The following is a 108,140-nucleotide window of genomic DNA, read 5'->3' as shown; positions in this document are numbered from 1 at the left end:
GATGCCGGTTGGCGCATCCTCACATGCTCACGCCAGCCGTTCGACGGCGGGCGCTGCCCCTGGGACGCTGGTGCCGCCAATCACGTCCAGGTCGATCTCAGCGACCGCCAGGCAATCCCGCGCGCAATCGCCGAAATCAAGGCAAAGCTCGACGGCGCGCCACTGCATGCCCTGATCAACAACGCCGCCATCTCTCCCAAGGCCACCGATGGTGGCCGGCTCGACTCGCTCTCGACCTCGGTCGAGACCTGGATGACCGTCTTCCACGTCAATTTCCTCGGGCCGATCCTGCTGGCGCGCGGTCTGTTCGAGGAGCTCAAGCGCGGGCAGGGCGCCGTCGTGAACGTGACGTCGATCGTCGGCACCCGCGTGCATCCCTTTGCCGGCACCGCCTATGCGACGTCTAAGGCGGCGCTGGCCTGTCTCACCCGCGAGATGGCGCACGATTTCGCCCCGCACGGGATTCGCGTCAACGCCATCGCGCCGGGAGAGATCAAGACCGAGATGGTGTCGCCGGAGACCGAGGCGCGCTTCTCGCCGCTGATCCCGATGCGCCGGATCGGCGCGCCGGAGGAGGTCGCAAAGGTGCTGTTCTTCCTCTGCTCGGACGCTGCGAGCTACGTGACCGGGGAGGAGATCCAGATCAATGGGGGGCAACACCTCTGATTGATGGACGGATCGACGTAGCGCAGCCCAGTCTGTTCCCGGCTGTTTACACGCGGATGTGAAGCGAGCGATGAGCGCCGCTAGCAGAAGGGCCTCGCGAGTGCCAGACGAGGGTGGAAACCTGATGATCAGTTGTTCTGTTTGCGATCCGCGTGCAGCAAGAGGCCCGATGCGGCGGTATTAGGTGTCGGAAACACCACGTATTTGTCGGGCTGTCTCGCGATGTGGTGGCGCCTCGCGGCCGCAGCGCACGCTTTCTGCGGGATGCAAACTAATTTGTTAAGATCATGAAGTCCTGCAGCTTTTCTATTCTCTTTGCTGCCCACTACTTCTGCGGCAATGCAGCAAAGTTAGGCACGACAATCAACTGCAGTTAGGGGAGGATGTTAGAACGCCTACAATCACGGCGGCCTTGTCAGGAACGTCCGTGACCACCAGAGAAGCGACCATGGTCCAAACGGAAACACGTCAGGTCGAAGCTCAGGACGTCAGGTCCAACGCAGCCCCGATACCGCTCAGCGAGATCGCGCTGACCGGAATTTTCGAAATCTCGAAAATCCTCGCCGCGCCGACGCGGCTGGAAATCACGCTCGCCAACGTCGTCAATCTGCTGCAGTCCTTCATGCAGATGCGCCATGGCGTGGTGTCGCTGCTCGCCGACGACGGCATTCCCGATCTCGCCGTCGGGGCCGGATGGAGCGAAGGCAGTGACCAGCGCTACCGCGAACGCCTGCCACAGAAGGCGATCGATCAGATCGTCGCGACCGCCGTGCCGCTGATCGCCGAGAACGTCGCCGATCACCCGGCCTTCAGTCCCGCCGACGCGGTGACGCTCGGTGCCGGTGCTGACACCCGCGTGTCGTTCCTCGGCGTGCCGATCCGGATCGACCAGCGCGTGGTCGGCACGCTCACGATCGACAGGGTCTGGGATGGCCGCGCCGTGTTCCGGCTCGACTCCGATGTCCGCTTCCTGACGATGGTGGCCAATCTGATCGGCCAGACCATCAAGCTGCATCGTGTCGTGGCGCGCGATCGCGAGCGGCTGATGGCGGAGAGCCACCGGCTGCAGAAGGAGCTGTCGGAGCTGAAGCCGGCGTCGGCCAATCGCAAGAAGGTGCTGGTCGACGGCATCGTCGGCGACAGCCCGGCGCTGCGGGCGTTGCTCGACAAGATCAATGTGGTGGCGAAGTCGAACGCGCCGGTGCTGTTGCGCGGCGAATCCGGCACCGGCAAGGAGCTGGTCGCGAAAGCGATCCACGAATTGTCGAACCGCGCCAAGCGCCCCTTCATCAAGATCAACTGCGCGGCACTGCCTGAGACGGTGCTGGAGTCCGAACTGTTCGGCCATGAGAAGGGCGCCTTCACCGGCGCCATCAATTCGCGCAAAGGCCGCTTCGAGCTCGCTGACAAAGGCACCTTGTTCCTCGACGAGATCGGCGAAATCTCGCCGGCGTTCCAGGCCAAGCTGCTGCGCGTCCTGCAGGAGCAGGAGTTCGAGCGCGTCGGCGGCAACCAGACCATCAAGGTCGATGTCCGCATCGTCACCGCCACCAACCGCAATCTGGAGGAGGCCGTGTCGCGCAACGAGTTCCGCGCCGACCTCTATTATCGGATCAGCGTGGTTCCGATCAAGCTGCCTCCGCTGCGCGAGCGGCGCAGCGACATTCCGCAATTGGCGCATGAGTTCCTGCGCCGCTTCAATTGCGAGAATGAGCGCGATCTCACTTTCGACGTCAGCGCCATCGAGGTGCTGATGCATTGCGGCTTCCCCGGCAATGTGCGCGAACTGGAGAACTGCGTGCAGCGGACGGCGACGCTCGCGGCCGGATCGGCGATCGGTCAGCACGACTTCGCCTGCAGCCGCAACGAATGCATGTCGGCGATCCTGTGGAAGGGCAACACGGTGACCCCGCCGCCGCCGCGCGGCCAGCCGATCGTGCCCTTGCCGATCCTGCCGCGCTCATCGGCGCCGATCGAAGCGCCGGCCGAGTCGCCGGCTGCTGTTGATATAGACGAGGGGGAGTATTCCGAGAGCATGGACGGCGGCGCCGTGCCCGAGCGCGAGCGCATCGTGCAGGCAATGGAGCGCTCCGGCTGGGTCCAGGCCAAGGCCGCGCGCCTGCTCGGCCTGACCCCGCGCCAGATCGGCTACGCGCTGAAGAAGTACAATATCGAGGTCAAGCGGTTCTGAGCAGATGTGCTCGGTGGTGAAAAGGGCGCGCCAATGGCGCGCCCTTTTTGTTTTCTCGTGCACGCCGTCGTTTTCGTTCGGATGGTCGTGAAACGAGCTAGCGCTCCGGCGACGGTGAGCTTCCCTCCCCGCAAGGGGAGGGGAGCGCACTGCCGTTGTGGCGGGAGCTCGACTCAAACGTGCGACCGACCTCATGCGCCCCTGTCGCATCTGCGACATGCTGTCGGGAGAGCGACAGCTGGCCGTCGCGGCGAAATTTAGAATCCTCCTTAGAAATCAACCAAGTGCTCTCTGGCACGGCGCTTGAAAGATATCGCGTGAATGACATCGCCCGATGTCGCTGAAAGCGCGGGGAGCAGCACATGGCCTATAAGATCATCGCCTCACAATGCACGGTCTGCGGGGCCTGCGAGTTCGAATGTCCGAACGCGGCCATTCGGCTCAAGAACGACATGTACATCATCGATCCGAAGAAGTGCACCGAGTGCGAAGGCCATTTCGACGCGCCGCAATGCGCTGCCGTCTGTCCGGTTCCGGACACCTGCGTGCCCGCCTGACGCGGGCGCGGACGGCATCATTGCAAGCGGAGTGAGAGATGGCAGCGGTTCAGGAGACGATTGATCGGGTCAAGGGCATTGACGTCGATCAATATCGCTACGGGTTCGAGACCGTCATCGAATCCGAGAAGGCGCCGAAGGGGCTGTCCGAGGACACCATCCGCTTCATCTCGGCCAAGAAGAACGAGCCGGCCTGGATGCTGGAATGGCGGCTTGAGGCCTATCGCCGCTGGTTGACCATGACCGAGCCGACCTGGGCCCGCGTCGGCTATCCCAAGATCGATTATCAGGACCTTTACTACTACGCGGCGCCAAAACCGAAGAAAAAGGTGGCTTCGCTCGACGAGATCGACCCGGAGATCCTGAAGACCTATGAGAAGCTCGGCATTCCCTTGCGTGAGGTCGAGCTGCTCGAAGGCGTCGAGCGGCCGGCGGCTGCCGCTGAAACCGATGCCGACGGTGAGGCTGCGGCGCCGCGCAGCAAGATCGCGGTCGACGCGGTGTTCGATTCGGTCTCGGTGGCGACCACCTTCAAGGAGGAACTGAAGAAGGCTGGCGTCATCTTCATGCCGATCTCGGAAGCGTTGCGCGAGCACCCGGACCTCGTGCAGAAATATCTCGGCACCGTGGTGCCGACCACCGACAATTATTTCGCGACGCTCAATTCGGCGGTGTTCTCGGATGGCTCGTTCGTCTACGTGCCGTCGGGCGTGCGCTGCCCGATGGAGCTGTCCACGTATTTTCGCATCAACGAGCGCAACACGGGTCAGTTCGAGCGCACCCTGATCATCGCCGACAAGGGCGCCTACGTTTCCTATCTCGAAGGCTGCACGGCGCCGCAGCGCGACGAAAACCAATTGCATGCCGCCGTGGTCGAGCTGGTCGCGCTGGACGACGCCGAGATCAAATATTCGACGGTGCAGAACTGGTATCCGGGCAATTCGGAAGGCGTCGGCGGCATCTACAATTTCGTCACCAAGCGCGGCGACTGCCGCGGTGCCAATTCGAAGATCTCCTGGACCCAGGTCGAGACCGGGTCGGCGATCACCTGGAAATATCCCAGCTGCATCCTGCGCGGCGACAATTCCAGCGGCGAATTCTATTCGATCGCGATCTCCAACGGTTTCCAGCAGGTCGATAGCGGCACCAAGATGATTCATCTCGGCAAGAACACGTCGAGCCGGATCATCTCCAAGGGAATCGCGGCCGGCAAGTCGCAGAACACCTATCGCGGCCTCGTCAGCGCGCATCGCAAGGCGTCGGGCGCACGCAACTTCACCGCCTGCGACTCGCTGCTGATCGGCGACAAATGCGGCGCCCACACCGTGCCCTACATCGAGGCCAAGAACTCGTCCGCGGTGTTCGAGCACGAGGCGACGACGTCGAAGATCTCCGAGGACGTGCTGTTCTACTGCATCCAGCGCGGGCTCAGCCAGGAAGAGGCGGTCGGCCTCGTCGTCAACGGCTTCGTCAAGGATGTGCTGCAGCAGCTGCCGATGGAGTTCGCGGTCGAGGCGCAGAAGTTGATCTCGATCTCGCTCGAAGGTTCGGTGGGATGACGGTGCCGCGCGGCGACAACATCAGAAGGAGGGTTCGATGACGGCCTTGCTCGAAATCAAGGGGCTCCATGCCGAGATCGCTGGCGGACGGAAGATCATCCAGGGGCTGGACCTGACCGTCAACAAGGGCGAGATCCACGCCATCATGGGGCCGAACGGCGCCGGCAAGTCGACGCTCTCTTACGTGCTTGCCGGCAAGCCCGGCTATGAGATCACGGCCGGCGAGGTCTATCTCAACGGCGAGGACCTGCTGGCGATGGAAGCCAATGAGCGCGCCGCCAAGGGGGTGTTCCTTGCCTTCCAGTACCCGCTGGAAATCCCGGGCGTCGCGACCTTGACGTTCCTGCGAGCGGCCTTCAACGCCCAGCGCAAGGCGCGCGGCGAGGAGGAGCTGTCCTCGCCGGATCTGATCAAGCGCGTGCGCGAGATCGCCAAGACCTTGAACATCGACGCCGAGATGCTGAAGCGGCCGCTCAATGTCGGCTTCTCCGGCGGCGAGAAGAAGCGCAACGAGACCCTGCAGATGGCGCTGCTGCAGCCGTCGCTCTGCGTGCTCGACGAGACTGATTCGGGCCTCGACATCGATGCGCTGAAGGTGGTCGCCAACGGCGTCAATGCGCTGCGCTCGGGCGAGCGCGGCATGATCGTCATCACCCACTATCAGCGGCTGCTCGATTATATCGTGCCGGACATCGTCCACGTGTTCGCGGCTGGCCGCATCGTCCGCACCGGGGGGGCAGACCTCGCGCGCGAGCTCGAGGCGACCGGCTACGGCCAGTATCAGAGCGAAGCAGCCTAGAGCGTGGGGAGCAGCAGGATGGGCGTCGCGATCCGCAAGACCAAGGCCGAACTCGGACTGGCCGATCTGTATCAGGGCGCCCGCCGCTATCTGCCGGGCGGTGAGGAGATCACGGCGGTGCGTGCCGCAGCCTTCGACCGCTTCGACGCGGTCGGCCTGCCGCACCGGCGTGTCGAGGCCTGGCGCTACACTGATTTGCGCACGCAGATGAAGGAGGCCAAGCGCCTCGCCTCGCTGCCCGACGATGCCGCCAAGACCAAAGCACGCGAAGCGAGCAATCTGTTTGCGGGCGCCGGCTTCCGCAAGCTTGTCATCGTCGATGGCGCCTTCGTGCCCGAACTGTCCGATCTCGCCGATCTCGAGCCGGGCCTGACGATCCAGCCGATGGCCGATGCACTCGCGGCCGACCAGCCGCTGCTGTTGCAACGCCTCGGTCCGGTGGTGCCAGACGATGATCCGGCGCTGGCGCTCAACACCGCGCTGGCCGCCAATGGCGTCGTGATCCTGGTCGCGCCGGGCACCGCGCTGAGCCGGCCGATCCATGTCGCCTTCGTCACGACCAACTGGGTCGCGACCTCGATGTTCACCCGCTCGCAAGTCAATATCGGCGCGGGCGCCAGCGCCACCCTCGTCGAGTCGCATCAGGGGCCCGACGGCACCGAATATCAGGTCAACACCGCCCTGCAGCTCGTCGTCGGCGACGAGGCGCGGATCGACCATGTCAAGGTCGTGACCGAGGGCAACGGCGCGCTGCATATCTCATCGCTTCTGGCCAATATCGGCGCACGCGCGACCTTCAACCAGCTCGGCTTCGTCGCTGGCGGCAGCCTGGTGCGCAACCAGCTGTTTGTGCACATCGCGGGCGAGGGCACCGTGGCCGACATCCGCGGCGGCTCGCTGCTGGCGGGTGCCCAGCATGCCGACACCACCTTGGCGATCGAGCATGCCGCCGAGAACTGCCAGAGTCGCGAGACCTTCAAGGCCGTGGTCGGCGACACCGCGCGCGCGGTGTTCCAGGGCAAGATCACGGTCAGCCCGGGCGCGCAGAAGACCGACGCCAAGATGATGTCACGGGCGCTGCTGCTGTCCGACGAGGCCGAGGCCGACTCGAAGCCGGAGCTCGAGATCTTCGCCGACGATGTGCAGTGCGGCCACGGCACCACGACCGGCGCGATCGATGACGAGCTGCTGTTCTATCTGATGGCGCGGGGCATTCCGCCTGACGAAGCGAAGGCGCTGCTGATCCAGGCCTTCATCGGCGAGATCATCGAGGGCGCGGCCAATGAGAGCGTCAGGGCTGCGCTGACCGAGGCGATGCTGGGCTGGCTCGGACGACGGGAGTAGGTGATGCATGCAGCGGTGAACGGCAGCGGCTATGATGTGGGCCGCATCCGCGCGGATTTCCCCATCCTCGGCATGCAGGTGCACGGCAAGCCGCTGGTCTATCTCGACAACGCCGCCTCGGCGCAGAAGCCCCAGGCTGTGCTCGACCGGATGAACCAGGTCTACACCGCGGAATACGCCAATGTGCATCGCGGGCTGCATTATCTCGCCAATGCCGCGACCGAGGCCTATGAGGGCGCGCGCGCCAAGGTCGCGGCCTTCCTCAACGCCGAAAGCCCCGAGCAGATCATCTTCACCCGCGGCGCCACCGAAGCCGTGAACCTGGTGGCGCAGACCTTCGGCCGCGAGAGGATCGGGCCGGGTGACGAGATCGTGCTCTCGATCATGGAGCACCACGCCAACATCATCCCCTGGCATTTCCTCAGGGAGCGCCAGGGCGCCGTGATCAAATGGGCCCCTGTCGACGACGCCGGCAACTTCCTGATCGACGAGTTCGAAAAGCTGCTGACGCCGCGCACCAAGATGGTGGCCATGACGCAGATGTCGAACGTGCTCGGCACGGTCGTTCCGGTCAAGGACGTCATCCGCATCGCGCATGCGCGCGGCATCCCCGTGCTGATCGACGGCTCGCAGGCCGCGGTGCATATGGAGGTCGACGTCCGCGATCTCGATGCGGATTTCTACTGCATCACTGGCCACAAGATCTACGGCCCGACCGGGATCGGCGCGCTCTATGGCAAGCGCGAACTCCTGGCATCGATGCCGCCCTTCAATGGCGGCGGCGAGATGATCCGTGAGGTGTCGCGGGACTGGGTCACCTATGGCGATCCGCCGCACCGCTTCGAGGCCGGCACGCCGCCGATCGTCGAGGCCGCGGGGCTTGGGGCGGCGATCGACTACGTCGCCTCGATCGGCAAGCAGCGCATCGCCGCGCACGAGCATGATCTCGTCACTTACGCCACCGAGCAGCTGCGCGAGATCAATTCGCTGCGCATCATCGGCAATGCCGCCGACAAGGGGGCCATCGTCTCGTTCGAGATGCAGGGCGCCCACGCCCACGACTTCGCCACCGTCATCGACCGCTCCGGCGTTGCGGTGCGCGCCGGCACCCATTGCGCCATGCCGCTGCTGGAGCGCTTCGGCGTCACCGCCACCTGCCGCGCGTCCTTCGCGATGTACAATACGCGGGAAGAGGTCGATGCGCTGGTGCGCGCGCTGAAGAAGGCGCAGGAGTTTTTCTCCTAGCTTAGGAACTCCCTCCGGTCATCGCCAAGAAACGCTGCCAATTGCTGCGCCCTCTCCCCTTGTGGGAGAGGGCTACGCCGCCCGTCAGTTCCAGACTCACTCGGGTGAGGGGGGTCTCCGTCCTCACGACCGTCTGAGTGTGCCGAGAGAACCCCTCACTTGGCGGCCTTCGGCCGCCCCCTCTCCCACAAGGGGAGAGGGGGCATCGTGCTTGTCGCTCGATATGGGCTCAATCAAACAAGCAAACCACCTCATCAAACCTACGCAGCCGCCAGCGCCGCCTTCGCATCCGCCTTGATGCGGCTGACCATCGAGCGGAAGCCGTTGGAACGCTGCGGGGTCAGGTGCTCACGCAGGCCCAGCGTCTCGAACAGGGCGATCGGATCGGCGGCGAGGATCTCGGATGCGGTGCGCCCCGAAACCATCGCCAGCAGGATCGCCACCAGGCCGCGCACGATATGGGCGTCGCTGTCGCCGATGAAATCGAGCACTGGTGCGGCGCCGTGCCGCACCGACGTGGCGACCCAGACCTGGCTGGTGCAGCCCTGCACCTTGTTGGCGTCATTGCGATCGGCGTCCGGCAGCGGTGCAAGTCCACGTCCAAGTTCGATGACATAGCGGTAGCGGTCGTCCCAATCGTCCAACAGGGCGAAGTTCTCGACGATGTCCGCAATGTCGGGCGTTCCCGGCGCGGCGGTCTGGGTGAGCTTCAACATGATCTTCTCCTGCTCATCGGCTGAAGGCCTTGGACATCACGACGATGGCGCCAAGCTCGGCTCGGCGCCGCGTCGCGCCAGCACCGCGTCCACCGCATGGGTCACGCCGTCAAAGGTGATCGGCTTGGCAATGATGGCCTCGGCGCCCTGGCGCAGCCCGGCGAGCGCCAGCGGCGACCTGGTCGATCCCGCAACGACGATGATGCCGGCTTGATGCAGCTTCCTGGCGAGCACGCCGACCATCTCGGCGCCGCTATCCTCCAGAATGCTGCTGCCGACGAGCACCGCGTCGGGCGCGGCCCGCGCCGCCTTGCTCAGCGCATCCGCGGTCTCCGCGAATGTGAAGGTCTCGTGGCGCTCACTGAGGATATAGCCGAGCGCCGATCGGATCACCTGATCGGCTTCGATGACGAAGACGCATGCCTTGCCCGACATCAAAATACTCCTGCTGCCCGTTCGGAGACGGGTTTGATCTACATCAAGCAAACTCCGTACCGCGCCCCTTGGCCTGTTAGCTCAGACAGCCGCGACCGGCGATGACCGGAGCTCGGCGTTGCGGCTGCAAAGCCAGCGCTGCGAAGCCACAGCTGCGATGCCATGTGTCGTTTCGAACAGCACGGCCCGGGAGCGTCGGGTGAAAAACCCCGATGTCGGGTTTGCAACAACTCCATCCTAGCCTCGACGTTGGCCGCATCTCTTTCAAAAGACGGCCTTTTTAACGATTCCAAAGCTCTGGCACAGCCGTTGCAAAACTCAGGTCAGGCAATGGTTGAGGGCTGAGTGCACGCCGACGCTTCGGACGAGCGATGCTCTCCTTCCCAATAACCCGTCTGCCGGTTCTGGAGAGAGGACGCGTTCTCGTCATGCAAGGCGCATGCGGGACATTGGCAATCGGTTGATGGAGAGCAGAATGTCATCACTTCGACAAATCGCATTCTACGGCAAAGGCGGCATCGGCAAGTCGACGACGTCGCAGAACACGCTCGCGGCGCTGGCCGAGATGGGTCACCGGATCCTGATCGTCGGCTGCGACCCCAAGGCGGATTCGACCCGCCTGATCCTGCACGCCAAGGCGCAGGACACCATCCTCAGCCTGGCCGCTGCCGCGGGCAGCGTCGAGGACCTCGAGATCGAAGAGGTCATGAAGGTCGGCTATCGCGACATCCGTTGCGTGGAGTCCGGCGGTCCGGAGCCGGGCGTCGGATGTGCCGGCCGCGGCGTCATCACCTCGATCAACTTCCTGGAAGAGAACGGCGCCTATGAGGACATCGACTACGTGTCCTACGACGTGCTCGGCGACGTGGTCTGCGGCGGCTTCGCGATGCCGATCCGCGAGAACAAGGCGCAGGAAATCTACATCGTGATGTCCGGCGAGATGATGGCGATGTATGCCGCCAACAACATCTCCAAGGGCATTCTGAAATATGCCAATTCCGGCGGCGTCCGCCTCGGCGGCCTGGTCTGCAACGAGCGCCAGACCGACAAGGAGCTGGAACTGGCCGAGGCTCTCGCCAAGAAGCTCGGCACCCAGCTGATCTACTTCGTGCCGCGCGACAATATCGTGCAGCACGCCGAGCTGCGCCGCATGACGGTGCTGGAATATGCGCCGGAGTCGGTGCAGGCCAACCACTACCGTAACCTGGCGACCAAGATCCACGGCAATGCCGGCAAGGGCATCATCCCGACCCCGATCACGATGGACGAGCTCGAGGACATGCTGATGGAGCACGGCATCATGAAGGCGGTGGACGAGAGCCAGATCGGCAAGACCGCCGCCGAGCTCGCCGCCACGGCCTAAGCGTCACCGGTCATCCGGCCCGTCTCTTCGACGGGCCGGGCGATCTCCGCAACCGATCATCGAGGAAAAAGCCAGATGAGCGTTATCGAGAAACAAAGCGTTGCCGAGATCAAGGCACGCAACAAGGAACTGATCGCCGAGGTCCTGAAGGTCTATCCCGAGAAGACCGCCAAGCGTCGTGCCAAGCACCTCAACGTCCACGAGTCCGGCAAGTCGGACTGCGGCGTCAAGTCGAACATCAAGTCGATCCCCGGCGTCATGACCATCCGCGGCTGCGCCTATGCCGGCTCGAAGGGCGTGGTGTGGGGCCCGATCAAGGACATGATCCATATCAGCCACGGCCCGGTCGGCTGCGGCCAGTATTCCTGGGCGGCGCGCCGCAACTATTACATCGGCACGACCGGCATCGACACCTTCGTGACGATGCAGTTCACCTCCGACTTCCAGGAAAAGGACATCGTCTTCGGCGGCGACAAGAAGCTCGCCAAGATCATGGACGAGATCCAGGAGCTGTTCCCGCTGAACAACGGCATCACCGTGCAGTCCGAATGCCCGATCGGACTGATCGGCGACGACATCGAGGCGGTCTCCAAGACCAAGTCGAAGGAATATGACGGCAAGACCATCGTTCCGGTCCGCTGCGAAGGCTTCCGCGGTGTCTCCCAGTCCCTGGGGCACCACATCGCCAACGACGCTATCCGGGACTGGGTGTTCGACAAGCTGCCGGCCGACGCCGCGCCGCGGTTCGAGCCGTCCGATTACGATGTCGCGATCATCGGCGACTACAATATCGGTGGCGATGCCTGGTCGTCGCGCATCCTGCTCGAGGAGATGGGCCTGCGCGTGATCGCCCAGTGGTCGGGCGACGGCTCGCTGGCCGAGCTCGAGGCGACGCCGAAGGCGAAGCTCAACGTGCTGCACTGCTACCGTTCGATGAACTACATCTCTCGCCACATGGAAGAGAAGTTCGGTATTCCGTGGTGCGAGTACAATTTCTTCGGGCCGAGCAAGATCGCCGAATCGCTGCGCAAGATCGCCAGCTATTTCGACGACAAGATCAAGGAAGGTGCCGAGCGCGTCATCGCCAAGTACCAGCCCCTGATGGACGCCGTGATCGCCAAGTACCGGCCGCGCCTCGAAGGCAAGACCGTGATGCTGTTCGTCGGCGGCCTGCGTCCGCGCCACGTGATCGGCGCCTATGAGGACCTCGGCATGGAGGTCGTGGGCACCGGCTACGAGTTCGCCCATAATGACGACTATCAGCGCACCGCCCAGCACTACGTCAAGGACGGCACGCTGATCTATGACGACGTGACCGGCTACGAGTTCGAGAAGTTCGTCGAGAAGGTCCAGCCGGACCTCGTCGGCTCGGGCATCAAGGAAAAGTACGTGTTCCAGAAAATGGGCGTGCCGTTCCGCCAGATGCACTCCTGGGACTATTCCGGTCCCTACCATGGCTATGACGGGTTCGCGATCTTCGCCCGCGACATGGACATGGCCATCAACTCGCCGGTCTGGAAGATGACCAAGGCGCCCTGGAAGCAGGCGCCCAAGCCCTTGCTCCAAGCGGCCGAGTAATCACCACCACCCACGGCCTGGCTCTCCTTCGGCGGAGAGCCAGTGCTCCCTGATCGACACAGGAACATAGAGAGGGTTTTCCCATGACGCAGTCTGCCGAACATGTGCTCGATCACTTCGAGCTTTTCCGTGGTCCCGAATACCAGCAGATGCTGGCCAACAAGAAGAAGATGTTCGAGAACCCGCGCGATCCCGCGGAAGTCGAGCGCATCCGCGAATGGGCCAAGACGCCCGAATATCGCGAGAAGAATTTCGCCCGCGAGGCGCTGACGGTCAATCCGGCCAAGGCCTGCCAGCCGCTCGGCGCGGTGTTCGTCGCCGTCGGCTTCGAAAGCACGTTGCCGTTCGTGCACGGCTCGCAGGGTTGCGTGGCCTATTATCGCAGCCATCTGTCGCGCCACTTCAAGGAGCCGAGCTCCTGCGTGTCGTCGTCGATGACCGAGGACGCAGCCGTGTTCGGCGGCCTCAACAACATGATCGACGGTCTCGCCAACGCCTACAACATGTACAAGCCGAAGATGATCGCAGTGTCGACCACCTGCATGGCGGAAGTCATCGGTGACGACCTCAACGCCTTCATCAAGACGTCCAAGGAGAAGGGCTCGGTTCCGGCCGAGTTCGACGTTCCCTTCGCCCACACACCCGCCTTCGTCGGCAGCCACGTCACCGGCTACGACAATGCGATGAAGGGCATTCTCGATCACTTCTGGGACGGCAAGGCCGGCACCGCGCCGAAGCTGGAGCGTGTTCCCAACGAGAAGATCAACTTCATCGGCGGCTTCGACGGCTACACCGTCGGCAATCTGCGCGAAGTGAAGCACATCTTCGAGGAGATGGGGATCGAGTACACCATCCTCGGCGACAATTCGAACGTGTTCGATACGCCGACCGACGGCGAGTTCCGTATGTATGAGGGCGGTACCACCCTGGAAGACGCGGCCAACGCCGTTCACGCCAAGGCGACGATCTCGATGCAGCATTACTGCACCGAGAAGACGCTGCCCTTCATCGCCAATCACGGCCAGGAAGTGGTCTCGTTCCATCACCCGGTCGGCGTGTCCGGCACCGACGCCTTCGTGATGGCGCTGTCGCGCATCTCGGGCAAGGAGATCCCGGAATCGCTCGCCCTCGAGCGCGGCCGGCTGGTCGACGCCATCGCGGACTCCAGCGCCCATATCCATGGCAAGAAGTTCGCGATCTATGGCGATCCGGACCTCTGCCTCGGCCTCGCCTCGTTCCTGCTCGAACTCGGCGCGGAGCCGACCCATGTGCTCGCCACCAACGGCAACAAGGAATGGGCCGAGCGGGTGCAGGCGGTGTTCGATGCCTCGCCGTTCGGCAAGAACTGCCATGTGTATCCCGGCAAGGATCTCTGGCACATGCGCTCGCTGCTGTTCACCGAGCCGGTCGACTTCCTGATCGGCAACACTTACGGCAAATATCTGGAGCGCGACACCGGCACGCCGCTGATCCGCATCGGCTTCCCGATCTTCGATCGCCACCACAAGCACCGCTACCCGGTGTGGGGCTATCAGGGCGGCCTCAACGTGCTGGTCACGATCCTCGACAAGATCTTCGACGAGATCGACCGCAACACCAACGTGCCGGCCAAGTCGGACTACAGCTTCGACATCATTCGCTAAGGACGGCGCGCGGCGGCTCCCCAAGGGCCGCCGCGCTTCGCAAGGGGACGATGAGGCTCAAGGGGAGGCGCGATGCGCCTGGGCTTCGTCGCTCGCAAGACGCGCCCACGGTCCGCCAACAGGAGAAGCCAATGAGCTCGCTGTCTGCCACGATCCAGAACGTCTTCAACGAGCCGGGTTGCGGCAAGAACGCCAACAAGTCCGAGGCCGAGCGCAAGAAGGGCTGCACCAAGCAGCTGCAGCCGGGCGGCGCGGCCGGTGGCTGTGCCTTCGACGGTGCGAAAGTCGCACTGCAGCCGCTGACCGACGTGGCACATCTCGTGCACGGACCGATCGCCTGCGAAGGCAATTCCTGGGACAACCGCGGTGCAGCGTCATCAGGCTCGCAGATCTGGCGCACCGGCTTCACGACCGACATCAACGAGACCGACGTCGTGTTCGGCGGCGAGAAGCGCCTGTACAAGGCGATCAAGGAAATCATCGAGAAATACGATCCGCCGGCTGTCTTCGTCTACCAGACCTGCGTCCCCGCCATGACCGGTGACGACATCAACGCGGTGTGCAAGGCGGCCTCGGCCAAGTTCGGCAAGCCCTGCATTCCCGTCAATTCGCCAGGTTTCGTCGGCCCGAAAAACCTCGGCAACAAGCTCGCCGGCGAGGCGCTGCTCGACCATGTCATCGGCACGGTCGAGCCGGAGGTGACGACGCCCTACGACCTCAACATCATCGGCGAATACAATCTCTCCGGCGAGCTGTGGCAGGTGAAGCCGCTGTTCGACGAGCTCGGCATCCGGATCTCCGCCTGCATCTCCGGCGACGGCCGCTACAAGGACGTCGCCTCGTCGCACCGCGCCCGCGCCGCGATGATGGTGTGCTCCAAGGCGATGATCAACGTCGCCCGCAAGATGGAGGAGCGTTACGGCATTCCGTTCTTCGAGGGTTCGTTCTACGGCATCCAGGACTCCTCGGACTCGCTGCGCGAGATCGCACGCCTGCTGGTCGAGCGCGGCGCGCCGGCGGATCTGCTGGAACGGACCGAGGCGGTGATTGCCCGCGAGGAGGCCAAGGCCTGGGCGGCGATCGAGCCGTTCAAGAAGCGCCTCACCGGCAAGAAGGTGCTCTTGATCACCGGCGGCGTGAAGTCGTGGTCGGTGGTGGCGGCGCTTCAGGAGGCCGGCATGGAGCTGGTCGGCACCTCGGTCAAGAAGTCCACCAAGGAAGACAAGGAGCGCATCAAGGAGCTGATGGGCCAGGACGCGCACATGATCGACGACATGGCGCCGCGCGAGATGTACAAGATGCTGAAGGACGCCAAGGCCGACATCATGCTGTCCGGAGGCAAGTCGCAATTCGTGGCGCTGAAGGCGGCGATGCCCTGGCTCGACATCAACCAGGAGCGCTCCCACGCCTATATGGGCTATATCGGCATGGTGAAGCTGGTCGCCGAGATCGACAAGGCGATCTACAACCCGATGTGGGAGCAGCTGCGCAAGCGTGCGCCGTGGGAGAGCGCCAGCACCACCTGGCAGGCCAAGGCGATCGCGCAGGCCAACGCCGAAGCCGCGGCGCTCGCCGCTGATCCCGTCGCTGCGGAAGCCGTGCGGCGCGCCAAGAAGATCTGCCACTGCAAGTCGGTCGGTCTCGGCACCATTGAGGATGCGATCAAGGCGCACGCCCTGACCGACGTCGCCGGCGTCCGCACCCACACCAACGCCTCGGGCGGCTGCGGCGCCTGCGCCGGCCGGGTCGAGGACATCCTGGCCCGCGTCAGCGCGCCGGCCGAGCTGCTGCAGGCGGCGGAGTAGGGTGGCGCACATGGCCAAGGTCACGATTGGAAAGAAGGCCTGCGCGGTCAATCCGCTGAAGATGAGCCAGCCGATCGGCGGCTCGTTCGCGTTCCTTGGCCTGCGCGGCGCGATGCCGCTGCTGCACGGCTCGCAGGGCTGCACCTCGTTCGGCCTGACGCTGTTCGTGCGCCACTTCAAGGAAGCGGTGCCGATGCAGACGACGGCGATGAGCGAGGTCGCCACCGTGCTCGGCGGCTATGAGAATGTCGAGCAGGCGATCCTCAATATTTACAAAAAGCAGAAGCCGGAGATCATCGGCATCTGCTCCACGGGCGTGACCGAAACCAAGGGCGACGACGTCGACGGCTACATCAGGCTGATCCGCGAGAAGCACCCGGAACTCGCCAACTATCCGCTGGTCTACGTCTCGACGCCGGACTTCAAGGATGCCTTCCAGGACGGCTGGGACAAGACCGTGGCCAAAATGGTCGAGGTGCTCGTCGACAAGCCGACCTCGATCCGGCGCGATCCGGCGCGCGTCAACGTGCTGCCGGGCTGCCATCTGACGCCCGGCGACATCGAGGAGTTGCGCACCATCTTCGAGGATTTCGGGCTCGAACCGTCGTTCCTGCCGGATATCGGCGGCTCGCTCGACGGTCATATCCCCGACGAGTTCACGCCGACCACGATCGGCGGCATCGGCCTGGAAGAGATCGCGACCATGGGCAGCGCGTCCTGGACGATCGCGATCGGGGCGCAGATGAAGCGGGCGGCGGAGGCGATGCAGGCCAGGACCGGCGTGCCGTACCGGCTTTTCGAGCGTCTCTGCGGCCTGTTGCCGAACGATGAGTTCATGACCTTCCTGAGCGAGATCTCGGGACGGCCGGTGCCGGCGAAGTACCGCCGGCAGCGCGGCCAGCTCGCGGACGCGATGCTGGATGCGCATTTCCACATCGGCGGCCGCAAGCTCGCCATCGGCGCCGAGCCGGACCTGCTGTTCGACGTCGCCAGCATGCTGCATGACATGGGCGCCGAGATCGCGGTCGCCATCACCACGACGCAGTCGCCGGTGCTCGAGCGCATGCCGTGCGCGGAGGTGCTGATCGGCGATCTCGAAGATTTGGAGACGCAGGCCAAGGCGCGGGACTGCGGCCTGATGATGACGCATTCGCATGGCCGCCAGGCCGCCGCGCGCTTGAAGATCCCGTTCTACCGGATCGGTTTCCCGATGTTCGACCGGCTCGGGGCAGGGCATCTCTTGACGGTCGGCTATCGCGGCACCCGCGATCTCATCTTCGCGCTGGCCAATCTGATCATCGCCGATCGCGAGGACAACCATCAGCCGACGCCTGACACCTGGCTCGACCCATGGGCCGAGCATCAGGCGCCGATCGACTCCGCTGTCGTGGCGCCACTGCATTGACGCTTCAGGAGAAAGGACCGACGACATGAAAGTCGCATTCGCTACCCAGGATCTGAAACGCGTCGATGCCCATTTCGGCTGGGCCAAGAACATCGCGATCTACGATCTCGATCCCGAGGGCTATCGCTTCGTCGAGACCGTCGAGTTCGACGGCGATCTCAAGGAGGACGGCAACGAGGACAAGCTGGCGCCGAAGATCGAGGCGATCAAGGATTGCGCGATCCTCTATGTCGCCGCGATCGGTGGCTCCGGCGCGGCGCGCGTCGTCGCCAACAACATCCATCCGATGAAGGTTACCCAGCCCGAGGAGATCACCGATCTCCTTGGCAAGCTGCAGGCCGTGCTGAAGGGAACGCCGCCGCCGTGGCTGCGCAAGGCGCTGGCCAAGGGCCAGGAACGCGCGCTCGATTTCGAGGAATGAGGAAACCAACATGTCAGATACCGCAGTCGTCGCAGAAGTCGTCCCGGCCGAGCAGCGGCCCTTCGTCAAGGAACTGATCAAGGTCTGGCGCGCCCAGGACACCCATGGCGCCTGGGAGGGCAAGAAGGACATCGACCTGCTCGAGCCCTATATCCTGGACAAGGAGAAGCGGCGGGCGCTGCCGATCATCGGCGATCCCGATCCGGAGACGATCTGGCGGCTCGAGCTGTTCTTCAACGCGGTCGCGCTGTCGATCGAGAAGGCCACCGGCGTGATGATCTCGCCGATGCTGAAGATGAGCCATGAGGGTTTCGGCCGCATGGTGCTGATCGGCGGCCGGCTGATCGTGGTCAACAAGCAGCTCCGCGACGTGCACCGTTTCGGTTTCGACAATCTCGGCAAGCTGGCCGATGAGGGCGACAAATTCGTCAACGCCGGCGTCGAGATGATCGAGAAGTTCAAGGACGTCGCAAACTACTAATGGCGAGGATGAGATAATGAGCGATTTGGATACCCTCAAGGCCGAGATCAAGAAGCTGTCGGCACGCGCCATGGATGCCAAGATGAACCTGCACGATCTGTCGGAGGAATTGCCCATCAACTGGGACCAGATCCTGCCGACGGCGCAGAAGGCGCATGAAGCGTTCGCCGAGCTGGAGAAGAAGCGGGCCGAGCTGAAGAAGCTTGAGACTGCGTGATCCGATCGTAAGGACCCGTCATCATGTCCAATTCAACCCGCGACGGCCGCGACTGGAAGCCGGACTATCTGGTCGCGATCAATCCCGAGAAGTGCATCGGCTGCGGCCGCTGCTACAAGGTCTGTGGTCGCGAGGTCATGACCTTGAAGGGCATCAACGACGAGGGTGAGTTCGTCGAACTCGACGATGACGAGGATGACGAGGTCGAGAAGAAGATCATGGTCATGCACGACACCGGCGCCTGCATCGGCTGCGGTGCCTGCGCCCGGGTCTGCCCGACCAATTGCCAGACCCATTCGCCGGCGGCGTAGCAACCGGACGTGTTGTCATGGTGCGGATGGAGGCGAAATTCACGATCGGCCAGGTGACCCGGCACCGCGTCTACGATCTGCGCGGCGTCGTGTTCGACGTTGACCTGTCGTTCTCCGAAGAAGAGGGCTGGCGCGCCATCACCATGGACGCCAGGCTCGACAAGGAGCAGCCGTTCTATTACCTGCTCGCCGAGAGCGGCGACAGCAGCTACATTGCCTATGTCCCCGAGCAGAACCTGCTGCCGGATGCCTCCGGCGAGCCGGTCAAGCATCCCGATATCGGCGAGCTGTTCGATGTCGATGACGACGGGAGCTACCACTACCGCGGGCGGATCTTTCAGTAGCCGATCATTCAGTCGCCGTTCACAAGTCTCCCAGCCGTCATTGGGAGGCGCCGCAGGCGACGAAGCAATCCAGAGTCCCAGCGTGGCTCTGGATCGCGTCGCTGCTCGCGATGACGGAGACTTGTGTTGGCCACGATCGATCCGCGCGCCCCGGAATGACGGTCGAGAGGTGAGGGCCAGGCCGAAAGCCGGGACTTTCACTCGATCCCTTGTTCCCGGGCCTTCCACATCGCGGCGATGCGGAAGCGCTCGTTGATGGCGGCGGGGGTGGCGAGGATCTCGGCCTGGGCGGCGGCGAAGGCGCCCTCGACGATCGCCGCTTCGTCCTTGGTCAAGGTAATGCGGCCGGCCATGTGGGTGGCGTCGGGCGCGGCCTCCCAGATCTTGCGCCGGTTCGGATGCAGCTTGACCTCGACCAGCTCGAACGCCTCGAGCTCGCCCTCGAGACAGATCGCGAGCCCAATCACCTCGACCTTGCGGCCGTCCTGTGTGGTCTTGACCAGGGTCTTTGCCATGCTCGTACTCCCGTCATTGCTATCCGCTGAATCACGCCGCCACTGCGGTATCGTCGAGCTGGCTCCATTCGGCCCAGGAGCCGTCATAGACGGCGGTGGTCGGAGCGCCCAGTTGGTACAGCGCCAGCGCCAGCATGCAGGAGGTGATGCCGGACGCGCAGGTGGTCACGATCGGCTTGCCGAGATTGATGCCGGCGGCCGTAACGCGCGCCGTCAGCGCGTCGGGCGACAGCAGGACACCGGTGTCCGGGTCGACCAGGTCGGCCCAGGGCAGGTTGATCGCTCCGGGAATGTGGCCCTGGCGCTTGAAGGCGAAGACGTCCGCTTGCGTGCCGTCGAACTTGCCGGGGCCGCGGGCATCGACCAGCTGTGCGCCGCTCTGCGCCAGCCGCTGCACGTCCGCCAGCGTCGCGACCAGGCCTGGCTGGACATTCGCCGTGAAGCTCGCCGGCGCCGGACGCACCGGCGTCATTTCCGCGGGCCGCTTCTCCTTGGTCCATTTGCCGAAGCCGCCATCGAGCAGCGCGACATTGTCATGTCCGAACACGCGGAACATCCACCATACGCGCGCCGCCGCCGAGCCACCATAATGGCGGTCATAGACGATGACGCGATCGGAATTACTGATGCCGAGCAGGCCGACCTTGTGCGCGAAATCCTCGGCCGTCGGCAGCATGTGCGGCAGCGGGTTCGATTTGTCGGCGACCTGGTCGATGTCGAAATGCACCGAGCCCGGCAGATGCCGGCCGCGATATTGGGTGCGGCCGTCGAGATTGGTGCTCGGATGATGCCAGGTGCAGTCGAGGATCTTGATGGTGGGATCGGTGAGGTGCTGCGCCAGCCATTCGGAGCTGACCAGGGCGCTCGATGTGTCTGTGCTCATATATGCGCTCGCGATTTGAAGAGCCAAGGGAAGGCTGACGCGGCAAGGCGTCAGAGCGTCTTCGGCATCGGGTAGCCCGGGCGCGGGCGGGTGTCGTAATATTCGGGGCGCTCCGGCCAGCCGCCATCGGCGATGATCTTGAAGCTGGCGACGGTGACCGGCGCGCCGGGTGAGCACGACACTTCGGTGAACTTGATCTCGCGCTCGCCGGGGCCCGCGGAGAAATCGGCGACCGTCGTGCCGTCGGCCTTGCGGGCTCGTGCAAAGCCTGGCGTACCGACAGTGGCCGCGGGTACCGAGGCCGCGACGAAGTTCGGCTGCTCCAGGCCGTCCTTGGCCGGGCCGAAGGCCGGCGAGGCGAAAGTGAAGGTCGCGAGCACGCCGCTGCGATCGACCGCCTTGTCGGCCGTGGTCGGCCGCGCCACCGAGTAGACCGTCAAGGTGCCGCCATCCAGGGCCGCCTTGATGTCGTCGAGCGAGCTTTCGACGAAGTCCAGTGTCACGTTCATGTCGATCTCCTTACAAAGAAGCGCCTTTGCAGGAGAAATTTTCAAGTTCTGTGCCAGTCTCTCGCAAGAGCGAGAAAAACCGGTCGGCCGGCGGAGTTGCGCGAATCTTGCAATGTGGTCCCTCAGCGAGCCGACCGTCGCTCTCGCGGTGCCGAAAGCGGCGATGTCGGACATCCGCCAGACATCGATGGAGCCTGACATGACGACCGACGTCGCTTACGCCATCTGCAGCTTCAACGACATCCCGAGCCGCCGCGCGATGGGCTTCCAGCTCATGATCGTGGCCGAGGACGGCAGCCAACGGCCCTGGCCGATCTTTGTCATCCGCTGGGGCAAGCAGGTATTCGGCTATCTGAACATGTGCCCGCACGACAAGGTCAATCTCGACTGGGAGCGCAATCAGTTCCTGGACGGCAACGGCCTGCGCATCCTCTGCGGCAAGCACGGCTCGCTGTTCGAGATCGGCACCGGGCTCTGCGTCGACGGCCCCTGCAAGGGCGAAAGCCTCACGCCGGTGGCACTGACGGTCTTGGATGGCGACATCTGTGTGACCGGCGTGACGCTGGTCGAGGATGACGAGGACGAGGAGGCCGAGACCGGCCTGCAGTGCGAGGAAGGTTGCGATCCCGCAGGACCCCCCTGGGAAGCCACCAAGTCTGTCGTATAGGCGCTGGCGCAGTTCCGGGCCTCATGGTTCGAGACGCGCCGCGAGCGGCGCTCCTCACTATGAGGGTTGAGATCCCGCCACGAAAGCGGCCTCGTCCTGAGGAGCCCGCCAAAGGCGGGCGTCTCGAAGGACAATGGGAGTCCTGCTGCCCGCTACAGCCGACTATCAAAGACAAACTATCTGACGAAGTCCCCGCTGGAGGGCCGGGACTTCAACTCGCACATGAAGATCTGAGTAGCGTCAGACCGGCCGGTTCTCGTTGCGGTTCTTTACCGGTTCCATCTTGGCGAGCGCGTCCGCATAGGCGATGAACTCATAGTTCTCGCTGAACCGCTTGGCGGCGTCGAGCACGTAATCGAGCTTGCCGGCGGTGTCGAGCTTCTTGATGTCGTTCTTGTCGATCGACAGCAGATCCATCATCTCTTTCCAGACCGTCGATTCATCGCACGGCAGGACGTAGAACGTCACGTCGCCCATCTTGATGCGGTACTTTGCCAAGAGGTCGATGTTGTTGCAGAACATGAAGTAGCTGCCGTCGGACCGCAGCAGGCCCTTGAGAACCTCGGCGGCCGTATCGAGATAGGCCAGCGAGTGGATGTAGCCGACGAGCACGGGAATGGTCGGCTCGCCGTCGTTGACGATCGTCAGCACCTGCTCGATCGAGAAGTCCGGCGGGCGCTTTTCGTCGGCGACCTGGGTCTGGAATTTCAAGGCGATGTCGCCGCGGAAGCCGAACCGTCCGGGCTTGGTGGTCGGCGCCTTCAGGACGGCATTGAGCAGCCGCCCCTCTTTGTCGAGCTGCGCGAGCGCGGTGGTCTCGATCGCAACCGTCTTCTCCAATGTCGTCATCAGCAATCCCCTCGCATGGTCTGGTGAGCCGTTCGCCGCACGGCGCGGTCAAGAGCGGCGTGATGCAAATTGTCTGCCGACATATCTGGAGGCTTGATTTGTCTGGTGTTTCGCCCGCACGGCGCGCGGATTGTCGGATTTGCGCCAGGATCGCTCGCCGACAGGTCGGGGCACACGACGCGAAGCGTCCCTGTCGGAAAGTCGACACGCGTCGGAAACGCCACAGCGACACTGCAAAAACCCAAGTTCTTTCAGCTCATTGCTGCATGGCACGAGACTTGCCAATCCCATCCGCAACAGCCGAACAAGAAAGGCGAGACGATGATGATCAATCTGACCGACAGCGCCATCAATGCGGTGCGCAACGCGATCACCACCTCCGACAAGCCGGTCGACGGCCTCAGGATCATGGTCGAAGCCGGCGGCTGCGCCGGGCTCAAATACAATATGGGCCTCGTCAGCGGCAGCGAGCCGGAGGACACCGTGATCGAGCGTGAGGGCGTGCGCGTGCTCGTCGATCACAAGAGCCTCGAATATCTCGAGGGTACGACGATCGACTTCGTCGTCGCGCTCGAAGGCTCCGGCTTCACCTTCGAGAACCCGAACGCCAAGTCGAGCTGCGGCTGCGGCAAGTCGTTCGCCTGATCCCCGCAACATCCGAGAGAAGTGACATCATGCTGGTTGAAACCCAGGGCATCGTCGAAGCGCCGGCTCAGATGAGCGAGCGTGAGCGGATCATCCGGGCCGTGATCGAGGAGGTCCGTCCGAACCTCAAGCGCGACGGCGGTGATTGCGAACTTGTCGAGATCGACGGCAACAAGATCATGGTCAAGCTCGCCGGCGCCTGCATCTTCTGCAAGCTCGCCAGCGCGACCCTGGAAGGCATCCAGGCCCGCATGATCGAGAAGCTCGGCGAGTTCGTCCGTCTCGTTCCCGTGGCCGGCGCAGCCAAGGCGCGGCATTAAGGAGCGGCCTTGCGTCCGGTCTATCTCGACAACAACGCGACGACACGTGTCGCCCCCGCCGTCGTCGCGGCGATGTTGCCGTTCTTCACGGACCAGTTCGGCAATGCCTCGTCCTCTCATGCCTTCGGCAGCGAGGTCGCGGGCGCCGTCCGCCAGGCGCGCAAGAGCCTTCAGGCCCTGTTAGGAGCCGCCTTCGATCACGAGATCGTCTTCACCTCGGGCGGAACGGAATCCGACAACACCGCGCTCTTGTCGGCGCTGGAGACGCAGGACGGCCGGGACGAGATCATCACCACGGCGGTCGAGCATCCCGCGATCCTGTCGCTGGTCGAGCACCTCAGGGACCGACGTGGCGTGACGGTCCATCTGATCGGCGTCGACGCCGCCGGGCGTCTCGATCTCGACGCCTACAAGCGCGCGCTCGGGCCGCGCACCGCGATCGCCTCGGTGATGTGGGCCAATAACGAGACCGGGACGCTGTTTCCGATTCCGGAGCTGGCCAGGCTCGCGCATGACGCGGGGGCGCTGTTTCATACCGACGCCGTCCAGGCCGTCGGCAAGATCGCGATCGACCTGAAATCCGCCGGCGTCGACATGCTGTCGCTGTCCGGCCACAAGCTGCACGGGCCCAAGGGCATCGGTGCGCTCTATGTCCGGAAGGGGACGCCGTTCGCGCCACTCGTGCGCGGTGGCCCGCAGGAGCGGCGCCGGCGCGGCGGCACCGAGAACGTGCCCGCGATCATCGGTCTCGGCAAGGCGGCCGAGCTCGCCGCACATCATCTCGCCGACGAGCAGGGCCGCGTGCGTGCGCTGCGCGACCGGCTGGAGCAGGGCATCCTGCAGGGCGCCGGCCATTGCGCCGTGCTCGGCGATCCCGCGCAGCGGCTGCCGAACACCGCCAACATCGCTTTCCAGCATGTCGAGGGCGAGCCGATCGTGATGCGCCTGAACCAAGCCGGCATCGCGGCCTCGCTCGGTTCCGCCTGCGCGTCCGGCTCGATGGAGCCGTCGCATGTGCTGCGCGCGATGAACGTGGCGACGGATCTGTTGCGCGGCGCGGTTCGCTTCTCGCTGTCGCGCGACACCACGGACGACGACATCGACCGTGTGCTGCAGGTCCTGCCCGACATCGTCGGCCGGCTGCGCGAGACCTCGCCGGCGTGGCTGCAGCATCATCCCTCGCCATCGGCGGACGCCCTTCGCCCCACGGAGCTCACGCAATGAAAGTCATGATCCGTCGCTCGCCGGAAACCGGCCTCTCGATCTACGTCCCGAAAAAGGACCTGGAGGAGCCGATCGTCGAGACCGAGCACGAGACCCTGTGGGGCGGCTGGATCCGCATCGCCAATGGCTGGGTGCTCGAGCTGCCGCAGATGGCCGCCGACACGCGGCTGCCGATCACCATCAATGCGCGCAAGCGCGGTGGAGAAGGGGACGAGTGATGAATGCGCCGCTTCCTCATATCGACATCGTCAAGCAGGCCGACGCCGAGGCGCTGCTGAAGGACGTTGTCGCCCGGCTAAAGGCCGGCCAGGTCGTTCCATTCCTCGGCCCCGCGGTCTCGGAACAGTCCGGTGCCCCGGTGCCGATGAATCCGGAAGCGCTCGCGGCGTTCTTCGGCACCAAGGTGGCGCTGCCGCGCCGGGCCAAGGGCAATGCCTGGGCCTCCGCGCAGCATATCGAGAGCACGCGCCACCGTTCCACCGTGACGGCGCTGATGGCGGAGGCGTTCGCAGCCCCCGTCGCGCCGACGCCGTTGCAGCAGTACCTCGCATCGCTGCCGCTGCCGATGATCGTCGACAGCTGGTATGACGGCGCGTTGCGGACGGCGCTGGCCGGACGCGGCGATTGGGGCGAGGTGCAGGGCATCACCCGCGCCGGCATCGGCGAGGACCGCTGGTATCGCTTCTACGACGCTGAAGGCGCCGAGGCCGACCGCGAGAAGGCGAGTGGCTGGACCACGCTGCTCTACAAGCCGCATGGCGGCATCACGCCGGCCAAGAACTTCCTGATCACCGACGCCGACTATGTCGAGGTCCTGACCGACATCGACATCCAGACGCCGATTCCCGACACCGTGAAGGATCGGCGCACCGATCGCGGCTTCCTGTTCATCGGCTGCCGCTTCAACGACCAGCTGCTGCGCACCTATGGCCGCCAGGTCATCAAGCGCTCCGGCACGGAGCATTACGTCCTGGTCGAGCCGGACTCGCTGTCGAAGAACGAGCTGAAATTCTTCATCGCCGAGCGGCTGACGCCGATCGCGATTCCGCTCGCACGGGCGACCGAGATCATCATCGGCGGCTGAGATCGAGACGTCGCAGATACAAAACAGCGCGGCGCAAGCCGCGCTGTTTTGCTGTGCGTCGTCTCGATGATCCGAGTCTGTAACGTTTCTAACAACGCATCAAACGAGAGGCTTTCGCATGTTGGCAAGGCGACAGCCGCGATGATTTTGCTAAGGCGTTGATAGTTCGGAGAAATGATCTTGTCCGCGGCGTGGCACGCGAGTTGCTGAACCCAAGACCAAGGCGGTTTGCGGCTCGCCAGCAACGTTAAGGAGCGGACATGGACGCGTCAGTGCAGCACGAACAGGCGACGATACCGGACGGCGACAAGCTGAGCTCGGTGATGCAGACCATCGCGGAGCACAAGGGCTGCGGCACCTCGGGCGGCAGCGGCAAGGCGAGCTGCGGCTCGGGTGCCGGCGAGAACGACCTGCCGCCGGAGATCTGGGAGAAGGTGAAGAACCATCCCTGCTACAGCGAAGAGGCGCATCATCACTATGCGCGCATGCATGTCGCCGTGGCGCCGGCCTGCAACATTCAGTGCAACTACTGTAACCGCAAATACGACTGCGCCAACGAGTCGCGTCCGGGCGTGGTCAGCGAGAAGCTGACGCCCGAGCAGGCCGCCAAGAAGGTGCTCGCCGTCGCCTCGACCATTCCGCAGATGACCGTGCTGGGCATCGCCGGCCCCGGCGATCCGCTCGCCAACCCCGAGAAGACCTTCAAGACCTTCGAGCTGATCGCCCGCACCGCGCCCGACATCAAACTGTGCCTGTCGACCAATGGCCTGGCGCTGCCCGACCATGTCGACACCATCGCCGGCTTCAATGTCGACCATGTCACGATCACCATCAACATGGTCGATCCCGAGATCGGCGCCAAGATCTATCCCTGGGTGTTCTGGAAGCACAAGCGCTACACCGGCGTCGAGGCGGCCAAGCTGCTGACCGACCGCCAGCTGCAGGGCCTGGAGATGCTCACCGAGCGCGGCATCCTCTGCAAGGTCAACTCGGTGATGATCCCCGGCGTCAACGACAAGCACCTGGTCGAGGTCAACCGAGCAGTGAAGTCGCGTGGCGCCTTCCTGCACAATATCATGCCGCTGATCTCCTCGCCCGAGCACGGCACCGTGTTCGGCCTGACCGGCCAGCGCGGCCCGACCGCGCAGGAGCTCAAGGCGCTGCAGGACGAGTGCGAAGGCGAGATGAACATGATGCGGCATTGCCGCCAGTGCCGCGCCGACGCCGTCGGCCTGCTCGGCGAGGACCGCTCCGCCGAGTTCACCACCGACAAGATCATGGCGATGGAGGTGAACTACGACATCGACAGCCGCAAGGCCTATCAGGAGGCTGTCGAGAGCGAGCGCGTCGCCAAGGTCGTCGCCCGGCAGGAGGAGCTGGCCTCGCTTGCCGGCCAGTCCAGCGACATCAAGCTGCTGGTGGCCGTCGCGACCAAGGGCTCGGGCCTGATCAACGAGCATTTCGGCCATGCCAAGGAGTTCCAGGTCTACGAGCTCTCGACGGCTGGAGCGAAGTTCGTCGGTCATCGCCGCGTCGATCTGTACTGCCAGGGTGGCTATGGCGACGAGGACAGCCTGGAAACCGTGATCCGTGCCATCAACGACTGCCATGCGGTGTTCGTGGCCAAGATCGGCGGCTGCCCGAAGAGCGACCTGCAGGCCGCCGGTATCGAGCCGGTCGATCAGTTCGCTCATGAGTTCATCGAGAAATCGGCGATCGCCTGGTTCAAGAGCTATCTCGACAAGGTCAACAGCGGCGAGATCCAGCACGTCGTGCGCGGCGACGCCGAGATCCGCCAGGGCGCTCTGATCTCGGCAGCGTAACACGCGAACCCGGCGGCGCGCTGTCGCCGCCGGTCCCTTTCGACAGGAGCAATTCATGACGTTGAAGATCATTGCCTCGCAATGCACGAGCTGCTCGGCTTGCGAGCCCGAATGTCCGAACGTGGCGATCTCCGAGAAGAACGGCACCTTCGTGATCGACCCGAAGAAGTGCACCGAGTGCATCGGCCATTTCGACGAGCCGCAATGTGCCGCCGTCTGCCCGGTCGACAACACCTGCGTGATCGACAATTCGTTCCCGCGCTACCAGCCGCCGGCCTGAGGAGACCCCGATGAACTTCACTCTCACGCCAGCTGCGCAGAAGTTCATGCGCATGATGCTACGGGCCGACGGCACCGCGGGCTCGGGCTTCCGCCTCGCTGTGTCTCCCGGCGGCTGTTCGGGTCTGGCTGCTGACATTAGCGTGCTCGCGACGCCGCAGCCCGGCGATGCGGTGGTCGAGCGTGACGGCGTCAAGCTGTTCCTGCCAGCCGAGAGCCGGCTGCTGCTCGACGGCGTCACCATCGACTTCGCCGATACGGCGACCCAGACCGGCCTGGTGTTCCACGACCCGAAGCAGGTGTCGTGCTCCAGCCACGCGCTGAAGGCGCTGCAGGACTAGGACAGCGAACCATGCCCACCGATGCCCGGCCCAGCTCCCAGACTGCCATCGAGGACGCGCTGCTTGCGGATGCGCTGCTTGGTGGCGGCCTGCCTGAGGAGGCCGAGCATCATCTCTGGCTGGCCGGCCAGAGCTATCATGTCGATGAGGTCGCGGAGACGCATCTGAAGCAGGCCGAGGCGCTGGCGCCCGACCATGCGGCGGTCCTGATCGGCTTCTATCGCTTCTATTTCTACAAGGGGCGGCTCACCGACGCGTTGCGGATCGCCAAGCGCTGCTTGGCCAAGGCTGCGGTCGAAAATCATCTGCCGCCGCACTGGCGCGATGTCCGGCCCGAGCATGCCGCGTTCGGCAGTTTCGACCATATGCTGCCGCGCTTCTTCATGTTCACGCTGAAGGGCTACGCGTATTTGCAGATGCGGCTCGGCAATCTGGTGGAGGGGCGGCTCGCTGCGCAGAAGCTGCTCGACCTCGATCCCAGCGACAAGATCGGGGCGCGGGTGCTGCTCGATGTCGTCGACCGGGTGGAGCTCGACGATGAGTGACGACATCGACGAGGCCATCGACTGGCAGGGCCACGAGATCAGCTGCGCCGGCTGCGCCCACGAGCAGCTCAGCGCCGCCGGCGGCTGCCGGCTTCGGCACGCCTGCGTGCATGACCGCTATGCCCGGCGCATCGACCGCTTCTTCAACTGGAATCCGGCGCTTGCCAACGACTATGTCAAGCACCCGCATTTCGAGGTGCGTGCGATCGCGGCCAAGCATGCCAGCCCGTTCTACCTGCCGCCGCTGCTCGACGATCCCGAGGAAACCGTGCGTTGGAACGCGGCACGGCGGCTGCCGAAGCGGCTGGTGCTGCGGCTGCGCCACGATCCGCATCGGGAGGTCCGCATCCGCATCGCCACCGTGCTCGATCCGGAAGACCTGATGCCGATGATGATGGACGACGACTATTACGTCCGTCTCGTCGTTGCGCGCCGCATCGTGCCGTCGGTGCTCGGCCGCATGATGGGTGACCCCGAGGCCGAGGTCCGCCGCGTCGTCGCGCGGCGGATCCCGAGCGATTGGCTTCTCGGCATGATCAGCGATCCCGATGCCCGCGTGCGGCTTGAAATCGCCGAGCGCCTGGCGCCCGATCTTCTCACCGCGATGCGCAAGGACTCCGATTGGCGGGTCCGCCATGAAGTCGCGAGCCGGATCGCGCTCAGCGAGCTCCATGAACTGGCGGAAGACGAGGATCCGCTGGTGCGGGAGATGGCGCGAGGCCGACTCGATAACCGTTCTGGAGCAGCGATGGAGAAACCGGCATGAGCAACATCGTTCGTGACAGCGAAGTGGTGGAACTGTCCGCGCCGCCATACTTCACCTTCGGCGAGAAGGTGAAGGCGAAGCGCACCATCCGCAACGACGGCACCTATGCGGGCAAGGAGATCGGCGAGATCCTCGCGAAGAAGGGCGAGATCGGCTACGTCGTCTCGATCGGCACGTTCCTGCAGCAGTTCTACATCTACGGCGTCGAGTTTCTCGAAAGCGGAAACCGCGTCGGCATGAAACGCAAGGAGCTCGAATCGACCGTTCCCCGCGGGGAGGTCGACGATGAGCTGCCGCTGCCGGGAGCCTATCAGTCATGATTGAACCGCGTCTGCCGAGATATCAATGGGGTCAGCGCGTCAAGGCGCTGATCGACCTCGTCAATGATGGCTCGTTCCCGAATGCGCCGGCCGAGGCCAAGCTTGTCGGCGTCGGCGATCTCGGCGAGATCGTGCAGGTCGGGACGCACACCGAAGCCAATGTACCGATCTATCTGGTCGAGTTTGGCGAGCAGCTCGTCGTGGGCTGTCTCGAAGAGGAGATCGTCCCGGTTGAGGGGCGATAAACAGCCATGGCCGCAATCGCGCGTCAGCTCTGCCTCGTCCTTCCTGCGCATCCGAACGAATTGGATCGCAAGCGGATCGAGCGCGCGCTGAAGTCGCGCAAGCGCTATCGCTATGTCGAGCCGACGGTATCGCCGGTCGATGACGGTTATCACGTCCAGAGTCCGTGCTGCTCGCGCAACATCGACAAGGATGGCGGGGTGATCGACGTGGCGCTGCTGCGCCACGACCCCGCGAATGCAATGTGGAAGCTGTTCTGGAGAGACCACGCTCAGGGGATCTGGGAGCTGCACAGCGTGCACCAGCGGTTGACCGCGGCGGTCGACGAGCTGAATGCCGACCCCGAGCGGATCTTTTGGCAGTAGAGGAGGACGGGCGACATGGCATTGGCCGAGCAGGAACTGAATGAGATCGCGCAGGTGCTCGAGCGACCCGACGCCGGCAGCATGGCGTTCGGCGAACTGCGCCGCCGCTTCCCGAAGCTGGCGCTGACGCGTTGCGATGCGTCGGATGTCACCGAAGCGCCGTTCCGTAGCTACGCGGCTTTCGATCTTCATCTGCTCGATGCCAGTGATCATTGTGCGGGGGTGACCGACGATCCCGCGAAGGCCACCGGCCTCATCCTGGCCAAGCGGGGCTGATCATGACAAAGCCCTATCTGGTGCATGATGCCGATCGCCAGGAACAGGATGAAGCGGAGTTGACGCCGGTCGAGGCGGGCTTCATCCCTCTGTCCGATCCGGACATCACGACGGCGGAGATCACGGCGGTCGACGCCGCGTTGCGCTCGCCGCGGCTGTCCTGCGGTCCGCTGGTCGACGAGTTCGAGGCGGCGTTCGCCGCCTATCTCGGGCGCAAATATGCCATCGCGGTGCCAAGCGGAACGCTCGGCCTGCTGCTGGTGCTGAAGGCGATGGGGATCGGGCCGGGCGATGAGGTCATCGCGTCGTCCTATTCGTTCCGCGAGGTCGCGCATGCGATCAGCATCGTCGGCGCCAAGCCGGTGTTTGCGGATATCGACTATTACTCGGGCACGCTGGCGCCGAGCAAGGTCGAGGCTCGGATCACGGAAAGGACCAAGGCGATCCTCGCCGGCAACACCAACGGCCACCCGGCCAAATGGTCGGAGCTGCAGGCGATCGCAAAGGCGCACAATCTGGCTGTCATCGAGGATTCGACCGAGGCGATCGGCTCGAAATATCAGGGCGCTCTGGTCGGCACCTTCGGGGCCGCCTCGGTGTTCGACTTCTCGCAGCCATTCGCGCTGACCTGCGGCGAGGGCGGCATGATCGTCACCGACGATGTCGACATCGCGGTCGCAGTGCGTCGTCACCGCCTGCATCGCCTCGACGAGCGTTCGTCGGTGGTCGTCAGCAGCACGCCATCGCATAACGCCATCATCAGCGACGTTACCGCGGCGCTCGGGTTGGCGCAGCTCAAGCGGATCGACGAGATCCTGGAGCGCCGCCGGTTGATCGAGCAGATCTATTACAGCCAGGTGCAGTCCTTCGAGGGCATCAAGGATCCCTATGTCGGCCCTGACGTCACCGAGGTGAACTGGTTCCTCTACCAGGTCCATCTCGGCACGCGGTTCTCGAAGTCGAGCCGCGACTCCATCGTCGAGGATCTCAGGGTCGAGCAGGTCGAGGCGGTCGCCTATTCGAATCCATTGCATCTGCAGCGGCACTATTTCGACATGGGCTACCGCCGCGGCGACTACCTCGTCACCGAGAAGGTCGCCGATCGCGTGGTCGCTCTGCCGTTCCACGTCCATCTGACCACGGACCAGATCGCCTTCATCGTCGCGACCATGAAGGACGCCTCGGTCAACGTCGGAGCGGGCGCGGCGATTTACTGACGAGTTCTGATCCCAAACTGCAAAAGGAGAATCCAAGTGGCGACATTGACGGTAATGCCTTCGGGCAAAACGATCGAAGTGGGCGAGGGCACCACCATTCTGGCAGCGCTGCTCGGCGCTGAGGTCGAGATCCCGCACAAATGCGAGGGCCAGGCGAAGTGCGGCTCCTGCCACATCTTCCTGCAGGAAGGACGCAAGGGCGTGTCGAAGGTCACCAGGCTGGAGAACGAGAAGCTCGACACCATCGTCGGCGTCGGCTCGAAATCCCGCCTGGCTTGCCAGGCGACCATCCTTGGCACCGAGAACGTCAAGATCGAGCTCCTGGGCTTCGGCTCGGGTCTGTAACAGGAGGGACCGATGGAGAATATCACGCTTCATGTTCGCTTTGCGCCGGACGGGACCGTTGCCGAGATCAGCGAGCGGCCGGCTGCGCTGACGCCGCAGCAATGGTTCAACAAACTGAGCGAGGCGATCGGCATGAAGGCCTACCAGACCTTCGCCGGTGGCCGCGGCATGTTCAAGGTCGCACGCGACCAGGTCGAAGCCTTGAAGGCCGCGGCCGTCGCGTGACGGCCGCGTCGGTGCATCAGGCCTCAGGCGGCAGCGCGATGACGGATACAGGACAGGACTGCAGGTTCTTCGTCTCGTATACGGGCGTCAAGCTGCCGCTGCGGCTGGTGACCGCGATCGCACCGGAGCAGCTGTCCAACCGCAATACCTTCATCCGGGGCTACTTCGACGCCGCAGGCGCGCTGACCGGATTCGAGAAGGTGGTCTATGGCGAGATCGAGCTGACCCATCGCTACAGCTATCACGCCAACGGCATGTTGAGCCGTGCCGAAATCGTCATGCTGGAAGAAGATCCGGTGACGCTGAATTTTGATGAGGCCGGCGCGCCTGTCGCCGGGCAGGATGCTGCGTGAAGGAGGCACCGTGACCGTCGCCAAGCTGATCGAGGCTCTTGCCAGCATGCCCAGGGACGCTATCGTGCTGATGGACAGCGGCGCCGGATTGTCGCGGGTCGATGCGCTGGAGCTCGTGGACGAGCAGGGGCCGGGTGCACCGGCCGAGGTCATCCTGCAGCCGAGCTTGGACGAATAGAAGCTTGGACGAAGAGAGACGGGAATTGCCGTATGGCGGACGCTGGGACTTCAGAGACCGGAGCTTTGGCCGCAGGGCCGGTCGTCACGCCCTACGAGCGGATCGGCGGGGCCGTGGTGGTCGATCGCCTGGTCGAGTCGTTCTACCACCGGATGGACACGCTGCCGGAGGCCAAGCAGGTCCGCGACATGCACGGCACCAATCTGGGGCCGATCAAGGTGATCCTGAAGCGCTATCTCTCGGAATGGCTCGGCGGCCCGAAGCTCTATTCGCCGGAGAAGGGCCATCCGCGGCTGCGCCAGCGCCACCTGGGCTTTCCCATCGGCAATGCCGAACGCGACGCTTGGCTGGTGTGCATGCGCGGCGCGCTGGAGGAAACCGTCGCGGACGTGCAGGCGCGACAGGATGTCGACGCCGCCATGACCAAGCTCGCCGACTGGATGCGCAACCAGGCCGGCAATCCGCACGACGCCCGCGCGGCGCGGCCTTGAGCCAGCCGCAGCATCATTGCGAGGCGCCGAAGGCGACGAAGTAGTCCAGAGTCGTTGCGTGATCCTGGATTGCGTCGCTGCGCTCGCAATAACGGAGATGCGAGGCGTAGGGTGGGCAAAGTGAAGCCTGCCCACCGGGGCTTGGTCGGGTCGTGCTGTTGTCGGAATGGCGGGCACGGCGCGCAGCCGGCGGAGCGAACTCGTTCCCGTCGCGGGCGCCTTTGTCCGCCCTATCGATCGCAACTAATACAACGGTACTCCGAAAAAGTGTTCGTCGTCGCCGCCCCAGGCGCGGTGCAGGGCCAGCGCGTTCTGCCATTGCGTCATCTCGGCATCGCTGGCGCTGCGGTGGGTAATCCTGCCGTCCGGCTTCTCCGCCAGCAGATAAAGCTTGCCGTTGCGGATGAAGCGGTTGAGGTCCTTGGTGTCGTTGGGCCGCACCACGCAGCGCGGCTGCTCGTCGATCAGAATGGTGGTTGGCAGCATCTGCGGCGCCCTCACTCCATCGGTGGTCCCATGTCGTCGTCGGCCTTCTTCTTCTTTTTCTTGTCGACCTTGGCGAGCGCATAGGCGCCGGCGTTCTTCAGCGAGATCGGCGGCTGGCCGACGACGTATTGCGAGATCCAGGCGAGGGTTCGCTGCTGGGCAAGTGCCGCCGCGGCTTCGTCATAAGTGTCGCCGTCGCCATCGAACTCGTGAGCGGCATGGGGATAGGAGAATGCGCTGACCTCGGGATGATGGGCGCGGAACATGCTGACCGCGGGAAACGGCACGACCGCATCGGCTTCGCCGAAATGCAGCAGCGTCGGCACCTTGCGTTTGGCTCCGGCCGCCTCGACCACGCCGGTCGCGTAGTAGCTGACGGCGCAGGCAAGGCCGGATACGCGGTTCGCCGCGTCATAGGCAAGCCCGCCGCCGGCACCGTAGCCGATGACGGCAACCTTCCCGCAGTCCTTGACGCTGTCCACCGTCGACTGGATCTCGGCGAGCAGCCGCTCAGCCGGATCCGGCACCGCTGCCGACGGCTCGCTGTCTGGGGCAGGCTTGGCCATGGCTGACAGTTCCGGCGTGATCACGACATATCCACTGGCCGTGAAGGTGTCGGCAACCTTGCGGAGCCTGCGCGGGCCGTCATTGTCGTCGGGCAGCACGACGATCGCGCCTTTCGGCGTCTCGGTGGGATCGGCGCGAAAAGCCTGAAAGGTGTGGCCGTCACCGGCGGTGAGCTTGATGGTGCTCTCTGTGGGCATACGATGCTCCTGCTTCTGGCTGCGCGCCGGGCGCGTTACAGCAAACCCAGCTCCAAGGCGGTCTCTTCCGACATCCGTGACTTGTCCCAGGGCGGCTCGAACACCAGCGTGACCTTCACCGACGCGACACCGTCGACAGCCTGCACGGCGTCCTCCACCATGCGGACGATCTCGCTCGCGACCGGGCAGCCAGGCGCCGTCAACGTCATGTCGATCTCGACGGCGCCGCCACCCTCATGCGCGATCCGATAGACCAGCCCGAGGTCGTAGACATTGACCGGAATCTCCGGGTCATAGACCGTCCGCAGCGCTGCGATGACGCTCTCGGCGGCATCCTGCGAGCCCGTTGCGACGGCGGTCTGAGCCGGGGAGGGAGGGGGCGCGGCGTGCATGCTCATCATCCGTGGGGTCCTCTCATGGTCCTGGTTCGCACTGGCGAATGCTGGTTCGAATTCATGTCCATATTAGGCTGTGCCTCACTCCGACCCGAGGCCGTCGGCGAGAGCTGCGACCACAGGCCAGCCGACCGCGCCGGATGGATCGAGCCGGCGCAACGTTGCGAGCATCTCGGCCGCGTCAGCCACCTCGTTCTGGCGCAGATGAATGAAGGCGAGCGCTTTCAGCGTGTAGAGCGCGAAGCGGCCGGCACCGTCGGGCAGCGGATCGAACGGCACCCAGCATCGCCAATCCGCGGGCCAGCCGGCCTGGCGCGCGGCCTCTGCGAGGCCGAGTTCGGCCACCGCCTTGGCCTCCTCGAGATGGCCCTGATAGGTGTGGATCTTATAAAGACAGAAATAGGTCGGCAGCTCGTGAGGAGCGGCGGCCAGCGCCTGGCGAAACAGCCGGTCCGCCCGCGCGTGGTCGCGCCGGTATGCGGCCACGCCCTGCTGCAGCAGCGCGTCGATCTCCTCGGGAAGATCGCCGAAGTTGATCGTCTCGGGTTTGCTGACGAGTTCGAGCATTTGCATTGACCTCGATCAAATCATTGCAAGACGCGGACCGTTTGGGCGGCCGGGGCTATTGGCGCTTCTCCAAGCGCGACACGGGCCGTGAGGGCCGGCCGATGTTGTGTTCTCAACGCGGCCGTCGCCTCGCATTGTTGTTGATGTCGCAAAGGCGACGTGTCGCAGCAGTGGTCTGGTCTCGATAGCCCGTCGAATGACGACGAGCCGGGGATTGCGGCCGGACAATGCGCTGGTTCGGAGCTTGCATGACGCCTTCATCAATCGAGCGGGAGTGACGGCGATGGCGATGGCAGCAACTGATATCGAACGTCTGATCAAGGAGGCGTTCCCGGATGCGGTCGTCGTGATCGAGGATCTGGCCGGAGACGGCGACCATTATTCGGCGCGCGTCACCTCACAGGCTTTCGCCGGGAAGAGCCGGGTGCAGCAGCATCAGATGGTCTATTCGGCCCTCAAGGGCCAGATGGGCGGTGTTCTGCATGCGCTGGCGCTCGAGACGTCATTGCCGAAATGAGCGGGGCCGCCGAGCTGATCGGTCGCATCCACGAGAAAGGATCAAGTCAATGTCGACATCCGAACGCATTCAGAAGCTGATCGACAGCAATGATATCGTTCTCTTCATGAAGGGCGTGCCGGCGGCGCCGCAATGCGGCTTCTCCGCAGCGGTGGCGCAGATCCTGGCCAAGCTCGACGTGTCCTATGAAAGCGTCAACGTGCTGGCCGATCCCTTCATCCGCGAGGGCATCAAGGAATTCTCCAACTGGCCGACCATTCCGCAGCTTTATGTGAAGGGCGAATTTGTCGGCGGCTGCGACATCGTGCGCGAGATGTTCCAGGCCGGTGAGCTCGCGACCCTGCTGGCCGACAAGGGCATCAAGGCGCCGGCGTCATGAGCGAGACCGATGTCGCCGAGGCGGATGACGCCTTCGAGCTTCCCCAGCTCTACAAATATCACGCCTTCGTCTGCCTGACCCAGCGTCCGCCGGGCCATCCGCGCGGCAGCTGCGGCGCGCTCGGCGTGCAGCCATTGTGGGACCGGCTCACCAAGACCATCGAGGCGCAGCGGCTGACGGATATCGGAGTCACCGCCGCTGGCTGCTTCGGCTTCTGCAGCGCCGGCCCGATGATGGTGGTCTATCCCGACGGCATCTGGTATCGGCCGACCAAGCCGGAGGATATCGACGAGATCGTCGAGTCGCACTTCAAGCAGGGCAAGCGCGTCGATCGTCTGGTGATGGTCTTGAAGCGCTGAAGGATCAACCGGAGCCGCTCAGCGCGGCTCCGGACATGGTGTCGTCGCATCGGGACGTGTACAGCCCTGGACGTCGTCCAGATCCTCGTCCCGCTGCAGGAGCGACAGCACCGGTTCGCGGTCGAAGCCGGCACAGCATTGGCCGTCGGCCTCGATCAGCGGACGCCGGATCAGCAGCGGATCTTCCAGCATCAGATCGATCGCCGCGACGGCCTCGATCCTCTCCGGCTCGATCTCGCCGGATTTGACGCGCGGCGAGGCCGGGTTGAACCACGACCAGATCGGCGTCCCGGCGAAATAGCCGCGCAACCGCTCGCCGGTCCAAGGTTCGGTCAGGAGGTTTCTCGCGACGACCTCGTGACCGGCGCGCGTCAGCATCAGCTTCTGCCGGGCATTGGTACCGCAGCCCGGCTTCTCGTAGAACACCACGGTCGCCATGTCAGAGGCCGCCGAGCTGCACCAGCTGGGCGCCGCCGGCGCGGCCGAGAATGGTGTCGACCTTCTTGCGCACCGACTCGATCGTGAGCGGCTTGACCACGGCGCCATGCGCGCCGGCTTTCAGTCCTTCGATGGCGATCGCCTCGTCGGCCTTGGCGGTCACGATCAGGATGCGCACGCCCTTGAACCTGGCGGCGATCTCGCGCACCAGCTCTGGCCCCCGCTGCTTCAGGAACGACACGCCGAGCAGCACCACGTTCGGCACCAGCCAATCGACGCCCTTCTCATAGGCCTCTTCCGGTGTCGCCAGCTCATGTGTCTCGATTTCGTCGTGCAACATGAACTGCAGGGCGGCGCGCGTGATCTCATCGTCATCGATCACGAACACGCGTCGCTGGTCCACTGCTTTTGCCGTTTCAACTCCGATCTGCATTGCATCCTCCTCAACGATCTCAGCGCTTCTGCCGCAAGGCTGCGATGAAGATCTAGCAAATCTCGTTCCGGGCCCTGGCGCGTTGCAAAACCGCCGCCGATGTGTCGTTTCGGACAGCGCGAGGCTGAACCAGATCTTGCGAAGCGTTCCGATGTCGGGTTTGCAACAACCCGCATCGATCGGCGGACTGCTCTTCATCTCCTTATAAACATGGTTGTTTTGGCTCGCTGCGGGCACTGGCACAGCCGTTGCAAAACTCTGGTCAGGCAATGGTTGAGGGCTGAGTGCACGCCGACGCTTCGGACGAGCGATGCTCTCCTTCCCAATAACCCGTCTGCCGGTTCGGACACATGAGAGGACGCGGTCACGCCCTGCGGATGAGCGGGCGTGACATTGGCAATCGGTTGATGGAGAGCAGAATGGCATCGCTGCGACAAATCGCATTCTACGGCAAAGGCGGCATCGGCAAATCGACGACGTCGCAAAACACCCTGGCCGCGCTGGCCGAGATGGGTCATCGGATCCTGATCGTCGGCTGCGACCCCAAGGCGGATTCGACCCGCCTGATCCTGCACGCCAAGGCGCAGGACACCATCCTCAGCCTGGCCGCTGCCGCGGGCAGCGTCGAGGACCTCGAGATTGAGGAGGTCATGAAGGTCGGCTATCGCGACATCCGTTGCGTCGAGTCCGGCGGTCCGGAGCCGGGCGTCGGCTGCGCCGGCCGCGGCGTCATCACCTCGATCAACTTCCTGGAAGAGAACGGCGCCTATGAGGACATCGACTACGTGTCCTACGATGTGCTCGGCGACGTGGTCTGCGGCGGCTTCGCGATGCCGATCCGTGAGAACAAGGCGCAGGAGATCTACATCGTGATGTCCGGCGAGATGATGGCGATGTATGCCGCCAACAACATCTCCAAGGGCATTCTGAAATATGCGAACTCCGGCGGCGTGCGCCTGGGCGGCCTGGTCTGCAACGAACGCCAGACCGACAAGGAGCTCGAGCTGGCCGAGGCTCTCGCCAAGAAGCTCGGCACCCAGCTGATCTATTTCGTGCCGCGCGACAACATCGTGCAGCACGCCGAGCTGCGCCGCATGACTGTGCTGGAATACGCGCCGGAGTCGGTTCAGGCCAACCACTACCGCAACCTGGCGACCAAGATCCACGGCAACGCCGGCAAGGGCATCATCCCGACGCCGATCACGATGGACGAGCTCGAGGACATGCTGATGGAGCACGGCATCATGAAGGCGGTGGACGAGAGCCAGATCGGAAAGACTGCCGCCGAACTCGCCGCAACGGCTTAAGCAGTCTTGGTACCGGCCTTCCTCCCGTCGGAAGGCCGGTACCTCTTCGCAAGTCCCGTCGCAGGCCGCAGGGGATCACGCTATGACCATTGCCATCGTGGACGTCTCGCGCTCGGTGTCCTCCGGCCTGCCGTCGTCGCCGGATGATGGCGGCCTCGGATGCAGCGGTCAGCATCGTGGCCGTCAGATCTACCGCTTGCTGACAGGTGTCGATCCCGATGACGCCCGCATCGACGACGATGCCAGCTTCGACCGTCACGTGATCGCATCCATCCTCGCCGTCGCTGCGATGGAGCACGGCACGCTGGCGGAACGGGCAGGGCTGTCCACGATCGAGCTGATCACGCTCCTGGCGCAGCTGTTTCCCGCGGCATCGATCGATTCCTCCTGGCTGCCGATCAACGGCGCCGCCCCTGCGCCTGACGATGACGAGATCACGATGGTGCGCGATCTGCTCGCCGCTCAGCGTTCAACCCCTGGCGACACCAGCCGCTGGCTCGCGGCGATGGTCGCGCGGCGCGCGATGGAGCCGAACCATCTCTGGGAAGATCTCGGCCTGCGCGAGCGTTCCGAACTGTCGCGGCTGCTGATGCGTCATTTCGCGCCGCTGGCCAGCCGCAACACCCGAAACATGCGCTGGAAGCGCTTCTTCTACCGCATGCTGTGCGAGGACGACGGCTTCGTGATGTGCACGACGCCGGTCTGTACCCAATGCAACGATTTTCAGCTCTGCTTCGGCGAGGAGGGCGGCGAGAGCCGGATGGCGGAGCGGCGCCGCGAGGTCGCGCTGCAGGAGGCGGCCGCAAGCGCGGCCATGTGAGTTCGAGGATTGCAACGATGTTGTTGGACGCCCAGCTTGGATCCCCGTGCAACCGTGACGGCGGCCTGTGCCCCGCGGCTGACACCTGCGAGGCGGGCGAGACGCTGGTGCGCCGTTGCGAGGACACCTTGCGAAAGGCCGGGCTGCGGCCGACGCAGCAGCGCCAGCAGCTGAGCCGGATTCTGTTCGGCAATGGCGATTGTCACATCACGGCCGACGCGCTCTATGCCGCCGCCGTGGCGAGCGGCATGAAGATCTCGCAGGCGACCATCTACAACACGCTCAATCAGTTCGTCGAGCTCGGGCTGTTGCGGCAGATCGGTGTCGATGGCTCCCGGTCGTTCTTCGACACCAACACCACGGTGCATCCGCATTTCTTCTATGAGGACGAAGGCGTGCTCGTCGACGTCCCCGAACATGTCGCGTTCGATCAACTGCCCGAGCCGCTGCCAGGCTATGGCATGGAGCGGATCGACGTCATCATTCACCTGCGCCGCAGGCGGCACGCCTGACACCGCGGCCGGCCGCCACGGCTGCGAGGCTGCGCGCACCGCCGGCCATCCCTGACGTTGGATTTCCGACCCTGTTACGAATCCGACAATGCGGTCGGCGACGAAAAACATCACATCTTCAACCGATTGAGGCCAGGTCCGGCGGTGGCATGGCGGTTGCTGAGGAGCCTGTGGGCCGCGATCGAGCGTCATGCTTCTGGCGGCCGTCACAGGTTGCGACGGAGCAAGTGAATGCCTGACGTCTTCGGACCGCGCGGGCCCAGGAATGCCCAAGATGCCCGCTCACCCGAAGGGAGTACGGTCTCTCGGAGCCCGATGCCCCGGGTCATCCTGAACGACACCACGCTCCGCGATGGCGAGCAGGCGCCCGGTGTCGCCTTCGCGCTCGCGGAGAAGGTCGCGATCGCCCGCGCCCTGGCGCGGGCCGGCGTTCCGGAGATCGAGGCGGGCACGCCGGCGATGGGGGCCGACGAGATCGCCGCGATCCGCGCGATCGTCGACGCCCGTCTGCCGGCAACCATCATCGGCTGGTGCCGGATGCGCGAGGCGGATGTCGATGCCGCGATCGCGGCTGGTGTGTCGATGGTGAATGTCTCCATCCCGACATCGGACGTGCAGATCGCCGCCAAGCTCGGCGGCGACCGCAGTGCTGCGCTGGAACTGCTCAAGCGCGTCGTTACTTACGCGCGCCAGCGCGGACTGGATGTGGCCGTCGGCGGCGAGGATTCGTCGCGCGCCGATGTCGGCTTCCTGGCAGAGGTCATCGCCACCGCCAAGGCGCTCGGAGCGCGACGCTTCCGTGTCGCCGATACGCTGAGCGTGCTTGATCCCGACGCGACGTTTGCGCTGGTCAATGCCCTGCGCGCGACCACGGATCTGGAGATCGAGTTTCACGGTCATGACGATCTCGGCCTCGCCACCGCCAACACGCTGGCCGCGGTCAAGGCCGGCGCGACGCATGCATCGGTCACCGTGATCGGCCTCGGCGAGCGCGCCGGGAACGCACCGCTGGAGGAAGTCGCCGTCGCCCTGCGCCAGCTTTACCGGCGCGAGACCGGGATCGTGCTGGCTGAGCTCGATCGTGTCGCCAATGTAGTCGCAGCCGCCGCGGCGCGTGCCATTCCGCTCAACAAGGCGATCGTCGGCGAGCACGTCTTCACCCACGAATCCGGCATTCACGTTGATGGCCTGCTGAAGGATCAGCGGACCTACCAGGCGCTCGATCCGATGCTGTTCGGCCGCTCCAACCGAATTGTGATCGGCAAGCATTCCGGCCTGTCGGCGATCACCTCGCTGCTGTCGGATCTGCGCCTGCCGGTGAGCGCCGACCAGGCCCAGCGGATCCTGGCCCGCGTGCGCAAGCATGCGGTCGTGCACAAGGGTCCGGTGCCGAAGGAAGCCGTCGCCGCCATCTGGCGCGAAGTCTGCGATCACCCGCTAGCGAGCTTTGCCTGATCATGAGCGACATCGTCGACACGCCGATTGCCAAGCCCGTCGCAGCCGATATGCGCCCGCCGTCGCTGCTCCAATTGATCCGTGAGGACATCGGCTGCGTCCGCTCGCGCGATCCCGCGGCGCGCAGCGAGATCGAGACCTTGCTGACCTATCCCGGCATCCACGCGCTGATCTGGCATCGTCTCGCCCACCGGCTGTGGATCCATGGCTGGCGCTTCCCGGCGCGTCTGTTGTCCTGGCTCGGACGCTTCCTCTCCAATGTCGACATTCACCCGGGCGCAGAGATCGGCCGCCGCTTCTTCATCGACCACGGCGCCTGCGTCGTGATCGGCGAGACGGCCGAGGTCGGCGACGACGTCACACTGTATCACGGTGTGACATTGGGCGGCACCTCGTGGTCGCCGGGCAAGCGGCATCCGACATTGGAGAACGGTGTCGTCGTCGGGGCCGGTGCCAAGATCCTCGGACCGATCACGATCGGACCGCGCACCCGCGTCGGCGCGAATTCTGTCGTCATCCAGAGCACGCCGCCGGATGTCACCGTGGTCGGCATCCCGGCCAAGGTGGTGCGCCCCGAGTTCACCCACCGCCGCACCGTCGGCCGCATCGATCTCGATCACCATCTGATGCCCGATCCGGTTGGCGAGGCGCTGTCGGTGATGCTGGACCGGATCGAGTTCCTCGAGGCGCAGCTCGCGCATGTCCGGCAAAAGGTGCGCCAGGGGCCGCCGCCGCCGGCGCCGATCAACGGATGCGAGGTTGACCCGATTCTGACCCAAGGAGCAAAACGATGACCGCGGCAACACCGAACGTTCTCGACGAGCTGAAGAAGACCTCGGCAGCGGAAGAGTTCTTCAAGCTGCTGAACGTCGACTATGATCCCAAGGTGCTGAACGTCTGCCGGCTGCACATTCTGAGGCGAATGGGCCAATATCTCGTCAGCGAGGATTTCTCGGACGTCTCCAACGAGGAGATTTCCTCGCGCTGCAAATCGTTCCTGGAGCAGGCCTATCAGGACTTTGTCGTCTCGTCGCCGCTCGATCAGCGTGTCTTCAAGGTGCTCAAGGAAGCCGTCGCGCCGCCGAAGCCGGCGCCCAAGCCCTTCGTGTCACTGACCACGCTCAAGTAACAGACGAACTCATCAGTGCATCCAGAGGCGCCGCCAGTTCAACTGGCGGCGCCTCTGCTTTGACGGCAATCGACATGCTGTTCAGCTCCTGTCGCATTCCCGACGCGTGTTGCTTGCGACGTGTCGGACCTCCGCGCCAATTCTGAGCAACAACTCAGGTCTATGCGCCAAGCTGTTGAATCTGGCTCGATATTCGCTGTGACGAAAACTGGTACGACAATTGCTGTCCTCATCGCAGGCCCACATACCGGAGTGATCGCATGCATATCGTCGTCTGCATCAAGCAGGTCCCGGACTCCGCGCAGATCCGTGTTCATCCGGTCACCAACACCATCATGCGTCAGGGTGTGCCGACCATCATCAATCCCTACGACCTGTTTGCGCTCGAAGCGGCGCTGCAGCTGCGTGACAAGTTCGGCGGCGAAGTGACGGTGCTGACCATGGGACCGCCATCAGCCGAGGACTCGCTGCGCCGCGCGCTGACCTACGGCGCCGATCGTGCCGTGCTGCTCACGGACCGCTTCTTTGCCGGCGCCGACACGCTGGCCACGACCTACGCGCTGGCGACCGCCATTCGAAAGATCAGCGAGACCTTCGGCGCGCCGGATATCGTGTTCACCGGTAAGCAGACCATCGACGGCGATACCGCCCAGGTCGGTCCCGGCATCGCCAAGCGGCTCGGCCTGCTGCAGCTGACCTATGTGGCGAAGATCAACGAGGTCGACCCGGTCGCGCGGACCATCGAGGCCGAGCGCCGTTCGGAAGGCGGCGTCCAGGTGCTCAAGACCAAGCTGCCATGCCTGGTGACGATGCTTGAGGCGACCAATGAGATCCGCCGCGGCGCCATGGCCGATGCGTTGCGCGCCGCGCGCGCGCAGATCGTGACCTGGAGCGCCAAGGACGCGGGGGTCGAGGACATCTCGAAGTGCGGCCTGAAGGGCTCGCCGACCATCGTGAAGCGCGTGTTCGCGCCGTCGGCCCGGGCCGAGAAGGCGACCATCGTCGATTTCGCCAATCGACCGCCGGCGGAGGCGCTGATCGAAGAGCTGTTCAAGCGTCAGCCGAAGCTCGAGGCCGAGCTGATTTCGTCGGCGCACGGCTTCTGACTTTGCCATCTGACTTCGGTTTCGGACATCGAGCTTCAACGGGACGACGACCATGAGCGAACCCACCAAAGCACCGCCTGCCGCAGCCGGTCGCGCCGCGACCAAGAAGGAGCTGCCGGAGCATTTCAAAGCCTACAAGCACGTCTGGGTGTTCATCGAGCAGGAGCGCGGACAGGTTCACCCCGTGTCCTGGGAACTGATGGGCGCCGGCCGCAAGCTCGCGGACAAGCTGAAGGTCGACCTTGCAGCCGTCGTGATCGGACCGCCCGGTGAAGCCGTCCAGCACGCTGCCGCGGAATCGTTCTGCTACGGCGCTGATCTCGCCTATATCGTTGCCGACGAGGTTCTCGGCGATTATCGCAACGAGGCCTACACCAAGGCGCTGACCGACACCGTCAACACCTTCAAGCCGGAGATCCTGCTGCTCGGAGCGACCACGCTCGGCCGTGACCTCGCAGGCTCCGTGGCGACCACGCTGCTCACGGGTCTGACCGCCGACTGCACCGAGCTGGACGTCGACGCCGACGGCTCGCTGGCGGCGACGCGGCCGACCTTCGGCGGCTCGCTACTGTGCACCATCTATACGCTGAACTACCGGCCGCAGATGGCGACCGTGCGTCCGCGGGTGATGCCGATGCCCGACCGCGTGGAAAAGCCCGCGACCCGGATCATCGAGCACAAGCTCGGCCTCGTCGAGGAGGACATCGTCACCAAGGTGCTGTCCTTCATTCCGGATCGCGACTCCGCCAAGTCCAACCTCGCTTATGCCGATGTCGTCGTCGCCGGCGGTCTGGGCTTGGGCTCGCCGGAGAATTTCCAACTGGTCAAGGGACTGGCGGCGGTGCTCGGCGCCGAGTTCGGCTGCTCGCGGCCGCTGGTGCAGAAGGGCTGGGTCACCTCGGACCGCCAGATCGGCCAGACCGGCAAGACCATCCGTCCCAAGCTCTACATCGCCGCCGGCATCTCCGGCGCCATCCAGCATCGGGTGGGCGTCGAGGGCGCCGACCTGATCGTCGCCATCAACACCGACAAGAACGCGCCGATCTTCGACTTCGCGCATGTCGGCATCGTCACCGACGCGATCCGGCTGCTGCCGGCGCTCACCGAGGCATTCCGCGCGCGGCTATCGCCGCATTCACGCGACCGTATCGCAAGCTAGGCACCAGAGAGGGAGCAGGGCAATGATCGAGGAACGTTTCGACGCGATCGTCGTGGGCGCCGGCATGGCGGGCAATGCAGCAGCGCTGACCATGGCCCAGCGCGGCATGAAGGTGCTGCAGCTTGAGCGCGGCGAATATTCCGGCTCGAAGAATGTGCAGGGCGCGATTCTCTATGCCGACATGCTGGAGAAGCTGATCCCGGACTTCCGCGAGGAAGCGCCCCTGGAGCGGCATCTGGTCGAGCAGCGGTTCTGGATGCTCGACGACAAGTCGCATGTCGGCCTGCATTACAAGTCGGACGACTTCAACGAGGAGAAGCCGAACCGCTACACCATCATCCGGGCGCAGTTCGACAAATGGTTCTCGTCGAAGGTCAAGGAAGCGGGCGCGATCGTGCTCTGCGAGACCACGGTGACCGAGCTGGCGCAGGACGCCTATGGCAAGGTCATCGGCGTCAGGACCGACCGGCGCGATGGTGAGATCCACGCCGACGTGGTGGTGCTTGCCGAGGGCGTCAACGGCCTGCTCGGCACCCGTGCCGGCTTGCGCGAGCGGCCGAAGCCGGAGAATGTTGCGCTGGCGGTCAAGGAGATGCACTTCCTGCCGCGCGAGACGATCGAGGCGCGCTTCAACCTGAAGGGCGATGAGGGCGCTGTGATCGAGGCGGCTGGCACCATCTCCCGCGGCATGACCGGCATGGGCTTCATCTACTCCAACAAAGAGTGCATCTCGCTCGGCATCGGCTGCCTCGTCTCCGACTTCCAGAAGACCGGCGAGACGCCCTACGGCCTGCTCGAGAACTTCAAGAAGCACCCGTCGGTCGCGCCGCTGATCGAAGGCTCGGAGGTGAAGGAGTATTCGGCGCATCTGATCCCCGAGGGCGGCTATAACGCGATCCCGGAGCTCTGCGGCGATGGCTGGGTCGTGGTCGGCGACGCCGCCCAGCTCAACAATGCCATCCACCGCGAAGGCTCGAACCTGGCGATGACCTCGGGTCGCATCGCGGCGGAGGCGATCTTCCAGGTGAAATCGCGCCGCGATCCAATGACGAAGCAAAACCTCGCGCTCTACAAGAAGATGCTCGAGGAGTCCTTCGTCATCAAGGATCTGAAGAAATACAAGGACATGCCTGCGCTGCTGCACAACCAGTCGCAGAATTTCTTCCTGACCTATCCGCAGCTGGTCTCGAAGGCGATGCAAAACTTCGTGCGTGTCGACGGCACGCCGAAGAAGGAGAAGGAGAGCAGCACCCTGCGTTCGTTTGTGAGCGCGAGGTCCTGGACAGGCCTGTTCGGAGACGCGTTCCGCTTCGCGCGGGCGTGGCGCTGATAGCTGAAGTGAACGAAACAACTGGGCCAAGGGAGATCAGAGATGAGCACGGATGTCGCTGTCAGGGTCGAAGACAAGCTGTTCTATAATCGCTATCAGGTCGATCCCGGCCGGGCCCATATCAAGGTCCGTCCGCATACCACGCCGAGCCCGCAGCTGAAGGCGCTGCTCAAGGCCTGTCCGGCGCGCTGCTATGAGCTGAACGATTCGGGCCAGGTCGAGATCACGGTTGATGGCTGCATCGAATGCGGCACGTGCCGCGTCATCGGCGAGGCCAGCGGCGATATCGAATGGAGCTATCCGCGCGGCGGCTATGGCGTGCTGTTCAAGTTCGGCTGAGAGCCGGCCGGACCGGACAGATGCTCTCGGCAATCAGCGCTCGGCAGGTGCTGTATCGAAGTTGATATAGGTCATTGAGTCCGGGCGCTCTCTGTGCTGACATCTGGCTGCAGCAACGGTGCTGCCGAGGATGAGGAGAGCAGCACGTGAAGCTGAGCGCACGAAACGTCTTGCCGGGGAAAGTCATCTCCGTCGCCAAGGGAGCCACGACAGCTCATGTCAAGGTCGAGCTGGCCCCTGGATTGACGGTCTTCTCGGCCATCACCAATGAGGCGGTGGAGGAGCTTGGGCTCGCTGTCGGTGACAGTGTGTCGGCCGTGATCAAGTCCTCGGACGTGATGATCGGCAAATAGAATGAAGCTTGCGGAAATGAGTTGGGTGGCCGAGACGGCGTTCAGCGAACGCTGCCCGCCTTTGAGCTCAGCATGAGCCACCATTCATCTATTGCGGATCGGGACGGCGGCAGCAGCGTGCCGAACTCGCCGGCAAAGCTCCGCCAGTCCTCGATGCATTTCTGCGGCACGGCAGTCAGAACCGGAATGCCGGAGGTGATGGCATCGGCGAGCTCGCCGCGCAGTCCGCTTCCGGACGCCTCCTGCTTGGAGAATTTGTTGATCACGATGAGGTCGGCATGCGCGGCGATGGCGCGGTGAACGGCCATGCCGGCTTCGGCAAGCCCTGCGGCGTCCAGCTTGCAGGCTGTCGATCCGCTGCCGAGATCCTGGCAGATCGAGATCGTGTCGCCATTGCCGAGGTCGATCACATCCATCCCGCTCTTTCGGCCGACGTCGTTTCGCGTATTGCGCTGGACGATGCCGCCAACCCGCACGCCGCGCTGCAGGAGGCCCTGGGCGAAATCGTCCAGCAGAACATCGGCATCGTCGCCCGGCCCGTAGAGGACGGCGGCGAGACGGGGAGGATCAAGCTCGGCGGGTAGACGATCGCGTGGCATCACGGGCAACCTCGGGTGACTGCTGCGATGTCGTTCGACGATTCCGGCCCGAATGGTCCGGCGATCGGCGGCGAGCAGCCGGATGCGACTATATCGAGGTTGTGGCCCTGAGACAAAGATCAGAGACAAAGAGGAGTGTCGTGCGTGCCGACCAGCGTTCCGCGATATGACCTGGAGACCCTGCTTCGTGATGACGTTCCCTATGGCGACCTGACGACAGAGGCGCTCGGGATCGGTGCCGCGCCCGGCCAGATGCAGTTCGTTGCGCGCGACCGGATGGTCCTGGCGCTGGCGGAAGAGGCCGCTGCATTGATCGCGCTCACCGGTTGCAAAGTCGATCTGCTCGCCGCGAGTGGAAAGGTACTGGAGAATGGCAGTCCGATCCTGCGCGCAGAGGGCGCGGCCGCCGGCTTGCTGCGCAGCTGGAAGGTGGCGCAGACCCTGATCGAGATCTGGTCCGGCGTGGCGACGGAAGCCCAGGCGATCGTGCGTGCGGCGCGCACGGTGAACCCGGACATCGCCGTCGCCTGCACGCGCAAGAACGTTCCGGGCGCGAAGCAGTTCGCGGTGGCGGCGGTCAAGGCGGGGGGCGCGATCATGCATCGGCTCGGCCTGTCGGAGACGATCCTTGTGTTTCCCGAGCATCGGGCCTTTCTTGGCGACATGCCGCTCGCCGCCGTCGCTGAGCGGTTGCGGCGCTCCGCGCCGGAGAAGCGGCTCGTCATCGAGGTCACCTCGATCGAGCAGGCGGTCGCCGCGGCTGTGGCCGGCTTCGATGTCATCCAGGCCGAGAAATTTCCGGCCGCTGATATCGAGGCGCTGGTCAGGCGCGTCGGCGCGATGGCCGCCTTGCAGATACGGCCGATCATCGCCGCCGCCGGCGGGGTCAACGCACAGAATGCGGCCGCCTATGCGGCGGCGGGCGCCGACCTGCTGGTCACCTCGGCCCCCTATCTGGCGCGACCATGCGACGTCCAGGTCCGCATCACACCGGCATCCGCTGCAGCTTGAAGGCGCATCTGTGTTGAGGCTGGCCAGCGTGGTACTTCTGTCGGCGCCGCTCCGTGCCATGACCCCGAGAGCCTGGCAGCGGCGCAGTATCATGACCGGGGCGGCACGCCGGTCGATATTATCGTCGGCTGCGTCGCGCGGGTCCTATCGCACGGCTGATTGCTGGACGCGGCGACTGGCTTCCGGAGAGCCCTGCTCAGCGGCCTTGAGATACCAAGTCCTTGCCCTGGCTGGGTCGGGCACGGCTCCGAGCAGCCTCAGCTTCGTCAACTCGATCGGATCATAGGTCCGTGCGAGCAGGAAAGAGGCGTCGGCATGTCCCGCATCGGAGAGTCGGGTGAGGATCAGGCGCGCGCTGGCCACGTCCCCCGCGGACAGCAGATCACGGCCTCGCTTCATCAGCGACTCGACCTCCTCGCGCGGCAACGGCATGGTCGGGCGCGGCGGAACGGAAGAAGCCGCGGGTACGGGATTGGAGGCGGCCAGGGCAGCAGGGGCGGGAGCGGCGGTGGCCGCTGCTGCCGATGATGTCGGGGGCCACGGACGCGGGCCAGCGTCCGGGCTGGCTGACGCGATGATGGCGGCAGTCGCGGGCGGATCCTCCTGGGCCATCTTCGCTTCGGCGGGGTCGATCTGGGCAAGACTTTCCAGCACAGCCGCCGGCATGATCGGGGACTTGCGGCTCCGCTCCGATCCACCATCGTCCAGCGTCACCACGTTCGCGACCATCATGGCCACCGACGCAGCGATGCCGATGGCGGCTCCGATCCTGACGATGGCGCCCAGACGAGATGTCCGGTCTGAGTCCACCGGAGGGAGGGGCATGACGACGGGATCGAGCTTTGCGCTCAGCAGACCACGGCGGAATTCCTCATCGACAAGGTCTGTCACGCTCGGTGTCGCGGTCAGAGCGTTCTGCCGTGCGACCAGATGGGACGGCAGCGGGCTGAAGGGGCTCGAGTCCTGGACATGCAGTCCCCCATCGCTCTGATGTCGCCGCGGAGCGTATTTCCGGAGCTCCTCATTGGCCCAAGGCGGAGTCGGCTTGGCCGGTTCATTCTGAACTGGAGCACTCATAACTAGGCCTCCTGTCTTCCACGACCCGCGTCGCGGAAGAGATCTTCAGGGCGTCAGGCGCGCGTGATCCAACCGAGCTAGCATCACCAGGCGAGCCGCGATATCGCCAACGCTTCTGCCGGGACTGGCAGATCAGTTTCCTTCCGCGATGCGCGCCACCCATTTTGCGCGCGCTGGTCACAATCGGGGTTGCTTGGCCCCTAAGCTGATCAATGTTCTTGGCGGGAAGGGTGAGCGGGTAAGGCTATTCCGTGGAAATTTCCCGGCCAGGCCCATTGTCAAAACACACGCTGTACGCGAATTTATGTTGATGTCTACCCGAGGCGAGAACGGTGCCGGAAGTATCATGGTGCCGCCACGATGCGCGTGCGGGCAGGACGACAGGCGGTTAGCATGGGCGCCAACCGCACCACGGAATGAATTTACGCCACAACTATTGAGCGAGTTGCCCAAAGCAAATGCGGCCGAACGATGCCGGCCGCAATCACATGTCGATCGTTTTCTATTCGGCCGCTAACGGCACGGTGACAGCCGCTGCCTCGATTGCGACGGCGACCGACTGAATGATGGCCGCGAAGCGGACCGCAGTCTGAATCGACGCCGCGCTGACGCCGGCCTCCTTCAGAACCCTTTCATGGGCATCGATGCAGGTGCCGCAGCCGTTGATCGCCGACACCGCCAGCGACCAGAGCTCGAAATCGGCCTTGTCGACGCCCGGATTGGCGATCGCATTCATGCGCAGCCGCGCCGGCATCGTCGCGTATTCCTTGTTCGTGGCGAGATGCACAAACCGGTAATACACGTTGTTCATGGCCATCAGCGCGGCGGCCGTCTTGGCGGCGGTCAATGCCGCCGCCGACAGATGTGCCGCCGCCACCGCTTCCAGCGCCGCTGTCACGGTCGGGTTGCGGGTGGCGATCGCGCAGGCAACGAACAGGCCGTATTTGGCCTGCGGGGACAGGCTCTCGTCCGACGCCATCGACGACAGGTTCAGCCTGACGTCCTTGGCGAAATCCGGAATCTGCTCCTTGAGCTGCTCAATGGACACGGTCAGGCGACCTTCAGAGTGGCGCCGCCGACCTCGCGATTGCAGGGGCAGAGCTCGTCGGTCTGCAACGCGTCGAGCACCCGCAGCGTGTCCTTCGGCGCGCGGCCCACGTTCAGATTGGTCGCATAGACGTGCTGAATGGTGTTGTCGGGATCGACCACGAATGTGTAGCGATAGGCCACGCCGTCGGGCGAGCGCACGCCGAGACCGTCGACCAGCGACCCCTTGGTGTCGGCAAACTGCCAGATCGGCAGCTTGTGAAGGTCCTTGTGGTCACGGCGCCAGGCCAGCTTGCAGAACTCGTTGTCCGTGGAGCCGCCGAGCACGACGGCGTCGCGGTCTTCGAAGTCCTTTGCCAGCCGAGCGAACTCGGCGATCTCCGTCGGGCAGACGAAGGTGAAGTCCTTCGGGTAGAAGAAGATGACCTTCCACTTTCCAGGAAAGCTGGTTTCGGTCAGGGTCTCGAAGGCGCTTTCGCCCTTCTCCTCATGAAGCTGGAAACCGGGCTTCACGCCGACGATTTCGAACGAGGGCAGCTTACTTCCAATTCCGAGCATGTGGCACTCCAAAGAAATATCTGCGCTGCAATAGCGAGGCGCATTGTGCATTGCAAGCGATATGCCATTCACTATCAACATCAATGCGTTGTCGGAAAGTCGACATGCTGCATTGCTGATGCTGCAATTGCGAATGCCGATATCGTTCGAGACCGTCTGAGAGGCCGGCCGATCCACCGCGCAGCGTTCGATTCGTGACAACGGGACGAAGATGCACCGCGCATCTGGAGCGCGTGGGGAAGCCGAGCCACAAACGAGAATTGACACAAGCGAGCTGGAAAGGCCGTCGGGCTCGACATGCTGGGCCCTGAAAAGCGGTGCGCTGTCGCCGCGGCGCTGCTGCATCTTCTTTGTGCGGCGACGGTCAGCCGATTCGTGTGACGACCGCGTTCTGCGATGCACCCATGGGCAAAGCGGTTCGTCGAAGGGCAGCAAGACGACAACGCCTGGGCAGCGTGAGGCCGGCACAGACGTACATTCTCACAGCGTCAGCTTTTTCAGCAGTTCGCGTCTGTTATTTCGCCTTGCTGCGGCATCCCGGGACCGTAACCTCCTCGCAAGTTTTCGCTTGGTCATCATGTCGCTTGGTCGTCGAGGCGCACAGCTCCCGGTTGGTCATCGGTGCCGTGCGCGCCGGCCATGATGATCGAGCTCGCAGACGGGCGTGAAGCCGTAGGGGAGAGCATCATGGATCTCGGGCTGACCGGCAAAAGCGTGCTGGTGACCGGTGGCAGCAAAGGCATCGGGCGCGCGATTGCGGAGCTGTTTGCCGCTGAGGGCGCGAACGTCGCCATCTGCGGGCGCGATGCCGAGGCGGTCGGCGCGGTGGTGACGAAGCTCACGGGCAGCGGTGGAAAGGCCTGGGGGCAGGGCATCGATGTCGCCGATCCCGTCGCGCTCAAGGGCTGGGTCGATGGCGCCGCCAAGGCGTTCGACAGCATCGACTGCCTGGTCTGCAATGTGAGCGCGCTCGCCGTCGGTGATACGCCGGAGACCTGGGAGAAATCCTTCCGCACCGACATGATGCATACCGTCAATGCGGTCGCGGCGGCCATCCCCTATTTGGAAAAGTCGCCATCGGCCTCCATCATCATCATCTCCAGCGTCTCCGGATTTGAAGTCGATTTCGCCGCGGGATCCTATGGTGCGATCAAGGGCGCCTTGCTCCATTACGCGAAGGGGCTCGCGCATCAGCTCGTCGGCAAGGGCATTCGGGTCAATGCCGTGTCGCCCGGCAACACCTACTTCGAAGGCGGCATCTGGCAAAACATCGAGAACGGCTCGCCTGATCTGTTCAAGACGGCGATGGGCCTGAACCCGACCGGTCGCATGGGAACCGCGGAGGAGGTGGCTTTCGGCGTAGTGATGTTGGCCAGTCCGTTGGCGAGCCGGATTTCGGGAACCAACCTCATCATCGATGGTGCCCTGACCAAGGCGGTGTGAGCGCAATCATCGGTCCGCGATCCGCCAGCTTGCAAGGATGCTGAAACGGCTGCGCGGGGTCGGCTGACAGAATAGCGCAATCCTGTCGATCGCCAGCGAGGTGATGCCGAGCGCCGCGTAGCGCGCTTGCAGCATGCTGAGGATCGGTCGGCGCCGTTCGTCGGACAGGCGGCACGTCAGCGTCATGTGAAACCGAAAATCGTCCATGACGTAGGGATAGCCCCAGCGATCGAGGTGCGCGCGCTGCTGCGGCGAGAGCAGCTCTGGCTTGCGGCGCGCGCGATCCTCCGCGGTCATGGCCGCGCGAAACGGTTCGAAGGCGCGCACGCATTCAGCGGCGAAATCCTGCAGGGCCGGCGAGACTTCGCCCGGAATGACGGCAACGAAGCCGCTGATCGCGTCCACCACCGGCCGGATCATCGGAACCGTTCTTGGAGCCGCAGCGAAGCCGGCGCAGGCGTCGCACAATTCGCGCTCGCTGCGCGTCTCGGCCAGACTGAACGGCGCCTTCAGCGTCGCGTGAAAGCCGTATTTGCGCGCGTCGGCGGTGAGCTCGGCCCAGTCCGGGACGTCGTTGACGACGTCGTCCGGACACGGACGATCGCGGCCGGTCCAGGCGTCGTAGCCGAGCAGGTCGGCCCCGAACGCACTCAGTGCCGTGTCGGCCGGTGGCGTGTAGTAGATCGCGTAGCGCGGGAAGCCTGTCATCGGCGGCTCACTCCGCCGCGACCGCGCGCGGCACGGCGACGGCGTGGAGGCGAGCGGCCTCGGTCAGGTAGACCAGGCGTCCCGATGCCACCACGGCCACGACACGCGGACGCAAGGCGTCGCTGTCGTCAATGAGGATGATATCCGCGCGCAAGCCTTCCGCGAGGGATCCGCGATCGGACAGGCCTGCCGCTCGGGCCGGGCCGGCCGAGATCAGCTCCCAGGCGCGTGGCAACGGACAGATGCCGTCGGCCGCGAGGCGATACGCGGCGAGCAGGGGGGCCGGATAATAATAGTCCGACGCCAGCACCGAGCACAGGCCCTTGGCGATCATGTCGCTCGCCTTGGTCCAGCCGGTATGGCTGCCGCCGCGGACCACATTGGGCGCGCCGAAGACGATCGCATCGCCGCCGCCGGCGGCCTCGCGCGCCGTCGCTTCATTGACCGGAAATTCGGCGATCGTCACGCCCTGGCAGCGAAACGCCTTGCGCATCTCCGGGCTATCGTCGTCATGCGACAACATCCGCACGCCGGCCGCGCGCGCGGCTTCCGCCAACCTGGCAATGGACGTCGGAACGGCGTCACCGCGCGATGCGATGCGCGTGACGAGGCGGTCGAAGTCATCGCCGGACAGGCCGGTGCGGTCGACCATACGCTGGCGTTTGTGCGGCTTTTCGAGGCTCGCGACCGTCGAGTCCATGTGGTCGTTGAAGGCGAACAGGTCGATGCGCCGCGCCGCGAGCAATTGGCGGATCTCGTCCTCATCGTCGAGATTGTAGGTCTCGTGGCGCAGATGGAAGCGGGTGTCCGCGGCAAGCCGCGACCGCAGGCTTTCGATCGCCTCGAGCAGGCGACGCGCATTTCCGGCGCTGCGCAGGCCCGGCTCCCACGACCAGGTCGTGGCATGAAACACTGTCGTGATGCCGTTGCTGACCGCCTGCCGGTCGCTGTCGATCAGGGCCACGTCGATCGGAAAATCGACGCCGGAGCGCGGCATCATCTGCCGCTCGAAGGCATCGCCGTGGATGTCGACAATGCCGGGCAGCACGGTCAGTCCGCGCGCGTCGAGTGCCATGCCCGATGGCGGGCGGCGGGGATCGATCGCAGCGATCTCGCCGTTGGCGACGAGCAGCGATGCTTCGACGAGGTCGGAGCCGATCAGGCAAAGGCCGTTGGAAATCGAGATGTCGGTCATGGGGCGGCACTCTGCCGCAGCGCGCGGCCGCCGTCGAGAGCGGCTTCATATTTGTCCAGGAAGGCGCTGATCTCGAGCCGCCGGAAATCAGGCAGCGCCCGGCGCAGCGCCGCGTGGTCCCAATCCCACCAAGCGAGATCCATCAGACGCTGTTCGACCTCGACCGGAAAACGACGCTTGATCGGCCGGGCCGGGTTGCCGGCGACGATCGTATAGGCCGGCACATCCTTGGTGACCACGGCTCCCGCAGCGACCACGGCGCCGGTGCCGATGTTGCGCCCAGGCAGCACGATTGCGCCATGCCCGATCCAGACGTCATGGCCGATCTCGACGTGATGTTCCCGGCGCCACGTGAAGAACTCCGCATCATCGGCCTCCCCGGGAAAATACGCGCTGGCGCGATAGGTGAAGTGGGCCTGGGTCGCGCGGTGCATCGGGTGATTGCCGGGATTGATCCGGGTCATTGCCGCGATCGAGCAGAACTTGCCGATCGTCGTGTAGGTGATCTGGGAGTCGTTCACGACGTAGGAATAGTCGCCCAACGTCACCTCCTGCAGGATGGTGCGGGCGCCGACCTCGCAATAGATGCCGAGCTTCACGTCCTGGAGCTTGGCCGAGGGATCAACAGTTGGTTCGGTCGAAAGTGATTTGCCGGCCATCTCGCGCTCTGTGTGCGGTACCTTGTGGTGGATGATGCCTCATTATGACGAGTGCGTGACAGTCGCATGACGCCGGATGTGTGGATGATCGTCGCAGCGCAGCGTGACTGTCACATATCTGTAGAATCCGGACGCTAGCGATAGCGACAAAGCGAGGCGTCTGGAGAATTCTATGCTGGTGGTGGATGGCCTGACGTGCCGCTTCGGCACGAAAGCCGCGGTCGACAACGCATCATTCTCTATTGCTCCCGGCAGTTTTGTCGGCGTGATCGGCCGATCGGGGGCCGGCAAGTCGACCCTGCTGCGTTCGATCAATCGCCTGAGCCCGGTGACCTCCGGGCGCGTCCTCTTCAAGGACCTCGACGTGACCGCGCTGCGTGGTCGCGAGTTGCGGCAGTGGCGCGCCCGCTCCGCCATGATCTTTCAACAGTTCAATCTCGTCGGCCGGCTCGACGTGCTGACCAACGTGCTGATGGGGCGGCTGGCCGAGATTCCGTCGTGGCGCTCGCTGGCACAGCTCTGGCCGGCGGAGGACGTCGCCATGGCACTGTCGGCCCTTGAGCAGTTCGACATGGCTGCGCTTGCCGCGCAGCGCGCCGATCAATTGTCCGGTGGCCAGCAACAGCGTGTCGCGATCGCGCGCGCTCTGGTCCAGAATCCTGAGATCATTCTTGCCGACGAGCCGATTGCCTCGCTCGATCCGCGCAACACCAAGATCGTGATGGACGCGCTGCTGCGCATCAACAAGCATTTCGGCATCACCGTGATCTGCAATCTGCATTCGCTGGATCTGGCGCGGAGCTATTGCGATCGCCTGATCGGCATGGCCACGGGGCGGGTCGTTTTCGACGATGTGCCCGCGGCCCTGACGGCGCAGATTGCGCGCGAACTCTACGACCTCGAGGCTGACGAGGTCATGGGAGCGGCTCATCCGGCGCCGGCGGCAACCGTGCCGGCGCTCGGCGAAGCCGCCGTGGCCTGACGACAGGAATTTTCTGCGACCTTGGATCTCCGCAGGTGCTGAGGACGAGGTCTGTTACTTACTGCAACAAGAGGGCAATTCATGATCAATCGTCGCATCGTTCTCGCGGGCGTCGCTGCGCTGGCGTTCACCGCTTCGGCCTCCGCTGAAGATTGGAGGGCGAAGTATCCGGAGCTGACCTTCGCTGTCATTCCGGCAGAGAATGCGTCCGGTGTGACCGAGCGGTGGACGCCGTTCGTGAACTATCTATCCAAGGAACTCGGCACCAAGGTCACGCTGCGCATCGCCAACGACTATGCAGCCGTGATCGAGGGGCAGCGCGCCGGCAATATCCACATCGCAAGCTATGGCTCGGCCTCGTTCGCCCGCGCCCGGCTGACTGGTGTCAAGATCGACGCCTTCGCCAACGACATCAACGCCGACGGCAGCACGGGCTATTACTCGGTGTTCTTCGTCAAGGCGAACAGCCCGTATCAGAAGGTCGAGGACCTCAAGGGCAAGAATCTCGGCCTAGTCGATCCGAACTCGACCTCAGGCAACAACGTGCCGCGTTTCGAGCTGAACAAGATGGGCATCACCAATGCCGACGGCTATTTCAGCAAGGTCGTGTTCACCGGCAGCCATGAGAATGCGATCCTGGCGCTGGCGCAGGGCACCGTCGACGTCGCGGCGAATCAGTGGACCAGCGATAACGACTCGACGCTGGCGCAGATGCTGACCAAGGGCATGCTGAAGAACGCCGACGGTTCGCCGATGAAGAAGGACGATTTCCGCATCATCCACAAATCGGCGCCGATCATCAACGGGCCCTACGCCTACAATGCCGATCTGCCGGAAGAGGCCAAGCAGGCGATCGCCAAGGCCTTCTTCGACGCCCCGACCAAGGACAAGGCGGCGTTCGACCGTCTGTCCGACGGCCAGAAGAAGGGCTTCCATCCCGCCACGACCAAGGATTGGGACGGCACCATCGACCTGATCAAGTTCGTCGACAGCCTGCGCAAGAAGGCCTCCTGATCGACACATCATGCCAGCAAGAGCCGGGTCGGACAGACCCGGCTCTTGTCTTGCGCAAGGTTGGTCGAGCAAGCTTTGTCAACCCACGTCTGACACATCCGAACCGGAAGCAGCACAACTCCGATGGCGGTCGCCGTTTCGATCCTGCCGAGCCAGCAACTTGCGGCTCTGAACGGCGTCTATCGCCGGGCGGTGTTCCGCCGTCGTCTGCGCTTTGCGATCTCGGCGGTGGTGTTCATCGCCGTGCTGCTGGTTGCGGCGGTCGGCGCCGAGGTCAATCTGCGGACGCTCTACACCTACTTCGGCAATTTCGTCAGCTATTTCGATCGCATCTTCACGCTCGATGACGGTCAGCGGGTCTGGACCAACATTCCCGAATGGTTCTGGGGCCTCAAGAAGTGGCTCAAACTGCTCGGCGAGACGCTGCTGATCAGCTATGTCGGCACCATCGCGGGCATGGTCGTGGCATTCTGCCTCAACTTCCTCGCCGCGGAGAACACCTCGCCGGCGCCCTGGATCCGCTTCGTGGTACGGCGCCTGCTCGAATTCGCCCGTACCGTGCCGGGCATCGTGTTCGCGCTGATTTTCGTCATCGCCTTCGGTCTTGGCCCGATCCCCGGCGTGCTCGCGATCGCCGTGCATTCCAGCGGCGCGCTCGGCAAGCTGTTCTCCGAGGTGGTCGAAAACGCCGACATGAAGCCGGTCGAGGGCATTCGCGCGACCGGCGCAAGCTGGCTGTCCTGCATGCGCTTCGCGGTGCTGCCGCAGGTGATCGCCGGATTTTCCAGCTACACGCTGTTGCGCTTCGAAATCAACGTGCGCGAAGCCTCGGTGATGGGCTTCGTCGGCGCCGGCGGCATCGGGCAGGAACTCGTGGTCGCGATCCGCAAATTTTACTACTCGGATGTCAGCGCCATCCTCGTCATGATCGTGCTGACGGTGTTCCTGATCGATATCAGCACCGGCTGGCTGCGCGGACGGTTGTTTGGCGCGGAGGCCCGCTCATGAGCCGTCAGCAAGCGCCCGACTCGCAACAGATCCGGGAGCGCTATCCCGAGATCTTCGACCGGCCGCTGTCCGCCCGGCTGGCGACGCCGCTGGTGCTGGTGCTCGCACTGGCGATCTTCGTCTTCGGCCTTGTCGATCTCGAATTCTCGCCGTCGCGCATGCTGTCGGGCCTCAGCCAGCTCGGCTGGATCGCGCTCTTGATGCTGCCGCCGGATCCCGGCGCCTCGCTGCCGATCTATCTGAAGGCCCTCGGCGAGACGCTGTCCATCGCCGTGCTGGGCACGACGCTGGCCGCATGTTTTGCGCTGCCAGTCAGCCTGCTCGCAGCGCGCAACATCATCCCCTCGGCGATCTTCCGCTTTCCGGTGCGACGGCTGTTCGACACCATCCGAGGCGTCGACACGCTGATCTGGGCGCTGGTCTGGATCAATGTCGTCGGTCTCGGCCCGTTTGCCGGCGTGCTCGCGATTGCCGTTTCGGATTTCGGCGCGCTCGGCAAGCTGTTCTCGGAAGCGATGGAAAGCGCGGACAGGAAACAGGTCGAAGGCGTGCGCGCCTCGGGCGGCAGCGCGCTGCACGAGATCCGCTTCGGCCTCCTGCCGCAGGTTCTTCCCGTGATCGCCGGCCAGGTGTTGTACTTCATCGAATCCAATACCCGTTCGGCGACGATCATCGGCATCGTCGGTGCGGGCGGCATCGGGCTGCAGCTGGCCGAGCAGATCCGCGTGCTGGAATGGCAGCGGGTGTCGTTCCTGATCCTGATGATCCTGGTGGCGGTCGCGGCGATCGACTGGATCTCGGGCAAGCTGCGCTTCGCCATCATCGGCCGCCGCGCCGTCGCCTGATCATGTCGGCAGCTGAAGGTAGAGGTCGTTCGTAGGCAAACGATGAGCGTGCGGCCTCGCTTGTGTGCGCCGCACGCGCTGTCGCAAATCCTTCATGCGCCGCCTTTAGGGGAAGCTCGGGAACTGGCCGCCGTGCCAGACATACGGAGTTTTCAACGTCATGAAGGTCACCCGCCTCGTTCTTGCGCTGCTCGCGCTGGTCGTCCTGGCGCCGTCGCAGCAAGCCAAAGCCGCTGACGTCATCTGCTACAATTGCCCGCCGGAATGGGCTGATTGGGCCTCGATGCTCAAGGCCATCAAGACCGATCTCGGCTATGACATCCCGCACGACAACAAGAACTCCGGCCAGGCGCTGGCCCAGATTCTCGCCGAGAAGAGCAATCCCGTCGGCGACATCGGCTATTTCGGCGTCACCTTCGGCATGAAGGCGAAGGCGCAGGATGCGCTGGAAGCCTATAAGCCGGCCAATTGGGACCAGGTCCCGGCCGGTCTGAAGGACGCTGACGGCTATTGGACCACCATCCATTCCGGCACGCTCGGCCTGTTCGTGAACAAGGACGCGCTCGGCGGGAAGCCGGTCCCGGCCTGCTGGAAGGATCTGCTGAAGCCCGACTACAAGGGCATGGTGGGCTATCTCGATCCGAGCTCGGCGGCTGTCGGCTATGTCGGCGCTGTCGCGGTCAATCTTGCGCTTGGCGGCTCGCAGTCCAATTTCGATCCGGCTCTGAGCTTCTTCAAGGACCTGCGCAAGAACGATCCGATCGTGCCGAAGCAGACGTCCTATGCGCGCGTGGTCTCGGGCGAGATCCCGATTCTGTTCGACTACGACTTCAACGCCTACCGCGCAAAATACACCGAGAAGGGCAATTTCGAGTTTGTGATTCCCTGCGAGGGTTCAGTGGTGTTTCCTTACGTCGTCGGCCTGGTGAAGAATGCGCCCGACAAGGACAAGGCGAAGAAGGTCATCGACTACCTGCTCTCCGACAAGGGCCAGGCGATCTGGACGAATGCCTATCTGCGTCCGGCACGTCCGATCGAGCTGCCCGAGGCCGTCAAGACCAAGTTCCTGCCGGACAGCGACTACGCCCGTGCCAAGAGCGTCAATTGGGGCGACATGGAAACGGCGCAGAAGGCGTTCGTCGACCGTTATCTGTCCGAGGTCCGCTAAGGAGGACCAGGTCCCGCCGGCCTGACCGGCGGGACGTCCGTGATCTCATGTCGCACAAATCCTTCGTCTGGATCTGCCTGTTGCCTTTGGCGGCCGTGACGGCCGCCTTCTTTCTGCTGCCGATGGCGCGGCTGCTCGTCACCGGTGCGGAAGGACCACGCGGGCTGGCCGAATATCTCGCGATTCTCGTCGAGCCGCGCTACCGCGCCACGCTCGTGAATACGGTGCTGCTGGCGGCGGCGACCACCGTCGCGACGTTGATCATCGCAACCATCGCCGGCCTGTTCCTGCAGCGTCACCGCTTCCCCGGGCGTGCGGTTCTGGTGGCGATCCTGACATTCCCGCTGGCGTTTCCCGGCGTCGTCATCGGCTTCATGATCATCCTGCTGGCCGGCCGCCAGGGGCTGATCGGCGACGTCTCGGCGCGCCTGACCGGAGACAAGCTCGTCTTCGCCTATTCGATCTATGGCCTGTTCCTCGGCTACCTCTATTTTTCGATCCCGCGCGTCATCCTCACCATCATGGCCGCGGCGCAGAAGCTCGATCCGGGGCTTGCGGAGGCGGCGCGCTCGCTCGGCGCCGGGCCCTTCGCCGTGCTGCGCGACGTGATCCTGCCGGGGCTCGCGCCGGCTCTGGTGGCCTCAGGTGCCATCGCCTTTGCCACGGCCATGGGTGCGTTCGGAACGGCCTTCACTCTGGCCACCAATATCGATGTGCTGCCGATGCTGATCTACACGGAGTTCACTTTGGCCGGAAATCTCGCGACGTCGGCGGCGCTATCGGTCGGGCTCGGCGTGATGACCTGGCTCATCCTGGCGCTGGCGCGCTCCTTTACCGGCAACTCCGTTGCGGCGGCGGGATAGACGCGTGCGCGACCGGATCATCTTCGCCCTGCAACTTCTGTTCACCTTGATCGTCGCGGCGTTTCTCGCCGTGCCTGCCGCGCTTTCGATCGCGGCGGGCGTGACCGTCAACTACTTCCGCGGCATCCAGTCCGGCGTCACGCTGCAATGGGTCGCCCAGGTCTTGGATCTCTATGCCGGCACGATCATGGCCTCGATCGCGATCGCGCTGGGGACGCTGCTGGTCACGCTCGTCGTTGGCGTTCCCGCAGCCTACGCGCTCTATGTCCGCGGCGGCCGGCTGGCTCGCCTGGTCGAGGAGATCATCACCTTGCCGGTCGCGATTCCGGGTCTCGCGCTGGCGCTCGGGCTGCTGTTGTCCTATGGCGGCTTCGGCAACTTTCGCCGCTCGTGGCTGTTCATTCTTGCGGGCCATGTCATCTTCACGATGCCGTTCATGGTGCGCTCCGTCATGGCCATCTTCGCCAGCATCGACGTCAAGTCGCTGGATGAAGGCGCCGCATCGCTCGGTGCCGCGCCCTGGCGCCGTTTCGTCGATGTCATCGTGCCCAATGCGGCGCCGGGCATCCTGGCCGGCAGCCTCATGGTGGTGACGCTGTCGCTCGGCGAGTTCAACCTCACATGGATGTTGCACACGCCCTTGACCAAGACCCTGCCGGTCGGGCTCGCCGACAGCTACGCGTCGATGCGGCTCGAAGTGGCCTCGGCCTATACGTTGATCTTCTTCGTCATGATCATTCCGCTGTTGGTGGCGATGCAATGGATCGGCGAGAGGGGGAGTGCGAAGTGACGATGATGATCCGCCATGGCGCGGCGCTGAAGGTCGAGAACTGCGGCAAGACCTTTGCCGACGGCACCTGCGCGCTCGCGCGCGCCACGCTCGACATTGCGCAGAGCGAGACGCTGGTGCTGCTTGGTCCCTCCGGCTGCGGCAAGACCACGCTGTTGCGGATCGTCGCCGGGCTGGAGATGCCCGATGCGGGCGGCCGCGTGCTGTTTGACGGCAAGGATCTGACGCGGCAGCCGATCGAGAAGCGCAATGTCGGGATGGTGTTCCAATCCTACGCGTTGTTTCCCAACATGACCGTGGCGGAGAATATCGGCTACGGGCTCAGGATCCGCGGCGTGTCGAGGTTGGAACGCGCGGCGCGTGTCGCCGAGCTGATCACGCTGACCAATCTGGGCGGACTGGAACATCGCCGCATCGATCAGCTGTCCGGTGGTCAGCGGCAGCGCGTCGCGCTGGCGCGCGCCGTCGCCATCAGGCCGAGCGTGCTGCTGCTCGACGAGCCGCTGACCGCGCTCGATGCCGCCCTGCGCGAGCGCCTGCGCGGCGAATTGAACGGCCTGCTGCGCACGCTGGGCATCACGGCGATCTATGTCACGCATGACCAGGCCGAGGCGATGGAGCTCGGCGACCGCATCGTGGTGATGCGCAAGGGTGCGATCGCCCAGGTCGGAACGCCGCGCGAGATCTACTTCACCCCTGCCGACCGCTTCGTTGCGGAGTTCGTCGGCGCGGCCAATATCATCGAGGCCCCGATCGAGAGCGGCGATCTGATCCTGCCCGGCGGTCGTCAGCCGGTCGGTTCGACAGGCTCTCGCGCCAGGGCCGTGGCGATGGTCCGCCCCGAGACGATCCGGATCGTGGATGCGGACAAAGCGAGCCTCACCGGCATCGTCGACAGCATTCGTTTTGCCGGCGACCGTCAACGCATCATCGTGCGCGACGCGGCCGCGATTCCGCTTGCGCTGGATGTGCCGCACACGATCCATGTGCGCGCGGGCGAGCGGATCGGCCTCTCCATCGCGGCGGACTCGATTCGCCTGCTTCCCGCGGAAGGCTGACCCATGACGAAGAGCCCCATCCTCATCGCCCAGATCTCGGACCTCCACGTCAAGGCGCCCGGACATCTGGCCTATCGCCGGGTCGATACGGCGCTGGCGCTGAGCCGCTGCGTCGATGAGCTGAACAGGTTCGTCCCCCGGATCGATCTGGTGGTGATCTCCGGCGATCTCGCCGACACGCCGTCGACGGCAGAGTATGATCACCTCAAGAGCCTGCTGGCTGGTCTCGCCATTCCCTTCGTGGCCGTTCCCGGCAACCACGATTCGCGCGCGCTGATGCGCGCCGCCTTTCCGGATCATTGTTTCGCAATGCCGTCCGGTGCGCTGAACCGGCGCGTCGAGCTCGCCGATCTGGATCTGCTTCTTCTCGACTCCAGCGTTCCCGGTCATCCGCATGGTGAGCTCGATGACGATACGCTGCACTGGCTGGACGCCGAATTATCCGCTCGCGCGGACAGGCCGGCGCTGTTGTTCCTGCATCATCCGCCCTTTGCCGCGGGCATCTGGCACATGGACCGGCAGAATCTGCGCAATGCCGACGCCCTGGCCGAGATCGTCGCGCGGCATCCGCGCGTCCAACTGATCGGGTGCGGACATGTCCATCGGGCGACGCTGACGAGGTTTGCCGGCGTCCTCTGTACGATCTGTCCTGCGCCGAACCACGCCGTCGATCTCGATCTGGCTGAGCGCCAGCCGCCGTCCTTCAGGATCGAGCCGCCGGCCTTCCATTTGCATGCCTGGTTTCCCGGCGCGGCGTTCGGCACGCTGGTCACGCATCAGATCCCGATCGGCGATTTCGGTGGGCCGCATCCGTTCTTCAACGCGGACGGCACGCTGATCGATTGACCGCCGCGGTCGCGGTTGCAGAATCTTGCGCTAAGCTTCCACTTCGAAGGTGACACGCTCGGCGGCGAAGCGTGAGCGCTTGCTGACGAGCGGCGTGCCGTCCGCGTCGATGTCCGTGCTCTCGACGACCAGGACCGGGCGGCCCAACGCGAGGTCCAGGCGCGCGGCATCGCTGGCGTCCGCGATCGCCGCAGTGATACGCGTCTTGCCGCGCCGGTAGTCGCGCATACCGTAATGCGCGAGCAGCGCCGTCATCGAGCGGGTTGTCGCGAAGATCCGCGCGGCATCCGGAAAGCGCTCTGCCGAGAGCCAGGAGGTGCTGACGCAAATCGGTGTCTTGTCGGCGAAGCGCAACGCCTCGATGCGGATCAGCGGCGCGCCGGTCTTCAAGGCCAGCTCGCGGGCGAGCTCGCGCGTTGCCGGCTCCTCCGAACTCGCGATCAACTGTCCGCGCGGCTCGCGCCCACCGGCGCCGACGATCTCGGAAAAGCGGGTGCGCGAGCGCAGCGGATAGGACAGCCGGGGCGCTTCCACATAGGTGCCGCTGCCGCGCTCGGCTCGCACCAAGCCGCGTTCGGCCAGCATCGCCAGCGCGCGCCGCACCGTATGGCGGTTGACGCGATAGGTCTCGGCGATCTCGGTTTCCCCGGGCAGGCGCGCGCCGGCCGCGAACCGCCCGCCGGCGATGTCGCGCTCGATGCCGTCGGCGACCCGTCGCCATAGGGCCACGCCTGAATCGGCGTCCGGCATGCTCATTCGGATGTCCCGCCTGCGCTGGTGAAAATCACGTCCATGTCATCAAACAGTCATGGCGCTCTCTTATCAAGTTGTCTATTATCATAGACAACTTGAGCCGGGCAAGATCGACAGTGGCCATCAGGGGCAACATGGACGGCAATATGAGCGGCAATACGTTGCAGGAGAGACGCCAGGGGGCGATGCAAGTGCTGTCGCATGCGCCGGCAGCCGACATCGCGCTGCGTATGGCAGAGCTGCCTCTGCCGCCCTATCAGCAGCTGCGTGCGCCGGAGAACGGTCTCGTCATGGTGCGCGGCCGCATCGGCGGCGATGGTGCGCCATTCAATCTCGGCGAGGCCACGGTGTCGCGGGCGGCCATCCGTCTTCACAGCGGTGAGGTCGGCTTCGGTTATGTGCTTGGCCGTGACGGCGAGAAGGCGCGGCTGATTGCGCTGTGCGACGCGTTGATCCAATCACCCGATCATGCCAGTGCGATCGAGGTCAAGGTCGTAGCGCCCTTGCGGGCCGAGATGCGCGCGGCGCGGGATCAGGCGGCCGCGCAGGCGGCAGCCACGCGTGTCGATTTCTACACGATGGTTCGCGGAGAAGGATGATGCAGAGCTTGGATCGCGCGCTGCAGCCCGGCTTCGCCGACAAGGTGCTGTCGGCGCAGGCGACCTTCCGCACGGTGATGGAGGCCATGGCGCGTCCGGGGCAGGTGATGCAGGTCGAGGACGGCGTCGGCCGGCCGCCGTCGATGATGGCCGGTGTTGCCGCCATCGCCCTGACGCTGTTCGATCAGGAGACGCCGATCTGGCTCGATGCCCCCTTGTCGGGCGCGCCGGATATCGGGGCGTGGCTGAAGTTTCACACCGGGGCTCCGATCGTCGCCGATCCCGCCCTCGCAAGCTTCGCCTTGGTTGCAGCGCCAGAGCAGCTTCCGGATCTGCGCAGCTTCGCGCTCGGCAGCGCGGACTATCCCGATCGCTCGACGACACTGGTGTTGCAGGTGGCGAGTCTCTCCGTCGGGCCGATGTGTCAGCTGCGTGGGCCTGGGATCGACGGCACGGTGTCGCTTTGCGCATCGATCGCGCCCGCCGATTTGTTCGCAAGGCTGTCGATCAACGAAGCTCTGTTTCCACGCGGCATCGACGTGATCCTGGTCGACGGCCGTTCGCTGGTCGCGATGCCGCGCACGACGCGGCTCGCCGCTGCAGGAGGTTGAGGCATGTATGTCGCCGTCAAGGGTGGCGAGCGCGCCATCGAGAATGCACACCGGCTGCTGGCGCATGAGCGCCGGGGCGACCGGAATGTGCCGGAGCTCTCACTGGCGCAAATCTCGGAGCAGCTCGGGCTCGCGGTCGATCGCGTCATGAGCGAGGGCTCGCTGTATGATCGCGAGCTGGCCGCGCTTGCGATCAAGCAGGCCCGTGGCGATCTGATCGAGGCGATCTTCCTGGTGCGGGCGTTCCGCGCGACCCTGCCGCGCTTCGGTGCGACTGAGCCGGTCGATACCGGCGCGATGCGGGTGCAGCGGCGGGTGTCGTCGACCTTCAAGGACATTCCCGGCGGGCAGGTGCTGGGGCCGACCTTCGACTACACGCATCGGCTGCTCGATCCGCAACTCGCAATGGCCAGCGATCCGGATGCGCCGGCGCTCGCCGAGGCGTCGCATGCGCCGACGCCGCGCGTGACCGATATCCTCGGCCAGGACGGGCTGATCGAGCCGTCGCCGCAGACCGTGGAGGGGGCGCCGGTCGGCGACCTGACGCGCGATCCCCTTGGTTTTCCTGCGGGCCGCGACCTGCGCCTGCAGAATCTGGCGCGCGGCGACGAGGGCTTTCTGCTGGCGCTCGGCTATTCGACCCAGCGTGGCTACGGTCGCAATCATCCTTTCGCCGGCGAGATCCGTTTCGGTGAGGTCGAGGTCGAATTCTTCGCCGAGGAGATCGGCTTTGCCGTGCCGCTCGGCTCGATCGAGCTGACGGAATGCCAGATGGTCAATCAGTTCAAGGGCTCCGCGACCGAGCCGCCATGTTTCACGCGCGGCTATGGCCTCGCCTTCGGCCAGAGCGAGCGCAAGACGATGTCGATGGCGCTGGTCGATCGCGCGCTGCGCGCGCGCGAGCTCGGTGAAGATCTGGTCGCACCCGCGCAGGACGAGGAGTTCGTGCTGTCGCATTCCGACAATGTGCAGGCGACGGGCTTCGTCGAGCATCTGAAGCTGCCGCATTACGTCGACTTCCAGTCCGAGCTCGGCCTGTTGCGCAAGCTGCGCCGGGAATTCGCCGAGGCCAATGCCGAGCCTGCACTGAAGGAGGCCGCGGAATGAACGCGCCGACGTACAACTTCGCCTATCTCGACGAGCAGACCAAGCGGATGATCCGCCGCGCGATCCTGAAGGCGATCGCCATCCCCGGCTATCAGGTGCCGTTCGCCAGCCGCGAGATGCCGATGCCTTATGGCTGGGGCACCGGCGGCGTGCAGGTCACGGCGGCCATCCTCGGCCCCGACGATGTGCTCAAGGTCATCGACCAGGGCTCCGACGACACCACCAACGCGATCTCGATCCGCAAGTTCTTCGCCAAGACCGCGGGCGTGGCCACGACGACCTCGACAGAGGCCGCGACCGTGATCCAGACCCGCCACCGCATTCCCGAGGCGCCGCTGCAAGAGGGGCAGGTGCTGGTCTATCAGGTGCCGATTCCGGAGCCGTTGCGCTTCCTCGAGCCGCGTGAGACCGAGACGCGCCGCATGCATGCGCTGGCGGAATATGGCCTGATGCATGTCAAGCTGTACGAGGACATTGCGCGCTTCGGGCACATCGCGACGTCCTACGCCTATCCGGTCAAGGTCAATGCGCGCTACGTGATGGATCCGTCGCCGACGCCGAAATTTGACAATCCGAAGATGGACAATTGTCCGGCGCTGCAACTGTTCGGGGCTGGACGCGAGAAGCGGATCTATGCCATCCCGCCCTATACGTCGGTGGTGTCGCTCGATTTCGAGGATCATCCGTTCACGCGCTACAAGTTCGACGCGCCCTGCGCGCTGTGCGGCGCCGAGGATTCCTACCTCGACGAGATTGTCACCGACGACAAGGGCAGCCGCATGTTCGTGTGCTCCGACACCGACTATTGCGAGGGCCGCCAGGCTGCCGGGCATCGCGGCACGCAAAACGCCGCGCCGCACAAGGAGGGCGCTCATGTCTGAGGTCACCCGCACGTCCGATCAGCCGCTGCTGGTCGCCGAGGCGCTGTCGAAGAGCTATGGCCGCCTCGCAGCCTGCCGCGACGTCTCGTTCGTGCTCTATCCCGGCGAGGTGCTCGCCATCGTCGGGGAGTCCGGTTCGGGCAAGTCGACACTGCTGCAGATGCTGTCGGCGCAGCTTGCGCCGAGCGCGGGCCACGTGTCCTACCGCATGCGAGATGGTGTGCTGCGCGATCTCGCGGATCTCGGCGAGGCCGAGCGCCGCTTCCTGTTCCGCACCGATTGGGGCTATGTGCATCAGGACCCGGCGCAGGGGCTGCGCATGGCGGTGTCGGCCGGCGCCAATGTCGGCGAGCGGCTGATGGCGGTCGGCTGGAATCATTACGGCCGGATCAGGCAGACGGCATCGTCCTGGCTGGAGCGGGTCGAGATCGACGTGGCCCGCATCGACGATGCGCCCCGCACCTATTCGGGCGGCATGCGGCAGCGGCTGCAGATCGCGCGCAATCTCGTTACCGAGCCGCGGCTGGTGTTCATGGACGAGCCGACCGGCGGACTCGACGTGTCGGTTCAGGCTCGCCTGCTCGACATGATGCGCAGCCTCGTGAACGAGCTCGGCCTCGCGGCGATCGTGGTCACGCATGATCTTGCGGTGGCGCGGCTGTTGTCTCATCGTGTGATGGTCATGAAGGAGGGGCGGGTGATCGAGACCGGCCTGACCGACCAGGTGCTCGACGATCCGCGCGAGCCATACACACAGCTTCTCGTCTCCTCGATCCTGCCGCCATGAGCCCGACCGCAATGACCGTGATGATCGATATTGAGGATGCCCGTAAGACCTTCATTATGCATCTGCAGGGCGGCATCTCGCTGCCGGTGGTGCGTGGCGTGTCGTTTCAGGTCAAGACAGGGGAATGCGTCGTGTTGTCGGGGCCCTCGGGCGCCGGCAAGTCGTCGATCCTGAAGATGATCTTCGGCAATTATCGCTGCGACGGTGGCCGGATCGCCGTTCGTCACCAGGGCGAGATGACCGACCTTGCCGGCGCGGAACCGCGACTGGTCCTGAATGCAAGGCGGCAGACGATCGGCTATGTCAGCCAGTTCCTGCGCGCGGTGCCGCGCGTACCGGCGCTGGATGTCGTCGCCGAGCCGCTGCTGGCGGCGGGCCTGGGGCGCGACGCGGCCCGTGCTCGCGCCGGCGCGTTGCTCGGTCGCCTGAACATTCCGGAGCGGTTATGGTCCCTGCCGCCATCGACCTTCTCCGGTGGCGAGCAACAGCGCGTCAACATCGCACGCGGGTTCATCTCGGACGTTCCGATCCTGTTGCTGGACGAGCCGACGGCGTCGTTGGACGCTGCCAACCGCGCCGTTGTTGTCGACCTCATCGCGGCGAAGAAGCAGGACGGCGTGGCGATGCTCGCGATCGTGCATGACGATGAGATTCGTGAGCAGATCGCTGATCGCACGGTCGATGTGACGACCTTCGCAGCGGCGGCATAGAGGCAGGATTGCAGATGAGCGCGAACATGTCCGACACGGTATTAGGCAATGCCAGGCTGGTCCTCGCGGATCGGGTCATTGAGCAGGGCTGGGTGGCCGTTGCCGCTGGCAGGATCGTCGAGTTCGGCGAAGGCGATGCACCGGCCGGCAGTCTTGACGTCGAGGGCGATCTGCTGATGCCGGGCCTCGTCGAGCTGCATACCGATCACCTCGAGGCCCACGTCGTACCGCGCCCGAAGGTGCATTGGGATCCCGTTGCGGCAGTCATCTCCTATGACGCGCAGCTGGCGACCGCCGGCATCACCACGGTTCTCGACTCCTTGCGCGTGTGGACCGAGGATGGCACCGAAGGCGTCGATGGTCAGGCCAATATGCTGGCCGAGGCGATCGCGACGGCCCGCGATGGCGGACTGCTGCGCTCCGACCACTTCCTGCATCTGCGCTGCGAGGTGCCGATGCCCACGGTGGTCGAGGAGGCGCGGCAGCTGGCGGGGCGCCCTGACGTGCGGCTGATGTCGCTGATGGACCACACGCCGGGCCAGCGGCAGTTCCGCGACGAGGGCAAGCTGCGCGACTACTACCGTGGCAAGAGCGGCGGCAAGACGGACGCGGAGCTCGACGTGATGTTCGCGCGACGGTTTGCGTATCAGCAGGCCTATGCTGCGCCGAACATCCGCGACATCGTTGCGCTGGCCAAGACCCATGACGTGCCCTTGGCCAGTCACGACGACACCACCGAGGAGAATGTTGCGGACGCGATCAAGGACGGCATCGCGGTCGCCGAATTTCCGACCACGATCGAGGCGGCGCGTGGCCTGCACGAGGCGGGCATCAGCATTTTGATGGGGGCGCCGAACGTCGTTCGCGGCGGCTCGCACTCCGGCAATATCGCGGCGGTCGACCTCGCCCGCGAGGGTCTGCTGGACATCCTGTCGTCGGACTATGTGCCGTCGAGCCTGCTGATGGGCGCGCTGCAGCTGCCGCAGCGAGTGCCGGCCATCGATCTCGCCGCCGCCGTGCGCACGGTGACCAAGGCTCCCGCCGACGCCGTCGGCCTGCATGATCGCGGCGAGATCGCCGCGGGCAAACGGGCCGACCTGATCCGCGTTCGTGTCGCGGGCCAGTTGCCGGTGGTGCGCAGCGTCTGGCGAGAAGGATTGCGGGTGGCATGAGCGAAGCGGCGGCCGTAGCGCAGGATTTGCGTGAGAAGCTCGGGCCGGGGCGCCTGGTGCTGGTGGTCGGGCCGAGCGGCGCGGGCAAGGATACGTTGCTCAACGTCGCACGCCGCGACTGCGCTGGGGATGACCGCGTCGTGTTTCCGCAACGGATCGTCACCCGCGCGGCTTCCGCCTTCGAGGACAATCTCGAAATGAGCGCGGCCGGCTTTCGCGAGGCGCTCGACGCCGGTCAGTTCGCGCTGCATTGGGATGCGCATGGGCACGGCTACGGTGTGCCGCGGTCGATCAATGACGACATCCTGGCGGGCCGCACCGTCGTCGTGAATGTCTCGCGCACCGTCATCGCGGCTGCGCGGCGCAGCTACGCCCATGTCATCGTCGTCACGATCACGGCGCCGCCAGACGTTCTCGCGGAGCGTCTCGGCAAACGGCATCGCCCGAGCGACGGCGATATCAGCGAGCGCCTCCACCGCGCGGTGAACGACGACGACGTCGCGGCAGACGTGACGATCGTCAATGTCGGTGATCCCGAGCCGCATGGTCACAGGCTGACGCAGATCATCAGGGGACCGCGTGAGGCGACGCCGGTCGAAGCCACGGAAGGAGGCAGCCATGTCGGTCATCACCACGATTGAGCAGCTCGAAGCGATCTATGGTGAGACCGGGCTGGCCTCGACGGCCAAGGTGGCCGATCGCGTGACACCGCACTATCGCGTGATGATCGAGAAATCGCCGTTCGCGGCGCTCGCGACCTGCGGCCCTGAAGGCCTCGATTGCTCGCCGCGCGGCGATCTTCCGGGCTTCATCCGTATCCACGATGAGAAGACGCTGATGATGCCCGATCGCCGCGGCAACAACCGGGTCGATTCCCTGCGCAACATCGTGCGCGATCCGCGCATCGCTCTGCTGTTCCTGATTCCGGGATCGGGCAACACGCTGCGCGTCAATGGGCATGGTCATCTGTCGACCGCGCCCGACCTGCTGGAATCGTTCCGCATGGAAGGCAAGCTGCCGCGCACAGTGCTCGTCATGACGGTGGAGGAGATCTACTTTCAATGCGCGCGGGCGATTGTTCGTGCCGATCTCTGGAACCCGGAGAAGCGCGTCGATCCGCGAGAGCTGCCGACGCCGGGCCAGATCCTGGCCGCCATGACCGCCGATATTGATGGTGCGGCCTATGACCGTGAGTGGCCTGAGCGCGCGCGGAAATCGATGTGGTGATTTCAGCGCGGCTCAAAGACAAGAGTGTCAAAGACATCCTTGTCAAAGACTGGGTTGCAGGACGGCCCGACGATCAGGCCGCGAGGTCGAGCAGGCGCGAGGATCCCCTGACGAGGACCTTGCGCCCGGCGAGGGTGAGCTTCGCAGCGCCGCTGTCGATGACCGCGAGTCCAAGCGCTACGAGCTGCTCGACGATCATGCCATTCAGCCGGCGGCGGTCGCGCGCGGGAATGCGGAGCGCCTTCAGCGTCTCCCATTGATCCGGCGTGAGTTCCTGTTCGAATTCCGCGTTCATGCTGCCTCGAAAGTTGACGTCCCGCATTCGTCTTAGGGAAGCCGCGTGACGAAGATGCGACCTTCCTGCACCCGTAGTGATACGGCCGCTTCATTACGCCCGAACCGCGTGTGAATTAATTCAAATTTGAATGATCTCGACAGGGACTGCTGCATTGCAGCTAACCCTGTTGGAAACGGTGAACGGTCATATGCTGTTAATAGAAAATTAAGGCAAATCATCCGCCGCAGGCGTAACGCCGCTGTCACATCGATGTGTCAAACGGCGCCGTCTTCGCGCTCGAATCGGCCGGTGCGCATGTTTGATTCGGAACGCGCGCTGAATGGCTGACCTGACTGATGAGCTGCCGCCTGTGAACCGCAGAACCTGGTGGCGCAGCCTGGGTGGGCTGATCCTGAGCCTCTCGATTGCGGCTGTTGCAGTTTATGTCCTCACACATGCCATCAAGAAGCTCGATGTCGGTCATGTGCTTGCGATCGCACAGGCCACTGACAAGCATCTCATCGCGATCGCATTGGTTCTTATCGCGCTCTCTTATGCCGGGCTGACGCTGTACGATCTGTTCGCGCTGCGGACAATCCGCCGTCCCGACATTCCCTATCGCGCGGCCGCGCTCGGCAGCTTCACGAGCTACCCGATCGCGCACGGTATTGGCGCGGTTGCGTTGATCTCGCCGCTGGTCCGGTATCGGATCTATGCGCCGTATCGGCTCGGCGCGATCGACATCGCCAATATGAGCTTCCTCACCGGGCTGACATTCTGGCTCGGCAATCTCACCGCGCTTGGCTTGAGCCTGCTGATCGACCCCGATGCGTTCGGCTGGGTCGCGTATTGGCCGCCGACCTTGAATCGGCTCATCGCGGCAGCACTGCTTTGCGGCGTCGTCGTCTTCGTCGTATGGAGCTGGCCAGGACGGCAGAGCACGCGTTGGCCGGTCCGTCTGCCGTCCGGCCCGGCCGTGCTGCTGCAGATCGTGGTCGGATTGTTCGATCTTACCATGGCGGCGCTGGCGATGTACGTCCTCATTCCCGCTGAACTCGGCATCGAGGTCACGCGGTTGATGGCGGTGTTCATCGCCGCCACGCTGCTCGGCTTCGCCAGCCACGCGCCGGCTGGTATCGGGCTGTTCGACGCAACCATCCTGCTGGGTCTGGGCGGTGATGACCAGGAGCCGCTGCTCGCGGCATTGCTGATCTTTCGCTGCCTCTATCACCTGCTGCCGTTCGTGCTTGCGCTCGGCCTGTTCGGCGGCGTCGAGCTGGCGCGCTCCTGGCGAAGGCCGGGCATCGTCTCACACGGGGGAGTTCAACTTCAGTCCGACCATGCCGGCAATGATCAGCGTGAGGCAGAACAGCCGCATCGGGTCGGCAGGCTCGCTGTAGATGGCGATGCCGACAATGATGCTCCCGGCCGCGCCAATGCCGGTCCACACCGCATAGGCGGTGCCGAACGGCAATGACCTCAGCGCCAGCGACATCATCGCGAAGCTGAGAAGGATTGCGATGATCGTTCCGATGCTCGGCCAGAAGCGCGTGAGGCCGTCGGAATACTTCAGGCCCAGCGCCCAGATGATCTCGAGCAGGCCGGCGGTCAACAGAGCGAGCCAGCCATTCATCATGGCGGCGAGCCCGAATGCGCGGCGGCACCGGCAGGGCCGCCTGTCTGTCGAAGCTGCGGGACAACCGCCCGACAAAGTCCGGCCATTCCGTCATCTCCGCGCCGGTCGAACCTGCAGTCCATCTGCCTCGTTTGCACGACGCGCATATGACAGGCGCAAGAGCGCTTGGCCGCGGAGCTGACGTTCAGAGATCCGCCGCCGCGAGCGGATATTGGAGACCGGCTGTGTGATGGCGGAAGGTGACGCAGCTGTTCGAACTACCTCTCCTCCATCATCGTGAAGACAAAGCCCGTCAGCGTCGCGCCGACGGCAAAGGACAGCGTCATGACGCTCACGAAGATCGTGACCGTCATCATCGGCTCGACGCTGTGCGTGATCAGGCTCGCGATTCCGAACGCATCGAGCTTTGTGAGTGCGAAGGCGAAACCGAGGCCGAGCGTGGTGCCCATCAACGTGTGACACGCAAGCTCAAGCAGGATCGCCGGCCTGATCAGTTCGCGACGCTTCTTGGGCGGCATGGGACGTGTCCTCCGCTTTCGCCTGTGAACGCGCGACGGCATTGGCGGTTCCTGCCGCGCGCTGTCGATGGGGCGGTCGGCGGCAAAGCTGATTGCCAAACCGCGGCGCGAGCGGCTACGACAGGAGGCTGTCTCGGTCGCGCGCGGACGCGACACCGTTCAGGAACGGCCATGATGCCGCCGAACGGGGCGGCATGGTCCAACAGGGAGGACAGACACTCATGACAAGCGCCATTCGCTTCCACAAGACCGGCGGTCCCGAAGTTCTGGTCTGGGAGGACGTCACCGTCGGCAAGCCCGGGCCCGGCGAAGCCCGCATCCGTCACACCGCGGTAGGGCTCAATTTCGTCGATATTTACAACCGTTCCGGCCTCTATCCCGTCCAGCTGCCGAGTGGACTTGGCAGCGAAGGCGCGGGGGTCGTCGAGGAACTGGGGGAGGGGGTCACCGATCTCAAGGTCGGCGACCGCGTCGCCTATGGTTCGTCACCGCTCGGCGCCTATTCCGAGGCGCGGCTCATTCCGGCCGCGCAATTGCTGAAGCTGCCGGACGGGATCGACGACAAGACCGCCGCGGCCATGATGCTCAAGGGCCTGACGGTCCAATACCTGATCCGTCAGACCTACCGGGTCAAGGCTGGCGAGACGATTCTGCTCCACGCGGCGGCGGGCGGCGTCGGCCTCATTCTCAGCCAGTGGGCCAAGCATCTCGGCGCCTCGGTAATCGGCACCGTCTCCAGCGACGAGAAGGCCGAGCAGGCCAGGGCCCATGGCTGTGATCACACCATCGTCTATTCGCGCGAGGATTTCGTCGCACGCGTCGGCGAGATCACGGCGGGCAGGAAGGTGCCGGTGGTCTATGATTCCGTCGGCAAGGATACGTTCCTGAAGTCGCTCGATTGCCTCGCGCCGCTCGGCTACGCCGTGCTGTTCGGCCAGTCATCCGGCACGGTCGATCCGCTGAATCTCGGCCTCCTTGCCCAGAAAGGCTCGCTGTTCGTGACCCGGCCGACCCTGTTCACCTACGCGGCCAAGCGCGAGAATCTGGTGGCCATGGCGAACGAGCTGTTCGATGTCGTCAAGTCGGGGGCGGTGAGGATCGAGGTGAACCAGACCTATCCACTCAAGGACGCCGCCAAGGCTCACGCCGACCTCGCCGCTCGCAAGACCACCGGATCGACGGTGTTCCTGGTCTGACCCGGGCTCGACGAGGTTCTGCGAGGGTGTTCAAACGCGGGAGGGCCGGCCAGCAGCTCTGGCGGACCCGCCGTCAGCTCTGGTCGAAGGATGAGGGCGGCATCCTCGCTCGGACCTGCTCGTGCTTGCGCAGGTCGCGGCGGTGGTCGAACTGCGCGGCCTGCATGTCGATCGTTGCTTCGTCGAGTTCGGGGACGGCAGCCTGTGCCATCACGTCCGCAGTGATGTCCTCCACCGCGTGGTCGCGGATCTCGTGAATGAAACTGATATTCGCAAATTCTCCCGACGCGACCCGTGCAATCACCTCGCGCCGGGTCATCTCAGGATCGACCACGGCCTCCCGTCCACGACGGCCGTAGTCGATCATCACGACGAAATATTGCATGCAGCGCCGCCTCGGGGTCCGCCATATCCTGGAGCGATATTATTTCTGATAAACAGAAAAATGTCAATGGCGTTCCCCGGCGGCGCTCAAGCCCTCGCTATCGGCATCAATCCGCCATCACTTGCTGGACGACCGTGCCGCCCTGGCGCGGGCGGCCGATTTGCTCCGCATCCGCTGGATCTGTCCGCGCGGCAGGGTCACAAAGATCTCGCCGATCCAGTCCAGCTTGACGCCCAGGATCGGCTTGGCGTTGAAGCTCTTGAGATTGACCAGGGTTGACGATTTGCCGCGCTCGATCGTCTTCAGGTAGCGTTCGCCGGTCTTGAGCCGCACCACGGCCTCCTCGCCGTAGAAGCTCGACAGCGGGTGCCGCTGCTCGCGATACACCACGATCACGTCGCCGTTCTCATATTTCGGCAGCATCGAGTCGCCGGACACTTCGAACGCGATGGTCTCTTCCGAAATCGGGAAAGGCAGGGCGACCTCGCCGAGTCCCTCCGCCGGCACCTGTTCATATTCCGGCTCGATGACGGAGCCGGCGCCCACCCGTCCCATGATCGGAACGGAGTTCAGCTCCAGGTACTCCGTGATCAGGGGAATCTCGGCGGCTTTGATCAGCCGTTGCCCCCCGAGGATCTCGGAGACCGCCCCGGGCCGCACGCCCATGGCGCGGGCCAGGCCTCCCTTCGTTTTCCCCGGCTTCTCCAGGGCACGCTCGATCATGGCGACGTCCAACATGGCTCCAAACCTCCGTTGCGAATCCGATGGCGCATCATATGTTTCCGATAATCAGAACTCAAGCTTGACTTTTCGTTCGGAATATCGGAAATTGAGCCGGTCCGGGGCGAAGGCGCAGTGGCGATGCCGCTCCGGGCCTCCCCACGCAGACGAAGAGGCGAAAATGCAGTCCACCGATTGGCCCGATCAACATTCAATGGTGTTGCGTGACCTTCACGCCAAAGGACTGTCTTATGCCGAGATTGCGCGGGCCCTGAATGCACAATTCGGTACCACCTATACGCGCAATGCGACGCTTGGCCGGGGCAAGCGAATGGGGCTCGCGCCGGTGGTCCGGCAAGCGGCTCGCGCTCCCGAACCCAGACCGCGATCTGTCGCCGCGGGAACCGGCGGGCGTGCTGCGGACCCGGCAACCAGAGATCAGGTTGTCAGGCCTGCCCCCGCGGCAGCGCCGGCGCCAGTCCGGCTTCGCTGCGTCGGCATCAGTCCCAGGTTGCTCTCGTTCGAGCAACTCGAGGCCGGCGACTGCCGCTATCCCTATGGCGGCGACCGGGACGACGACCCCATCACGTTCTGCGGTCATCCGCGGCAGCCCGGCGCAAGCTACTGCACCCCGCATTTTCATCTCACCCGCAACCCGGAGGTCACGGCCGAGCGTCCGACAGGCCCTTTGGTGCTGCGGCTCGTGGCGGCTGCGTGATCACACGTGCAACTGACCAGACATGATTTCAACCAGCATGACGGAGACGGAATATGGCGCGTCCGAAACGCAACAAGTCGATTCGCATCTCGAAGAGCCACGACCGTCGCGCGCTTGACCTGCCCAGGAATGCGGAGGTGGTCGCGGTCGAGATCGACGATCCTTTTGCGCGCGAGCCAGGCGAGAAAATCGTTGCGCTCCGATCGGTCCGCAACGATCCGCTCGGCCGCCTGCACGCGCACAAGCAGCTGGACGAAGCGCAATATCGGTCGGGACGCGCCTTCCAGAACGATTGGGAGCGGGCGGAGCGGGGACCTCAGGCCATTGACCCCTCGCGTGATCATGTCGACGGCGCGCAGGGCCGCGAGCTCGTGACCGAAGGTCAGCGACAGGCGATGGTCCGGCTGAACCGGGCCGAGCGCGAACTCGGCGCGGACGGGGCGGCGATCGTCCATGACATCCTGGTGCATGGCCTTACGATGGAGCAGGTCGGGCACAAGCGGGGGCTGTCCAGCCAGCGCTGGAACGACTATTTCGCGCGCCGGTTCAAGGAATGCCTCGATCGGCTGGCCGTGCTCTATGGAATGTCCAATGAACGCATTTCCAGGGCGAACGGTCACCCGCTGCAATCGAGGCATCGCGCCGACCCGCCGTGTTAGCAGCAGCCGGCAACGCTCGCGGCATGATCCTGGGCCGCGAGCGCTGGCCGTGCTTCTCGGGTCAAGGGTGCGGCGCCGCGATGTAAGCGGTGCTATAGGGCTCGATCCGCAGCGACGCATGGGCGAGCAGCGCAATCTTGGCAGAGGGGGTCATCTGCAGCTCACCATTCGGCCCGCGGTGCACGTTGTATTGCCAAGCCGTGAGATCGCCTTTCTGCGCCAATGCGTGCGCGATAGCGCCGGCGTCGCTTCCGCCAATCGTTCTCATCTCCTCGGAGCTGAGCCCGATGACGATCTCGTCCTTGACGGTCACCACTTTGAACAGCGAGATCTTGTTCTCGTCAGCGATCGCCGTTGCCGCGGGAACGGTCAGCATGGCGAGGGCGGCGAATATCAAGCTTTGCAGTCGTGAAGTCATCGCGTCTCCTGTCGGCAGTGGCTCATCGGATAGGGGCTTGAGCGTGCAAGCATTGGTTTCCGATGCGGCGCAGTTGGTTCGTGAAAAATTGCTGCGCTCCAACAATGAACCGAACGCGTGCTGCGGCGTCTAAGCACCCTTGTGGGTCTATGAAAAAATCGTGCCCGACGGCACTTGCTTGACCACCGACTCAAAAACCCTGGTTGACGCTACGCTCTCCGCCTTGTTTGATTGGGAGAAGGAAGAGACGGGGGATCACATGGTCAACGGACAATTTCGGTTGAGGCCTGCCGGGCGAAGGATCGGACTCGCGGCCATGGCGATGCTGATCGCGACGACGGTCGAGCCGACGACCGTGCTCGCGCGGTCGTCGGGATTGGCCAGCAGACAGATGCTCACGCATGCGACGTCGAGCGATGCGACCGATTTCAGCGCGCGCCGGCGTTATCGTCGCCACTACCACGGCAATCCCGCAGCCGGCCTCGCCATCATGGGCGCGATGATCGGAACGATCGGTGCAATCGCCGCGCATCAGCATGATGACGATTACTACTACGGCGGGCCGGGATACTATGCGGGACCGGGTTATTACGGGCCTCCACCGGTCTACTACGCGCCCCGTCCTTATTATGGCCATCCCTATTACGGCCATCCTTATTACGGGCCGCGCGTCCACTATTATCAGCCGTACTGAGCTTCGCCCGGCGGGACGATTCGCGCCGGCGTTTGTGGGCTTTGTCGGGGGGAAGCGGCCAGGCCTCAGAAGCCGCCGGCGCTGAAGCGCAGCGGCTGGACGACGTCGTAGGCGGCCTTGCTCAGCGGCACCGCGTAGTCGACCGTCAGCGGTCCGAACGGGGACGCCCAGGTCATCCCGACACCGACCGATGAGCGAATGACGTTCTTGTTTGCGACCTGCAGGTTCTGGGTCGGGCCGCGATAGCCGAACACGGTTCCAGCGTCGACGAAGGCCGATGCGCGCAGGCCGTACTCCTGCGGCAGCCCCGGAATGTTGCTTTGCAGCTCGGCGGTGGTCGCCCAATAGACGCTGCCGCCGACATTGTCCCGCGTCGAGCCGGCGGTGAGATCACGGGGGCCGAAGCCGCCAGGCGCGAAGCCGCGCACCATGGTCGGGCCGCCGAAGAAGCTGTTGAGAAGGGGCGCCTGCCGACCGCCCCAGCCGGTGATATAACCCCCTTGCGCGCGCACCATGCCGGTCAGGTCGTTGTTGATCGATCGATAGTAGCGGACATCCTCGGTGGTCCGCAGAAAGCGCACGTCGCCGCCGAGGCCGGCGAGATCCTGGCTCAGTTGCGAGCGGATGCCGTTGGTCGGGATCTTGTTGTTGTCGAGCGTGCTGTAAGTGACGGTATGCCCAAGTTGCGACACCAACTGCCGGCCAGCGGCGGCGGCCTGTCGGACGGCCGGCGACACCGCGGCCGGATTCGTGCCAGGGGAGAGGACGACGTTCTGGTCGTATAGCGAATAGCGCCAGAGGATGGCGGTTTGCTCGCTCACCGGCATGCCAAGCGTCAGCGCGCCGCCATAGGTATTGCTGCCGAAGGCTTGAAACGTGGTGGCTGCGCTTTGCCGCGCGAACAGTTCGATCCCGGGCGTCGTGCGTCCCAGAGCATAGGGAGAGGTGAATGACAGATTGGCGCCGCGCGCGAATTGGCCATAGGTGAACGCCGCCTGCGCCGTGTTGCCCGTTCCAAGCACGTTGCGATCGCCGATCTTGACTTCCGCGAGCAGGCCATCGGTGTTGGAATAGCCGCCGGACACGTTGAAGTCGCCTGTCGCCTGGTCGACCACTTCGACGTCAAGGACGACGCGATCGCGGGACGACCCCTGCGTCGAGGAGATCTTGACCGTCTTGAAGTAGTTCAGATTCCTCAAGCGCCGCTCGGCGCGGTCGATGAGCGTCTTGTTGTAGGCGTCGCCCTCGCTGAAATCGAACTCGCGCCGCACGACGTCGTCGCGTGTGCGCGAATTGCCATGAATCTCGATCCGCTCGACATAAGTGCGCCGCCCCTGGTCGACCTGAAAGCGGACGCCGGCGAGATGGGCGGCAGGATTGCGCAAAATGACCGGCTCGACCTGCGCAAAGGGAAAGCCGATCCTGCCGAGCTCCGCCGTCACCGCTTCCGTCGTTTTGACGAGCTTGCCGTCGTCGAAAACGTCACCCTCCTGCGCCAGCAGCAGGGAACGCAAGCGTTCGCAGTTCAGCTCCGGGACGTTGCACGACAACTCGATCGCGCCGAACCGATAGGGGGGACCTTCCTCGATCGCGAATGTCACATCGAAGCCGCTGGTCGCTCGGTCATAATCGACATTGACGCTCGTCACCTCGGCATCGGCATAGCCGTGATTTCGATAATATTGCCGCAGCTGTTCGCGATCCGCATTGATCCGGTCGGGGTCATAGACGTCGCCGCCGGTGACAAAGCTCAACAGGTGCGTCGCCGATGTCTTGATGACGGCCTGCAATTGTCGCGCGCCATAGGCATGATTGCCGATAAAACTGACGCTTCGGACGGGCGTTTTCTTGCCCTCCGTGATCGTGAACACCAAGTCGACGCGTTCATTGCCGCGATCGATGATCTCGGGGACGACACGGACGTCGTCGCGTCCGACACGGTGATAGGCTTCGATGATGCGAGCCACGTCGCCCTGCACGGTTGCGCGCTGCAGTCCAGCTCGCGGTTTTGACTGCACTGCGGCCGAGAGCTCGGCGTCTTTCACCTTCTTGTTACCCTCGAAGGCGACGCGATCAAGCACCTGTGCCTCCGAGACGCGCACTGCGATACGCCCATCGGCGCGGTCGATCCGCACGTCCTCGAACAGGCCGGTTGCGACCAGGCTTTTCAGACCGGAATCCAGCGCGGCGGCGTCGTAGTGACCGTTGGCGTCGGCATGGAAGTAGGCGCGCACCGTATCGGCATCGATCCGGTGGTTGCCCAGCACGGCAAGCGTCTCCGTGGCCGCATGGGCCGAGATCGCCGATATCAGGACCGAGACCGCGATGGGCAGCAGGTGCCTACGAACTGCGTCGAGGCCGCGCCGTCCGGTGCGTCCGGAGTTGTCCGCTGTCATCGCTGCGAGCTCGTCCATCGCCCGGATGCAAGTGCGGGCGGAGGGCAAAATCATGTCGCGGTGGTGGTGAGTTGTTGGTCTGTCGTCCCGCGAGGGACGGTTCGCGCGAATGTGAAGCTCTGGACGTCGCAGAAAGGACGCAGAGTCGATCCACAGGATTGCTGCTTTGCTCATGCGTCCGGATCTGCAGATGCTGATTGTGGCGCATGTCATTGTGAGCAGATATCGGGAGCAGACAATGCGAGTGATCGCGCTGGCCCTTATCCTTTGTAGCTTCGTGCAATCGGCTCTTGCTGCTGCGGCGGCACCGGAGATCGATCCGCAGACGTCGCTCGCCGTCGTCCAGCAATGGATCTACAATTATCGGACCAAGCCGGATTACGCTCACGTGCCGGCTGCCGTCCGTGTGATGTTTCATTCCCAGACTTTCAAGGAACCTGAGAACGCAGGCATCTACCTCGGCTTCATCGCCGGCGCCATCGGTTCCAATCCCGCCAAGGCCGAGCAGCTCGTCAACAGTTTCTTTCCCGTTCCTCCGGAGGACGAGTGGGTGATCGTTCGGGCGATCGCCTATTCCGGTCTGCCGGATTGGCGCAATCTCATGCGCAAGATCGCGCCGAAGATGCCGGGGCGCCGCGTCATGATCGAAGGCTATCTCAGCGGCGCGCAGCAGACCTTGCTGGAGATTCCGCTCGAGGAAGCCAAGCCAGGGATGATGGACAAGCTGCGGGGCGCGATCACGCAGAACCCGTTCAAGAAGGAGGAGCGCAAGCTCGATACAAGGTTGAGCTATGCGACCCACCAGGATCTGCTCGATATTCTCTGGGGCTACTACTTCGCCACCGGCTCGTACGTGCCGATTCAGCGCATCGTGCAGATGCTGCCGTGGTCGAAGAGCCGCGACACCGTCGATAAGCTGACGATCGGCAGCATGGCGCGTTATACGCTCGCCAGCTACTCGGTACGGGATGCAGCCTTGCGGGACTATCTGCGCGGCGAGCTGGCGCGACAATCGGCGCCGATCAAGGCGCCGCTGGCCGAAGTCGTCGAAGCGGCCGATACGGTTCAGCTCGGTGCTGTTCGCAAGGATGCCGTGGCTGCGGTCGAGGAGCTCAAGACCAAGGGGTCGGATGCGCGCCGCAACATGGACTTCTGGGGCCAGCTGGGGGTAGGGGCTCTGGCGCTGGGCTGCGTCTCTGCAGCCGCGCTCGGACAGGTGGCGGTCGGAATTCCCTGTGTGATCGGCGGCTCCGCCTCCCAGGGATTGCTCTCATTCTGGGAGAAGCAGCAATGAGCGGGCGGCGATGGATTACGCGCGGCCGGTTCGCAAGAGATCAGCGCAGGCAGCGAATGGACGAAGCGGGGCCACGCAGCTTCTGCGCTTAAAAGTTGTGGATAATACGTTACGTAGACCGAAAGTGGAATACAGCTCCGCAGGGACGGACGTCTCCGGCGTCCAGCTCAAATCAGGAGAGGCTGGCCTTGACGACAGCGGGATAGACCGGCTCTCGGTGGATTTCGGCGCCGGATTCGTCAACAACAACAATCGACAACCGCCGATCCGTGATGCGGGGATCGTGGCGTAGCCGCCGGGCCAGATCCCGGCTGTGCTCGATGGCTCCCGCGCGCGTGGCAAACTCGAGGCCGGTTCTGTCTCGGGTCGGAATGCCGTCCTTCATGTCAAAATAATATGTTTGCATGGTCTTCCTGCCGCCTTATCCGCGAGAAATCAGGCTGTGGAACGCAGCGGCGGATCCGCAACCCATTGTCTTCGCGCGTAAACTATAGAAGACCTCTAATGCGGAGGACAAGCTTACCTCCGCCGGATTTCCCCTTCCTGGTTCGGTAATCGACCATTTTCGCTGGCATCGGCGATCAGAAACTGCCAAAACGCTCAAATTGTGCCGCCGAAATCGACCACCTGGTCAGTTCGGCTTGCTGCAGGAGTTGTTCGCTGGCATACTTTCAACCTCGTCGGGTTCCGCGCGGTCGATTTCCAGGCGGGCCATTCTGAGGATTAGGGTCGCTGTCGTCAGACCAAGACTTTCAGCTTCGATTGCTGCAGTATCTACCTTGCGTGCAAGGCCTTCTCGTTTGCTTAGGACTGCCATAGTTGTTTCCTGTTATAGGTGCGAGATGAAGAATCCCACTCTCATCGCGGAGCTGCACGCGAAGCTCGGAGCCCCATCGAGCGATGCCGTGGAAAGCCTTCGACTGTTGAAGGCGTTCCTGAAGCTGGCTCCGGGCCAGCGCATCGAAGTCGTCGAACTGGTCGAGCGGCTCACCTCGGAGCACAACTCGGAAACCGATCGTCCCCTGTCCTGACCTCACATTCCCTAATTGCTCGCGTCGGCTGCGGGAGTCTGCGTCGCAATCGCGTAGATTGCGTCGTCAAGGGCTTCCGATTCGTGGAGCGTCCCGGCCGGCAGCAGGATCTTGTCGCCAGCAGTGCAGATGCGTTCGCCGCCCTCCCATCGGAAGGTCAGCCGGCCTCGGATCACCACGAGGATTTCGTCGACCGGGTGGGTGTGGAAGTGATGGACCTTGCCTGCCGCATCATGCTGCAACTCGATGCAGCCCTGCCTGGGCAACAGCGCGAGGATGTCGGGATCAATCGCGAATTCCGTCTTCGTACCAGCGATGATCTGGGTCATGCGGCCTGCTCCTTGTCTTCGACCGAAGGCAGCTTGGTTTGCGCGAGCCTGTGGAAGGGACAGGCTGGCGGCGGTTCGTTGTCGTCGTAGAGGAAGTACTGCTTGTATTCCCGGCCTTCCGGATCGCCGTAGCGCCCCAGCAGCGGTGATGCTGTCGTCGTGTCGAACGGCGCGAGCCGCTTGCGCACTTCGCCAAACGCCTTCGCTGCAGCCCGATCGGTGCCGAGGATCTTTTCGAACACCCAGCGTGGCTGGAACGTGAGCATGAAGGCGCTCGAGCGCCGGCTCTGCCGCATCACATGCGCCGGCGTGCTGCAGACAACGAAGATCGGCTCCCCGGCAAACGAGAACTCCCACATCGGATCGTCGATGGTCTGCGGGATGTGTGCCGGCCACGGTTGTTTGTCGATGCGCGCGAGTTGATCGAGGATGCGCCAGAACTTCTTGTAGTAGGCGTCGAGCGTTTGAACCGGTCGAGGCCGCGTGAACAGAACGAGCGAGGTGTTGGGTCCGTGCGAACGAGATTCCGATACGAACAGTGCGAGCTGCTTGCCGAGAGCGTCCGTGTCGAGAGGATCGAGAAACAGATAGCGAAGCTGATCCTGCCGATAGCCGGCCACGCCAAAGATGCAGGGAAAAGGGCGAGCATCGCTGCTCATTTGAGCTTCGAACTCCGAAAACAGGACGCTCTGCCAGCTGCTGACGCGATAGCTGGCTCGAACCTCGTCCTTCCTTAAAAACAAACGCGACATACTCACCCTCTCCGTTATGCTTAAGTACTCGGTGTCAGTCTGGGCCTCATCATCAGTGGTCCGAAAATGCCCGGCAGGGACATCAGCAGAAGAGCTGCCAGCAGGGTCGCGTAGCCGGCGTCGTTTGCGACGGCGTGCAGGCTTGAGCCATCACCGGCACCAAGTCCGCTTGCGGCCATCATCGCGAAGGCGATGACGGGCTGCGCGAGTCCTGCGAACACGCCTGCCGAGGTTGTGTTGATCGAGGCCCCGACACCGATACGTTCCACCGTGTAGAGATGCTTCGTGCATTTCAGGATCAGGGGAACCGTGCCGCCTGCGACCAGGCCCAGCACGGCAAACACCACGCCCACATAGACAAGGCCAAATGCATGAGCGAGAGCCGGCCACAGCATCGCGACAAGCAGCATGCGAAGCAGGCTGATGCGTATCAAGGCCGAGTCCAGCGACCGCGTCCGGTCGGCAGCATGGCCGAGAAAGATGGATCCGATCGCATTTCCGACCATGAAGGCGAGCAGGGGGGCGCCGGCGGCCGACGGTGAAATGCCGAAATAATGCGACACCATCGGAATGCCCCACACGCCAGCCAGGGTCGTGACCACCGCGAAATGCGACGCGAAGCTCATCGCGCAGCCCCAATTCGCGGCTGATCTGAGCGCCTGCCAACTCGCCAGCAGGACGCTCTTCAGCGTCCTTCCATTGTTGTTCGATGGCGCGGCCTTCAGCGCCACCGAGGCGCATGCCAGGTTGGCGATCCCGATACAGGCGATGAAGAAGAAGCAGGCACGCCAACCGAAGCCGCTGACGGCGGCTGCGAGCGGCGTGGTTGCGATGACGCCGCCCGCATAGCCAGAGACTTGGGAGATCCCGGACATCAGGCCGAAACGCTCGTCTGTAAAGCTCTGCGCGACCAGCTTCAGCAACGCGGTGAATACGAGCGCGTCGCCGCAGGCCACAATCACGCGGGCTATGAAGACGTCGAACAGGGTGGGCGAGAGCGCGAATGCGAGACTGCCGACCACCGATGCCGCCATGCTGCACAGCACGACGCGTTTGACGCCGTAGCGATCGACCAGCAGACCAGCCGGAATCTGCATCAACGTGTAGCCCCAGAAATAGCTGGAGGCGAGCATCGCGACACCCGAAGCGTCGGTGCCGAAATCGCGCATGAAGCTCAGGCCGACGGTCTGCGGCGACATCCGCTGCAGAAATGCGATCGCATAGGCGAATGCGACCGTTCCCCACGCAACATAGGTGCGATCTAGCAGCCTGATCGGCGACGAGGATGAGGATACGGCGTGTTGTCCGAGCACTGCCATCACACCCTCGCGTAGCCGACCGAGAACAGCGCGTCGGCTGAATTCGGGATGATCCGCGACATGGCGGCCTCGACGAGCGAGGCCGTGCCGCGATAGTCCTGTCGAATATGCTCGATGTGTCCATAGGCGCCGCGCATGATCATGCCGGGCACTTCGAGCGGCTTGCCCGGATAAAGCGTCGCGCACATTTCGATGCAGGCGGCCTGCAGATCGGCGTCCGCTTCGTCAGCGAGCAGCGACGGTGCAACCATTTCGCAGATCTTCGCGTTGGCCGCCCACACGATGGGATTGCGTGTGCGCCAGCCGTAGAGAAGCCGCTCGCTGTGCGAAGCGGCGCAGGGATGTTTGAGAATTTGCGATGTGAAGAAGCCGTACAGGCCACGTCCCTGATACGCCGGAAGCACTTCGGTGCCACTGCGATAGATGGCCATCCGATGCGCAATGGTCATGACGCGATAGACCGAGAAGGCGATGAGTTCGACGCGATCGTAGACCAGAATGAGGCTGTATTTGCTGTCGAAGGGCGACGAGGAGGCGGTCCAATGCGGTTCGATTGCTTTCCAGTTAATGGCAATGATCGAATTCATCGCATCCATGATCGGCTGACGATCCGAGCAGCCGATCTTGGACGCGTCAGGAAAGCTGTAGACGGCATAGTCGCCCCAGGGAGAGGCGATGGTCGGGTATCGGCCATCCAGCTTGAACGCCATTGCAAGGACTCCCACTCTGCAGTGCAGGCTATACAGGCGGCCGTCCGATGGCTTAAAGGACAATATGCCCTCGAATTCTGCCAAGTCCCGGCGCGCAGCTCTGCCACCAGACGCCACCGAAAGACGGTTGGTCATCGTGGCCTTTCCAGGCGTGACGCTACTGGACGTGTCCGGGCCGGCCCAGGTGTTCGCCGAACTCGCCGACATCGAACTGCCGCGCCCAGGCTATGCACTGAGCTACGTCTCGAAGCACGGCGGTCTGGTGCCTACAGACGTCGGACTGATGATCGATACTGCCCCGATGACGGCCATCGATCCGCGTGAGGTCGACACGCTGCTAATTCCGGGCGGGCCGGGCATCTGGAAGTTGCGCCAGGACGAGGCGCTGATGCGATGGATTGGTCAGGCGTTGCCCGATGCCCGGCGGATCGCCTCGGTGTGCCTTGGCGCGTTCGCACTGGCATGGGCGGGAGCGCTCGAGGGCAAACGCGCTGCGACCCATTGGCGCTATTGTCCGCGATTGCAGGACAGTTTTCCCAATGTGAAGGTCGAGCCGGACGCGATCTTCGTCCAGGATGGGCGCGTCTGGTCCTCGGCGGGCGTCAGCGCCGGGATCGATCTCGCGCTGGCCATGATCGAGGAGGATTTCGGTCATACGATCGCGCTCGACGTGGCTCGGCGGCTGGTCGTCTTCCTCAAGCGTCCCGGCGGCCAAAGCCAGTTCTCCACCGTGTTGGCCGCGCAGGCCTCCGACGTCGAGGGGCGATTCAGCGCGCTGCATGCCTGGATCATCGAGAACATCGCGAGCGATCTGCGCGTCGAGACGCTGGCCGCAAAGGCCGGCATGTCGCCGCGCACATTCGCCCGCACCTATGTCAGCCGAACGGGCATGACGCCTGCGCAGGGCGTGGAGGCGCTCAGGGTCGAGACGGCGCGACTCCTGCTCGAAAGTCGCCAGGTGGGGAGCGTGGTCGAGGTCGCGCAAAGGGCCGGCTTCGGTGATGACGAGCGCATGCGCCGCGCGTTCCTGAGGCACCTCGGCGTCTCGCCTTCGGAGTACCGCCGCCGCTTCTCGGGCTGAGCTGATTGCGATTGCGCCAGGCGGTCGCATTTCTCCTCGCGCAAGGCTTGCGGCTTGCGTTCGAGTTAATTCGACCTGCCGAGTTGGGGCCAGAGTGGCCGTGCCGTCGAAGATCGGCCTAAGGCTTCAGTAAAATGCTGCGTGTATTGAATGGAAAAGTTGATTCACTTCCGCTTCGATGTTTGTAGTCGCGGGGAGAGAGGCCATGACGAACATCCTGCCCTTTCGTTCAAGGACAACGCGGTCTCCGTCGCACCTGGGGGCCGAGGGTGAAGTCGGTGTTGCAGCAGTGGGGGCCGCCCGGTTCGAGCCGATCCGCTCCTCTGGGCGCAGCGGCCAGGACGAGGTCAGGAAGACGATCATCCTGCTCGATCTTGCTTTGCAGCATGCGCGCGAACTCAGCAGCATGGTCGAAAACGACGGCGAGCGGTGGATCTACGACCGGCATCTCGCCTCGATCGAACTCTCGCTCCAGATTGCGCGGGAACGTGCCTTCTCATTCTGAGATCGTCGATATCGCACGATCTGCTGTCTCCGCATCGGCAGCTGCAAATCTACGGCGACGCAGGGCGACAAATATGGTAGTTGGGTCCGCGTGGAGGACGCAACAATGACCCAAACAAAACTGGAAGTGCCGGCTGAACTGCGCGACCTTGCGGAGAAGACGATCGCGCAGGCCGAAAGAGCCTTCGAAATGTTCTTCGATGCTGCCGGAAAATCGATCACGACGGTTCCCGGGCCTGCGGCCGAAATGTCCAAGCAGGCCCTCTCGCTCACCGAGCAGAACATCAAGACGGCCTTCGAACATGCGCGTAAGCTCGTCCATGCGACCGAGCTTGAAGAGGCAATGCGGATCCAGTCCGAATTCCTGCGCAGCCAGTTCACCAATGCCGGCGAGCACATGAAGACCATCACCGCGGGCATTATGGCCGCAGCAAGCAAAGCGACCGAGCCCAAGACCTAGGGCAGCGCATGTGACCGGATGACGCGGGCATCGGCGGCTGCTGAGCCGCCGATGGGAGAAACTTATTTGCGCAGCGAAGCGATATAGGCCGCGATGTCGGCCGCCTCGAGGCGGTTGAGCGGAAAGCTCGGCATTTTGGGGTGCGGATCGAGCAGGAAGAAGGCGACCTTCTCTGGAGTGAAGTCTGCCTTCTGGGCGATCTGCGCGAAAGACGGGACATCCGCGCTGGCCTGCTTCTGCGTTCCCTCGACCAGGTGACACGAGGCGCACCAGCGCCTGGCAAGATCCGCACCGTGATCGGCATCGGCGGCCCATGAAGTGCTCGCCGTCGCTGCGGCTGCAATGGTCAGAATTGTCGTCACGAACACGCGCATCAGGAACTCCGTCTCATCGGTTTTTCGTCGAGCTTGTCCGCTCGTGTGGCAGCAAGAAAAAGCGGCTCGCCAATCCGTTCCATGTGGATCTATTGCAGGGGGGCGGACGCATGCGTCCGCGCTCGACGCGTCGGACCGATCGTCTCATAGACCCGCTTCAGTTGCAGCAGGACTTTGGGAAATGTGACAGGTCGATCCGGCTGATGATCCGCCTGAAGAGGGCGCCCAGGCGGCTCAGGAGGGAAGGGCGGGGCGCCTCGGTGGCCGTTAGTTCCTGGGCAGCATAAGACATGTGGCCCCCCCTTTGTCGCCGAGCATCTTTCCTGTCCCCTTATTGACGAGGTGCAGGCGGCCGCAGGCCGGACATGCGACGGCTTCGTACAAATCGGTGTCGTCGGAGACCTGCGGCCCGACCACACCGACCTGCACGTCAGATCCCGTCTGGGAGCAGCGAAAAACGAGAGTTTCCATCTTCGAAGCATGCCAGATCTGGGCCTCTATGGCCTTGATCTGTCTCAACAGGCAACGAAGCTCCGTCCGAGAGCGTACCGGCCGGGAGAACAAGAACGGGTCAGGTCAGGCCGTGCGACGTCGCCTTTGCGAGACCCATGCGCTCGGCAACATTGGTGGTGGGCACGGAGGCCGTTTGCGCTGCCCGAAGCGCCGCGTCAATTTTCGATTTGACGCGCCGCGCGGCAAGCGCGGCCAGCCGGGTCTGAGTTCGTCCAGACTTGACCTGGTCGCCGAACTCATACCGCCATTCCCAAATGTCCGGTTCAGCAGTCGGCACGACCGTATATTGGACACCTCGGTGGATCACGGAACCCCCCTTTAACTCTTCCACTCCAAGTCAACGTCTAACCCATCTACAATCAATCCGGGCAAATACGGGAGTGGAACTTTTGCCAGCTACGCGAGGCTAAATGGTTAACACCGACACGTCCGCGATGTTCCCGCGAGTCCCGATGTTGCTTTGGAGCCAGCGAGACTGGCCGGGTTACCAATCGGCCAACGGAATCCTGTAAGAATGCGCGGATATCTGCGGCGGGCGCGGGACTGCGATCCTTGGTCTGGAAGAAATCGTCAGTGGTTGGAGTGACGCTGCTGGGATCAAGGGTTGAAAGTCTTCCGGCTCCGGGCCTCCTTCGGGCGTGCGTCTATTTGACGCGAACGTCCGCAGCCCCGACGGCGGCTGCTGCGTCGAGATCGCTGTGGGTGGGAAGCCCACATCGCAGATGCCGATCCGGGACATCAGACGGGGGGCGCCTTGGACGTCAATGATCGTGGTCTGGTTTGCGCGACGACGGGCGCGGTCGACGCGGCACGAGATTGCCGCGATCTGCGCCTCGACGCCTGCCGAGGTCTCGCGCTCTGGTTCATTTTTGTCGATCACGTGCCGGACAACTCGCTGTCCTGGCTGACGCCGCGGAATTATGGCTTCAGCGATACGTCTGAGGTGTTCGTTTTCATCTCCGGCTACACTTGCATGCTGGCTTATGGCGGAGCATTGGCGGCGCAAGGCTGGGCGACGACGGTGGTGCGTGCGCTGCGGCGAGCGTGGGAGATCTATGCGGCCTTTCTCGTGCTGCTGCTCGCTTATGCGGCGCTGGTCTGGGTCGTCGGCAATGGCGAGCGCTTCGTCGACGAGACGAATACGGGCTTTTTCTTTCGCGATCCCGGGCCCACGCTCGTGCATGTCGCGCTGCTGCAGTTCGCACCCGTCAACACCGATATCCTGCTGACCTTCGCGATCCTGCACATCTGCTTTCCCGTCGTCCTGTGGATGATGATGACCAGCCCGACCTTCACGCTGGTGATATCGTTCCTGCTTTACATGATGGTCCAACTGTTCAGCTGGCAGGTGCCGGCTTGGCCGAGCGGCGAACTCTACTTCAATCCGTTCGCCTGGCAGTTCCTGTTCGTCATCGGCGCCTGGTATGCCTATGTCGGCTCCGCAAGTCTGCGGCCGATCCTGAACTCGCGCACGCTCCTGATCGTCGCGCTTGCCTACCTTGCCTTCAGCCTTTTCATGGCTCTGAGCTGGGAGTTCAAGAGTCTGGAGGCATTGATCCCGTCGGCCGTCACCGGCCTGATCTATCCGATCTACAAGAGCCATCTGGCGCCGGTGCGGCTGCTCCACTTTCTCTCGCTGGCTCTCGTCGTATCGCGGCTGACACCGCCGCAATGGAACGGCCCGGCCCGCCCGCTGATGACGGCGATCATCCGATGCGGGGAAAACTCGCTTTCCATCTATTGCATCGGGGTGCTGCTGGCGTTTATCGGGCAGGTCGTGTTGACTGATGTCTCCAGCGGTTTTGCCATGCAGCTGCTGATCAGCATCGCAGGAATTGCCGTGATGGTCATCGCAGCCACGCTGCTGACCTGGGAAACGCAGCTCGATCGGCGCGGACCAAGGCTGTTTTGAGGGCCGCCGGTGCGGTCAGCGCCGGCGCGCCACCGCGACGCCACACAGAAACGCGACGAACAGGCTGGCCAGCGGAGCTTCGCGGGTGATGGCGCTCAAGGTCGACAGCGCCGTCCCGGGGCGGTGCGCGTCCTTTGCAACGGCGCTCAGGCGGTCGACGGCCGCACTGAGGGTACCCACGATCTCGCCGAGAGAGCGGGACATGTCCGTGGCCGTGTCGAGCGCGCGTTCTGCGACGCCCGGCTGCGGAGGTGTTTCGAACGTTTCGCTGATCACTATCTTTGCCTTTTCGACGCTCACGGCTCGGTTGAGATGGCCTGCCCGATCGGATCCCGGTCGCAAGCGGGCATGCCGTTCCAGGAAATGCGGGCTGACGCGATTGGTTCCGGCGGCGGGCACGTTGCCTGCAGGTGAATCCGATGGAACGCCGCGGAAACGACATCCCTGCAACATCGGGACCGGTTATGTTCATGGCGCAAGCAGAAGGATCTGGCCTTGACCCACGTTGACAAAGCATCTCCAAGCCGCGTCGCCGTACTGGGGGCGCCGATCGATCTCGGCGCATCTGTGCGCGGCACCCTGATGGGGCCGGCTGCGCTTCGAACCGCCGGGCTCGTGCCGCTGCTGGAAAGCCTCGGTCTCGATGTGACGGATTATGGCGACGTTGGGATCGCCGATATGACCGACCTCAGCGATGACCCTCCTGCGAAGGCGAAGCATTATCGCCAGATCCAACGCTGGTCGCGGGTGCTGGCACGTCGGAGCCATGAACTGGCGCACACCGGGGCGATCCCGGTGTTCTTGGGAGGAGATCACTCGCTGTCGATGGGATCGGTGAACGGTGTCGCGCGTCACTGCCGCGACGTCGGTCAGGAGTTGTTCGTGCTCTGGCTCGATGCGCATGCCGACTACAACACGCCGGAGACCACGATCACGGCCAACATGCATGGCATGTCCGCGGCCTTCCTGTGTGGAGAGCCGGGCCTTGATGGCTTGCTCGGTGGCGACGTCCGCGCCACCATCCCCACCGAGCACCTCGAACTGTTCGGCATCCGCTCGATCGACAAGGCGGAGAAGGAGCTGCTGCGCATGCGTCGCATCAGCGTCGCCGACATGCGCGCCATCGACGAGTTTGGCGTCGGCGTCCTGACGCGCAGGATCCTCGACAAGGTCCGCGCTCGCAATGGTGTTCTGCATGTCAGCTTCGACGTCGATTTTCTCGATCCGGAGGTGGCGCCAGGGGTCGGCACGACAGTTCCTGGCGGAGCGACCTATCGCGAGGCGCATCTCATCATGGAGTTGCTGCATGATTCCGGCCTGGTGCGGTCGGTCGACATCGTCGAGCTCAACCCCTTTCTCGACGAGCGTGGCAAGACGGCCCGGGTCGCGGTCGAACTGATCGGCAGCCTGTTTGGCCAGCAGATCACCGATCGGCCGACACCGACCAACGCGATCGTCCCGGATCTATGACACGCGCCGGAAGCCGCGCTGCCGAGGCCGGCTGGCTGATGGGCTGAAGCGGATGCCGTGCGAGCTTCAGCACGGCATCCGCTTTGGCGGCGTCAGTAGCGCGGGTCGTACATCTTCTGCTCGACGAAACCGAGCAGGTCGTTCGGCGCCGGTCCGGAGGCGAGCCCGTTCTGATAGGCCACGCCCGCCACTGCGGCGCCGATCAGGGCGGAGACTTCGCGGATCCGCGGCAGCGCCGGATAAAGGCTTCCTTGTTCGAGATCAGCGCCGGTCACGCAGTTCGCGAGTGTGTGTGCGGCGGCCATGAACATTTCGTCCGTCACCAGGCGCGCCCCGCTGGCGATCGCGCCAAGGCCCACACCGGGGAAGATGTAGGAGTTGTTGCCCTGCCGGGGCACGAAGGTCTTGCCATCGAGCTTGACCGGATCGTAGGGGCTTCCGCAGGCAAACAATGCGCGGCCCTGGGTGTAACGATAGGCCGCCTCCGCCGAGCATTCCGCCTTCGAGGTCGGGTTCGACAGGGCAAAGATGATCGGCCGCTCGTTCAGCTCCGCCATCGCTTGCAGCACTTCCGGCGTGAAGGCGCCGCCGACCGCGGCAACGCCGATGATCGCCGTCGGCTTCAGCGTCCTGATCGAGGTCAGGAAGTCTCCGATCGGTGCCTGCTCATGAGCGTAGCGCAATTTGTGACCGTGCAGGTTCTCACGTCCCTTGACCACGAGCCCGCGCGAGTCCGTGAGCCAGTTGCGTTGTAGCGCCTCGGCTTCGGACAGGCCTTCCGCCATCATGGCCGAGACGACGAGATCGGCAATCCCCGTGGCTGCCTCGCCGGCGCCCAGGAACAGCACGCGCTGATCGCGAAGGCGACCGCCGGTGATGCGCAGCGCGGAAAACAGACCGGCCAGCGCGACCGCCGCCGTTCCCTGGATGTCGTCGTTGAAGACGCAGGCGTCGTCGCGGTATTTGTGCAGCAGCTTGAAAGCCGCGTGGTTGGCGAAATCCTCGAACTGGATCAGCACGCCCGGGAAGGCCGCGCGCGCGGCGGTCATGAACTCGTCGACGAACTCGTCATAGGCTGCGCCGGTGATGCGTTTCTGACGGAGGCCGATATAATAGGGGTCCTTGAGGAACTCCTCATTGTTGGTGCCGACGTCCAGCATGACCGGAAGGCACTCTTCGGGATGGATGCCGGCACAGGCCGAGTAGAGCGAGAGCTTGCCGACAGGAATGCCCATGCCGTTGGCGCCGAGGTCGCCGAGGCCGAGAATGCGCTCGCCGTCGGTGACGACGATGAGCTTGGCGCGGTACGGCCAGTTGGCGAGGATCTCGGCAATTCGGCCGCGGTCATTGGCCGAGATGAACAGGCCGCGCGGCCGCTGGAAGATCAGGCCGTATTTCTGACAGGCGAGGCCGACCGTCGGTGTGTAGATCAGCGGCTGGATCTCGTCGATGTTGTCGCAGACCACCCGGAAGAACAGCGCCTCGTTGCGATCGTGCAGCGCATTGAGCGCGACATATTTCTCCAGATCACTGGGCAGGCTGCGGAGGTTGACGAGGATGCGCTCGGCTTGCGCCTGCATCGACAGGACACCCGCTGGGAGGAAGCCGCGCAGCCCAAGCGCATCGCGCTCCTGCTCGGTGAATCCTGTCCCCTTGTTGAGCAGGGGATCACGCAGCAGCGCAAGCCCGCGAGGGGAGTAGGTGGGGAGCGTCGGTGCGGTCATACGTTGCGGTTGGGTCAAGGCGGAGTCTCCGAGTCCTTTTCGAGCCTCGCGCTGCTGTAGCCGGTCCGCGTTGACCGGCATCAATCGAGACAGCATGGCGGGATCGGTCTGTTAACACAGATTCCGCGCCGCGTTGCACCAATGACGTTGTGCAACTGCGTTCAAGGCGGTCTGGCCAGCTGCACATCGTCCGGGCTAGGCGCGGCCTGCGGCAAACGACCACAACAGCGCCAGCACGGCGATCGCCATGATCGCGGTGCCGATCCATCCCAGTGCGATCAGCCAGGAGCGGGCCCGGAAGCGGCCCATCAGGCGGCCGTTCGACACAATGACCATCATCATTGCCATGATCGGCACCGCGACGATGCCGTTGAGCACCGCGCTCCAGACCAGCATGTGGATCGAATCGATGCCGGTGAAGCCGAGCCCGAAGCCGATCAGCGTGGCCGCGGCAATGATGCTGTAGAAGCCGGCAGCCTCGTCGGGCTTGGCTTCCAATGTCGCATGCCAGCCGAAGACCTCGGCCACGCCATAGGCGGCCGATCCCGCCAGCACCGGGATGGCCAGCATCCCGGTGCCGATGATGCCCAGGGCAAACAGCAGAAAGGTGAAGTCTCCCGCCAGCGGGCGCAGCGCTTCGGCCGCCTGGGTCGCGGAATCGATCTTGGTGACGCCATGTGCGTGCAGAACGGTCGCGGTCGTCAGGATGACAAAGAAGGCAATCGCATTCGAAAAGATCATGCCGATCGCCGTATCGATTCTCATCCGCCGAAGCTCGGGATGATTCTTCCTCGACAATTCGCGGAGCGGCCGATCGACCTTGCCCTGGTTCATCTCCTCGACCTCCTGGGAGGCCTGCCAGAAAAACAGATATGGACTGATGGTGGTCCCCAGCACGGCCACGACGGTCAGCAGATAGTCCGGATCCGTCGACGGGCTTGGCCACACAGCGGCGAGCAGGGCGGTGCTCCAGGGCACTTTGACGGTCAGGGCTGTGGCCACATAGGCGAACAGGCTGAGGGTGAGGACCTTGATGAAGGGAGCATAGCGCCGATAGGGAAGGAAGACCTGCAGCAGTGTCGAAGCCGCCGCAAAGATCAGCGCATGCTCATGGTTGAGCCCGCCGATCACCAGGGACAGGGATTCGGCCATGGCGGCGATGTCGGCTGCGATGTTGAACGTATTGGCGCCGACCAGCAGGGCCACCAGGCCGAGGACGATCGATCGCGGCGCAAGCGAGCTGATGTTGGCAGCCAGTCCCTTGCCCGTGACCCGACCGATCCGTGCGCTGACCAGCTGAATGGCGATCATGAAGGGCGTGGTGAGGAACACCGTCCACAGCAGGCCGTAGCCGAACTGCGCGCCGGCCTGGGAGTAGGTCGCGATGCCCGAAGGGTCGTCGTCGGCGGCGCCGGTCACCAGGCCTGGGCCCAGCAGCCGGAACAAGCTCCTGGCCGATCGCTTCGGCTCGTTGGGCTCTGATGCAACGATGATGGCCACGGCACAACTCTCCCGCGCGCGGTAGTGTATGTTGTCGAAGTCAGTCGTCCCCTTTTTGTTCCAGCTGCCGGAACCAGGGCGGGTGGGCCGGCGTTAGGGTTCGGGCGTAATACGAATGGGGGCACGTTTGCCGGATCAGCGGCAGCCAAGGCAGGATCAGGACCTCCGCTCTGCGGAGCGGGACAGGCTGTTTTCGGGAGGTAGCGAGCTCGCCGGGCTGATGCTGCAGTTCGATTGGGGCAGTACCTCGATCGGTCCGCCGGAGCAATGGCCGCAAAGCCTGAAGACTGCCGTCAGAATCATGCTCACCTCTCAACAGCCGATCTGGATCGGCTGGGGAAAGGAGCTCATCTACCTCTACAACGACGCCTACAAGGCCATCATCGGCGGCAAACATCCCTGGGCGCTCGGACGTCCAACGTCGGTCGTGTGGCACGAGATCTGGGAGGATATCGGTCCGCTGCTTGCCAAAGCGAGCGGCGGCGATCGAGGCACCTATGTCGAGGCACAGCTCCTGATCATGGAGCGCAACGGCTTTCCCGAGGAGACCTACTACACGTTCTCCTATAGTCCGATTCCTGACGACGACGGGTCGCCCGGCGGCATCTTCTGCGCCAACACCGACGATACGCAGCGCGTGATCAGCGAGCGGCAGCTTTCCCTGCTGCGCGAACTCGCCAACGCTGCGGCGGAGGCTCGCAGCGTCGACCAGGCCTGTACGAGTTGCGCGCGCGCCTTGGCGCAGGAGCCGCGCGATCTCCCCTTCGTGATGATTTACATGATGGAGGAGAGCGGCAACCAAGCCCGGCTCGCAGCGTTCACCGGGATCGATCCAACTCATCCCGCGGTTCAGCAAAGCCTGTCGATCGGGCGCGACAGCATGTGGCCGCTCGCCGAGGCGCTGCGACTGCAGGCGCCGGTTCTGGTGCGCGATCTGCGGCGATCGTTCGGCGTCGATTTTCCCAGCGGTGGCTGGCGGCAACCGCCCAAACAGGCGGTGGTGCTCCCCATCCTCGCGTCCGGCGAAGTCGGCGAGAGCGGCTTCGTCATCGCCGGGCTCAATCCGTTTCGTCTCTACGATGAAAGCTATGCCCGGTTCCTGAACCTCGTCTCCGGCCAAATCGCCGCGGCTGCCGGAAATGGCCTGGCCTATGAGGCCGAACGCCGGCGGGCCGAGGCGCTGGCGGAAATCGACCGCGCCAAGACGACCTTCTTCTCCAATATCAGCCATGAGTTTCGCACCCCGCTGACGCTGATGCTGAGCCCGCTCGAAGACATGCTCGCGCGCGCGGATGCGGGGCTTGGCGCCGAACAGCTGGCGATGCTGAACCTGATTCACCGCAACGGCATCCGGCTGCTGAAGCTGGTGAACACGCTGCTCGACTTTTCCAGGATCGAGGCCGGTCGCATGACCGCGAGCTTCGAGCCGGTGGATCTGGCGGCCCTGACGTCCGAGCTCGTGTCGAATTTCCGGTCTGCGACAGACCGCGCCGGCCTGCGCCTCGCGATCGAGGCTGCGCCTCTTCCTCAGCCTGTCTATGTCGATCGCGACCTGTGGGAGAAGATCGTTCTCAATCTGCTGTCGAATGCCTTCAAGTTCACCTTCGACGGCGGAATTTCCGTCACGATCGGCATCGCCGCCGACATGCGACATGCGGAATTCGCGGTCCATGACACCGGCACAGGCATTCCGCCGGACGAGCTGCCGCATCTGTTCGAGCGCTTTCGCCGCGTCGCGGGCGCGCGCGGTCGCTCCTACGAGGGAAGTGGGATCGGTCTGGCGCTGGTCCAGGAGCTCGTCAAGCTGCATGGCGGCGAGATCACGGCCGACAGCGAGCTCGGCCGTGGCTCCGTCTTCACTGTGCGGCTTCCGTTCGGCGCATCGCATTTGCCGCCCGCCCAGCTCCGGTCCGCACGGGCGCAGGTCACGACCAATATGCGGGCGCGGGCCTATATCGACGAGGCGTTGGGCTGGCTGAACGGCGATCAGCCTGCCGAACTGCCGCATCCGTCATCGCCGGACGATCTGGGACTTCCCGCTGCGGCGGCGGCCGGGCGAGACCGTGTCGTGCTGGCTGACGACAATCCGGACATGCGTGACTATGTGCGTCGTCTGCTGGGGCAGGACTATGAGGTCGAAGCCGTCGGCGATGGCGGCGCCGCACTGGAGGCCATGCGACGCCGCCGGCCCGATCTTGTTCTGACCGACGTGATGATGCCCGGAATGGACGGGTTCGGTCTGCTGCAGGCGATGCGCAGCGACCCGCGGCTGCGCGACATTCCGGTGGTCATGTTGTCCGCGCGTGCGGGCGAGGAGGCGAAGGTCGAAGGCCTCGACGCCGGTGCTAGCGATTATCTCAGCAAGCCGTTCAGTGCGCGCGAATTGCTGGCGCGTGTCCGGGCGAATATCGATCTGGCACGGGTGAGGCGCGAGGCCGAGACCACGTTGCGCGAGCTGAACGAGCGGCTGGAGGCGCAGGTCTCCGAGCGAACGGCCGAACTGCAGGCGAAGGAGGCGCGGCTGCGAACGATCTTCGAGGCGAGCTATACGTTCCAGGCCCTGTTGTCCGGCGAGGGCACGCTGCTCGACGCCAATGCCACCTCGCTCGACGCGATTGCGGCGCCGTTGGACAAGGTCGCCGGGCGGCCGTTCTGGGACACACCATGGTTCACGGGCACGCCCGGCATGCCCGAGCTGATCAAGTCACTCGTCGACATCGTCATCCATGGCGAGGTCGCGCGCCGGGAGATTCAGCTCGATCTTCCGGTCGGCGGCCGGCGGTGGTTCGATTTCCAGATGCGGCCGGTGCGCGACGAGGCGGGACAGCTCGCGGCGATCGTCCCCGAGGCCGTCGAGTTGACGGAGCGTCGCCAGGCCGAGGAAGCGTTCCGGCAGGCCCAGAAAATGGAGGCGATCGGCCAGCTCACCGGCGGCGTCGCGCACGACTTCAACAACCTCCTGACCGTGATCAGGTCATCGGCCGATCTGCTGCGCCGACGCCAATTGCCGCCCGAGCGGATGCGGCGTTACGTGGACGCGATTTCCGACACCGCAGATCGCGCAGCCAAGCTGACCGGCCAGTTGCTGGCCTTCGCGCGGCGCACGCCGATGGAGCGCCAGGTTTTCGACGCGGCGCGCCATCTTGAGCAGATCGCGGAGATGCTGCAGACCGTGCTGGGCGCGCCGGCCGTGATCGCGCTCGATCTTCGCGCCCGGCCATTGCCGGTCGATGTCGACATCAATCAGTTCGACACTGCACTTGTGAACCTCGTCGCCAATGCGCGGGATGCGATGGATGGCCGCGGCGTGCTGACCATCCGTGGCGAACGGGTCGATCACGGTGGACCGACTGCGCCAGAGCAATTCGTCTCCATCGCCGTCAGCGACACCGGATGCGGCATTCCGCCCGAGCAGCTCGACCGCATTTTCGAACCGTTCTTCACGACCAAGGGCGTCGGCCGCGGCACGGGCCTTGGCCTGTCGCAGGTCTATGGCTTCGTGCACCAGTCTGGCGGCCGGGTGCTGACCGACAGCGAGGTCGGCAGAGGAACCACGCTGACCCTGCTGCTGCCGCTGACCGAGAAGCCGCTCGAGTCGCATGAGCGGGATGAGCGTGCCCCTGAGCTGCTCACTGCGCGCTGGAACGTGCTGGTGGTCGAGGACAACCCCGAGATCGGCGAATTCTCGACGCAACTGCTCGAAGATCTCGGTTACAGAACCGTTCTGGCCCGCAGCGGGATCGACGCGTTGCGCATGCTCGACGACAATCCTAAACGCTTCGACCTCGTGCTCAGCGACGTCGTGATGCCCGGAATGGACGGGGTCACGCTCGGCCAGGAAATTCGGCGTCGGCTACCGACCATTCCGATCGTGCTCAACAGCGGCTACAGCGATGTTCTCGCCGATGGCGGTCGTCACGGCTTCAGCCTGATTCACAAGCCCTATTCGGTCGACGAATTGTCGCGCGTGCTGCGCCAGGTGATGGCCGGGCGCGCAACGAGCTCGGAGCAGGCTCCGTCCGAGTAGGGACGGATGTCGAGCCTCTGCTCCCGGAAGGCCTGCCGTCGCACCGCTAGCGCATGCTGACGAACTTGCCCCAGAGGCCGGCGAGCAACGCGCTTGTCATCATGTAGTGCGGCTTGTCGCAGAACAGGCCGCCGTAGCTGCAGACATCGGCGCCGACCGATCCGAGCTGATGCTGCCCGGCTGCATAGAACAGCGCGGACAAGACGGCCAGCACGATTGCGACGACATACATGACGAGACCTCCTTCTCCGGTTCTGCCGACGGGCGCGCCGGCCGTGCTGCTGATCGCCGTCGGCCATTGCGCTTGACACGTCGGGCAAATCAGGCGCATCTTGCCACCATCGAAGAAATCATAGAGCCCGCGCCGGGAGATCGGCAGCGGGCTTTTTGTTTGGTCGCGCAGGACTTCGCGTGGCGGTATCGAATCTGCAAAGCGCGGCGACCGCATTTCGATCAAATTTGACATGTCGGGCAAATCACAGGCATGATGGCATCGTCGGAATTTCAGAAATGGCTTCGTCCGCGGCCGCTGACGATCCTATCGAGGCCAAAAGCGCCAGCCCGCTGCTCGAACACTTGACCTGCTCATGCGTCAAAGCTGAGCAAGGACCAGGCTGCTGACAACCTTCTGAATATTGACCGTCCCGCGCGAAGGGGACGGTCCGCGGACGTGACGACCGTCGTCGCGCCCGCTGCGGTCCCTTGCTCGAGGGATGGGGTTCGCGCCCGAAGCGATCGCGTCGTCCGCGATCCGCCGCGCCTATAGTTCAGTCCACGGGAGAGTACGAGACGGCGATCCGACGTCGTTCTCCTTGCTCGATCTCGTTCCCATTGCGGCTGCGGTTGCGCTGTCGTGATGGCGCCGCCTGATCTGACACTTCACCATGTCCGGAAGCGATCATGTCGAAAACGATCACTGAAATCCGCTCGATGGCGCGCAGCCACACCAAGACGGCGATCAACACGCTGGTCGGTGTAATGCGATCGCCCAAGGCGACGCACGCGGCGCGTGTCTCGGCCGCCAATGCCATTCTCGATCGTGGCTGGGGCAAGCCGCCGCAGGCCCTGGAAAACAGCGAGGACGGCGCACTTGAACTGATTCACCGCATCGAGCGCGTGATCGTGCATCCCGGCGACGTGGATCACGAGCAGGAGGGCGAAACCGCCGTAGAATAACAGCGTCTTCGCTCAGTCGCCGTTGACGGACTTGGTTGTTTGTTCTTTTTGTTCTCGGGACGGAGCGCGTCGACGCGCGTTCCTCGGTCAATCGTGCGGTCGAGATGCGGGCAGGTCACATGGTCGCAGCAGTGCGGCTTGGACAGAAACGAGCCGCTCACTCTGTGGTGCCACGAATCGCTGTCTGTGTCTTCCTGCTCGCCGTCCTATGCAGTCCGGCCGCAGCCCGTTTGATCAAACGACTCCATCGGGATTAGTCGCACGACGCGACGCCATTGTGGCGGCGAACGCCGGTCCACATAGCGGCGCGTGTGACGAGGCGCCCGTTCCCACCTTGCGCAGTCGCAGTTGAGTTCGAAGCGGAGCCGCCGGCATCGTTCGCATGGAGAGTGGCGCCGCCAGGTCGCGTCCACTGCGATCGGTGAGCTGGCAGCGTTCATCCAACAATCTCTCTCAACACACATGGAACCGATGATGGCCGCTCCACACTCGCTCACATTTCAGATCAATCCCGGCCTGCTGGGGCACGCCGCCCTCGTCGTCAATGATCCGACCGGGCAGGTGTATGCGGGCTTCGGTACGGAGCAGCATGGCTCGATTTCGGACGAGGGAAAATTCGACGCTCATTCGATGCTGAATGGGAAGGCGCCACCGAACGACTTTTCCAGCGTTGCGGATGCAGGCCAATACGCAACGTTCACGGCTCCGATCACCGAACAACAGGCGGATCTCGCCCGTGGGGAGAGCGCGAAGCTCAGTGCCGAGCCTCTTTTTTACAACGGCTGGGATCTTGCCCGTTTTTCGCAGGACTCCGGCATCTGCACGTCGATCGTGAATCGGATCACCGAAGCTGCAGGTCTTGGAAAGCACCTCTATCCGATACCGCCAGCCAATTATGAGTATCTGTCCGACAGAGCCGACACGCTGGCGAAGGATCCAAAAGCGCGGCGATTGGCGCGAACGGGATTGCCTGTCCCTGATGCCCTCCGTGGGATTCAGAGGGACTACGCCGATGTCGGCGGCGGGGCAGACGCTCCCTCCGAGCGATTGGGACGTCTTCCCGGTGGATCAAACAGCGGCGAGCAGTCCGTCCCCGCCGCACCCTTTGATGAGCGGTTTGGAGGCTGGACCAATCCAAACGCCGGAGCTACCCTGCGATGGCAGGTCGAGTCGGGCGTCACCAACCAAGAAAAGGGGCGGCCCTTACGTCGTCTTCGGTCGCGGCAGGCGACTCCGACGGATCAATCCGTATTCGACGCTGGGGCTCCGTCCGTGCCGTTCCTGTCGGTCCCGTCGACCGCGCAGCCGGCTGGCAGGAGCAGCTGATCATTGTCCACCCTCAAGATCCCCACCGCGAAAGTGTTCGAGCCGCTGCTGGCGCCGGCGCGCTACAAGGGCGCGTTCGGCGGCCGCGGCTCGGGGAAGTCGCACTTCTTTGGCGAGCTATTGGTCGAAACCTGCCAGGCCGAGCGCGGTACGCTCGCGGTCTGCATTCGTGAAGCCCAGCGCACCCTGGCGCAATCGTCCAAGCGGCTGATCGAGGGTAAGATCGCGGCGCTCGGCCTTGGCCAGGGCTTCCGTCCGTTCAGCGATCGCATCGCGACGCCCGGCGACGGACTCATCATCTTCCGCGGCATGCAGGATCACACGGCGGAATCGATCAAGTCGCTGGAGGGTTTTCGCATCGCCTGGATCGACGAGGCGCAGACCCTGAGCGTGCGCTCGCTGTCGCTGCTGCGGCCAACGATCCGCGCGCCACGCTCCGAATTGTGGGCGAGCTGGAATCCGCGCCGCAAGTCGGATGCCGTCGACGATTTCCTGCGCAGCCGCAAGCCCGACGGGGCGGTCGTGGTCAAGGCGAATTGGCGCGACAACCCGTGGCTTCCGGCGGTGCTGGACGAAGAGCGCCGGCTCGACCTTGCGCTCTATCCCGACCGCTACGAGCACATCTGGGAGGGCGACTACGTGCGTGCGTTCGAAGGAGCCTATTTTGCCGATTTGCTGGCGCAGGCAAGACGGGAGGGGCGGATCGGCAAGGTCGCGGCCGATCCGCTGCTGCCGTTGCGCGCCTTCATCGATATCGGCGGCGCGGGCGCCAGTGCCGACGCCTTCACGATCTGGATCGTGCAATGGGTCGGTAACGAAGTGCGCGTGCTCGACTATTATGAGGCGGTCGGGCAGGTGCTGGCCTTCCACGTCAACTGGCTGCGCGCGCGCGGCTATCAGAACGCCATTCTCTACCTTCCGCATGACGGCCTCGCGACCAACGCCGTGACCGGCAAGCGCTACGCCGATCATCTGCGCGAGGCCGGCTTTGCCGTGGAACCGCCGGTCAAAAACCAGGGCAGGGGGGCGGCGATGATGCGCGTCGAGGCGCTCCGAAGGCTCGGCCCGCAGTTGTGGTTCAATGCCGAGACCACCGAGTCCGGACGCGAGGCGCTCGGCTTCTATCACGAGCGCAAGGACGAGACGCGCAATGTCGGGCTCGGCCCCGAGCACGATTGGTCGTCGCACGCCGCCGACGCGCTCGGCCTGATGGCGGTCTGCTACGAGGCACCCGGGCGAGCCGCGAGCTTCAATCGGCCCATCCGATACCGGGAAGCAGGATGGCGGTGACATCGGCCGGACGGGAAGCCTGGCACCGCTCTGAATTCGTCTCTGTGTCGCCGCAGTGATTGATGGCTAACGGCCTCGTGCGGTTCAAATTGCCGAACTCCGATCTCAAGGCCATGCTCACAGCCGAGAAGGCCGACGCGGTCTCCGAGTTGCGGCGCTCCGAAGGCACGTCTCGTAGCTGTGGTTCAATGCTGAGACGAGCGAGGCCGGGTGACGTTGACCTGTTGCGTTCAACTGTCGTGCGGCGCCGCGCCTGATTTTGCAGATTTACAACCAGAAAGCGATTGTGCGTGATGGAACAAACCATGTACAATTTTGCGGGTTTGTTGGACCAGATGACCGGATCGAAGGCTCATGATCCCATACTTGCGAGCAGCCGTGGCTGCACTGGCGTTCAGCGTTTTGACTCTGAATGTGGCTTTCGCTGATCAGTCTCAGGTCGACGACACGCCAGACAAGGTTGTGAAGCGGCCTGCGGGATCCATGGGTCCGTGCATGGCGTTCGACCAGATCAAGCTCACGGAGAGCCAGATTAGCGGGCTCCTGGCCGCGGCCGATGAGATCGACCAAGTCCGAGAGAACAGTCACGGAGGCTTCTACGAGATAGGTCCTGAGACGATGGCCAAATTGGATGCGGTCGCCAGGAAGCACGGCCTGAGCGGATATCTCGAGTTCAAGACGATACGTGCCAACGTCATCCAGGTGTTTTCGGGGTATGACCGGGTGACCAAGCGATATGTCGGTCGAGAGCAATTGATCAGAGTCCGCGTCGCTCGCACGAAGGCAGATCGTCGCATGTCTGCAAAGGAGAAAACTGACGAGATCGACTCGCTGGAGGCACAGCGCCAATGCACCCTTCCTGCGATCAAGTTCAGGTCCAACATCGATCTCGTTCACAAGAACTACGCGCCTCTGGTGTCAAGCAAGTTCCAGAGGTGACCTCGACGTGGCGCTGTTCCTGCCGGTGGTCCCGTGCCGCCGGCATGGACTCGTCACCCGACGCAGAGTCGCCGGCTCGGCCATGGCTCAGTCGTGGCCACTCGCCAACGCGTGACATCGTGGTGTGCTGACTGAATCCCGCCATCCAATGGCATTGCTGCCGATCGGGTCTGTCATCGTTCGACCAAAGCTGAGCCGGGCTCAGGGGCTGAGCCCGGCTCGTCGCTCTCCGTGTTGGGCTTCAGCCTCGGCACGGCATGGGCTCGCCGTCTGGACCGCATCGACCGGGAGGATGCGCCGCGTCCTGAGCCGGTCTCATGAGCGAATGTCTTGTTAACCCACGACGCGCTGTGTCTGCGCGCAACGGACGCCGAACAATCGCGCCTTGAATCCCGCCGATCGCTTTCTGCACGGCGTCCGGCTGGGTTCTCCAGCCACGATGCCGTGGCGGCGTTCGCGGGTCGCTTCGGCGCCTTCCGCGCGGCGGGGCGCAATATCATGAAAGGAAGCAGGGATGTCATGGAAACAAGCCGTGCGGCGCATGCTTCAGCCGGTCACGGACGGATCGAACGTCACTCATTACTCCGACATGACGAGCCCTCCTGGGCTGAGGTGGCGAGAGAGCTGGGGCAAGTGGCAGGATCACCAGGGAGCAGACGCCAACTACGAGGGCGGCCAGACGCTGCGGTTGAACAGAAGCTATCCCGGACTTCGGTCACCCGTGACGGGCGTCGTCACCATGGCAGGAGGAGGGGGAGGCTACGGAACGATTGCCATCCAGGACAAGGATGGCCTCTCGCATCAGCTTCTTCATACGCATTCCCAGCACGTGCGCGTTGGCGATTCAGTCATGGCCGGCGAACTGGTCGGGACGATGGGAAACACCGGTGTGAAGACGCCTGGAGTCGAAAGCGGGGACTTCCATCTGCACTACCAGATCAAGGATCGTCACGGACGAACGGTCAATCCTGTCGACTACTGGACTGCACAAGGCCCCATCGATCCAGATCCCTATCAGGCTCCCTACCTGGAGCAGCAGCGTCGGTATGAGCGTCAGCATGACACGACCGTCGACAACGCCTTCGGCAACGTTCCTGATGTCGGACCTCGCTATGGCGCGCAACCGGCCGAGACCTTTCGATCGAACGCCGACGCGTCGGCATCGTCGTCCCCACCGACCAGCCCGGTGCGCATTCTGCGTTCGCGTCGCGCAATTGACCGAGAGGTCAATGCGCCGGCAACCATGCCGAATGCGTTGGCGTGGCCCGATGACGTTCCATCCTTTGCCGATCGCTTTGGCGGATGGACGTCCGAGGGCAGAGCGAGTGCTCCGATCACTCCCGACCGACGGTTCGTTCCGCCACCGCGATCGGGGCGCCCCCTGGGCATCGTTGCTGGACCACCTGCACCCGACTATCCATTTGCGCCGCCGGATGCGGGCGGGAGCATGCCTGGCTTTGAAGACTGGGCGGCCCTTCGGCGCAAGCCGCCCAACTGGGGCAAATGATGCGGCTGCCTCGTTCAATGTTCTGACGGCCCATGAGCAACAGGCCAGCCTGCGTCGCGGAGTATTCACGCGAGACGCGCGCCGCTGCCGGTTTCCATCGGAGTCTCACAGCCAACGCAGCGTGCCAAGGACACGGCTCTGATCATGCCGAAAAGTCGAACGCCGGCCTTCAAGACGATGCTCGCAGCCGGGGTGGCTGACGCGCTTGCCACCACCTCGGCGGTGCGGCTGACGCGAAGAGCGTGCCGACGCCATGGTGGCGGTGACGTCGCTCAATACCTGATGAAAGATGGAAAATATTTGAACGGACACGGCTTGCGTGTGGCGCCTTTGCTGTTGCCATTGACAGCTGCGGATTGTCGTTGCTCCTTGTTCACTCTTGATGCCCGCTCAATCCGGACTTCGTGAAGGCCGACATGCAGCTGCTGTTCAAGCTTCTAAAATATGGCTCCGTCGCGCTCATCCTCATCGCTTGGTTTCCGCTTCAGTTTTTTGTTGTTTCGAGTCTTCTGCAACTCGCGCTGGCCGTCATCGCAACGGGGTGCTTGGTTGCAACCCTTCTGCCGGCCCTGGCGAGAGTTGCGGGAGCGTTTGGGGTGAAGCTGACGGCTGGTCTGAACAAATGGTTTGTGATCTTCGCTCCAGCGGCGCTTGCACCGCCTATCCACCTCTATGTGGGGCTGGAGACCTACTGGTACGGCACCTACTACTACTGCGACACGTGCGGATGGCTGCAGTTCCTGGCCCTTATTCATAGAAAGAATATGGACAGCCTTCTCGTGTCTCATCTGATTCAGATCGGTGCTGTAGCCGCAGCATTATACGCCATTCTTCTCGTTTCGAGCTATTTTACCAAGGTCCTGCCCGGACGTTCCTAGGGGAATTGAATGCCAACCTATTTGCGAACTGCGGAAGATAGAAAGCGGGCGCTTCTGGAAGACACGCCGGATACCAGGTTCGAATTTGAAAGCCAGAAGTTCTCCGACATTCCCAAGGATCAGCGACCTGCCGTCAATACGCTTTTGCAGCACCACCAGTGGGGTGCTGAGCAAGTCAGGACGAACAATGCGCTGATCGAGGAGGCCGCCAGGCGCTATGGAGTGAACCCTGATCTCGTGCGAGCCGTGATCTACACGGAGGTCACGAGAGGTGGCGAATACGGTTATCCGGGGGAGG

The 108,140-nt window shown here is 64.1% G+C and carries 129 protein-coding genes (2 of these 129 cut by a window edge); 91 read left to right on the top strand and 38 right to left on the bottom strand.

The features are described 5' to 3' along the window. The 7 genes from BBTA_RS27725 to BBTA_RS27695 form a co-directional block, all read left to right on the top strand. Nucleotides 1-666 carry the 3' portion of an SDR family NAD(P)-dependent oxidoreductase gene (locus BBTA_RS27725; protein ID WP_012045827.1) on the top strand. 183 nt of this gene lie to the left of the window's left edge, so 666 of the gene's 849 nt are visible here — the last part of the coding sequence; the start codon falls outside the window, past its left edge; its stop codon occupies nt 664-666. Between the two features lie 448 nt (nt 667-1,114). Next, nucleotides 1,115-2,857, top strand: a complete 1,743-nt coding sequence (gene nifA, locus BBTA_RS27720) for a nif-specific transcriptional activator NifA (RefSeq protein ID WP_012045826.1) — start codon at nt 1,115-1,117, stop codon at nt 2,855-2,857. A gap of 362 nt (nt 2,858-3,219) precedes the next feature. Beyond that, nucleotides 3,220-3,414 carry a 4Fe-4S dicluster domain-containing protein gene (locus BBTA_RS27715; RefSeq protein ID WP_008961670.1) on the top strand — a complete coding sequence of 65 codons (195 nt, stop codon included), beginning with the start codon at nt 3,220-3,222 and terminating at the stop codon, nt 3,412-3,414. A 38-nt stretch (nt 3,415-3,452) separates the two neighbouring features. Further along, a complete protein-coding gene (sufB, locus tag BBTA_RS27710) occupies nt 3,453-4,973 on the top strand; it encodes a Fe-S cluster assembly protein SufB (protein WP_012045825.1) in 1,521 nt (506 codons plus the stop codon). Between the two features lie 37 nt (nt 4,974-5,010). After that, nucleotides 5,011-5,772 (top strand): Fe-S cluster assembly ATPase SufC, encoded by a 762-nt coding sequence (sufC, locus tag BBTA_RS27705; protein WP_012045824.1) that lies wholly within the window; start codon nt 5,011-5,013, stop codon nt 5,770-5,772. A gap of 18 nt (nt 5,773-5,790) precedes the next feature. Further along, the gene (gene sufD / locus BBTA_RS27700) at nt 5,791-7,116 is read left to right on the top strand and encodes a Fe-S cluster assembly protein SufD (protein WP_012045823.1); all 1,326 of its coding nucleotides are present in this window, start codon (nt 5,791-5,793) and stop codon (nt 7,114-7,116) included. 3 nt (nt 7,117-7,119) lie between these two features. Beyond that, nucleotides 7,120-8,361 carry a cysteine desulfurase gene (locus BBTA_RS27695; RefSeq protein ID WP_012045822.1) on the top strand — a complete coding sequence of 414 codons (1,242 nt, stop codon included), beginning with the start codon at nt 7,120-7,122 and terminating at the stop codon, nt 8,359-8,361. A 260-nt stretch (nt 8,362-8,621) separates the two neighbouring features. Here BBTA_RS27695 and BBTA_RS27690 read toward each other — a convergent pair whose 3' ends face one another. Both BBTA_RS27690 and BBTA_RS27685 read right to left on the bottom strand, forming a co-directional pair. Next, on the bottom strand, nt 8,622-9,077 hold the full coding sequence (locus BBTA_RS27690; protein WP_012045821.1) for a SufE family protein: 456 nt from the start codon (nt 9,075-9,077) through the stop codon (nt 8,622-8,624). A gap of 36 nt (nt 9,078-9,113) precedes the next feature. Beyond that, on the bottom strand, nt 9,114-9,512 hold the full coding sequence (locus BBTA_RS27685; RefSeq protein ID WP_012045820.1) for a response regulator: 399 nt from the start codon (nt 9,510-9,512) through the stop codon (nt 9,114-9,116). Nucleotides 9,513-9,987: 475 nt separating this feature from the next. On the opposite strand from BBTA_RS27685, the gene nifH (BBTA_RS27680) reads away from it, so the two are divergent. The 10 genes from nifH (BBTA_RS27680) (at nt 9,988) to hspQ (ending at nt 19,080) form a co-directional block, all read left to right on the top strand. Continuing rightward, nucleotides 9,988-10,875: a nitrogenase iron protein gene (gene nifH, locus BBTA_RS27680; RefSeq protein WP_006609655.1), complete on the top strand. Its 888-nt coding sequence runs from the start codon at nt 9,988-9,990 to the stop codon at nt 10,873-10,875. 75 nt (nt 10,876-10,950) lie between these two features. Next, nucleotides 10,951-12,453 (top strand): nitrogenase molybdenum-iron protein alpha chain, encoded by a 1,503-nt coding sequence (nifD, locus tag BBTA_RS27675; RefSeq protein ID WP_012045819.1) that lies wholly within the window; start codon nt 10,951-10,953, stop codon nt 12,451-12,453. Nucleotides 12,454-12,536: 83 nt separating this feature from the next. Then, a complete protein-coding gene (gene nifK, locus BBTA_RS27670) occupies nt 12,537-14,096 on the top strand; it encodes a nitrogenase molybdenum-iron protein subunit beta (protein ID WP_012045818.1) in 1,560 nt (519 codons plus the stop codon). 131 nt (nt 14,097-14,227) lie between these two features. Further along, nucleotides 14,228-15,901, top strand: a complete 1,674-nt coding sequence (gene nifE / locus BBTA_RS27665; RefSeq protein ID WP_012045817.1) for a nitrogenase iron-molybdenum cofactor biosynthesis protein NifE — start codon at nt 14,228-14,230, stop codon at nt 15,899-15,901. 10 nt (nt 15,902-15,911) lie between these two features. Next, nucleotides 15,912-17,306: a nitrogenase iron-molybdenum cofactor biosynthesis protein NifN gene (gene nifN / locus BBTA_RS27660; protein WP_012045816.1), complete on the top strand. Its 1,395-nt coding sequence runs from the start codon at nt 15,912-15,914 to the stop codon at nt 17,304-17,306. Nucleotides 17,307-17,331: 25 nt separating this feature from the next. Then, entirely contained in the window at nt 17,332-17,727 is a 396-nt protein-coding gene (nifX, locus tag BBTA_RS27655; RefSeq protein WP_012029028.1) for a nitrogen fixation protein NifX, read from the top strand. Between the two features lie 10 nt (nt 17,728-17,737). Then, the gene (locus tag BBTA_RS27650; protein WP_012045815.1) at nt 17,738-18,208 is read left to right on the top strand and encodes a NifX-associated nitrogen fixation protein; all 471 of its coding nucleotides are present in this window, start codon (nt 17,738-17,740) and stop codon (nt 18,206-18,208) included. Nucleotides 18,209-18,224: 16 nt separating this feature from the next. Then, the gene (locus BBTA_RS27645; protein ID WP_012045814.1) at nt 18,225-18,425 is read left to right on the top strand and encodes a CCE_0567 family metalloprotein; all 201 of its coding nucleotides are present in this window, start codon (nt 18,225-18,227) and stop codon (nt 18,423-18,425) included. A gap of 23 nt (nt 18,426-18,448) precedes the next feature. Continuing rightward, the gene (gene fdxB / locus BBTA_RS27640; protein ID WP_012045813.1) at nt 18,449-18,736 is read left to right on the top strand and encodes a ferredoxin III, nif-specific; all 288 of its coding nucleotides are present in this window, start codon (nt 18,449-18,451) and stop codon (nt 18,734-18,736) included. Nucleotides 18,737-18,753: 17 nt separating this feature from the next. Then, on the top strand, nt 18,754-19,080 hold the full coding sequence (gene hspQ / locus BBTA_RS27635; RefSeq protein ID WP_012045812.1) for a heat shock protein HspQ: 327 nt from the start codon (nt 18,754-18,756) through the stop codon (nt 19,078-19,080). A gap of 197 nt (nt 19,081-19,277) precedes the next feature. On the opposite strand, the gene BBTA_RS27630 is transcribed toward hspQ, so the two are convergent. The 3 genes from BBTA_RS27630 to BBTA_RS27620 are packed head-to-tail and all read right to left on the bottom strand — an operon-like array spanning nt 19,278 to nt 20,987. Next, on the bottom strand, nt 19,278-19,595 hold the full coding sequence (locus tag BBTA_RS27630) for a hypothetical protein (protein ID WP_012045811.1): 318 nt from the start codon (nt 19,593-19,595) through the stop codon (nt 19,278-19,280). A gap of 31 nt (nt 19,596-19,626) precedes the next feature. Beyond that, a complete protein-coding gene (locus tag BBTA_RS27625; RefSeq protein ID WP_012045810.1) occupies nt 19,627-20,478 on the bottom strand; it encodes a sulfurtransferase in 852 nt (283 codons plus the stop codon). A 50-nt stretch (nt 20,479-20,528) separates the two neighbouring features. Continuing rightward, on the bottom strand, nt 20,529-20,987 hold the full coding sequence (locus BBTA_RS27620) for a hypothetical protein (RefSeq protein ID WP_012045809.1): 459 nt from the start codon (nt 20,985-20,987) through the stop codon (nt 20,529-20,531). A 199-nt stretch (nt 20,988-21,186) separates the two neighbouring features. Between BBTA_RS27620 and BBTA_RS27615 the strand changes: the two genes are divergently transcribed. Further along, on the top strand, nt 21,187-21,654 hold the full coding sequence (locus BBTA_RS27615) for a Rieske 2Fe-2S domain-containing protein (protein ID WP_012045808.1): 468 nt from the start codon (nt 21,187-21,189) through the stop codon (nt 21,652-21,654). 240 nt (nt 21,655-21,894) lie between these two features. On the opposite strand, the gene BBTA_RS27610 is transcribed toward BBTA_RS27615, so the two are convergent. Further along, nucleotides 21,895-22,503 (bottom strand): hypothetical protein, encoded by a 609-nt coding sequence (locus BBTA_RS27610; protein WP_012045807.1) that lies wholly within the window; start codon nt 22,501-22,503, stop codon nt 21,895-21,897. A 324-nt stretch (nt 22,504-22,827) separates the two neighbouring features. On the opposite strand from BBTA_RS27610, the gene BBTA_RS27605 reads away from it, so the two are divergent. The 20 genes from BBTA_RS27605 to BBTA_RS27510 all read left to right on the top strand — a co-directional run bounded on the left by BBTA_RS27605 (nt 22,828) and on the right by BBTA_RS27510 (nt 33,543). Continuing rightward, nucleotides 22,828-23,148, top strand: a complete 321-nt coding sequence (locus BBTA_RS27605) for an iron-sulfur cluster assembly accessory protein (protein ID WP_008960276.1) — start codon at nt 22,828-22,830, stop codon at nt 23,146-23,148. A 29-nt stretch (nt 23,149-23,177) separates the two neighbouring features. Continuing rightward, complete coding sequence (locus tag BBTA_RS27600; protein WP_008960277.1) at nt 23,178-23,468, top strand: NifU family protein; 291 nt, start codon at nt 23,178-23,180, stop codon at nt 23,466-23,468. Between the two features lie 9 nt (nt 23,469-23,477). Beyond that, nucleotides 23,478-24,692, top strand: coding sequence for a cysteine desulfurase NifS (nifS, locus tag BBTA_RS27595; RefSeq protein WP_012045805.1), 1,215 nt, complete (start codon nt 23,478-23,480; stop codon nt 24,690-24,692). Then, nucleotides 24,689-24,910 carry a putative nitrogen fixation protein NifT gene (gene nifT, locus BBTA_RS27590; protein ID WP_012029022.1) on the top strand — a complete coding sequence of 74 codons (222 nt, stop codon included), beginning with the start codon at nt 24,689-24,691 and terminating at the stop codon, nt 24,908-24,910. The genes nifS and nifT overlap by 4 nt, the downstream gene beginning before the upstream one ends. Then, the gene (locus BBTA_RS27585) at nt 24,910-25,776 is read left to right on the top strand and encodes an SIR2 family protein (RefSeq protein WP_012045803.1); all 867 of its coding nucleotides are present in this window, start codon (nt 24,910-24,912) and stop codon (nt 25,774-25,776) included. The genes nifT and BBTA_RS27585 overlap by 1 nt, the downstream gene beginning before the upstream one ends. Before the next feature lie 260 nt (nt 25,777-26,036). After that, nucleotides 26,037-27,599: a nitrogenase cofactor biosynthesis protein NifB gene (gene nifB / locus BBTA_RS27580; protein ID WP_012045802.1), complete on the top strand. Its 1,563-nt coding sequence runs from the start codon at nt 26,037-26,039 to the stop codon at nt 27,597-27,599. Between the two features lie 55 nt (nt 27,600-27,654). Beyond that, a complete protein-coding gene (locus tag BBTA_RS27575) occupies nt 27,655-27,879 on the top strand; it encodes a YfhL family 4Fe-4S dicluster ferredoxin (protein WP_006609676.1) in 225 nt (74 codons plus the stop codon). Nucleotides 27,880-27,889: 10 nt separating this feature from the next. Next, nucleotides 27,890-28,219: an iron-sulfur cluster assembly accessory protein gene (locus BBTA_RS27570; protein WP_012045801.1), complete on the top strand. Its 330-nt coding sequence runs from the start codon at nt 27,890-27,892 to the stop codon at nt 28,217-28,219. 11 nt (nt 28,220-28,230) lie between these two features. Continuing rightward, on the top strand, nt 28,231-28,764 hold the full coding sequence (locus tag BBTA_RS27565; protein WP_012045800.1) for a hypothetical protein: 534 nt from the start codon (nt 28,231-28,233) through the stop codon (nt 28,762-28,764). Next, nucleotides 28,757-29,530, top strand: a complete 774-nt coding sequence (locus BBTA_RS27560) for a 4Fe4S-binding leucine-rich repeat protein (protein WP_012045799.1) — start codon at nt 28,757-28,759, stop codon at nt 29,528-29,530. The genes BBTA_RS27565 and BBTA_RS27560 overlap by 8 nt, the downstream gene beginning before the upstream one ends. Beyond that, nucleotides 29,527-29,850, top strand: a complete 324-nt coding sequence (locus BBTA_RS27555) for a nitrogen fixation protein NifZ (protein WP_012045798.1) — start codon at nt 29,527-29,529, stop codon at nt 29,848-29,850. The genes BBTA_RS27560 and BBTA_RS27555 overlap by 4 nt, the downstream gene beginning before the upstream one ends. Continuing rightward, nucleotides 29,847-30,095 (top strand): nitrogen fixation protein NifZ, encoded by a 249-nt coding sequence (locus tag BBTA_RS27550; RefSeq protein WP_012045797.1) that lies wholly within the window; start codon nt 29,847-29,849, stop codon nt 30,093-30,095. The genes BBTA_RS27555 and BBTA_RS27550 overlap by 4 nt, the downstream gene beginning before the upstream one ends. Before the next feature lie 6 nt (nt 30,096-30,101). Then, a complete protein-coding gene (locus BBTA_RS27545; protein WP_012045796.1) occupies nt 30,102-30,458 on the top strand; it encodes a DUF3024 domain-containing protein in 357 nt (118 codons plus the stop codon). Nucleotides 30,459-30,473: 15 nt separating this feature from the next. Then, nucleotides 30,474-30,734, top strand: coding sequence for a hypothetical protein (locus tag BBTA_RS27540; RefSeq protein ID WP_012045795.1), 261 nt, complete (start codon nt 30,474-30,476; stop codon nt 30,732-30,734). Between the two features lie 2 nt (nt 30,735-30,736). Further along, nucleotides 30,737-31,951 carry a DegT/DnrJ/EryC1/StrS aminotransferase family protein gene (locus BBTA_RS27535; RefSeq protein ID WP_012045794.1) on the top strand — a complete coding sequence of 405 codons (1,215 nt, stop codon included), beginning with the start codon at nt 30,737-30,739 and terminating at the stop codon, nt 31,949-31,951. Nucleotides 31,952-31,987: 36 nt separating this feature from the next. Continuing rightward, entirely contained in the window at nt 31,988-32,296 is a 309-nt protein-coding gene (locus tag BBTA_RS27530) for a 2Fe-2S iron-sulfur cluster-binding protein (RefSeq protein ID WP_012045793.1), read from the top strand. A gap of 12 nt (nt 32,297-32,308) precedes the next feature. Then, nucleotides 32,309-32,521 (top strand): hypothetical protein, encoded by a 213-nt coding sequence (locus tag BBTA_RS27525; protein WP_012045792.1) that lies wholly within the window; start codon nt 32,309-32,311, stop codon nt 32,519-32,521. Nucleotides 32,522-32,559: 38 nt separating this feature from the next. Continuing rightward, nucleotides 32,560-32,874, top strand: a complete 315-nt coding sequence (locus tag BBTA_RS27520) for a DUF6156 family protein (RefSeq protein WP_041751640.1) — start codon at nt 32,560-32,562, stop codon at nt 32,872-32,874. Between the two features lie 10 nt (nt 32,875-32,884). Beyond that, nucleotides 32,885-33,052: a hypothetical protein gene (locus tag BBTA_RS40915; RefSeq protein WP_012045790.1), complete on the top strand. Its 168-nt coding sequence runs from the start codon at nt 32,885-32,887 to the stop codon at nt 33,050-33,052. A gap of 32 nt (nt 33,053-33,084) precedes the next feature. Then, nucleotides 33,085-33,543 carry a group II truncated hemoglobin gene (locus BBTA_RS27510; protein ID WP_012045789.1) on the top strand — a complete coding sequence of 153 codons (459 nt, stop codon included), beginning with the start codon at nt 33,085-33,087 and terminating at the stop codon, nt 33,541-33,543. Between the two features lie 243 nt (nt 33,544-33,786). On the opposite strand, the gene BBTA_RS27505 is transcribed toward BBTA_RS27510, so the two are convergent. The 4 genes from BBTA_RS27505 to BBTA_RS27490 form a co-directional block, all read right to left on the bottom strand. Beyond that, a complete protein-coding gene (locus BBTA_RS27505) occupies nt 33,787-34,029 on the bottom strand; it encodes a hypothetical protein (RefSeq protein WP_012045788.1) in 243 nt (80 codons plus the stop codon). A gap of 11 nt (nt 34,030-34,040) precedes the next feature. Then, on the bottom strand, nt 34,041-34,793 hold the full coding sequence (locus tag BBTA_RS27500) for a dienelactone hydrolase family protein (protein ID WP_012045787.1): 753 nt from the start codon (nt 34,791-34,793) through the stop codon (nt 34,041-34,043). A gap of 35 nt (nt 34,794-34,828) precedes the next feature. After that, nucleotides 34,829-35,191, bottom strand: coding sequence for an iron-sulfur cluster assembly protein (locus BBTA_RS27495; RefSeq protein ID WP_012045786.1), 363 nt, complete (start codon nt 35,189-35,191; stop codon nt 34,829-34,831). 78 nt (nt 35,192-35,269) lie between these two features. After that, on the bottom strand, nt 35,270-35,761 hold the full coding sequence (locus BBTA_RS27490) for a hypothetical protein (RefSeq protein ID WP_083780709.1): 492 nt from the start codon (nt 35,759-35,761) through the stop codon (nt 35,270-35,272). Nucleotides 35,762-36,038: 277 nt separating this feature from the next. Here BBTA_RS27490 and BBTA_RS27485 point away from each other — a divergent pair, with 277 nt between their 5' ends. From BBTA_RS27485 to BBTA_RS27475, 3 genes are read left to right on the top strand one after another with little or no spacing between them, the layout of a single operon-like run. Next, nucleotides 36,039-36,272 carry a BolA/IbaG family iron-sulfur metabolism protein gene (locus BBTA_RS27485; RefSeq protein WP_006609694.1) on the top strand — a complete coding sequence of 78 codons (234 nt, stop codon included), beginning with the start codon at nt 36,039-36,041 and terminating at the stop codon, nt 36,270-36,272. A gap of 49 nt (nt 36,273-36,321) precedes the next feature. Continuing rightward, nucleotides 36,322-36,651 (top strand): Grx4 family monothiol glutaredoxin, encoded by a 330-nt coding sequence (grxD, locus tag BBTA_RS27480; RefSeq protein ID WP_012045784.1) that lies wholly within the window; start codon nt 36,322-36,324, stop codon nt 36,649-36,651. Continuing rightward, nucleotides 36,648-37,010 carry a ferredoxin gene (locus tag BBTA_RS27475; RefSeq protein ID WP_012045783.1) on the top strand — a complete coding sequence of 121 codons (363 nt, stop codon included), beginning with the start codon at nt 36,648-36,650 and terminating at the stop codon, nt 37,008-37,010. The genes grxD and BBTA_RS27475 overlap by 4 nt, the downstream gene beginning before the upstream one ends. Before the next feature lie 18 nt (nt 37,011-37,028). On the opposite strand, the gene BBTA_RS27470 is transcribed toward BBTA_RS27475, so the two are convergent. Then, on the bottom strand, nt 37,029-37,556 hold the full coding sequence (locus BBTA_RS27470) for an ArsC/Spx/MgsR family protein (protein WP_371260159.1): 528 nt from the start codon (nt 37,554-37,556) through the stop codon (nt 37,029-37,031). Next, complete coding sequence (locus BBTA_RS27465; protein ID WP_012045781.1) at nt 37,450-37,881, bottom strand: response regulator transcription factor; 432 nt, start codon at nt 37,879-37,881, stop codon at nt 37,450-37,452. Before BBTA_RS27465 ends, BBTA_RS27470 begins: the two co-directional genes overlap by 107 nt. Before the next feature lie 419 nt (nt 37,882-38,300). Between BBTA_RS27465 and nifH (BBTA_RS27460) the strand changes: the two genes are divergently transcribed. The 11 genes from nifH (BBTA_RS27460) (at nt 38,301) to BBTA_RS27410 (ending at nt 47,391) form a co-directional block, all read left to right on the top strand. Beyond that, nucleotides 38,301-39,188, top strand: a complete 888-nt coding sequence (gene nifH, locus BBTA_RS27460; RefSeq protein WP_012045780.1) for a nitrogenase iron protein — start codon at nt 38,301-38,303, stop codon at nt 39,186-39,188. Between the two features lie 82 nt (nt 39,189-39,270). After that, nucleotides 39,271-40,008 carry a nitrogen fixation protein NifQ gene (locus tag BBTA_RS27455; RefSeq protein ID WP_012045779.1) on the top strand — a complete coding sequence of 246 codons (738 nt, stop codon included), beginning with the start codon at nt 39,271-39,273 and terminating at the stop codon, nt 40,006-40,008. Nucleotides 40,009-40,025: 17 nt separating this feature from the next. Beyond that, on the top strand, nt 40,026-40,520 hold the full coding sequence (gene irrA / locus BBTA_RS27450) for an iron response transcriptional regulator IrrA (protein ID WP_012045778.1): 495 nt from the start codon (nt 40,026-40,028) through the stop codon (nt 40,518-40,520). A gap of 315 nt (nt 40,521-40,835) precedes the next feature. Then, complete coding sequence (gene nifV / locus BBTA_RS27445; RefSeq protein ID WP_012045776.1) at nt 40,836-41,975, top strand: homocitrate synthase; 1,140 nt, start codon at nt 40,836-40,838, stop codon at nt 41,973-41,975. A 2-nt stretch (nt 41,976-41,977) separates the two neighbouring features. Beyond that, a complete protein-coding gene (cysE, locus tag BBTA_RS27440) occupies nt 41,978-42,769 on the top strand; it encodes a serine O-acetyltransferase (RefSeq protein WP_012045775.1) in 792 nt (263 codons plus the stop codon). Beyond that, nucleotides 42,766-43,104, top strand: coding sequence for a nitrogenase stabilizing/protective protein NifW (nifW, locus tag BBTA_RS27435; protein ID WP_012045774.1), 339 nt, complete (start codon nt 42,766-42,768; stop codon nt 43,102-43,104). The genes cysE and nifW overlap by 4 nt, the downstream gene beginning before the upstream one ends. Before the next feature lie 260 nt (nt 43,105-43,364). After that, a complete protein-coding gene (locus BBTA_RS27430) occupies nt 43,365-44,210 on the top strand; it encodes an electron transfer flavoprotein subunit beta/FixA family protein (protein ID WP_012045773.1) in 846 nt (281 codons plus the stop codon). A gap of 52 nt (nt 44,211-44,262) precedes the next feature. Beyond that, nucleotides 44,263-45,369, top strand: a complete 1,107-nt coding sequence (locus BBTA_RS27425; RefSeq protein WP_012045772.1) for an electron transfer flavoprotein subunit alpha/FixB family protein — start codon at nt 44,263-44,265, stop codon at nt 45,367-45,369. A 22-nt stretch (nt 45,370-45,391) separates the two neighbouring features. Further along, nucleotides 45,392-46,699, top strand: coding sequence for an FAD-dependent monooxygenase (locus tag BBTA_RS27420; RefSeq protein ID WP_012045771.1), 1,308 nt, complete (start codon nt 45,392-45,394; stop codon nt 46,697-46,699). Nucleotides 46,700-46,741: 42 nt separating this feature from the next. Next, the gene (locus BBTA_RS27415) at nt 46,742-47,038 is read left to right on the top strand and encodes a ferredoxin family protein (RefSeq protein WP_006609708.1); all 297 of its coding nucleotides are present in this window, start codon (nt 46,742-46,744) and stop codon (nt 47,036-47,038) included. Between the two features lie 146 nt (nt 47,039-47,184). Further along, on the top strand, nt 47,185-47,391 hold the full coding sequence (locus BBTA_RS27410) for a molybdopterin-binding protein (RefSeq protein ID WP_012045770.1): 207 nt from the start codon (nt 47,185-47,187) through the stop codon (nt 47,389-47,391). A gap of 41 nt (nt 47,392-47,432) precedes the next feature. Here the strand turns inward: BBTA_RS27410 and BBTA_RS27405 are convergent, their stop codons facing one another. Then, nucleotides 47,433-47,990 (bottom strand): DUF2478 domain-containing protein, encoded by a 558-nt coding sequence (locus tag BBTA_RS27405; protein ID WP_012045769.1) that lies wholly within the window; start codon nt 47,988-47,990, stop codon nt 47,433-47,435. Nucleotides 47,991-48,134: 144 nt separating this feature from the next. Between BBTA_RS27405 and modD the strand changes: the two genes are divergently transcribed. Then, entirely contained in the window at nt 48,135-49,001 is an 867-nt protein-coding gene (modD, locus tag BBTA_RS27400; RefSeq protein WP_041750928.1) for a ModD protein, read from the top strand. Between the two features lie 144 nt (nt 49,002-49,145). Here modD and BBTA_RS27395 read toward each other — a convergent pair whose 3' ends face one another. The 3 genes from BBTA_RS27395 to BBTA_RS27385 form a co-directional block, all read right to left on the bottom strand. After that, nucleotides 49,146-49,892: a sel1 repeat family protein gene (locus BBTA_RS27395; RefSeq protein WP_244424153.1), complete on the bottom strand. Its 747-nt coding sequence runs from the start codon at nt 49,890-49,892 to the stop codon at nt 49,146-49,148. Between the two features lie 688 nt (nt 49,893-50,580). Next, nucleotides 50,581-51,126: a carboxymuconolactone decarboxylase family protein gene (locus BBTA_RS27390; protein ID WP_012045766.1), complete on the bottom strand. Its 546-nt coding sequence runs from the start codon at nt 51,124-51,126 to the stop codon at nt 50,581-50,583. Between the two features lie 2 nt (nt 51,127-51,128). Next, complete coding sequence (locus tag BBTA_RS27385; protein WP_012045765.1) at nt 51,129-51,683, bottom strand: peroxiredoxin; 555 nt, start codon at nt 51,681-51,683, stop codon at nt 51,129-51,131. Nucleotides 51,684-52,370: 687 nt separating this feature from the next. Here BBTA_RS27385 and BBTA_RS27380 point away from each other — a divergent pair. Beyond that, a complete protein-coding gene (locus tag BBTA_RS27380; RefSeq protein ID WP_012045764.1) occupies nt 52,371-53,126 on the top strand; it encodes an SDR family NAD(P)-dependent oxidoreductase in 756 nt (251 codons plus the stop codon). 6 nt (nt 53,127-53,132) lie between these two features. Here BBTA_RS27380 and BBTA_RS27375 read toward each other — a convergent pair whose 3' ends face one another. Genes BBTA_RS27375 through BBTA_RS27365 form a run of 3 tightly spaced genes read right to left on the bottom strand, consistent with a single transcriptional unit; the run spans nt 53,133 to nt 55,688 of the window. Next, nucleotides 53,133-53,834 carry a DUF1045 domain-containing protein gene (locus tag BBTA_RS27375; RefSeq protein WP_012045763.1) on the bottom strand — a complete coding sequence of 234 codons (702 nt, stop codon included), beginning with the start codon at nt 53,832-53,834 and terminating at the stop codon, nt 53,133-53,135. 7 nt (nt 53,835-53,841) lie between these two features. Continuing rightward, a complete protein-coding gene (locus BBTA_RS27370; protein ID WP_012045762.1) occupies nt 53,842-55,029 on the bottom strand; it encodes an alpha-D-ribose 1-methylphosphonate 5-triphosphate diphosphatase in 1,188 nt (395 codons plus the stop codon). Then, on the bottom strand, nt 55,026-55,688 hold the full coding sequence (locus tag BBTA_RS27365; protein WP_012045761.1) for an acetyltransferase: 663 nt from the start codon (nt 55,686-55,688) through the stop codon (nt 55,026-55,028). The genes BBTA_RS27370 and BBTA_RS27365 overlap by 4 nt, the downstream gene beginning before the upstream one ends. Before the next feature lie 172 nt (nt 55,689-55,860). On the opposite strand from BBTA_RS27365, the gene phnC reads away from it, so the two are divergent. The 9 genes from phnC to BBTA_RS27320 all read left to right on the top strand — a co-directional run bounded on the left by phnC (nt 55,861) and on the right by BBTA_RS27320 (nt 64,262). Further along, a complete protein-coding gene (gene phnC / locus BBTA_RS27360) occupies nt 55,861-56,670 on the top strand; it encodes a phosphonate ABC transporter ATP-binding protein (RefSeq protein WP_012045760.1) in 810 nt (269 codons plus the stop codon). Between the two features lie 81 nt (nt 56,671-56,751). Further along, entirely contained in the window at nt 56,752-57,684 is a 933-nt protein-coding gene (phnD, locus tag BBTA_RS27355) for a phosphonate ABC transporter substrate-binding protein (protein ID WP_012045759.1), read from the top strand. A 123-nt stretch (nt 57,685-57,807) separates the two neighbouring features. Next, nucleotides 57,808-58,692 (top strand): phosphonate ABC transporter, permease protein PhnE, encoded by an 885-nt coding sequence (phnE, locus tag BBTA_RS27350; protein WP_012045758.1) that lies wholly within the window; start codon nt 57,808-57,810, stop codon nt 58,690-58,692. Continuing rightward, complete coding sequence (gene phnE / locus BBTA_RS27345) at nt 58,689-59,537, top strand: phosphonate ABC transporter, permease protein PhnE (RefSeq protein ID WP_012045757.1); 849 nt, start codon at nt 58,689-58,691, stop codon at nt 59,535-59,537. The genes phnE (BBTA_RS27350) and phnE (BBTA_RS27345) overlap by 4 nt, the downstream gene beginning before the upstream one ends. A gap of 160 nt (nt 59,538-59,697) precedes the next feature. Next, the gene (locus tag BBTA_RS27340; protein ID WP_012045756.1) at nt 59,698-60,705 is read left to right on the top strand and encodes an ABC transporter substrate-binding protein; all 1,008 of its coding nucleotides are present in this window, start codon (nt 59,698-59,700) and stop codon (nt 60,703-60,705) included. A 47-nt stretch (nt 60,706-60,752) separates the two neighbouring features. Then, entirely contained in the window at nt 60,753-61,568 is an 816-nt protein-coding gene (locus BBTA_RS27335; RefSeq protein ID WP_012045755.1) for an ABC transporter permease, read from the top strand. 4 nt (nt 61,569-61,572) lie between these two features. Further along, nucleotides 61,573-62,358 carry an ABC transporter permease gene (locus BBTA_RS27330; RefSeq protein ID WP_012045754.1) on the top strand — a complete coding sequence of 262 codons (786 nt, stop codon included), beginning with the start codon at nt 61,573-61,575 and terminating at the stop codon, nt 62,356-62,358. 2 nt (nt 62,359-62,360) lie between these two features. Further along, nucleotides 62,361-63,416, top strand: a complete 1,056-nt coding sequence (locus BBTA_RS27325) for an ABC transporter ATP-binding protein (RefSeq protein ID WP_012045753.1) — start codon at nt 62,361-62,363, stop codon at nt 63,414-63,416. 3 nt (nt 63,417-63,419) lie between these two features. Beyond that, a complete protein-coding gene (locus BBTA_RS27320) occupies nt 63,420-64,262 on the top strand; it encodes a phosphodiesterase (RefSeq protein ID WP_012045752.1) in 843 nt (280 codons plus the stop codon). 30 nt (nt 64,263-64,292) lie between these two features. Here the strand turns inward: BBTA_RS27320 and phnF are convergent, their stop codons facing one another. Then, nucleotides 64,293-65,018 carry a phosphonate metabolism transcriptional regulator PhnF gene (gene phnF / locus BBTA_RS27315; protein WP_012045751.1) on the bottom strand — a complete coding sequence of 242 codons (726 nt, stop codon included), beginning with the start codon at nt 65,016-65,018 and terminating at the stop codon, nt 64,293-64,295. A gap of 143 nt (nt 65,019-65,161) precedes the next feature. On the opposite strand from phnF, the gene phnG reads away from it, so the two are divergent. From phnG to BBTA_RS27270, 9 genes are read left to right on the top strand one after another with little or no spacing between them, the layout of a single operon-like run. Continuing rightward, nucleotides 65,162-65,614: a phosphonate C-P lyase system protein PhnG gene (gene phnG, locus BBTA_RS27310; protein WP_012045750.1), complete on the top strand. Its 453-nt coding sequence runs from the start codon at nt 65,162-65,164 to the stop codon at nt 65,612-65,614. Beyond that, on the top strand, nt 65,614-66,225 hold the full coding sequence (phnH, locus tag BBTA_RS27305; RefSeq protein WP_012045749.1) for a phosphonate C-P lyase system protein PhnH: 612 nt from the start codon (nt 65,614-65,616) through the stop codon (nt 66,223-66,225). Before phnG ends, phnH begins: the two co-directional genes overlap by 1 nt. Nucleotides 66,226-66,228: 3 nt before the next feature. Next, nucleotides 66,229-67,332, top strand: a complete 1,104-nt coding sequence (locus tag BBTA_RS27300) for a carbon-phosphorus lyase complex subunit PhnI (protein ID WP_012045748.1) — start codon at nt 66,229-66,231, stop codon at nt 67,330-67,332. After that, a complete protein-coding gene (locus tag BBTA_RS27295) occupies nt 67,329-68,213 on the top strand; it encodes an alpha-D-ribose 1-methylphosphonate 5-phosphate C-P-lyase PhnJ (protein ID WP_012045747.1) in 885 nt (294 codons plus the stop codon). The genes BBTA_RS27300 and BBTA_RS27295 overlap by 4 nt, the downstream gene beginning before the upstream one ends. Further along, the gene (gene phnK / locus BBTA_RS27290) at nt 68,206-69,000 is read left to right on the top strand and encodes a phosphonate C-P lyase system protein PhnK (RefSeq protein WP_012045746.1); all 795 of its coding nucleotides are present in this window, start codon (nt 68,206-68,208) and stop codon (nt 68,998-69,000) included. The genes BBTA_RS27295 and phnK overlap by 8 nt, the downstream gene beginning before the upstream one ends. 11 nt (nt 69,001-69,011) lie before the next feature. After that, entirely contained in the window at nt 69,012-69,710 is a 699-nt protein-coding gene (gene phnL / locus BBTA_RS27285) for a phosphonate C-P lyase system protein PhnL (RefSeq protein ID WP_041750926.1), read from the top strand. A gap of 14 nt (nt 69,711-69,724) precedes the next feature. Further along, nucleotides 69,725-70,882 (top strand): alpha-D-ribose 1-methylphosphonate 5-triphosphate diphosphatase, encoded by a 1,158-nt coding sequence (locus tag BBTA_RS27280; RefSeq protein WP_012045744.1) that lies wholly within the window; start codon nt 69,725-69,727, stop codon nt 70,880-70,882. Beyond that, a complete protein-coding gene (gene phnN / locus BBTA_RS27275; RefSeq protein WP_012045743.1) occupies nt 70,879-71,523 on the top strand; it encodes a phosphonate metabolism protein/1,5-bisphosphokinase (PRPP-forming) PhnN in 645 nt (214 codons plus the stop codon). Before BBTA_RS27280 ends, phnN begins: the two co-directional genes overlap by 4 nt. Then, complete coding sequence (locus tag BBTA_RS27270) at nt 71,501-72,109, top strand: pyridoxamine 5'-phosphate oxidase family protein (protein WP_012045742.1); 609 nt, start codon at nt 71,501-71,503, stop codon at nt 72,107-72,109. Before phnN ends, BBTA_RS27270 begins: the two co-directional genes overlap by 23 nt. A 73-nt stretch (nt 72,110-72,182) precedes the next feature. On the opposite strand, the gene BBTA_RS27265 is transcribed toward BBTA_RS27270, so the two are convergent. The 3 genes from BBTA_RS27265 to BBTA_RS27250 all read right to left on the bottom strand — a co-directional run bounded on the left by BBTA_RS27265 (nt 72,183) and on the right by BBTA_RS27250 (nt 74,540). Beyond that, entirely contained in the window at nt 72,183-72,404 is a 222-nt protein-coding gene (locus BBTA_RS27265; protein ID WP_012045741.1) for a hypothetical protein, read from the bottom strand. 1,291 nt (nt 72,405-73,695) lie between these two features. Next, the gene (sugE, locus tag BBTA_RS38495) at nt 73,696-74,022 is read right to left on the bottom strand and encodes a quaternary ammonium compound efflux SMR transporter SugE (protein WP_012045739.1); all 327 of its coding nucleotides are present in this window, start codon (nt 74,020-74,022) and stop codon (nt 73,696-73,698) included. 257 nt (nt 74,023-74,279) lie between these two features. Continuing rightward, a complete protein-coding gene (locus tag BBTA_RS27250) occupies nt 74,280-74,540 on the bottom strand; it encodes a hypothetical protein (protein ID WP_012045738.1) in 261 nt (86 codons plus the stop codon). A gap of 221 nt (nt 74,541-74,761) precedes the next feature. Here BBTA_RS27250 and BBTA_RS27245 point away from each other — a divergent pair, with 221 nt between their 5' ends. Beyond that, nucleotides 74,762-75,736, top strand: coding sequence for a quinone oxidoreductase (locus BBTA_RS27245; RefSeq protein ID WP_012045737.1), 975 nt, complete (start codon nt 74,762-74,764; stop codon nt 75,734-75,736). Between the two features lie 73 nt (nt 75,737-75,809). On the opposite strand, the gene BBTA_RS27240 is transcribed toward BBTA_RS27245, so the two are convergent. Then, nucleotides 75,810-76,121: a hypothetical protein gene (locus BBTA_RS27240; protein ID WP_012045736.1), complete on the bottom strand. Its 312-nt coding sequence runs from the start codon at nt 76,119-76,121 to the stop codon at nt 75,810-75,812. A gap of 117 nt (nt 76,122-76,238) precedes the next feature. Continuing rightward, on the bottom strand, nt 76,239-76,859 hold the full coding sequence (locus tag BBTA_RS27235) for a helix-turn-helix transcriptional regulator (protein ID WP_012045735.1): 621 nt from the start codon (nt 76,857-76,859) through the stop codon (nt 76,239-76,241). Nucleotides 76,860-77,022: 163 nt separating this feature from the next. On the opposite strand from BBTA_RS27235, the gene BBTA_RS27230 reads away from it, so the two are divergent. After that, entirely contained in the window at nt 77,023-77,559 is a 537-nt protein-coding gene (locus tag BBTA_RS27230) for a GcrA family cell cycle regulator (RefSeq protein WP_012045734.1), read from the top strand. Nucleotides 77,560-77,612: 53 nt separating this feature from the next. Further along, nucleotides 77,613-78,218 (top strand): DUF6456 domain-containing protein, encoded by a 606-nt coding sequence (locus BBTA_RS27225; RefSeq protein ID WP_012045733.1) that lies wholly within the window; start codon nt 77,613-77,615, stop codon nt 78,216-78,218. A gap of 61 nt (nt 78,219-78,279) precedes the next feature. On the opposite strand, the gene BBTA_RS27220 is transcribed toward BBTA_RS27225, so the two are convergent. Next, nucleotides 78,280-78,636, bottom strand: coding sequence for a hypothetical protein (locus BBTA_RS27220; RefSeq protein ID WP_012045732.1), 357 nt, complete (start codon nt 78,634-78,636; stop codon nt 78,280-78,282). A gap of 259 nt (nt 78,637-78,895) precedes the next feature. Here BBTA_RS27220 and BBTA_RS27215 point away from each other — a divergent pair, with 259 nt between their 5' ends. Next, nucleotides 78,896-79,330 (top strand): hypothetical protein, encoded by a 435-nt coding sequence (locus tag BBTA_RS27215; protein ID WP_012045731.1) that lies wholly within the window; start codon nt 78,896-78,898, stop codon nt 79,328-79,330. A gap of 65 nt (nt 79,331-79,395) precedes the next feature. Here the strand turns inward: BBTA_RS27215 and bamA are convergent, their stop codons facing one another. Beyond that, nucleotides 79,396-81,726 carry an outer membrane protein assembly factor BamA gene (bamA, locus tag BBTA_RS27210; protein WP_148221516.1) on the bottom strand — a complete coding sequence of 777 codons (2,331 nt, stop codon included), beginning with the start codon at nt 81,724-81,726 and terminating at the stop codon, nt 79,396-79,398. 238 nt (nt 81,727-81,964) lie between these two features. Between bamA and BBTA_RS27205 the strand changes: the two genes are divergently transcribed. Beyond that, a complete protein-coding gene (locus BBTA_RS27205; RefSeq protein WP_012045729.1) occupies nt 81,965-83,020 on the top strand; it encodes a hypothetical protein in 1,056 nt (351 codons plus the stop codon). A gap of 172 nt (nt 83,021-83,192) precedes the next feature. Here BBTA_RS27205 and BBTA_RS27200 read toward each other — a convergent pair whose 3' ends face one another. Continuing rightward, a complete protein-coding gene (locus BBTA_RS27200) occupies nt 83,193-83,426 on the bottom strand; it encodes a hypothetical protein (RefSeq protein WP_012045728.1) in 234 nt (77 codons plus the stop codon). Between the two features lie 436 nt (nt 83,427-83,862). On the opposite strand from BBTA_RS27200, the gene BBTA_RS27195 reads away from it, so the two are divergent. After that, complete coding sequence (locus tag BBTA_RS27195; protein WP_041750924.1) at nt 83,863-84,051, top strand: hypothetical protein; 189 nt, start codon at nt 83,863-83,865, stop codon at nt 84,049-84,051. An 11-nt stretch (nt 84,052-84,062) separates the two neighbouring features. Here BBTA_RS27195 and BBTA_RS27190 read toward each other — a convergent pair whose 3' ends face one another. Genes BBTA_RS27190 through BBTA_RS27175 form a run of 4 tightly spaced genes read right to left on the bottom strand, consistent with a single transcriptional unit; the run spans nt 84,063 to nt 87,296 of the window. After that, nucleotides 84,063-84,380: a cupin domain-containing protein gene (locus BBTA_RS27190; RefSeq protein ID WP_012045726.1), complete on the bottom strand. Its 318-nt coding sequence runs from the start codon at nt 84,378-84,380 to the stop codon at nt 84,063-84,065. Then, nucleotides 84,377-85,132, bottom strand: coding sequence for a YqcI/YcgG family protein (locus tag BBTA_RS27185; RefSeq protein ID WP_012045725.1), 756 nt, complete (start codon nt 85,130-85,132; stop codon nt 84,377-84,379). Before BBTA_RS27185 ends, BBTA_RS27190 begins: the two co-directional genes overlap by 4 nt. Nucleotides 85,133-85,152: 20 nt before the next feature. Next, on the bottom strand, nt 85,153-86,451 hold the full coding sequence (locus tag BBTA_RS27180) for an MFS transporter (RefSeq protein ID WP_012045724.1): 1,299 nt from the start codon (nt 86,449-86,451) through the stop codon (nt 85,153-85,155). Then, a complete protein-coding gene (locus tag BBTA_RS27175) occupies nt 86,451-87,296 on the bottom strand; it encodes a hypothetical protein (protein ID WP_244424149.1) in 846 nt (281 codons plus the stop codon). Before BBTA_RS27175 ends, BBTA_RS27180 begins: the two co-directional genes overlap by 1 nt. Here BBTA_RS27175 and BBTA_RS27170 point away from each other — a divergent pair. The 3 genes from BBTA_RS27170 to BBTA_RS27160 all read left to right on the top strand — a co-directional run bounded on the left by BBTA_RS27170 (nt 87,226) and on the right by BBTA_RS27160 (nt 89,206). Next, nucleotides 87,226-88,242, top strand: coding sequence for a GlxA family transcriptional regulator (locus BBTA_RS27170; RefSeq protein ID WP_012045722.1), 1,017 nt, complete (start codon nt 87,226-87,228; stop codon nt 88,240-88,242). The genes BBTA_RS27175 and BBTA_RS27170 overlap by 71 nt on opposite strands. Before the next feature lie 205 nt (nt 88,243-88,447). Further along, on the top strand, nt 88,448-88,747 hold the full coding sequence (locus tag BBTA_RS27165) for a hypothetical protein (protein ID WP_012045721.1): 300 nt from the start codon (nt 88,448-88,450) through the stop codon (nt 88,745-88,747). 105 nt (nt 88,748-88,852) lie between these two features. Continuing rightward, complete coding sequence (locus tag BBTA_RS27160; protein ID WP_012045720.1) at nt 88,853-89,206, top strand: phasin; 354 nt, start codon at nt 88,853-88,855, stop codon at nt 89,204-89,206. Between the two features lie 62 nt (nt 89,207-89,268). On the opposite strand, the gene BBTA_RS27155 is transcribed toward BBTA_RS27160, so the two are convergent. Both BBTA_RS27155 and BBTA_RS27145 read right to left on the bottom strand, forming a co-directional pair. Further along, nucleotides 89,269-89,580, bottom strand: a complete 312-nt coding sequence (locus BBTA_RS27155; RefSeq protein ID WP_012045719.1) for a c-type cytochrome — start codon at nt 89,578-89,580, stop codon at nt 89,269-89,271. Nucleotides 89,581-90,151: 571 nt separating this feature from the next. Continuing rightward, nucleotides 90,152-90,400 (bottom strand): hypothetical protein, encoded by a 249-nt coding sequence (locus BBTA_RS27145; protein WP_012045717.1) that lies wholly within the window; start codon nt 90,398-90,400, stop codon nt 90,152-90,154. A gap of 447 nt (nt 90,401-90,847) precedes the next feature. Between BBTA_RS27145 and BBTA_RS27140 the strand changes: the two genes are divergently transcribed. Beyond that, nucleotides 90,848-92,005: an OpgC domain-containing protein gene (locus BBTA_RS27140; RefSeq protein ID WP_012045716.1), complete on the top strand. Its 1,158-nt coding sequence runs from the start codon at nt 90,848-90,850 to the stop codon at nt 92,003-92,005. 15 nt (nt 92,006-92,020) lie between these two features. Here the strand turns inward: BBTA_RS27140 and BBTA_RS27135 are convergent, their stop codons facing one another. After that, the gene (locus tag BBTA_RS27135; protein ID WP_041751635.1) at nt 92,021-92,281 is read right to left on the bottom strand and encodes a hypothetical protein; all 261 of its coding nucleotides are present in this window, start codon (nt 92,279-92,281) and stop codon (nt 92,021-92,023) included. A gap of 219 nt (nt 92,282-92,500) precedes the next feature. Here BBTA_RS27135 and rocF point away from each other — a divergent pair, with 219 nt between their 5' ends. Further along, nucleotides 92,501-93,475: an arginase gene (rocF, locus tag BBTA_RS27130; protein ID WP_012045715.1), complete on the top strand. Its 975-nt coding sequence runs from the start codon at nt 92,501-92,503 to the stop codon at nt 93,473-93,475. 92 nt (nt 93,476-93,567) lie between these two features. On the opposite strand, the gene BBTA_RS27125 is transcribed toward rocF, so the two are convergent. Together BBTA_RS27125 and BBTA_RS27120 are read right to left on the bottom strand one after the other, a co-directional pair. Continuing rightward, entirely contained in the window at nt 93,568-95,199 is a 1,632-nt protein-coding gene (locus BBTA_RS27125) for an NAD-dependent malic enzyme (RefSeq protein WP_012045714.1), read from the bottom strand. A 195-nt stretch (nt 95,200-95,394) separates the two neighbouring features. Then, on the bottom strand, nt 95,395-96,699 hold the full coding sequence (locus BBTA_RS27120; RefSeq protein WP_012045713.1) for an NRAMP family divalent metal transporter: 1,305 nt from the start codon (nt 96,697-96,699) through the stop codon (nt 95,395-95,397). Between the two features lie 115 nt (nt 96,700-96,814). Here BBTA_RS27120 and BBTA_RS27115 point away from each other — a divergent pair, with 115 nt between their 5' ends. Then, nucleotides 96,815-100,726, top strand: coding sequence for an ATP-binding protein (locus tag BBTA_RS27115; RefSeq protein ID WP_085972640.1), 3,912 nt, complete (start codon nt 96,815-96,817; stop codon nt 100,724-100,726). A gap of 46 nt (nt 100,727-100,772) precedes the next feature. Here BBTA_RS27115 and BBTA_RS27110 read toward each other — a convergent pair whose 3' ends face one another. After that, nucleotides 100,773-100,958 (bottom strand): hypothetical protein, encoded by a 186-nt coding sequence (locus BBTA_RS27110; RefSeq protein WP_012045711.1) that lies wholly within the window; start codon nt 100,956-100,958, stop codon nt 100,773-100,775. A 668-nt stretch (nt 100,959-101,626) separates the two neighbouring features. Here BBTA_RS27110 and BBTA_RS27105 point away from each other — a divergent pair. From BBTA_RS27105 to BBTA_RS27075, 7 genes are all read left to right on the top strand, one after another. Next, nucleotides 101,627-101,902, top strand: a complete 276-nt coding sequence (locus tag BBTA_RS27105) for a hypothetical protein (protein ID WP_012045710.1) — start codon at nt 101,627-101,629, stop codon at nt 101,900-101,902. Between the two features lie 474 nt (nt 101,903-102,376). Then, a complete protein-coding gene (locus tag BBTA_RS27100; RefSeq protein WP_012045709.1) occupies nt 102,377-103,228 on the top strand; it encodes a hypothetical protein in 852 nt (283 codons plus the stop codon). A gap of 3 nt (nt 103,229-103,231) precedes the next feature. Continuing rightward, on the top strand, nt 103,232-104,518 hold the full coding sequence (locus BBTA_RS27095) for a PBSX family phage terminase large subunit (protein WP_012045708.1): 1,287 nt from the start codon (nt 103,232-103,234) through the stop codon (nt 104,516-104,518). A 378-nt stretch (nt 104,519-104,896) separates the two neighbouring features. Next, a complete protein-coding gene (locus tag BBTA_RS27090; RefSeq protein ID WP_244424145.1) occupies nt 104,897-105,457 on the top strand; it encodes a hypothetical protein in 561 nt (186 codons plus the stop codon). 514 nt (nt 105,458-105,971) lie between these two features. After that, nucleotides 105,972-106,964 (top strand): M23 family metallopeptidase, encoded by a 993-nt coding sequence (locus BBTA_RS39155; protein WP_012045705.1) that lies wholly within the window; start codon nt 105,972-105,974, stop codon nt 106,962-106,964. A gap of 416 nt (nt 106,965-107,380) precedes the next feature. After that, the gene (locus BBTA_RS27080; protein ID WP_148221515.1) at nt 107,381-107,842 is read left to right on the top strand and encodes a hypothetical protein; all 462 of its coding nucleotides are present in this window, start codon (nt 107,381-107,383) and stop codon (nt 107,840-107,842) included. Between the two features lie 9 nt (nt 107,843-107,851). Further along, on the top strand, nt 107,852-108,140 hold the beginning of the coding sequence (locus BBTA_RS27075) for a lytic transglycosylase domain-containing protein (RefSeq protein WP_012045702.1). It continues 851 nt past the right edge of the window; only the first 289 of its 1,140 coding nucleotides appear in the window; its start codon is at nt 107,852-107,854; its stop codon lies beyond the right edge, outside the window.

This window comes from Bradyrhizobium sp. BTAi1 (assembly GCF_000015165.1).
GTDB classification, from domain to species: Bacteria; Pseudomonadota; Alphaproteobacteria; order Rhizobiales; family Xanthobacteraceae; genus Bradyrhizobium; species Bradyrhizobium denitrificans.
The sequence above is the reverse complement of the archived record's forward strand: the minus strand, read 5'-3'. Positions and strand labels throughout refer to the sequence as shown.

Coding starts and splice junctions, on each gene's coding strand:
- BBTA_RS27295 (WP_012045747.1), top strand. CDS start 67,329: ATGAACGCGCCGACGTACAACTTCGCCTATCTCGACGAGCAGACCAAG.
- BBTA_RS27465 (WP_012045781.1), bottom strand. CDS start 37,881: ATGCAGATCGGAGTTGAAACGGCAAAAGCAGTGGACCAGCGACGCGTG.
- nifD (WP_012045819.1), top strand. CDS start 10,951: ATGAGCGTTATCGAGAAACAAAGCGTTGCCGAGATCAAGGCACGCAAC.
- BBTA_RS27280 (WP_012045744.1), top strand. CDS start 69,725: ATGAGCGCGAACATGTCCGACACGGTATTAGGCAATGCCAGGCTGGTC.
- BBTA_RS27100 (WP_012045709.1), top strand. CDS start 102,377: ATGGCCGCTCCACACTCGCTCACATTTCAGATCAATCCCGGCCTGCTG.
- nifH (WP_012045780.1), top strand. CDS start 38,301: ATGGCATCGCTGCGACAAATCGCATTCTACGGCAAAGGCGGCATCGGC.
- nifA (WP_012045826.1), top strand. CDS start 1,115: ATGGTCCAAACGGAAACACGTCAGGTCGAAGCTCAGGACGTCAGGTCC.
- BBTA_RS27185 (WP_012045725.1), bottom strand. CDS start 85,132: ATGTCGCGTTTGTTTTTAAGGAAGGACGAGGTTCGAGCCAGCTATCGC.
- nifT (WP_012029022.1), top strand. CDS start 24,689: ATGAAAGTCATGATCCGTCGCTCGCCGGAAACCGGCCTCTCGATCTAC.
- BBTA_RS27500 (WP_012045787.1), bottom strand. CDS start 34,793: ATGCCCACAGAGAGCACCATCAAGCTCACCGCCGGTGACGGCCACACC.
- BBTA_RS27630 (WP_012045811.1), bottom strand. CDS start 19,595: ATGGCAAAGACCCTGGTCAAGACCACACAGGACGGCCGCAAGGTCGAG.
- BBTA_RS27080 (WP_148221515.1), top strand. CDS start 107,381: ATGCAGCTGCTGTTCAAGCTTCTAAAATATGGCTCCGTCGCGCTCATC.
- BBTA_RS27490 (WP_083780709.1), bottom strand. CDS start 35,761: ATGCAAATGCTCGAACTCGTCAGCAAACCCGAGACGATCAACTTCGGC.
- BBTA_RS27690 (WP_012045821.1), bottom strand. CDS start 9,077: ATGTTGAAGCTCACCCAGACCGCCGCGCCGGGAACGCCCGACATTGCG.
- BBTA_RS27610 (WP_012045807.1), bottom strand. CDS start 22,503: ATGACGACATTGGAGAAGACGGTTGCGATCGAGACCACCGCGCTCGCG.
- BBTA_RS27180 (WP_012045724.1), bottom strand. CDS start 86,451: ATGGCAGTGCTCGGACAACACGCCGTATCCTCATCCTCGTCGCCGATC.
- bamA (WP_148221516.1), bottom strand. CDS start 81,726: ATGACAGCGGACAACTCCGGACGCACCGGACGGCGCGGCCTCGACGCA.
- irrA (WP_012045778.1), top strand. CDS start 40,026: ATGTTGTTGGACGCCCAGCTTGGATCCCCGTGCAACCGTGACGGCGGC.
- BBTA_RS27525 (WP_012045792.1), top strand. CDS start 32,309: ATGGAGAATATCACGCTTCATGTTCGCTTTGCGCCGGACGGGACCGTT.
- sufB (WP_012045825.1), top strand. CDS start 3,453: ATGGCAGCGGTTCAGGAGACGATTGATCGGGTCAAGGGCATTGACGTC.
- phnG (WP_012045750.1), top strand. CDS start 65,162: ATGAGCGGCAATACGTTGCAGGAGAGACGCCAGGGGGCGATGCAAGTG.
- nifN (WP_012045816.1), top strand. CDS start 15,912: ATGGCCAAGGTCACGATTGGAAAGAAGGCCTGCGCGGTCAATCCGCTG.
- BBTA_RS27685 (WP_012045820.1), bottom strand. CDS start 9,512: ATGTCGGGCAAGGCATGCGTCTTCGTCATCGAAGCCGATCAGGTGATC.
- BBTA_RS27565 (WP_012045800.1), top strand. CDS start 28,231: ATGCCCACCGATGCCCGGCCCAGCTCCCAGACTGCCATCGAGGACGCG.
- BBTA_RS27195 (WP_041750924.1), top strand. CDS start 83,863: ATGAAGAATCCCACTCTCATCGCGGAGCTGCACGCGAAGCTCGGAGCC.
- BBTA_RS27365 (WP_012045761.1), bottom strand. CDS start 55,688: ATGGCCGGCAAATCACTTTCGACCGAACCAACTGTTGATCCCTCGGCC.
- BBTA_RS27625 (WP_012045810.1), bottom strand. CDS start 20,478: ATGAGCACAGACACATCGAGCGCCCTGGTCAGCTCCGAATGGCTGGCG.
- BBTA_RS27115 (WP_085972640.1), top strand. CDS start 96,815: ATGGGGGCACGTTTGCCGGATCAGCGGCAGCCAAGGCAGGATCAGGAC.
- hspQ (WP_012045812.1), top strand. CDS start 18,754: ATGGTGCGGATGGAGGCGAAATTCACGATCGGCCAGGTGACCCGGCAC.
- BBTA_RS27470 (WP_371260159.1), bottom strand. CDS start 37,556: ATGGCGCCGTGGTCAAGCCGCTCACGATCGAGTCGGTGCGCAAGAAGG.
- BBTA_RS27270 (WP_012045742.1), top strand. CDS start 71,501: ATGTCGGTCATCACCACGATTGAGCAGCTCGAAGCGATCTATGGTGAG.
- phnK (WP_012045746.1), top strand. CDS start 68,206: ATGTCTGAGGTCACCCGCACGTCCGATCAGCCGCTGCTGGTCGCCGAG.
- BBTA_RS27375 (WP_012045763.1), bottom strand. CDS start 53,834: ATGACAGGCTTCCCGCGCTACGCGATCTACTACACGCCACCGGCCGAC.
- sufD (WP_012045823.1), top strand. CDS start 5,791: ATGGGCGTCGCGATCCGCAAGACCAAGGCCGAACTCGGACTGGCCGAT.
- BBTA_RS27105 (WP_012045710.1), top strand. CDS start 101,627: ATGTCGAAAACGATCACTGAAATCCGCTCGATGGCGCGCAGCCACACC.
- phnE (WP_012045757.1), top strand. CDS start 58,689: ATGAGCCGTCAGCAAGCGCCCGACTCGCAACAGATCCGGGAGCGCTAT.
- BBTA_RS39155 (WP_012045705.1), top strand. CDS start 105,972: ATGTCATGGAAACAAGCCGTGCGGCGCATGCTTCAGCCGGTCACGGAC.
- BBTA_RS27200 (WP_012045728.1), bottom strand. CDS start 83,426: ATGCAAACATATTATTTTGACATGAAGGACGGCATTCCGACCCGAGAC.
- BBTA_RS27545 (WP_012045796.1), top strand. CDS start 30,102: ATGGCCGCAATCGCGCGTCAGCTCTGCCTCGTCCTTCCTGCGCATCCG.
- BBTA_RS27230 (WP_012045734.1), top strand. CDS start 77,023: ATGCAGTCCACCGATTGGCCCGATCAACATTCAATGGTGTTGCGTGAC.
- BBTA_RS27430 (WP_012045773.1), top strand. CDS start 43,365: ATGCATATCGTCGTCTGCATCAAGCAGGTCCCGGACTCCGCGCAGATC.
- fdxB (WP_012045813.1), top strand. CDS start 18,449: ATGTCCAATTCAACCCGCGACGGCCGCGACTGGAAGCCGGACTATCTG.
- BBTA_RS27300 (WP_012045748.1), top strand. CDS start 66,229: ATGTATGTCGCCGTCAAGGGTGGCGAGCGCGCCATCGAGAATGCACAC.
- BBTA_RS27405 (WP_012045769.1), bottom strand. CDS start 47,990: ATGCCACGCGATCGTCTACCCGCCGAGCTTGATCCTCCCCGTCTCGCC.
- BBTA_RS27425 (WP_012045772.1), top strand. CDS start 44,263: ATGAGCGAACCCACCAAAGCACCGCCTGCCGCAGCCGGTCGCGCCGCG.
- BBTA_RS27335 (WP_012045755.1), top strand. CDS start 60,753: ATGTCGCACAAATCCTTCGTCTGGATCTGCCTGTTGCCTTTGGCGGCC.
- BBTA_RS27240 (WP_012045736.1), bottom strand. CDS start 76,121: ATGCAATATTTCGTCGTGATGATCGACTACGGCCGTCGTGGACGGGAG.
- BBTA_RS27235 (WP_012045735.1), bottom strand. CDS start 76,859: ATGTTGGACGTCGCCATGATCGAGCGTGCCCTGGAGAAGCCGGGGAAA.
- BBTA_RS27245 (WP_012045737.1), top strand. CDS start 74,762: ATGACAAGCGCCATTCGCTTCCACAAGACCGGCGGTCCCGAAGTTCTG.
- BBTA_RS27475 (WP_012045783.1), top strand. CDS start 36,648: ATGAGCGAGACCGATGTCGCCGAGGCGGATGACGCCTTCGAGCTTCCC.
- phnD (WP_012045759.1), top strand. CDS start 56,752: ATGATCAATCGTCGCATCGTTCTCGCGGGCGTCGCTGCGCTGGCGTTC.
- BBTA_RS27215 (WP_012045731.1), top strand. CDS start 78,896: ATGGTCAACGGACAATTTCGGTTGAGGCCTGCCGGGCGAAGGATCGGA.
- BBTA_RS27540 (WP_012045795.1), top strand. CDS start 30,474: ATGGCATTGGCCGAGCAGGAACTGAATGAGATCGCGCAGGTGCTCGAG.
- BBTA_RS27165 (WP_012045721.1), top strand. CDS start 88,448: ATGACGAACATCCTGCCCTTTCGTTCAAGGACAACGCGGTCTCCGTCG.
- nifB (WP_012045802.1), top strand. CDS start 26,037: ATGGACGCGTCAGTGCAGCACGAACAGGCGACGATACCGGACGGCGAC.
- grxD (WP_012045784.1), top strand. CDS start 36,322: ATGTCGACATCCGAACGCATTCAGAAGCTGATCGACAGCAATGATATC.
- BBTA_RS27225 (WP_012045733.1), top strand. CDS start 77,613: ATGGCGCGTCCGAAACGCAACAAGTCGATTCGCATCTCGAAGAGCCAC.
- BBTA_RS27340 (WP_012045756.1), top strand. CDS start 59,698: ATGAAGGTCACCCGCCTCGTTCTTGCGCTGCTCGCGCTGGTCGTCCTG.
- BBTA_RS27510 (WP_012045789.1), top strand. CDS start 33,085: ATGGCGGACGCTGGGACTTCAGAGACCGGAGCTTTGGCCGCAGGGCCG.
- BBTA_RS27645 (WP_012045814.1), top strand. CDS start 18,225: ATGAGCGATTTGGATACCCTCAAGGCCGAGATCAAGAAGCTGTCGGCA.
- BBTA_RS27620 (WP_012045809.1), bottom strand. CDS start 20,987: ATGAACGTGACACTGGACTTCGTCGAAAGCTCGCTCGACGACATCAAG.
- nifV (WP_012045776.1), top strand. CDS start 40,836: ATGCCCCGGGTCATCCTGAACGACACCACGCTCCGCGATGGCGAGCAG.
- BBTA_RS27190 (WP_012045726.1), bottom strand. CDS start 84,380: ATGACCCAGATCATCGCTGGTACGAAGACGGAATTCGCGATTGATCCC.
- BBTA_RS27420 (WP_012045771.1), top strand. CDS start 45,392: ATGATCGAGGAACGTTTCGACGCGATCGTCGTGGGCGCCGGCATGGCG.
- BBTA_RS27220 (WP_012045732.1), bottom strand. CDS start 78,636: ATGACTTCACGACTGCAAAGCTTGATATTCGCCGCCCTCGCCATGCTG.
- BBTA_RS27605 (WP_008960276.1), top strand. CDS start 22,828: ATGATCAATCTGACCGACAGCGCCATCAATGCGGTGCGCAACGCGATC.
- phnN (WP_012045743.1), top strand. CDS start 70,879: ATGAGCGAAGCGGCGGCCGTAGCGCAGGATTTGCGTGAGAAGCTCGGG.
- nifW (WP_012045774.1), top strand. CDS start 42,766: ATGACCGCGGCAACACCGAACGTTCTCGACGAGCTGAAGAAGACCTCG.
- BBTA_RS27325 (WP_012045753.1), top strand. CDS start 62,361: ATGATGATCCGCCATGGCGCGGCGCTGAAGGTCGAGAACTGCGGCAAG.
- phnH (WP_012045749.1), top strand. CDS start 65,614: ATGCAGAGCTTGGATCGCGCGCTGCAGCCCGGCTTCGCCGACAAGGTG.
- BBTA_RS27175 (WP_244424149.1), bottom strand. CDS start 87,296: ATGACCAACCGTCTTTCGGTGGCGTCTGGTGGCAGAGCTGCGCGCCGG.
- BBTA_RS27250 (WP_012045738.1), bottom strand. CDS start 74,540: ATGCCGCCCAAGAAGCGTCGCGAACTGATCAGGCCGGCGATCCTGCTT.
- BBTA_RS27160 (WP_012045720.1), top strand. CDS start 88,853: ATGACCCAAACAAAACTGGAAGTGCCGGCTGAACTGCGCGACCTTGCG.
- BBTA_RS27415 (WP_006609708.1), top strand. CDS start 46,742: ATGAGCACGGATGTCGCTGTCAGGGTCGAAGACAAGCTGTTCTATAAT.
- BBTA_RS27380 (WP_012045764.1), top strand. CDS start 52,371: ATGGATCTCGGGCTGACCGGCAAAAGCGTGCTGGTGACCGGTGGCAGC.
- BBTA_RS27600 (WP_008960277.1), top strand. CDS start 23,178: ATGCTGGTTGAAACCCAGGGCATCGTCGAAGCGCCGGCTCAGATGAGC.
- phnC (WP_012045760.1), top strand. CDS start 55,861: ATGCTGGTGGTGGATGGCCTGACGTGCCGCTTCGGCACGAAAGCCGCG.
- BBTA_RS27485 (WP_006609694.1), top strand. CDS start 36,039: ATGGCGATGGCAGCAACTGATATCGAACGTCTGATCAAGGAGGCGTTC.
- BBTA_RS27370 (WP_012045762.1), bottom strand. CDS start 55,029: ATGACCGACATCTCGATTTCCAACGGCCTTTGCCTGATCGGCTCCGAC.
- BBTA_RS27570 (WP_012045801.1), top strand. CDS start 27,890: ATGAACTTCACTCTCACGCCAGCTGCGCAGAAGTTCATGCGCATGATG.
- BBTA_RS27555 (WP_012045798.1), top strand. CDS start 29,527: ATGAGCAACATCGTTCGTGACAGCGAAGTGGTGGAACTGTCCGCGCCG.
- nifH (WP_006609655.1), top strand. CDS start 9,988: ATGTCATCACTTCGACAAATCGCATTCTACGGCAAAGGCGGCATCGGC.
- BBTA_RS27155 (WP_012045719.1), bottom strand. CDS start 89,580: ATGCGCGTGTTCGTGACGACAATTCTGACCATTGCAGCCGCAGCGACG.
- BBTA_RS27320 (WP_012045752.1), top strand. CDS start 63,420: ATGACGAAGAGCCCCATCCTCATCGCCCAGATCTCGGACCTCCACGTC.
- BBTA_RS27575 (WP_006609676.1), top strand. CDS start 27,655: ATGACGTTGAAGATCATTGCCTCGCAATGCACGAGCTGCTCGGCTTGC.
- BBTA_RS27715 (WP_008961670.1), top strand. CDS start 3,220: ATGGCCTATAAGATCATCGCCTCACAATGCACGGTCTGCGGGGCCTGC.
- phnL (WP_041750926.1), top strand. CDS start 69,012: ATGACCGTGATGATCGATATTGAGGATGCCCGTAAGACCTTCATTATG.
- BBTA_RS27520 (WP_041751640.1), top strand. CDS start 32,560: ATGACGGATACAGGACAGGACTGCAGGTTCTTCGTCTCGTATACGGGC.
- phnE (WP_012045758.1), top strand. CDS start 57,808: ATGGCGGTCGCCGTTTCGATCCTGCCGAGCCAGCAACTTGCGGCTCTG.
- BBTA_RS27550 (WP_012045797.1), top strand. CDS start 29,847: ATGATTGAACCGCGTCTGCCGAGATATCAATGGGGTCAGCGCGTCAAG.
- BBTA_RS27385 (WP_012045765.1), bottom strand. CDS start 51,683: ATGCTCGGAATTGGAAGTAAGCTGCCCTCGTTCGAAATCGTCGGCGTG.
- cysE (WP_012045775.1), top strand. CDS start 41,978: ATGAGCGACATCGTCGACACGCCGATTGCCAAGCCCGTCGCAGCCGAT.
- BBTA_RS27455 (WP_012045779.1), top strand. CDS start 39,271: ATGACCATTGCCATCGTGGACGTCTCGCGCTCGGTGTCCTCCGGCCTG.
- nifE (WP_012045817.1), top strand. CDS start 14,228: ATGAGCTCGCTGTCTGCCACGATCCAGAACGTCTTCAACGAGCCGGGT.
- nifK (WP_012045818.1), top strand. CDS start 12,537: ATGACGCAGTCTGCCGAACATGTGCTCGATCACTTCGAGCTTTTCCGT.
- BBTA_RS27170 (WP_012045722.1), top strand. CDS start 87,226: ATGCCCTCGAATTCTGCCAAGTCCCGGCGCGCAGCTCTGCCACCAGAC.
- BBTA_RS27695 (WP_012045822.1), top strand. CDS start 7,120: ATGCATGCAGCGGTGAACGGCAGCGGCTATGATGTGGGCCGCATCCGC.
- BBTA_RS27650 (WP_012045815.1), top strand. CDS start 17,738: ATGTCAGATACCGCAGTCGTCGCAGAAGTCGTCCCGGCCGAGCAGCGG.
- BBTA_RS27560 (WP_012045799.1), top strand. CDS start 28,757: ATGAGTGACGACATCGACGAGGCCATCGACTGGCAGGGCCACGAGATC.
- BBTA_RS27205 (WP_012045729.1), top strand. CDS start 81,965: ATGCGAGTGATCGCGCTGGCCCTTATCCTTTGTAGCTTCGTGCAATCG.
- BBTA_RS27125 (WP_012045714.1), bottom strand. CDS start 95,199: ATGACCGCACCGACGCTCCCCACCTACTCCCCTCGCGGGCTTGCGCTG.
- BBTA_RS27110 (WP_012045711.1), bottom strand. CDS start 100,958: ATGTATGTCGTCGCAATCGTGCTGGCCGTCTTGTCCGCGCTGTTCTAT.
- BBTA_RS27505 (WP_012045788.1), bottom strand. CDS start 34,029: ATGCTGCCAACCACCATTCTGATCGACGAGCAGCCGCGCTGCGTGGTG.
- phnF (WP_012045751.1), bottom strand. CDS start 65,018: ATGAGCATGCCGGACGCCGATTCAGGCGTGGCCCTATGGCGACGGGTC.
- sufC (WP_012045824.1), top strand. CDS start 5,011: ATGACGGCCTTGCTCGAAATCAAGGGGCTCCATGCCGAGATCGCTGGC.
- nifX (WP_012029028.1), top strand. CDS start 17,332: ATGAAAGTCGCATTCGCTACCCAGGATCTGAAACGCGTCGATGCCCAT.
- BBTA_RS27585 (WP_012045803.1), top strand. CDS start 24,910: ATGAATGCGCCGCTTCCTCATATCGACATCGTCAAGCAGGCCGACGCC.
- BBTA_RS27535 (WP_012045794.1), top strand. CDS start 30,737: ATGACAAAGCCCTATCTGGTGCATGATGCCGATCGCCAGGAACAGGAT.
- sugE (WP_012045739.1), bottom strand. CDS start 74,022: ATGATGAATGGCTGGCTCGCTCTGTTGACCGCCGGCCTGCTCGAGATC.
- BBTA_RS27265 (WP_012045741.1), bottom strand. CDS start 72,404: ATGAACGCGGAATTCGAACAGGAACTCACGCCGGATCAATGGGAGACG.
- BBTA_RS27495 (WP_012045786.1), bottom strand. CDS start 35,191: ATGAGCATGCACGCCGCGCCCCCTCCCTCCCCGGCTCAGACCGCCGTC.
- BBTA_RS27615 (WP_012045808.1), top strand. CDS start 21,187: ATGACGACCGACGTCGCTTACGCCATCTGCAGCTTCAACGACATCCCG.